Source organism: Cyclobacterium lianum, from assembly GCF_900143075.1.
Classification (GTDB): domain Bacteria; phylum Bacteroidota; class Bacteroidia; order Cytophagales; family Cyclobacteriaceae; genus Cyclobacterium; species Cyclobacterium lianum.
The window spans coordinates 1-115,343 of the sequence record NZ_FRCY01000005.1; the positions used below are offsets into that span (position 1 = coordinate 1).

Below are 115,343 nucleotides of genomic sequence, written 5' to 3' on the forward strand. Positions count from 1 at the left end.
GATTGTGGAGTTGTTCAGCCGGGAAAGTGTGGAAAAAATACTGGAAATCCTGGTCAACAAGATAGCCCGAAAGCAGGTAGCGGTAAAGAAGGGAAGGAAATTTTCTAGAAAGGGTCTGGGAAAATCGGCAAGGACCAACCAATACTATAAATAGCAAAAAAGGGAAGGAAAGAGAAGAAAATACAACATATCGCACCAAAAATTGACACCTGCTTCAGGAGTAAGGAAGCCTATGCCCGAAACCTGATAAAAAGCTCGCCAAGATACCGAAACCGGCAGGGAAAAATCAAAATTATTCCATTTTGAAACCAAAATAACAAACCAAAAAGCTTAACTTAATAGCATTGGGTTCAAAGAGATTTAAACAGATTTTCCAGAAACCTTAATCAGATTGCCAGCGATATCAGTTCCAAGGTTAGCTTACCATTGTCCATTTTAGGCGGTATTGCCACCCATACAACAGCCCAATTCAGTGATGGTATGTTACGGGTTCAAGCCTTAACGAATGCCACCACAAGCGAATTTAAAGCCCTTAATGATCAGGCCAAAGAATTAGGTGGTAACACTCGATTTTCAGCCACTGAGGTTTCAGAAGCTATGCAATATATGGCTTTGGCTGGATACAATACCAAACAGATTCAGGATTCATTGGCAAGTTCATTAGACTTGGCAGCGGTTGCAGGTGGAAATCTAGCAACCACCACAGACATTTTAACTGATGTAATGTCAGCCTATCAGATTGAAGCCAATCAAACTTCTAAGGTTAGTGATTTATTTGCCATAGGTCAGGCCAAAGCCAATACCAGTGTTGAACAGCTTGGTGAAGCAATGAAATACAGTTCATCCAATATGGCTTCAGCCAATCAAACCATTGAAGATTCAATATCCTTATTAGCTGTTTTTGCTAACAGTGGTTTAAAGGGTTCTATGGCTGGAACAACCTTAAACGCTGTTATGAGGGATATGAAAAAAGCTTCTGATAATGGTAATGTTGCCATTGGTGGAATGAATGTAAGCCTTTATGATACTGAAGGAAATATGAGGTCTTTGGTTGATATCATACAAGATGTTGAAACAGCCACAACCGGAATGACCGGAAAAATGAGGGATTCAGCCTTAGCAGGTATTTTCAAACAGGAATCCATTAGAGGGGTGAACCTATTGCTGAATTCTGGATCAGAGGAATTAAGGCGTTACCAAAGAGAATTAGCAAATAGTGAAGGTTCAGCTCATTCAATGGCTGAAACAATGGAAAGCGGTTTGGGTGGTGCTTTGCGTTCTATGCGATCAGCTTTAGAAAGCATTCAAATTGAAATAGGTGAAAAGCTTGCACCTATGTTTTATTCCTTAGCTGATGGGGTTAAAGCTGTTGCCAATTGGTTTAGAAATCTGGATGATTCAACCAAAGAAATTGTGGTTGGATTTGGGGTTTTCCTTGCTATTGTTCCACCTCTTATTCTAGGTCTTGGACAAATTGTAAGACTTGTAAGTTCAAGTATTGGTGCATTAAAGGTGTTATCACCTCTATTAGCAGGTATTTCAACACCTGTATTAGCAATTGGTTTGGCAGTTGGTGCAACAGTACTTTTAATCTATAAATATTGGGATGAAATTGTTGATTACTTTACCAATGGTAATGGGGTTACTTTTCTGGATTCCTTAAAGAAATTATGGAATACCACTATCAACGGAATTAAGGACATTATTAATGAATTTGTAAGTGTATCAAAAAGGGTTTGGGACAAATACGGAAAGGAAATAACTGAGGTATTCAATTTTTTAAAGTCCACTGTTTTTACAGCCTTTGACCTGATAATTAGCAATTTAACTTTGGTGATTGACTATTTAAGAACCTTTGTAGATGTTGCGGTTAAGCTGGTTAAAGGTGATTTTAAAGGTGCTTTTGAATCAGTTGGTAACTTCATTCAATCCTTTTTTAAGGTCATTTTTAAGAACATTTTAACAGTATTTTCCACTGTCATTAGTGGTATCAGTAAGGTTACCGGATACTTCGGATTAGACAATATTTCCAGTGGTCTTAAGACCGTAAACGGGTATTTGGATGAATACATTGCCAAGGTAAAACAGGTCAAAAAAGAAAGTGAATCTGTTGCACCTTTAACCGTATTAGAACCAAAAACAATACAGCCTTTACCAATTAGCCAGGTCAATAATAATGGTACCAACAGAGCTATTTCAACAGCTATTTCAGGGGTTACAGTGGTTGAACCTGAAATTAAACTTACCAATTTCAACCAGAAATTAAAGGAAATTGAATTGGCTGGTAGATCCTTATCCCAATCATTCCAACAAATAGGACTGGATTTAAGCAATGGTTTCAATTACATAATCAATGAGGGTATTGCTGAAGGCTTGTCTTCATTCAGTACAGCTTTAGGGGAAGTGTTAAGTGGATCAGCCCATATAAGCAGTATAGGTACTGTTTTACTTGAATCCCTGACCAATGTAATGCAACAGCTTGGTAAAATGGCAATCGGTGCAGGTATTGCCATATTAGGTATAAAGAAAGCTTTACAATCCTTAAATCCGGATGTTGCAATAGCTGGAGGTGTTGCCTTAATAGCTTTGGCAGGTTTCATTAAATCATCAATGGGAAATATGGCAACCAATAATTTTGGTGGTAGTAGGGCTGAAGGTGGAGCCGTAAATATGGGTTCAGCTTATAAGGTTGGTGAAAGAGGAACTGAATTATTTGTGCCAAACCAATCAGGTACCATTATCAGTTCAAATGATTTGAAATTCAGAAATAACCAACCAACCGAACTTAGGGGAAAATTTAGAATTGAAGGTTCTGATTTGGTGTACATAGTCAATAAGGAAAACCAAAAAAGAGGCAGGGTTTAATATTTTTTAATCAATGGCATACAACAACAAATTCAAAATAGAATATACAGATATAAACAACAGGCAAACAGTAATTTATATAAAGGAAGATAATTATAGTGGTGAATTGATCACTTTAGAAAGCTTTGGTTCTGAGCCTTTAACAATAAAATGGTACGGGGAAGGGGAAAAGAAATTTAATCCTTTAATGCAAAGTGAATGCAGGATAAACTTACTTTCAACAAAAAATTTTGAATTCATTGAATTTTCTGATTTCCCGGAAAAGAAATACAGAATTGAGGTTTTAAAGGAAAATGAAGCTTATTGGGATGGATTTTTAGTACCTGATAACTATAATGAAGATTTTGTAACCCCACCTTATGAGGTATCCATTAAAGCAATTGATTACTTAACAACCTTAAAAGATATACCTTTTAAAGATTCAAATGATGACTTCATCTATGAAGATTCAATAAGTATCATTTCTGTTTTAAAAGTTGTCTTTGACAAGATAGGATTGCAACTAGATATTTATGATGGATTGGATATAAGCTATCAAGCCAATCAATTATCAACAGGTATTTTATTCAATACCCATATCAACACTAGAGCCTTTATTAATAACTTATACCAAGACAATCAAGAGGCTTGGAATTGTGAAGATGTGGTACTAGAATTAATGAAAGTATTTGCAGCAACTTTAAAGCAAAATAAAGGACGTTGGGAAATAACCAACTTTGATTTGGAAACTTTCAATTTTTACAAGTACAGCGGTATAACAGGTAATTTTTTAGGAATTGAATCAATCAGCCAAACCAAATATTTGGATGATCATAATTTAAAGATTGTCGAAGGTTCATCAAATATTGAAATAGAAGGCGGTAAAAAATCACTTACAATAATTCAGGACAAAGAGGCGAAAGAACCAATAATCAAAGGCGGGAATCTATTTGATGATGCTTGGATTAATTCATCCACTCATAAATATTTTAGCAACAATGGCTTTATCAGCAGGGAAGATACCGGATTCAATTTCACACTAGAATATTCAAACAACACTTATGCCACTATTGGGGAAGCTCAAACAGCAAGTAAATCAGATTACATTGGCATAACGGTAAATTATAACAGGTTGCCTTTACAAACCAGCAGAATTGACAAGTTTATTGATTTCGTTTTTGAATCCCAATTAATGGTTGATTATGACCATCCACCGGAAAGAATAACAGACCCAACTTTTGATGAAGACATTTACCAAAATTGGGCCGAAAAACAGTTACAGGACTTTTTTGAAAATCTAACCTTTGGCCATTATGTGCGGATTGAATCAAACAACACCACAAAAAACCAGACAGCAAGATTAAGTTATACGGCTGATTACCCCACGGAACAATTATACTTATGGTCTACCAATACACCTGATTGGACACCTTTTATTACTGATACACAGGATTTTGATTACATAGAAGCTAGAAGGTATATCAGAAGATACACACTGAATCAGGAATCAAAAGAACCAATGAATTTTAAAAACCCTGATTACAACTATACCAAAAGATTCAATATGTACAGGGTTCTTTTTCTGGTAGGGCAATATGATGAATACAGCGAATACATTTCTTTAGGTGATGAAGGAACAATCAAATTTGATATTTCAGCACCTCATTTTTGGAATGTTCAAAACTATCATACTGATGTACCAACCAAATACCAAATAAATATTAATCGGGTGAATAACACTATCAAAAAAATTGAAATTGATCATCCTAATATTTCTTTGGAAACTGAAAAGGAATATCAATCAACTTTAAAAGATGATAATGTAAAAGTATTGGAAACCGTTGAAACGGTTTTGGGTGATGGTAATTTAAGGGATTTGGGAGCCTTACAAAAATTTGATGGGAGTTTAACTGATGTATGGTTCAGGAATAATGAGGAATTGCCAATCTTACAGCATACAGCAAATCGAATTATTGAACAGTATAGCAAACCCTCATTTACATTTAGAAGTGAAATATTTGGTGATGATTTAATTGATTTGAATGATGTAATCTTTAATCCATCCATAGACAGAACTTTTAAAATCCAAGGACTTGAAATAAGTGACAAAGAACAAATGCACAACATTGAATTGGTTGAATTAAGCAAACCAATTGATTTAAGTGTTTATGAAGCCATTGATTCCAATAAATCTAATGGAATACCACTTTCATTTCTAACAGGTGATCAAACCAATATTTATGATTTGTCCTTTGCAATTGTAGGTTTATTGGGAAACAAGGAATATGAATTCATTGCTGATGCCATTGTTGATGAATTGTTCACTTTACAAAATGTTGATGGTTCGTTTAATGAATATATTGAAAATGGAATATTACAAGGTAGTGTAACTTTTAAAAGTAATGCTTTCCTATTTTACAGTTTAAATTTTTATGTTAAAAATAAAATCCACAACGAAAGTAAAGTAACCAAAGCAAAATCAATTATTGAAAACTTGTATAGTTTCATTGAATCAAAATATTTTAAATACACAATTAAACTAGGTTTTGACAATAATGAAGCTATCACTATTGATAATATTGTTTATTATTTTGGATTAAAGATTTATGACCGAAAAAAAGCGAAACAGTTAAAGCTTTTAATAGAAAAAACACTTGTAAAAGAAAACAGTGTATTTAGTGGATTAAGAAGTAAAACAAACTTCCAAATGACTTTAACAAGTGACAGTTTACTATTAAATGTTTATGCATACCTATTTTCAAAAAGAAAGTACTTTTTAAATCAGTTTACTAACTTTGAATTTTTAGATTTGTATGAAAATAAATCAACTGATAATTTCATTACTTACTATATAAGTGGATTAGTTGGGTTGTGCTATTATAAAAATAAAGAATACAATCAATTCAATTCAATCAAAGAATTGATAAAAGATCAATTATTAGAAAGCAATGGTAATTCACTATTACCAAAATCAACCTATCTATTTTTAGATTCAACTTTAAAAAATAAAATATGGCAGTAAGACAACTTGAAATATATTCTGTTAGAGGCGACACGAAAGAAATTCAACTTAATTTTTTTGATGAAAATAACGATCCCTTGGATTTAAGTTCAATAGATGGTATTTATATAGATTTTTCTGAAAAACCAGATATTCAAAGTAAAATAGTTAGTTTAAGTATTGGTAATGGAATTCAAATTTTTGATACCAATAAAGCAAAAGTTACAATTGACTATATCAATTCAAATCTATTTTTCGAAAAAGATTATTGGGGTGATGTAAAAATAAAAGCTAATGGTAAAGTAACAACCTATTTTAGGATAAAGCTAAACAATATTTTAACAACAACAAAAGTCACATAATGGAAGCATATAATATTAATATAAATCTAAATGCTGATGATTATGTTACTGTAATTGTACCTACCCAACAGGATTTAGGTTTTTGGCCTATAATCGAAAATACACCTTTAATTATTGAATCCGTTGATGAATTTTCAACAGCACTTAGAAAAGGAAGGGAAACGTTAATTTTAAACCATTCTTTAAGGAACGGCATTTTTAAGTATTTTCCTTCCAATGCTGGTTTAATAATTGATAATGGAATAGTTTTTCAATCTGAAGATGGTGGTTTTTGGGTTAGACAATTTTCCGGAAAAGTAGAATTGATTTGGTTTGGCGTAATTAGCGGAAATGACAACAATAACAAAGACACTAACTTTGAGGCAATAAAACAATGGTGGAACGCAGGTATCAGGTATGGCAAAGCCTTATATGTCAATACAGGTACTTATATCACAAAAATGTTTGGTGATGACGTTTCAGGATTCAATAATTTGGGTACTTGCTGGATTGTCGGGGAGCAAGAAAAAAGTGAATTCAAATTAGCAGCAGGTGAAAATACAAGACTTTTCAGCAATCAAGGACAATTCAGCGCAGGAATTAAAGGAATTCGATTTAATGGAAATAATCCTCCTTTAAGTTGGGGGGCAGGTGATCAGCTAAACCCAAATACACCTGAATTAGTGTATTTAACCGGATATGGTAACACCTATGACAATATTACAGCAACTTTCAGCGGTGGTAAAGGCTTTGTATTTGGCTCCCAAATGTTGGATTTCAGGCGTATTAAGGCTTATTATAACGTTGGTTGGGGTATTGAAACTATACAAGTTTACAATGCTGATTTTTACAGCCCTTGGATTGAAGCTAATGGTGATGGTGGACTTTTAATAAGAGGTGCAGCCGATGGAACCAACAGCAGGTTAATTGCTTACTCTCATCCATCAATTAGAATCTATGGTGCCTACGGTGAAAAATCCGTTCCATCCATTGAATTAAGAGGGGTTTGTAATGTCGAAGTTTTTGGTGGTACCCAACCTGCAACACCTGGGATTTCAAATCCAACTACCGTTAAAATTACCAGTGATCCAACAAGCGTTTCTGGTAGGCAATACAGCCATTCAAATGTAATTCATTGGACTGGAATAAACCACGGGTTGGAAATTGAGGCTGGTTGTATTGGAAATACTGTATTTTTAACCACAGGTGAACACTTTGTTCAGAATAGCCCTGAATTCAGGAATAGATTCATTGACAACGATGGACGGAATATTATTAAAAGAATAACGAAGGTTGGACAACAGTTGCCAGTAGGATACAATGCCAACGCTATCAACTACCTAACTGCAACAAATAATCCAGCTAATGCCTTAAATATTACGAATTCTAGCACAGCCACAAAGGTTAAAGGATCAATCTTTAATCCAGCGTTAGCCCACGTTTCAGGGCAAAATATGGATTGTCATTTAGAAGTTGATGTTGATGAAACAACCAACACAAGGGTTGATGTTTACGGTTCTTACAATACCATTCCAGCTAGTAGTAAGCTGTATGTTCAGTACATTTTCAACATACCAGCTTATATTTTTACAGAATTCCAAATCAGAGACAGAGCTAATAATGTGTATTATGATTTTATTTCAAAAACTTGGACAAATTCAGGCTGGAAAAATTACATTTTAGCACCTTCAGGGGAATTGGAATACTGTGAAGTTGAAATTGAAAATGATTCAGCGACAAACCGGAAAATTGAAGTCCAGATTCAATTAAGGAATGGATTAGGGGTGAACAAAAAAGCTAAACTGTATTATGTTGGTTTATCAGATACTAAAAATGCTGGTATTACCCACCACAAAAATAATTACGTAATTGGATACGGCTTTGAACAAGCTTTTTTTACAAGTTCATTAAGACCACCAGCAGACGAAATTCCAACGGGTACAAGAATTTTTAATACCACAACAAATAAAGACAATATTTCAGATGGTACTAATTGGAGGGATTCAGCAGGTAACCTAGCATAAAAAAGCCATCATTAGTTTGATGGCTTTTGCTTTTTCTAACTTTTAGGTTTTCGGCCTCTTTTAGACTTATAAAGGAAATCTAGGATTTGAACCATTTGAGAGGCTTCAATTTTGGTAATTCCAATATCCTTTAGTTCCTCAATGGCTTTTTCCTTTCGGTTGATCAGTTCAATTTCCTTACCTGATTTCTTGGCAGCGTAAGCCTCTTCAACGGTGGTATAAATGTTTCCATCATTATCACAGTGAACAATTTCATTATCAGATTTGAGTAAATCCGAATACGCTTCAATGAATTCTTTTAGTTGTGTCATATTAGTAAAATTTGTAATGAAATTCGGTGATTAGGAAATATTTTAAAAAATCAAACAGGTTTATTCAATTCTGCAAGTTCTCTTTCAATCGTTTCAAAATTTTCTTTCAACCATTTCAATCGAAAAAGAAATAAAATTTTAGAAAAATTACTTGATTCAAAATTCTCATTATTAATTTTTAATTCATTTTCTAATTTTTGGCGATAAGTAGGAACAATTCCTTCAAAATTAAATTTATGAATGCTATCTGTATTTTGTTCAGCATAATCTTTAAAAATAATCTCAAATTCCTCAGATTCTAAAATTCGATTATAATACTCTTTGTTAAATTCATTATTTAGAATACTATTAAAATAGTGATTATAAATAAAACTAATATTGCCCTGATAATCAAAGGATATTAAATTATAAATTTTTTGAAGAATACCGTAATAGCTATTAACATAAGATTCAACTTTTAATTTATTCTGTTTTAAAGTATTATTCTCTCTTTCTAAATCATTAATCTTTTTAGTATATATTGAATTACTAGACTTTAATTCACTTATAGTTTTTTCATATTCTTTGGAATTAATTTGGCTATCAAGATTTAATCCAACGATCTTTTCTTCTAACTCTTTAATTCGTTTCTCTTTTTCTTCAATTTTATTTTCTAATTGATCAATTGTTTTCGTACCAGTCTTTGCAAGTTCAGCTTTAAATTCAGATTTATTACTTTCCTCAATTATATCAAGTAAATCTTTTCTATTTTCTTCCTCTTTAATTAAATACTTATTTTTAATCCCATTAAATAATATCAAAATAAAAGGATACACAAGACCATAAAAGAAGGTTATTCCGATAGCAATAAGGAAATTGCAGATAGTATCATTAGATAGTTCAGATTCAATGTATTTAATTTTTTTGGCCTGATCACCATCAAAAAAAAATAAATAATAAAGTGGTTTCCAATTTAAAATTATAAGGGAAATAATAAACGTTAAAATCACATTATCATTTAACCTTTGTCTAACTGCATTTTTTGCACCATTCCACGATATCATATTAAAACTAATTTGTTGTTCAAACATTAGGTGGTATTACCTTAAAACTAAAAGTCAGCGGTTAATTTACTAAAATTTAAATTCAAAACACTAAAATAATGAAAAAATGGAATCCTAAAGGCTATGGCTTTAACACTGACTTTTACAGGAAAAAAGATTGGCTGAAACTCAGAAAGCAGTATATTGAAGCCAATCCAGTTTGTGAACTTTGTGATCAATGGGAAATTGTAAGTGAAGGGGCTGTTGTGGATCACATTATACCACGCAGATTAGCACCACATTTGGAATTAGAGCCTACCAACCTGCAAACCTTGTGTGGTAAGTGCCATAGGCAAAAGACAGGCTTAGAACGGACAATTGACAGCTCAGAACGGTACTTGGATGAAATGAGGGATGGGAGGCTTAGGTTTGTTTGTGTTAAATGAAACATATTTTAGTATTTTATTTCATATATTAAAAACCTTTTCACTGTCACTTACAGGGCCGTTGTCTGACATTATAGTTTCATCGTCATTAATTCTAATAATTATAGGTTGATAATATTTTGCACCTTCAAGATCAAAAAATTCAATTCTTAATTTATTTCTATAAAAATAATAACTCAAAAATACTGATTCTGACGGATCATATTTATCCCCTATAAGTTTTGCTTCTTGATTAATTTCAACTTCAAAATAGGGAAACGAAACACTATTATTTTCATAAATGATATCATAAACATATTCCTTTAAATCAAAATCCTTTTCAAAGTCGAAAACCACTCTATAGGCACTACTATTTTTAACATATAAGATAAGTTTAAATTTAGCAGTTGAAGTACCATCAGGATTTTCCTTAAAATCAAAAATCTCCACATTGGCTTCAAATTTTGGCTTTATATCTTCTTTAAATTTAACGATTTCAATTTCACTTAATCTTTGTTGCTTTTTAAAGGTTTTAATTAAATATATAGCTGTAATAGCTGTAACCCAAACCATAAACCAATCTGATACAGTACCCCATATTTCAACATTGAAAGGAAATACCCAAATATTAGAATAACTTTTAAAAATAAAAGAAATAAGTAGGAATAGAATTAGTGGAATTCCAACTAATGAAAACATCAATACATTACGTTTAAAAAAAGATATAATTTTACTCATAACTTATCGATTAAATTTTCTGAATGCTGCAATCATTTGGTATAGGAGTAAACCAATTATAATATTATAGAAAACATCAATAAAATAAATTAAATTAGGAAAACAAAATTCATCATTATTTACTAAAAAACTAACAGGTGAAAGCAAATTAGGTAATATTTTTGAAACATCCATAAATTGAAAATCATTTTGGGAATATAAAAGATAAGACGTAATTAAATATAAATAAAAAGAAAAAGTTATTAGGATTAATTTAAAAGCTTGAAACCAATCAGTTGTATGATTGTTGGTAAATTTGTTGAATTCCAAAATAAATTTCTCACCACCATCAATATCTTCATTTTGACGTAATATTTCATTAAATTCAAAAGCTTTATACTTTTGATATAAATGTAGATTAGATTGATTTTGTGTATGATTTTTCAGAAAGCGAAAAAAATTGATGTTATTCGTCTTTATAATTTGTTTATTTATATCAATAATTTCACTAGAAATTCTTTTCTCTTCAATATATTTAAAATCTATAAGTGACATTCCAACAAAATCTGATCTTGAAATATAAATATTATTAAATTTATGTAAAATAGATGGCTTAAAAGTAACAAAATCTAAATTAGAATTGTTAAAATATAAACTGGAATTATTATCGACGTCAATATTTTGAAATGTAAAAGAATCAAAACATTCAAAATTTTCAAAAATTAGGTCTTTTAATTTAATATTTTCAAATAAATTTTTTAAATTCCTTTTACCAACAATCATAAATTTTTCAATGAACAAATCATCTACAGAAGTTCCAAATTTAAAAGACACTGAACTATCTGTGTTTAAAGTGAATTCCTTTATTTCAACTTTTTTACCAAAGAAACCAAAATCAATATTTTTATTTTGAACATTACTTAATTCAACAGAATCAAAATTATAAGTTTCGTCTTCACACATAAAAAATATGTTTAGCCTTTCACTTGATCGAAACTCACTTATTTTTAATTTTTTTGTGTCTGGAATATAAATATTGTCAAATTCTTTAGTTGATAATATTTTACAGTCATATATTTCATATTTATAACACTTAGTTTGATTGAATTTTATATTACTAAATTCCAAATGACTAATCTTAATTGAATTTAATTCAATTAAGTCGATATTTAAATCAATAGCATATTTCTTTTCCTTTTGAAAACTTATTATTTTTAAATTTTTAGGTTTTACGTTAACAATACTGGCTGAGTTGACAAAAGAAAAAATCATTGTTAAATCCTTTACAGTTATATCCTGATCTAAAACTATATCCTTTCGAAAAGCAATATTCTGCTTTTCTTGGAACCCGTATGAGATACTTAGTTTGGTTTTTGGTTCATTTACTTTTATATACCCGTTTAAATTAGTAATTGAAATTATGTTATTGTTTCCTTCAAATATCACTAAACTTATAAAGTGACAATTAAAAAATAAAATATGACCTCCTTTAAAGCTAAAAATTATTTCGCCATCAAAAGATACATTTTTGAAAAACATCTCCCCCTTCAGTTCGTATATATCACTTGATATTTCATTAATTGTTACACCACTATTTCCTATATATTTATATCTTCCTCTTTCTTCCGTAAAATCATCCTTTTTTAAGATCATCTGTTATAATTTAAACCTAAACATTTTACTCATTTCTTTTTGATAATTACTTTTGCTTATGTTAAAAATCTGAAAAGTTATGATTCTTTATAATCAATAACCTTAATTTTTAAAATCCCTTGTTCGTTCCTATACAAAGAGGCAGTTTCAATTTTAATATCCTTGTTAAATAAATGCAATTGTTCTTTTTCTATATGTTTTGATAAATTACATTCACTATAAATGAAATCCCAAGAAAACCATACTTTCTTTTCATTGTATGGTATTTCCATAAATAGGTGTAAAAATGGATTATTTTGATTTTGTTCCTTATTTTTAATGCTCATTCTTAATTTAGCAATTTTGTTATCCCACATTTCAAATTCTGCATAGTGTAATAAATGAACAATACATATATAAATATCATTAATATTTTTGTTTACTAGCTTATGGCCATTATAACCTAAGTTTAATTTTGAATTTAATTCAGAAATAGCTGACTTTAAAGATTTAAATACCTCAATTGAATTGATAGCAGGATTTGCTACAAAAGAATTAACGGTAAAATTTATTATTTTTTTTAATAAAAAAAAGTCTTCCAATTTTTCTAGCTTGCTAGGAAAATAAGCTCGAAAATTTTTATCATTCGAGTAGCTTTTTTTCAATAGGTTTAATGCCTGTGCTCTGCTTATACCTATGCTTTTTTTAAAATCCTTTTCTTTAAATTCAATAATTCCTGGCAAAAGTATTTTATTAAAAGTATTATAAGTTATAGAATCATAAAGAATATTATCTTTATGATAAAAAACATTATATTTTACATATTGTCGTTCTATATATTGGAAACTAACCCCTTTATTTCTACCTTCTGGATGGGCAATGAAATTTGCAATTTCAAAAATTATGCTACCTTTATTATGATCACGAAGTTCTAAAAATAGTAACTTTATATCACTTGGTTCAAAAGTAGATTTTTCTAACTTTTCTAAAAGTTCTTTAAAAAGTAATTGTTTTTGAGGGTTCATTTTCATTCTAAAATTAAATCGTTTTCTTATAAATTGCTTTTGGTTATTTTATTTTTAAACCTTAAACAATTCATTCATTTTATTCATTTCCTGTTGTTTAATGCTATCAGCGATATTAACATATTCACTAAGCTGTTTTAATGTCGTATGGCCTGTTATGCTTTGAATTACGTGTAAAGGAATGCCTTTAATGATGGCATTGGTAATAAAGGTTCTTCTAAAGGTATGAGAAGCCACCAAATCATATTTGTGTTTTTGACAGGTTTTCTTTACACGATTTTCAAAGTAAATGTATTCAGCTTTAGATTCTATTCCTGCTAATTTAACTAAATCTTTCAAATGATCATTATACCTTTGATTTGTAATTTTAAGTGGTGATAAATCATAATCATACTTTTCAAGGATATTTTTTAAGGCTGGATGAAGGGGAATGTTGATATTTTGATTGGTTTTTTCAGCTGTTATTGCCAACTGACCATTGAAAATATTGGACTGATTGATTTTAATGGCATCCGAATACCTTAAACCTGTAAAAAGCTGGATTAAGGCCAAATCCTTAACCCTTTTAATGGAATCCCTTGTGGGTTGGTATTCAATCAATTTCCTTATTTCTGATTCAATGAACACCATTTGTTTTTGGGTGAATGCTTTGGGGTAATTCAGGGATTTAAAACTATCATCAATCACTCCGGTTTTGGAATAAAAATGAAGCACCTGTTTTAAGAATTTAAAAGTTTTGTGAATTGTTGCTGGTTGTTGTCCGGTTCTCAGATACTTATTAGGGTGGTTAGGTTGTGGTGTTTGTAAGTATGTGGAAAAAGCATTAACCCATTTTTGATTGATTTGACTAGGGTAGAATTTCTTACCATTTGAAAAATCTTCCAATCTGGTAACAAGATTGTTTAGTTTATCCCTTAACCTTTTTGTTGCATCAGTCCTAATGGAAATGTAATCCTTAGCAAGGGTAATAAGGTCTTTGATTCCCTCATTTTTTTTGTCCCTGTAAGACTTAAATGAATCAGAGGTAATTGGTACCCCTTGAAGCCTTAAGTCGTTCACAAGGTCTAAAACAGCACCTTGTTCACTTGCTAAAAGTTGGGAGTATTCATTGTAATTTGGATGGGACTTTCTGATTTTACCATTATTCCAATAACGCTTTTCAATCCTGATTGGAGTCTTTACAAAAATCTGATTTCGGTCAAATTCAGTCACAAAATTTAAATAAATGTTGATTGTTCCAATCTTACTTTTTGGATTTACATTTTTTAAAACTGCTTGTATGTTCATTTTAGGAGGTTTTTTTGATTTCCTAAACATAGAAAAATTCAGTCACAATTCAGTCACAGAAGTGTTCAAAAACGGGTGATTTTCGATCTACTAAAAAATTAATATAGCCTTTAAACGCTGTATAGGGCCTATCTGGACGCGGGTTCGAATCCCGCCAGCTCCACTTAAAAATCCCTCGCTCGCCCAAAACTCACAAAGTTTTGGGCGAGCGAGGGATTTTTGTTTGGGAGGTTTGAATTGGGCAATCTGGCTTGACCTGAGGGAATTTGGACGCAGGTTCAAAATCAATTTGGTGGCGTATTGTAGAAAGTATAAAGGTTAATTAATTTTTTCCACCATTTTTCATTTGGAATCTTTTCACTGTATTTTAGGGTTATAAATTTAAAATTTTAATAAGATATGAACAACAGATTTATTATCTATACCGAGACAAAAGAACAGGAAAATGCCCTGAAGGCTTTTGCCAAAGCACTTAAAATGAAATTTGAGGTAACTAAAGAAAAACCAATTGATCCTGAGTTTTTAGCTAATATTGAAGAAAGCAGGGAACAGTACAAAAAGGGGGAGTTTATTAGCCTTGAGAAAAAAGATATAAAAGGTTATCTGGGCCTGGAATGACATACCGCTTAGACTTTACGAGGCTGGCTCAGAAACATATTGCCTTTCTCAAGAAAGCAGGCAACAAATCCCTTTTAAACAAAATTGCTATTCATTTAGAAGAATTGAATAAGGCGTTTGTTAAATGGCACGAATAAGGCTATCTTGCCATTAAACGCTGATTTTATGGAAAAGAAGTATAAGATTCTGTCTATATTCGAATTTAAAGACCGATTTCCCGATGATAGAGCATGTTATAAATATTTGGCAGATATGAAGTGGAATGATGGATATCTTTGTAAGAAATGCGGACACTCCCATTATTGCAAGGGAATTAATGAGTTTGACAGACAGTGTACCAAATGTGGCCGTCTAGAATCACCAAAGGCTGGCACCCTTTTCCACAACTGCAAATTCCCTCTTCTCAAGGCATTCTATATCGTCTACTATGTTTCTACTGACAAAAATGGCGTCAGTAGCGGGGAATTAAGTCGTAGACTTGAGCTCAGGCAAAAGACTTGCTGGCTTTTTAAGCGGAAAGTGATGAAGGCAATGGAAAGTAGCCAGAACTTCCCGATGATGGGGAAAGTAGAAGTGGACGAAACCTATGTGGGTGGCCAGGATGACAAAGCACTTGGAAGAAACGAGGGGAATAAGAAAATCATGGTAGTCGGCATAGAAAGGGGTTTAGGTGGTGTTTCCCGTTGGTACGGAAGAGTGATAGAAACCGCTTCCAAGGTCAATCTGGGAGGATTTATGAGAGATCACATCGATAAGGAAGCGAAGGTAAAAACGGACGGTTGGAGTGGATATAAGGGCATGGAGGCCGATTTCCCGAAACTAGTTCGTGAAAAATCCGGAAAAAAGGGAGAAAACTTCAAGCAGATGCATCGGGTGATAATGATGTTTAAAGCCTGGCTGAGAGGAACCCATCATTCCGTGAGGGACCTTCAAGCCTACATTAACGAGTATACCTACAGGTACAATCGCCATAAAATGAAAGAAGGGATTTTTGAAAATCTAATGCAAAGGATGGTGGCGAAGCCACCGTATCCGTACAAAGCATTTATTTGATAAGTGCCTTATTCAAAAAAATTATTAAATGAAGTCCCAAAAAGTAACTTGTAATGACCCGGCAATTTAGAAACCTTTTAAGCCACAATTGATAATTAAAGATACGGGGTTGGAATAAAAAATCCATTCATTTAAGCATTTTTTATAATAAAAAGCCGCTCCGCGGAATTTGCAATTTCGTGGTCCATATGATGGGGATTTGTAATCCCCGGACAAATGATGCATTGTTTAAAAAAACAAAAAAATAATTTATTTATGATAAAACTTTCAAATATTCATTAATTTTACTGCAGTATTATGAGCTATAATCGCCAAAACGTTGAAAAATCGCTCACTTCAGGAATTCCTGGAGTGATTGGTAACTTTCTGTTGGTATCTGGCTTAGTTTTACTAGGATTTTTTAATGCGGTTTTAGCCAATCAGGAAACACCTGATCGACTAGAAAACGGCAAAAATTGGGTACATTCGGTAGACTTTTCCGGTGATTCCCACCCCCCCTTTCCTTTTGCTCCAGGTCCGGAGTCAGATCCGGAAAATCCTGATGAACCGGAGAAAAACATATCATCTGATGATGACTCCTCCAGATGGGCTTTAGAATCGACCCTGCCGGAATTCCGTACCGAAACCCTGACGAAGGAAACACTTTTACATTGCGCCGCTTCCTTTCATCACCGAAGGATGCGCCACCTTTACCTGCTCCACCACTCCTGGAAGCATCACTTGTCCTGATTAAGAAATTCCTGACACCGTCCTACTGATTCGCATCAGCAGGATAACTCTTTGTCCTTTTGTCACAAAAAGCCTCCTATTTAATTAGGTTTTCTTTTGCTGACAGGAATTGTCAAAATCAATCAGAACACTATCATGAAATCAGATAAACTTATCATTGGTTCGGTCGCACTTATGTTACTGGGTTGTTCGCATGCAGAACACCGACACCAGGAAGCGCCTACCTATATCACAACACGTCCAATTAAAAAGGATACGCTATATTACCAGGAATATGTCAGCCAGATTCATTCTATCCAGCACATCGAACTTCGGGCATTCGAAAGGGGATATTTGAATGAAATCTATGTTGACGAAGGACAGCTGGTAAAAAAAGGGCAGTTGCTTTTTCAGATTATGCCGGTCATTTACCAGGCCGAGGTACAAAAAGCGCTGGCAGAAGCCAAATTTGCTGCGTTGGAGTTTGAAAACACCAAAAGCCTGGCAGACAGCAATATTGTGTCACAAAATGAACTCGAACTGTCAGAAGCTACCCTACAGCAGGCAGAGGCATCCCTCAACCTGGCGAAAGCCCACCTCGCATTCACGGAAATCCGCGCTCCTTTTGACGGCATTGTGGGTCGGTTCAAGGATGTTCGGCTCGGTAGTCTGGTAGAAGAGGGCGAACTCCTGACCACGCTCTCCGACAACAGCAAGATGTGGGTATATTTCAATGTTCCGGAGGCGGAATACCTGGACTTTAGCATGAACGAAGCCCGGAAAAATCAATCAAAAGTGAAATTAAAGTTAGCCAATAACCGTCTTTTCGAAAGAGATGGGGTTGTGGAAACCATTGAGGCAGATTTTAACAATGAAACGGGAAACATTGCCTTCAGGGCTACTTTTTTAAACCCCGAACAGATTTTGAGAAATGGGCAAACCGGTAATATCATGCTGCCCACCTACCTGGAGGACGCGCTTCTGTTACCTCAAAAAGCAACCTTTGAAATCCTGGATAAAAAATACGTCTACACCGTGGCCGAAAATGGTCTTGTCCAGGCAAAAGAGATCATCACGGGCGCAGAAATTCCGCATACATACGAGGTATTGGAGGGATTGGGTGAAAACGATATGGTATTGGTAGAGGGACTCAGAAAAGTCAAAGAAGGCGATACCATCCGGTACAATTTTCTAGAGCCGCAGGAAATATTGCTTTCGCTCAGCAACCTGCACGCAGAATAAGTAAGGACTTTAATCAAAACAACATGTTTAATAAATTTATTCAAAGGCCGGTCCTTGCCATGTCTATCTCCATTGCCATCGTGTTTCTGGGAATGTTGGCCATGTACAGCCGGCCGGTATCGCAGTTTCCTGAAATTGCCCCTCCCAGGGTCAACATTTTTATTGCCTACCCTGGCGCAAGTGCACAGGTATTGGTGGAGTCCACCCTTATCCCATTGGAAAGGGCGATCAACGGGGTACAAAACATGCAGTACATCATTTCCGATGCGACCAGTGCAGGGGAAGCAACGGTACAAATCGTATTTGAACCGGGTACCGACCCCAATGCAGCCGTAGTCAACGTCAAAACGAGGGTAGACCAGATCATGAACAACCTGCCCCCACTCGTGCAGCGGGAAGGGATCATCATTACGCCCATACAGCCGAGCATGCTCATGTATGTCAACCTTTATAGTACTGATGACCGCGCAGATGAAAAATTTCTCTACAACTACGCTAACGTACATATTCTTCCCGAATTGCAGCGTATCAGCGGCATGGGACGGGCACAAATATTAGGTAGCAGACAGTATGCGATGCGGGTCTGGCTGCATCCGGACCGCATGAGAGCCTATAACCTTTCGACCGAGGAGATCATGAATGCATTGGAGGAACAAAGCGTCATCGGTCGACCAGGGCGATTGGGACAGGCTTCAGGAAAAACCGCACAATCGCTGGAATATGTATTGACCTACAAAGGTCGTTATAATAAACCGGAAGAATACGAAAACATCATCGTCAGGGCAAATCCTGACGGGGAAACGCTGAAATTAAAAGATATCGCAACTGTGGAGCTGGGCAGCGAGTTTTTCGATATTTACTCTACCAAAGACGGATATCCTGCCGCATCCATCGTCCTGAAGCAAAATTATGGAACCAATGCGAGCAAGGTGATCGAAGATGTCAAAGAAAAGCTCAGGGAACTGGAAGTCGACTTTCCTCCCGGAATGGCTTACGATATCAATTATGACGTATCAAAATTTGTTAATGCGTCCATTGATAAGGTAGTACACACCCTTGTGGAAGCATTTTTATTGGTTGCCCTGGTCGTGTTTCTATTTCTTGGCGATTGGCGCTCCACGTTGATACCCATCATTGCGGTACCGGTATCGTTGATCGGTGCATTTCTATTTATGCAGTTATTTGGGCTAACGATCAATCTAATCACGCTGTTTGCCCTGGTTTTGGCGATAGGAATTGTGGTAGACGATGCCATCGTCGTTGTGGAAGCGGTACACGCCAAAATGGAAGAGACAAACCTCAGTCCGCTCAAGGCTGTAAAAAAAGTTCTCGGGGAAATAAGCGGAGCCATCATTGCCATCACGCTTATCATGACGGCAGTATTTATTCCGATTGCATTTATGACAGGTCCGGTCGGCGTTTTCTACCGGCAGTTTTCCATCACCATGGCCAGTGCCATCGTGCTGTCAGGTATTATAGCACTCACCCTTACCCCGGTACTCTGTGCGATGATCTTAAAAAACACGCATGGCAAACGCCGCCGAAAAACGCCTGTCAACCTTTTCATCGACTGGTTTAACCGGAATTTTGAAAAGCTGACCGGAAGATATACCTACCTTTTGACACGCATTGTCGACCGCAAAATCATCACTTTCGGGATTTTACTCGCATTCGGATATGGAATATTTTCTGTAAATCAATTTCTCCCTTCCGGATTTATTCCCAACGAGGATCAGGGCATGATCTACGCCATTATCCAAACGCCTCCCGGAAGTACCCTGGAGCGAACCAATGAGATCTCCCTGAAACTTCAGGAAATTGCGGAAGAAATTGAAGGTATTCAATCTGTTTCCTCTCTTGCAGGCTATGAAATCCTGACCGAAGGGAGGGGATCCAACGCTGGAACCTGTATCATTAACCTTAAAGACTGGTCAGAAAGAAGCCAATCGTTGCATGAAATTCTTGAGGAACTGGAAGAGAAGACCAGGGATTTAGGGGCAGTGATCGAATACTTCGAACCGCCGGCAGTGCCAGGATATGGCTCCTCGGATGGTTTTTCACTCCGGCTTCTTGACAAAGGCAGCACCATAGACTATCAGGACTTCGATCGGGTAAATACCGAATTTATGGAAGCTCTTGAAAAGCGAAAAGAGCTGTCCGGTTTGTTTACCTTTTATGCTGCAAATTATCCACAATACGAACTGATCATAGACAACGAACGGGCGATGCAAAAAGGGGTGTCCATTGGCAAAGCAATGGAAAACCTGGACATACTGATAGGCAGTACCTATGAACAGGGTTTTACCCGGTTTAACACCTTTTTTAAAGTTTATACCCAGGCAGCTCCGGAATACCGAAAAATGCCGGAGGATGTATTGAACCTGTTTATTAAAAATGACAAGGAAGAGATGGTCCCCTATTCCTCCTTTATGACGATGAAAAAAAATCAGGGGCCCAATGAAATCACCCGTTTCAACTTGTACACTTCCTCCTCTATCAGGGGAATTCCTGCAGCAGGATATACAAGCGGAGATGCTATACGGGCCATCCGGGAAGTCGCCGGGCAAATTCTTCCACAGGGCTATGACATAGCCTGGGAAGGCCTGTCCTATGATGAAGCCCATAGAGGCAATCAGGCATTGTACATCTTTATTATCGTTTTGATTTTTGTATATCTGGTTCTGGCTTCTCAATACGAAAGCTTTATCATACCTCTGGCTGTGATTGTGTCTCTACCTGCGGGCATATTTGGTTCGTTCTTATTGCTAGAAATGATGGGTCTGGCCAACGACATCTACGCACAAATTGGCTTGATCATGCTTGTTGGCCTACTGGGAAAAAATGCGGTATTGATTGTGGAATTTGCCGTTCAACGCCACCAACAGGGAGCCACAGTGCTGGATGCAGCCATTGAAGGCGCCAGAGTAAGGTTTCGACCGATCTTAATGACTTCCTTTGCCTTCATCGCTGGTTTGATTCCGCTGGTAATTGCAACGGGTCCAGGTGCTATCGGAAACCGGACGATCGGCGCTTCTGCATTGGGGGGGATGCTCTTTGGAACAGTATTCGGTGTCCTCATTGTGCCGGGTTTATTCTACATTTTCGGTCAGATTGCATCCGGAAGGAAGTTAATTCAGGACGAGGATGAAAATCCTTTGACCGAATCCTTTGTAGAAGACCGTTCCGAAGCCTCCCTGATCAAGAAATTGGTAAAGCTGGGCCTGGTCTTTAGGGCCGTAAAACGAAAACATCAGAAAAATGACTAATCAGTATTTGTATAAAATCATTATCATCCTCTTTATTTTGCTGCTTGCATTGGGTTGCAATGTCCCGCAAAAAGCGATGAAAATCCCAAACCTGGAGGTTCCCGAAAGTTATCAGCATGCAAAAGATACGACCAATAGCGGGCAGATGGATTGGAGAGCCTATTATGAAGACGAATTGTTGATTGCGCTCATCGATACGGCGCTAAAAAACAATCAGGAGCTGACCATTTTAGCTCAGGAAATTGAAATCAGCAGAGCGGAGGTACGCTCCAGAAAAGGTGAGTACCTACCTTTTGCTGAAATCCGGGCTGGTCTGGGGCTGGAAAAGGAGGGGCGGTATACCCGCTTCGGAGCTGTTGACGAACAGCTCGAGATCCGCGAGGGCCAACATTTTCCGGATCCCCTTTCAGATGTAATGGTAGGATTGTTTTCCACCTGGGAGATTGATATCTGGAAAAAACTACACCGGGCAAAACGCGCTGCCGCATCACGCTACCTGGCCAGCACCGAAGGGAGGAATTTCATGGTTTCACAACTCATCGCAGAAATCTCTGAATCCTACTTTGAGCTAATGGTATTGGATAAACTACTTGAAATACTAGAACAAAATGTCGGGATTCAATCTGAAGCTGTCAGGGTGGTACGGCAACAAAAGTCTGCAGCCAGGTTATCCCAACTGGCCGTCAATCGATTTGAAGCCCAATTGCTAAATACAAAAAACCTGCAATACGACGTAAAACAACAAATCGTAGAGGCCGAAAACCGATTGAAATTTCTAAGCGGAAAGTTCGAGGCGCCCATTATTCGAAAATCACTGGATTCCAGCGATATCGGAATTGATGACATCCGTTCCGGAATACCGGCTCAACTGCTGGTAAACCGGCCTGATGTCCGGCAGGCGGAATTGGAACTGGCCGCCGCCAATCTGGATGTACAGGTGGCACGGGCAAATTTCCTACCCAGTCTTGGAATCAAAGCAGGAGTCGGTTTTCGTACTTTTGCCCCTGCTTTCCTGCTACAACCGGAATCTATACTCTATAATATTGCAGGGGATATCATAGCACCACTGGTGAACCGAAATGCCATAAAGGCAGCGTATACAAGTGCCAGCGCCAGACAGGTACAGGCAGCAGTTCATTACGAGCAGACGATCCTTCGGGCTTACACCGATGTGCTCAACCAGGTTTCAAAAGTAGATAACTACACTAACAGTTATACAACCAAATCCAGGGAAGTCGACTTGTTGGTAGAGTCCGTTTCTATCGCCAATAACCTTTTTAATGCCGCGAGGGCAGATTATGCCGAGGTCTTATTGACGCAGCGGGAGGCTCTTGAAGCGAAAATGGACTTGTTGGAGATTCAATTGCAACAAATGCATACCAAGGTTCATCTGTACCGGTCTCTTGGAGGAGGTTGGAATTAATGCCAAAATAAAAATGGCAATTCACTGGCCTGCGTTTTACCGGTACTCCACAACTATAGTCCCTCCCCTCAATTGCAGTTTAAGTGGAGGGACTTTTCATTCCCCGGGCAGGTTTCTTCGCATAATAGCAAGCGCAGACCTCCCTGGAAACGACATTGCAAATGTCGAACAGCACGAATGAGCACACAGCTATCTCCGCAATACTATTTAAAGTATTTCAGTCTTCCTTTTGTAAGACATAGAGGGGGTCAAACCCTCGTGGCATCATTTATGGTGTGTCTTTTGGAGGTACCTGAGAGACAGGCAGGGAGAAAAAGCACATAACCCTGCTCTACAGGCGGTTTGGGGGAGAACACCTCCCTTTTTATAAAAAAATTCTGCTCAGGCTAAGAGCAGCCGGGCTTGTATTTGAATGTTAAACCCAATTTGCTATGAAAAACGCCCCTTACACCAAATTCGTTTTGATGCTGGCCTGCTCGGCCATTTCCATGTACATCACCATGTATTTCAACACTTATGAGCTAAGCCATGTGTTTTTTAGCTGGACCAGGATGTACATGACTCTGATTGGAATAGGCGGCATGGCCATCATCATGTTTTTGTTTATGAAGAAGATGTATACCAACAAGCAAAAAAATGCGGCTATTGTCCTGCTGAGCCTCTTGATGATGGCATGCTCCACCTTTTTGGTAAGACAGCAGGTACCAATCGGCGACCTGAAATGGATGCGGGCGATGATACCCCATCATTCCATAGCCATCCTGACCAGTAAACGCGCAGAACTCAAAGACCCGGAAGTGAAAAAATTAGCCGATGAAATCATCAAAGCCCAGGAAAGAGAGATAGCCGAGATGAAAGCGATGATCAAACGATTAGAAAATAATCAATAGGGAAAGATGGAAAATATTTGGTTTGACAACTGGGAAAGCCTGACCCGAACGATTTGTTTAACTACCCTGGGATACATTGCCATGGTGGTGTTATTGAGGATTTCAGGTAAAAGGACCCTAACTAAAATGAATGCCTTTGATTTTGTGGTCACCATTGCCTTAGGCTCCTGCCTGGCCAGCGTGGCCTTAAACAAAAACATACCCCTGGCCGATGGGGTAACGGCCATTGGTCTGTTTATCGCCTTCCAGTTTCTATTAACCTGGCTGTCTGTCCGGATAAAGACCATTAAGAAATTAATTACCAGTAGTCCCTCCTTACTGTTCTACAAAGGTGAATTTCTATATCCGGCCATGAAAAAAGAGCGAATCACCATAGAGGAGATTTATAGCAAAGGCCGGCAGGAAGGCATGGCCAGCCTGGATGAAGTCGATATGATTATTTTAGAAACTACCGGTGACATCACCATTATCGAAAAGGCCATTGGGGGTCAGAAATCTACCTATGAAAATGTTAAGGTAGCCACTTGAAACAACATCTCTAATCGAAGGCGCTTGGGTGTAAATGGATATCTTCTGACCTCAAAGGGCTATCTTTTGCATGGCTACCGGTTCAACGGATATTCATTGATCCAATGAAATCCCCTACTCAGCAGGAAGTAGTCTGACTTCATTTTCCGCTTTGCCTTAAGCGTAAATTGCTCATCGCCGAAAGTGGCTGCCAGTTGATATTCCTCCCCCTCTTCCCGCAAATGCAAGGTCGGTGTATCCTTCCCTTCAGCTGAACCCGATAGGGAAATCACACCGTTTTCCCCAACTTCTACTATGGAATAATAGGATTTATCTCCGGAAACCCGCTCTATGAGGAGCCTTTTTCCGTCCAGAATCACCCTCGCCCATTTGGCATCGGACTTGAGGTCTACCATATCATCACCATCACTAAGAATTTCATACGCTCCCTCCCAGGGATTATCGAAACTCCTGTAGGATTGGGATAGCACATGACCTACCAGCATGCTTACCGGCACAAACACCACCATGTAAAATTTCACCAATAGGTAAGCCCATTTCTTTTTCGGGGACAAAAAAGTTCGGGGCTGGTAGCTCAATTGTCCCGGTCTATGAAGGACAAGCAGGCGGAATAACTGCTTTATATAGGGAGCAAGGATCAGTACCGAAAATAGCAACAGATGTGAAGAAAGGATTTTCACAGGAACGTCAAAGGAGAAATTGACCAGCACAATATTTGTTACCACAGCCATGGAAAGCAAGGCACCGACAACGACTGTTCGCCGGAAAAGTAAAAGCCCGCCGGCCATAATCTCAGTAATCCCCATAAAGGCTTTGTACAAGTCGGAATATCCGAAAAACCGCCAGGCCAGTCCCATGGGAGAAAAATCGCCAAAAGATTGTTCCATGGAGATGAGGCTGGGACCGGGGAATTGCCCGATCAGGAATTTGGCTACACCATATTCGATCAGTGTGATGCCTACAAAATACCGGGCATAGACGATCATTGCCGGGTAGGCCTTCTGAATCCAGCCAGCCTTCTTGCGGAACGCAAAGAGTACCACCGCCAAAAGCAGGGACAAAAGGGTGCGTGTGATCAGAAAGACATAGTCGAAGCTCGTGTCCCCACTTCCCCTTCCCCCGTCATAGGCAAGGTTTTCTATTCCCGGCAATTGCCTGCCTACAAAATAGTTCAGCGACTCCATCAACCGGGAAAAAGGAATCCCTATCCATTCATAGGCAAAGGGAATGTACCTCAGGGGAAAGGGGAAAATAAAGAAGAAGACGTATCCTGCTAGCCAAAGCAGGAAAAACCGGCTCAATGTGCTTGTTTTTTCAGTATTCATAGGCTGCTGGCTAATTGTATGGGTGAAACACCTAATTCAGCAACTAAAATACCTAATAAAACTTAAGCATCTACTACAATTAACGGAGATTAACAATTTTCCGGCTTTATTTTTGGCTGCGGTCCGGCCCAGCCAGCTCCGCAGGATTTGTATTCCCGTCTTACAGATAAAGCGGATTTGTAATCCACAGGTATGTTTACAACCTCTGCTACATAGGTGCTGCAAAAAATTTGAAATACCCAAAAATCCCCTTGGCCTCCATTTCCAGGGGCGATCTGGACACCCGCTATTTGGCAGCTAAGGTAAAAACCTCTTCAAGCACATTCCAGGGAGATCACAACTCAATAAACTGTTTGTAATGCTCATATCGCAAAAATATGTCCCTGACATAGTGGTAAGGTTCGGCTCCGCGGACGAAACCATGGCGGACTACCTCATCGTAGTAATATTCCTTATCCGCCAGTTTCAATATGAATTCTTCCACATTATCGTCCCAGATACCCGGATCCTTTCCATACTTTTCTGCCAGGCGCATGGCATCGTACACATGCCCGGCACCACAATTAAAGGCCGCAAGGGTAAACTTTACCCTTTGGACAGAATCCTGAACCGATTCGAAGTTGTCCCACATTTTATCCAGGTACTTCACCCCTCCCCTTACGTTCTGTTCCGGGTTAAAACTATTGGTTACACCGACCTCCTTTGCTGTGGCCGGCATGAGTTGGATCAGTCCGCTGGCACCCACCCAGGAGGTCGCCCTTGGATCAAACCGGGATTCCTGATACACCTGAGAGGAAAGGAAACGCCAATCCCAACCCAACTCAGGCGCATTTTCCTTGATGATACCATCGTATTGGCTGATTTTATTGCCGTTCTTGCTGAAAAGTTCACTTTGGATCCTCCCCCTGAAGGATTTCCGGTTTTTGAAATATTTATTGTAGATCACGTAATAGTCGTCATTCTTTTTCTCCTCATTGATCCATTGGTTGATGGCATCAAGCAATTCGGGAGAGTTTTGCCTTACCGCCCAGGCGATGCGCTGGGAAAAGGATATCCGGGTATCAATATGCAAAATGGGATAGTAGGTTTTGTTAATGGCCGCAATGTTGTAATCTGCTATGGTCCTTTCTATCTCGCCATCTACCACCATTTTGATGATCTCATCAGTAGGGATATTGCCATCAATTAATTTAATGGGGATGTTTGCTCCGATCTCGTCCTGAAGGTTTTGAAGTCTCTGGGAATAGGAGGTATTTTCCCTCACCCACACGGTATCGTTTTCCAGTTCCAGTGTATTGGAAATCACTTGTTTCTCGATCTTATAGCCGGGCAGGGAGCGCCAATTGTCTGGCATGCGCTGCACCAGTGCCTGGTGGGTGACATAATGATATTCCGTAAAATCCACCAGCTTTTTCCGGGGCTCAGTCACCGTCAATCCATAGGCAATCAAATCGCCCTCTCCATTGTTGAGCATTTCAAAAAGGTCATCAATATCTTCCGCCACGGTAATTTTCAATTCCAGGTCCAGGTGCGCAGCAAGGCGCGACAATAGCTCATACTCAAAGCCCATGGGCATGCCCTTGTATAAAAAATAGCTCGTAGAACTATAAATGGTAATGGCGTGCAGTACCCCATCTTCCTTAATATCCGATAAATCCCTGGAAACAGCATAGGGTACCGCATCAGATTTCGGTTGCCGCCCCTCCTCAGCGGTATTTTGGCTACAGGCAGCTAGTGCCATCAAAACAACTATGATCAGTAAATTCCTTTTTATCTCCATAAGCACTACATTATATGGAAATAAGTAAAAAAAGCAAGAAATTGTTTGATTTTTATCGCTAAATGGCCTGAGAAGGCACTTCGAAAACTACCAGTTTTCCTTCTCTGAATGCACTTCAACATACCTTTCTCCAATGCATCCCCGTCCGTTTCAAAAATCAGCACCTTTTCATCTGTTGCACCCGGTTTGCCTGCCAGAATATCCTGCTTGGTCCACACAGCAGTTACTGAAATCTGTCAAAGCAGATCGCGGGAGCCAGCCTTTTATCTGGATTCGACGTATTTTTTAAAATTATCGAGTATAGCCTGCCAGCCTGCACGCTGCTGTTCATCGCTGTTTGTCCCTTCCGCTTCAAAGGTCTCTTCAATGTGCACCGCATTGTCCCGTTCAGTAAATACTATGGCCACCTTGCGGCCGTCTGTCATCCTGTACGTAATCAGCTCATTTTTTATGATTTTGTCATATACTCCTTCAAAGTCAAACCCCATACTGCCATCTTTTGCCTCCATCCTCCAGGAGAATTTTGCATTCGCTTTGAGCTCGTTTTCTACTCTCGGGCAGTGCCATTCATCCGTCGCAAAATTCCAGTGAATGATGTGTTCGGGTTTTGTCCAATATTCCCAGACCCTGTCCATGTCTGATGCAACGGTCGTGGAGACGCCTATCTTTTTCATGTGTTTATAATTTGTTTTTAATAGGCCACATGGAATCTTTGACGATTAAAATAATCATTGCCCTGTGTGTTTAATGATGATTTTAATCGTGTCGATTTCATGTGTTTATAATTTGTTTTTAATGGTCAGATGCATGCCTGCCGGCAGGGAATCTCGCATGATTGATAATCATCCCTCTGTATGTCGCCTCCGACATGCTCGTTTTCATGTGTTTATCTTTTGCTTTAAAAGGTTCTTAGCCGGCTCAGCCGGCATCTCTCAACAGCAAAAAAGGAGGCCCGCTTATCAGCTATCGCTTTCGCGGTTCTTTAATTTATGATTCAATACTGAAATTCTCATTCTGTGATTTCTTTGCAGAACGACCGGATAGAAATTGAAGCAAATATTCAACAATGTAGCAACTAAGGCAATTGCATAATGCCCTTGTGTTAAAATAATCAAACAAAGCAGCTGGATCAGTAGCATTGGAATCAGGTGCCCAAACTCCGATTGACGGGTCTGGTAATCGAAATTTTCCAATCCGGCAATCGATCCGTTGAAAAACTTTTTCCTGTTTTTTTGCTGACTCCAAAAAATCAACAGGAGAAATTTCCTGAAATAAGTCAGTTTAAGAACCCCCGATATTTCAAGAAGAAATTCCGGATCTCTAATTCGATAGTATTTATCCGGCAGTAGGCGACTGGTTTTGTAGGCAAAGCCAGTGAAGGCAAAAACGCCGGTGACAAACAAATTTAGCAATGCAGCAAATAATATTTTCATCCAAAGCGGAACCTCTGAGGGTTCTAAAATCAAAATCGCATTTACAAGCTCGTAAGACTGGTAGACCAAAAATATGGAGAATAAGGGAAAGACAACTTTTTTAACAGCCATTCAATTATCAGGTTAAAAAAAACCAACCATTTACTTTTTTCATTCGCCCCACTCATGATTACAACAAATTTTCTCCGTTTGCGCAGATGAAGATACAAATTTATCCCACTTAATTCCAGAATTACGGTATATCCTGTACACTGTCTTTTCTGAAAAGATCACATTTCTGCGATACCATCCAAATAAGGGCCTTTACCGCCAATTTTTTTCAAAAGAACTTTCACTGTAGTTTGCACCCGCATATCTCTTTCGGACAACCGGCATTAAATAATATTTACTTTGCACTCCTAACCAACAACCTGCAACCAGAACTTTTTCGACTGGAGCCGTCGAAAAAAACAAGGAATTTAGTACCTTAAAAACATGAATAAAAAGACCTTTTGCTATGGCATGATCGCCTGGATGTTGGTGACAGCTATTCCGGCCGCAACTGCACAAAATTCCGAGCTGATCGCCCCCGAGGTGGAAAATGCCCGCACAAATGCCTATGAGCGGCAACTGGAGGATTACCTGCGCCATTTTCTCGTCGAGGAGTACGAGGCTCGTGCAGCGCAGCGCTGGAACCGGGATTACAGCAGCCCGGCCGCCCTGGTGCGGAGCGTCAGCCCCAACCGCAGGCGTTGGGAGGAAGTGCTTGGTCCTCCCGAACTCACCAAAACCGGAGTGCTCAAACGTACACCCCATCCCCTGGGAGAGGTACAGGCAGAGTGGATCAGCCTTCCCCTGGGCATGCTGGAAGCGGAAGCTGTATTGGCCTTTCCTTCCGGAGCCAGTAAAGAGCAGCCAGCAGCCCTGATCATTGTGCAACACGGCATTGCCAGCACACCAGAAACGCCTTTTTCCAGCGGAAACTACCATGAATATGCCAGGGCTTTGCTGGATGCCGGCTTTGCGGTGCTCTTGCCTATGAACCTGCGCTCGGTGGAGCGGCGCAATAATGTGGAACGCTACGCCCGTCTGGCAGGCACTTCCCTGCCAGGAATAGAATTGGTACGGCTGCAGCACTTACTGGATATGGTACTAGAAGATCCGCGGGTAGACGCCACACGCCTGGGAATGTGGGGTGTCTCTCTGGGTGGTATGGCTACCATGTTCTGGATGCCACTGGAGCCCCGCATCAAAGCAGGCGTGGTTTCTGCCTGGTATAACGAGAGGAGAAACAAGATGGCGGTACCGGATGCTCGCTATTCCAGCTTTTCGCCCCGGGAGGAACATGCTTTTTTCAACGGCTGGCTGACGGAATTTTCGGACGAAGACCTCGTTTCGCTGATTCTGCCCCGCCCGCTCATGATACAACACGGCAAAAAGGACAATATAGCCCATTGGCCCCAGGTGGTGGAAGCCTACGAGAAAGCGGCCCTGCACTATAAAAAGCTGGACATTCCCGAAAAGATCGACCTGGTGCTGCACGAAGGAGGCCATGAGGCCATAGTGGATGAAGGCGTACAATTCCTATCGAAATGGCTGTCTGACCCTGGCGTGAAAAATAACCCTTGATCTCAGTGCTGACCCCTGAAACCTGCGAGTCGGTAGCTCTGTTCAGATCGGATGAAATGAAGTTTTGTCTTATAGGTAAATTAGCCCTGTGCAAAATAAGTGAATAAAAACGATAAACCCGGAAAGGGTTAAGCGAATCCTGGGAACCTGCAGGTCCGCGTTCTTACTCTATTTTCTGGAAAACAATGCCTTTGACGGTGCCTTCTGCCGCCACCTCAAAAGATTGGATCCCGCTTTCTTCCGTTCCCCGAAAACTGTACCTGGTTCTTCTGTTGGCACCAAATACACCCGGCTCTCCTTCGCTGAGCAGGAGATAGTTATTGGGGTACTTCAGGAACAATTGTCCATCCTCCACTCCTATCAGGTATTCTACATCAAGTTCTTCCGAATAGTACCTGCCGCCATAGGCTTCCAGCTGCTGATCAGGAGCGTCTGCCAACTGGATCCTTTCGAAATAAAAAATGGCTCCACCAAAATCTACCTGCAAATCACCAATGCCGGCTGTCTGGTCAAAGCTATACCTGACCTGAGGACTGTCTGCTCTGCTAAATCGCCCGGGAGCAGCGGCGATCAGTATACTGGCTTCACTACCCATGCTGCTTACCGTCTTTAAGGTGTCATTTTCCACATAAATATTCATGCGCAAATCACTGTTGAGTTCCTGGTAAGTCCCGGCAAATGCATGTAATTCTTCAGACGAATGGGTGTAGGTAGAGCGCGTTGTGCCGGCATTTGCTGCTTCAGGTAAAATTAGATCCAGGATCTTATAGGAGATGTTTACCGCATTTATGCTTTCGGCATTTGTAAAGACCACCACTGCCAGTTCCTGCCCGGGAACCACAATAAACTGCGTACGGATACCCAGGTCACGCCCACTATGGTGGTAAGTGCTCAGGTTCCTGTAAGAAGAATTAAACATTCCCCTGCCGTACTGCAGGAGCTGTCCATTGTTTAAGGTATCACGGTCTGTGAGAAAAGCTTTCAGGTAGGAAAGATCCTCTGCCGGGTCCAGCAGTATTTGCGACCAGGAAAGCAGGTCGGATATGGTACTTTTCATTCCTCCCGCTCCCAGACAAAGGGTCAATGATTTGGGCTGCCGGTAGCCATCATCAGTAGCGTAGTAGGAATAGGCACGATTTGGAATAAGAATTTCAAGATCCCTGATAAAAAAAGTGTTGTTCATGCCCATGGGGCTAAAAAGGTTACGCTCAGAAAACTCATGGATGCTCTGCCCCGAGACCCTTTCGACGATCAACTTAAGTAAAACATAATTGGTGTTGGAGTAGAGCATCTTTTCCCCGGGGGCATTGTTGATCCCCATTTGCCGGAACATCAGCTCTTCAATCATTTCATTGGTGTAGCCGCGGTGTGCATAATCAAATCCCTTCAAGTCCAGCAGTACATTGTGATTTCTGATCCCGCTGGTATGGTTGAGTAGGTGCCTTATCCGGATTGTATCGCCGTAAAAGGGCAGCTCCGGCACCACTGTCCGCACATCCTGATTTAATGACAATTTCCCTTGCTCTACCAATACCCCGATACAGGCAGCGGTAAATTGTTTGGTAACGGAGGCCAGTTCGATCATAGTAGAATCATTAAATGGAAGCTTGTATTCCAAATTCATATTCCCCCTGCTTCCCAGGTAAATCATCTGCCCCTCTTTCACAACACCAACAGTAAGTCCGGGACCGGTAGCATCAGGAAGTACCTCGACCAACAAGGCCTCTATGCGATCTTCGAATTGCGTCTGGGCATTAAGTTGTACAACTGAAAATACAAGAAAAAAAAGCGCAGGGAATTTCATAGCTTATGGGATAAATGTGTCATGATAAAACCGGAGGATCAGGTTAATTTTGAATTTACATCAAGATTTGCTTTAAACATCCTGACAAAGAAAAAGGGTAACATACCAAGGCCTGCAACGAGGAAGCATAGCGCCAGCAGCATTCCTGCCCCGGGAAAATGAAAAACCTTGAGGAGACCGGTTAACAGTAGTACCAGAAAAAACACCAGGGCAAAAACTCTTTCGGCTTTCCTCGTAGCCAGCGGCCGAAGCCTGAAGGGTACACTTTTAAAGAAAAATACAGGTAAAGAGGTCACCGCTATCCCGGCCAGACCATAAGTAAGAAAATGACTGGCCCCAGGTAAATGCATGATTTTAAAGAAAGCCCCTATGAATACCGCAAGTGAAGCCAAATATCCCAGACTGCAAGTGGATAAATTGACGAAAAATCGCTTTTTGTAATTTATCAGGCAAAGTTTTTCCTGTTCTATTTCTCCAAACCCATCTGGCGCAAGCTGCCCCAGAGCTGCTTGCAAGGCAATTTCAAAAGGCAGCCCCTTTTCCAATTCCGACTCCACAGCACAGCAAAGGTGGTCGATCAGTTCGATCTCCAGCTCCTTATCATTAATTTCAGCACTTCGAAATATTTGACAAATTCGGTCAATCTGTTCCCCGGTAATCATATGGCTGCTGAAGTTTTTCCGTCAGAAAACACGATCTTGCTCAATGTCTCCATAAAATCAGCCAGTTCTGCTACCACCATTTTCTTCTCTCCTTTCCCTTTGGCTGTCAGACTATAATATTTCCTTACCCTTTTACCCAGATTTACCTCCTCTGTGGTGACCATACCGTCTTTTAAAAGCTTGTGCAGAATGGGGTAGAGGCTACCGTCCCTGATCAGGATTTTACCGTCCGATATGTCTTTAACCTTTTGGCAGATTTCATAACCGTACATTTTCCCGTTCTCCTCCAGGAGCTTCAGGATAATGATATCCAGGGTACCTTTTAACAGTTCTTTCGAATACATAGCACAAATATACATCATATTACGATGTATACAAATAAAAATAAAACTGTTTATTGATTCTTTTTAACGATCACTCCTTATTCTACTGATTTTCTGTCTATTAAATTTGAATACAGACCTGCCTGTCAACCTTAACCGATCGCCTGATCGCATACCGTTCGGTAAATCCATGGCCTATATAGCCTTTTGGACTATTTCCAGGGAAACACGCTTCTCATCAAATACCCACTTCTTAATTTCCTGCTTTTTTTTCCCCGAAAAACTGGCAGGAATTTTCAGCCTGTTGCCTGATGGCTTCTATTTTCTCTTTTCGCAGGCCTACCTTTCCTTCAAAAATGTTTTCAAATAGGATATGCTCGTCCAAATATCTTGTCATCCCGGCCACCTCAAAATGAATATAGGCGAAAATGTATTTTGGATCATTTCTTATTGCTGCTCTTTCATCGGCTGCTGATCGTAATTTTGTTTAGCAATACGAGGAAATTATAGATTATTTGGGAGCATACAAAGCCATTTAGAGCCAAGAGAATACCATGACGTATTCTTTAGCATGGTCAATTGCAGTGTTAACGTTGTCTGCAAATACTTATTAATAAAGTCGTATCTGTGAGTTTGATGCCTTTCGGGATGCATCGCTGCGCTTCATCAAAACCGTGTGGCAGCACCAATATTTGCCTGCTTTCAAGCTCGCTGCAATTATTCATTTAGGAAAGTGATGGAGGGAACAAAATTAAAAGCATGTCATTTTTATGATGACATTTTTTATATATTGACGATGGTATTTATGAACAAAAACTTTCTCCTATGACAACCAAATTTCCATTTGCCCTTATTTTAAGCCTGGGTATCGGCTTCCTCTCCTGCTCAGTATCCGATGACGAACAGGGTATCAAAGTTGAGATCTGTAACAATGGCATTGACGATGATTCCGATGGTCAGATAGATTGTGATGACGGTGATTGTGTTGAAGATAATGCCTGTATACAATTGGGCTCAGATTACCGCCTGAAAGACAATATTTCTGTGCTCCGATACGGACTCTCGGAGGCCTTACAACTGCATGCCAAGACATACACCTACAAAGCTGACGATTCTGCAGAAAAGCGGATGGGCTTTATGGCGCAGGATGTGCAAGCAATTATGCCAGAATTGGTCAGCGTAGACAAATCCGACCAGCACCTGAAACTAAAATACATGGATCTGGTGCCGGTATTGGTCAATGCCATCAAAGAACAGCAACAAATTATAGCATCCCATCAGCAACAAATAGAGCTGCTGAAGTGTGCACTTGAAAACCAGGGGCAATCCAAATAAGTCGTCTGCCCATTCCCTGTACTTTCCGAAATTTTCCCTGCCTTCCGAAAGTACAGGTTATATTTGGAAGCCGGCCCATCAATATTCTTCTAAATCCCGTGCTGCTTGTACTTGTCTAAGGAGATTAAGTGAAAGTTATTTGCAATGCTATTTGCAAAACATCGAGCCCAAATATTTTTTTGTTTCTACGTGATGTAAAATTAATCCTCAGCGGTCATCATTTCCGGTTCAGAAGTCAAAATGGAAAGTAACCTGCCAATAAATTCCTCTTCCATAGCCACATTCTTCCGCAGGTTCCACTCCTGCAAAATTACCCCAATGATATTTTCGTTCGGCAAAATCAGAAGGTGTTGTCCCCCTTTGCCTCGAGCCGCATATACTGGCTGCTCTTTATGGTTGAGCAGCCACCAGCTGTAGCCATACCCTACTTCCTGGTAACAATCTCTATTGCGAAAAGCTTTGCTATCAGGGGTATAATTGGTGAAGCTCTTTTCCACCCAGGCAGCATCCAGAAGCTGTAAACCATTTATCTTCCCCTGATGGAGGTACAGTTCACCAAATCTGGCCAGGTCTCTTGCCGTAAACCAGGTTTCATCTCCACCTGCATAGTATCCATCCACCTTCCGCCAGAAAGCACATTGTATGCCGAGCGGTTTAAACAGCTGTTCCTCCGCAAACTCCCTAGTGTTCTTACCGGTTGACCTGGTAAGGATGGCAGAAAGTAGCATCTGCGAACCAGTGAAGTATTTAAACTCCTGTCCTATCTTAGGCTCAGAAACTTTTTCGTGAAGGATCACCTGCTCTACATTCTGAGGCCCATCCCAGCCGGTAAACCCAGCCCGCATGGTCAGTAAATGGTCTATGGTTAATTTATCCTTGTGAAGATCCTTTAGCTGCCGCTGGTATTCCGGAAAGAAGGGCATGACTAACTCATGCTCGGATCGGAGATAACCCTGCTGGATAGCAATACCTGTCAGTGCCGAAAGGATACTCTTGGTGATAGAGTGAACATTGAAGGCGCTGTACCGGGTAGCCCCTTTCTGGTATTTTTCCACTATTATCTTACCATCTTTGATGATGATCAGCCCCCTTAGTCTCTCCCAGCTTTCAATGTCATCGAGATACTGTTCCATGTCCGACCGATTCAATCCAACACTTTCAGGCCTTTCTGCCAGCCATTTGTTGTACGGTTCATGGCTGACTTCAAAGGACTGTGACTGGCTGAAGGGGAGCGAGAGATTGAGCGGATGCCATTCCAGGAAATAATTAATACTGTTTACCGCAATCAATAAGGTGGCTGAAGCTGCCAGACCGAGTAACAATTTCCTTCGGCGGTGTTTTTTCCAAATAGCAGTAGTCAAGGTGATCAGCAGGATCAGCAACGCCAACACGTATTCAATGGCGTTTGGATACGGCAAATAAAAGAAGTCATCTTTAATTTTGTAGGAGACACCTACCGATAGCACCGTTAGCAGCAGGAAAAAGATGTAAAGGATTTTCATTTAAAGGAGCTGTTAGCAAAACTTCTGCCAGATATAACAATTTAAGCAGGCAGAAAATCATTCACCTGACCGTTCCCGGCCTGGTCCGGAAAATCATGTTTTAAGACCCAGCGGGCTTTTCCGGTTCCGGCAGCCGACCAAATCACAATCCGTGCCCACCGGACACCTTAATTACCTGACCCGTGACCCAGGAGGCTTTGTCTGAAGTCAAAAACAATACCGTGTCGGCAATATCCTGCGGGGTACCGATCCTTGCTATCGGGATATCGGGTAAAACACGCTGTATCAACTCAGGATTCATCCATCCGGTTTGCGTTGGCCCCGGAGCGATCGCATTTACAGTAATGCCCAGGTATCCCAGTTCCATCGCAATGGAACGCGTGAATGCTTCAACTGCAGCTTTGCTTGAACCGTAGGCAAGCTGTCCGGACATGATCTGCGCGGTATCTGTGCTGAAGTTGACGATCCGTCCGTACTGGGCATCTGTGTGCAGGGGTTTGTATGTACCGACACCCATAGAAGTTTCCTGTATGTCCCGAAACCCGGATTCGATCAATTCGCCATATCCCCGTTTGACAAATTCCCGGATCATCATTATTGTGCCTTGTACCGTTGTCTCATAAGTGGATTTTATATCATCCAACCGTATATTGAATATGCTGTCCTGGACAGGGTATCCGGCGGCATTATTGATCAGGATATTTACCTTACCCAGTTTGGCTTCGATCTTGTCAAAAATTACCGGAATATTCTCTGCGACGGAAATGTCCGACTCGATGGCCAGATAATCACGTGTATGGGAGGATATGGAATGTTCCACTTCCGAACAGTCCATTGACAGGGCTTTGAAATAGGAATCCACACAATCGCCTTTCGCCGATGCTTCATCGTAGTCAAAACTCATCCTTTTATAGACCATTGCCACTTTTGCCCCTTGCTTTGCATAGGACAAGACCATTGCAGCCCCCATCCCTTTGGGGTTGTTTGTACCGGTGATCAGCACTACTTTATCTTTCAATCCATAAGCTACCATAATGGCGGTCTCGTTTATTTTCGCGTTTGAATTATCCACCAATGCTGCGGAGCTGGCCGAATTGGAGCGAATCACTGTCCCTCATATCCAAGGCTATTCAAGAGAAAAAAACATTCAATTTCCGGCTGTTCAACCTGTATTATCCCGAGACAAAGTGGTGGGTTCACTATTTGTTTTTTCAAATTCATAGTCTCTCTCCACTTTCGCTATTCTTGTTTTATAAATTTTATACCAGTCCGTTCTTCCTTTCTTTTGAGCAATGATATGGTCGGAGTGTTGCTTCCACTTGTTAATCGACTCAAGGTCCTTCCAGTAAGACACCGTAATTCCAAGATGATTTCGTGCACTTTCTACACCAAAAAATCCTTCCTGCCTGCTGGCCAATTCCATCATTAAATCTGCCATTTCAGCATAGCCTTCATTTTCATCCGTTCTCAAAGCGCTAAAGATGACCGCATAATAGGGAGGATCAGGAGTATTGGCTATCATATCAATATCTGGCTTTATTGTTCTTCAATTATTGATGCTCCCTTTGATCGGTCGCCCGAGGTCCATTCCCATTTTTCGTGCAATCGGATTTTCCCATTTGCAAGGATTTCGGGTTTCGATGTGCATTGTCCGGTCAACAATTGATTCTTTTTGTTTACCTGATGATAACGCATATCAATATTTCCTTTTTCGTCCACCAGACCAATCAACTGTCCTTTTACGATTTCCCCACCTGAATACTCCGATGAAAGTACCTTGCCAACTTGTTTGTAGTGAAAGACGGTTTGGTTTGAAACTTCACCATTTTCAGCGCTACTTATTGGAACGAAAGTCTTGTTATTGTAATTTATCATTGTTTTTTATTAAAAAGGCACAACGGTCCAGGCTTTGCTGCGGTGGGCACTGTTGGAGCCGTTTTCACGAGACTGTCCCGAACTTTATCCAATGTACCAAATATTATTTATTCGTTTGGTGCCGATTGCACTCAAGCCATGGTTAGGGTGCGTTTTCCCTTATTCTATGGTAAAGGATACTTTCTTACCCAAACCAATTTCAAGAATCCTGTACAATGTAGATAGCTGAATATCACTTTTCCCATTTTCAATTCTTGAAATAAAGCTCTTTTTTGTTCCGGTTTTAAGTGCCAGTTGTTCCTGGGTCATGTTCGAAAGTCTTCTTTCTTCCTTAATAAGCTCCCCTATCGCAAAAGCTTTCGCCTTAGCCTCGAATGCCATTCGTTGATCTGTTCCCTGTGCCCCATATCTTTTTTCCAAATGTTCCTCAAAGGTTGTCACATGCTTTTTATCTAAACTTTCCATCTTATCAGGGGTTTTGCTTTTCATTAAAGTATTCTGCTCTTAGTCTTAAAGCTTTTTCAATTTCTTTTCTAGGTGTCTTTTGGCTCTTTTTCTGAAAACCATTGAAGAGCACTACCAAATTACCGTCATCAAAACAGCAAAATATTCGGTAAATATCGCTGCTGAATTCCACCCTGATTTCATAGAGGCCATCGGTTCCCTTCATATGTTGAAAGAATTTTATCGGAATCCTCTCCAATATCATCACCATATACAGTACCTGGTCCATTTTATCCTGGACCTTGATCGGCAGCTTATCGAAGAATTCAGAGAAATGGTTCCTGTAAAAAATCAGGGATCTCTTCTTGTTCATTTCGTAAAGTTAACGAATAATGGTACAAAAATATCGGGAATCATTCAATTTTTTTGCTCTTTGAATATTTAAACAAATGCTCCCTAACATCCATATACAGCTACCTTTTCAGTCAGGATGCGTTTATTCGGACTATGCACGCTACCTGAACCCCTTGTTTACGCTCAACAAATTAATCATTTCGGTCAATATCCGGGTCTATGGCCTGCTTTTTTTTTAACCATGAAGCTCGTCCGGATACAGACCTATTGCATAAGTATATAAAATTCCAGTGCCGCGCTCAGCAAGCAACCTGCCCCATCTGCCGAAACTATCCTTGTCGGTAATGAATTAAGCTGCCGAAAAATGACAAGCCGGATTTACTCCGGACGGATATCATTGGCAGAAGTGGCATACAGGCCGATCAGGTTGCCGGTAAAGCCTCCGGCCACATTGGTAGAAAGGATATCCCCGGATACCGTTCCGCCCAGATTCACGAATGCTCCTCCCGGCAGGGCATAGCTGAAGCGGTACGCATCCCCCTCTGCACTTACCCGGAGCCGCAGGGGTCCGTTTACCTGCACTACCTCACTGCCGATCACTTTAGACTCACCATCCTCTGTTCGTTCCAACACCAGCCGGTAGTCGCTGCCTGCCCGGGTCAGCCCGAAAACATAATGGAATTTTTCACTCTGCAGGCAGGTAATTCCCGCCAGTTCCGTTTCGGAAGCGGGCAGGTAATCCATATGGGTGGTGAAGGTAAAATTTTTGTGTTGTTGCCGGTAAAACAGGGAAGCTACCGGAGCCTGCTCTTTGGTGGTCGCCGGAAAAGGATTGATCTTCAGTCCTTCCTCCGTGAACAAAATAAAATCTTCCCGGGGGCCCCTCAATCCTATCCAGCGGTAGTCCAGTGGATCTGAACCGAAAGTTTCCGTGTAGGTGAAATTGCCATTGGGGAAAAATCCTTCCTGCCCGGTCCTGTTTTGCACCCCTTCCGGCAGGCTGAGTTTAGGCTGCATGGGGATCAGCCCGTTTTCGAATACCGGAAACTCCCCGGACCAGTCCACCGGCAGGATAAAGGTCTCGCGGCCGGTATTCACCCGATCTTTCTCATTGGGACGGATACCCAGAAACACCCCGTAATATTGTCCTTCCGGGGTTTGTACCAGGTCCGCATGCCCGGCCCAGTCCACCTTGTTTTTACGGTCTTTGGCAAGGTAGCGCTGCGAAAGGATGGGATTTCCGGGCGCAGGCAGGTAAGGTCCCCTGGGATGATCACTCACAAAAATCACCTCGCTGTGCCAGTCGCCGGTACCACCCTCTGCGCACATCAGGTAATAGCGACCATCCTTCTTGTAGATATGGGGCGCCTCTATCCAGATGGGTTGCTGACTGATGTCCACTCCCCCGTCCACAATTACCTTGTCGGTACCCGCAATTACCTGATCCGCCTCAATATCGTAATCCCATATCTTGATGACCCGGTGCCCTTCGTAGAGCGCTTCTTCGGGAGCATCATTGTGTACCACATAGGCTTTGCCGTCTTCGTCAAAAAACAAGGCCGGATCGATCCCGCTGAAGTTCAATTTGACCGGATCAGACCATCCCTGTTTGGGATCGCGGGTCTTCACCACCATATTGCCAACGCCACCTGCAAACTGGGTAGTGATCATATAAAAGGTGTCGTTATTTTGATTGTACAGGATGTCCGGAGCAAAAATGCCCGCACTGATCCCTGCCCTGCTGACCTTCAACTGGGATTTCCGGTCCAGCACATGGCCGATTTGGGTCCAGTTGACCAGGTCCCTGGAATGAAACAGGGGTACACCCGGGAACATGGCAAAAGATGAGGCCACCAGGTAATAATCCTCTCCCTTCCTGGTGATGGATGGATCAGGAAAACATCCCTGTAAAATGGGATTGTAAAACTCCCCTTCTGCCAGGGGGTTCTCCTTGTAAACAACATCATTTCCCTGATAGATTACTTGGGAAAAAAGCGGGGCATTTTCCTGCCGGCCCAGGGTATGAACTGTGGAAAACAGATGAAGCGTACAGATGATGAGAAGAATGGTGGAAAGTTTTTTCATGCCTGAGCAAAGGTTTTGGTCAATGGGTTTGATTAGAAGCTACAGCAGCCTGGACAAGGTGAAGCTCCACGAACTATTGCACAGTGAGCCTACCAGGTAGAAGTTGCTTATATGCCATAGGAGCTCTCATACCGAAAGGCCCGCTGCTAAGTCCACGCACCGAATTAAACTTCCGGCGCTTTCAAATATAAAATGTATTGCATACACATAATAGCCCGGAGGCATTTTTTTTCCCGGAAAGTACCTTGCCGGGAATCAGCCTGGCGGCCGGGCAAGGAAGGATAGTTGGACAGCATCACCTTTCACTACCGGACGGCAAGCCTTTTTCTCAGAAAAGAGTTCAAACCCTACAAATGCAACTTGAAGCCTCCGTTGATGACAAAACCATCCACGGGTGCATAAATATCCCTAAACTGCGGATCGCTGATCGAACCGGTGTAAATGGTATCAAAAGCGGTCTGCCGTGTATCCAGAAAGTTTTCAAAGTTCAGGAAAACAGAAAAATGATCGGCAAACTTTCTTTCCGACATCAGCCCCAGGATCCAGTAGGGTTGTCCGGTCTGCCCGTCATTCAGAAGCTGCCGGCTGAAATAGTAGGCTTCCAGCCCGATCCAGAATTCCTCATGTTTTTCATACATCAGCACATTGTTGAGCCGGTGTCGGGCCACCAGCGGATAGGGCTCACTGTCGCCTCCCCGCCGCTCATCTACATCCGAAAAGGTATAGCCGGTAAAAAGCTTCCAGTCCCGGTAATTCCACTTTAAATTAAGCTCCATCCCCTGAGTCCTTATCCTCCCCTCGGGCTGCCGAAACTCAAATGCCGATCCCGCAGCAACCAACATGAGCGGATCCTGTATCCGGGTATGGAAGAAAAGGGTGTTGGTATTCAGGGTCAGTTCCTCACTTAGGGCGATTTTATAGTTGACATCCAGATTTGCTCCGGAAGAACGTTCTGCATCAAACAGGGAGGGATCAATGGGCCGAACGTTCCGAAACGAAATCCGCTCTGCCTCTTCTGAAAACACCGTAGGTGATTTATACCCCAGGCCTCCACCAAGCCGGAAGGTAAGGTGCTCGGACGGTTCTACCATGAGGGACAGGCGGGGCAAAGGAAAAAGCCCGTAGTCTTGCTGATAATCCAACCTGAACCCGGTCTCCAGGGTCCATTTTTGAGCCGGATTCCAAATATTCTGAACAAATGCACCCAGGGTATTCAGTTGGTAATCCAGGGGCTCGGAAAAGGCTCCCTGGGTCTGGTCAAAATTCTCCGTCCATAGATTGGTTCCCAAAGACCACTCAGCGCTTTCGCTTTGGGTCCGAAAGTTCAATTCGGAAAATGAGGAAAATTGCCGGCCTGCAAACCGATAATCCCTGAGGGATATCTTCCTGTTAAAAAAGTTAAGGCTGTTCTTTAACTCCAGGACCTTGCCATCGCCCCAGTCCTGCTCATAACGCAGTTGGGTTGAAAACCGGTCGGTTTGGTTGCGTTCAAAATAGGGGTCCTTGACAGGTTCATCCCTGATATAGGCCAGATTGCCGCCCAGGCGATCCTCATTGGTCCAGTTCAAACCTAGCATCAATTCGCTGTCCTCATCAGGGTTCCAAAACACTCTAGGATTGATACTGATCCGGTCAAATTCCGGTATGGCCGTCAGGCCCACCGTGGAGGGATCATAAGCATTCCCTTTGTTGTAGGAGACAAAAACGGTAGTGCCCAGATTTTCACTTTTCCCGGAATAAAACCCACTGGCATCCAGCCCCAAAGCGGATGTTCCGTTGACCATCAGATCAAGCCCTCCATCTTCCTGTGGGCGCTTTGAAATCAGGTTGACTAATCCTGCAATGGCACCTCCCCCGTAGAGGGTGGAAGCCGAGCCTTTGATTACCTCCACCTGTGCCAGGTCCAAAGGTGGGATCTGCATCAGGCTAAGGCCCCCGGAATAGCCTGCATAAAGCGGCAGTCCATCCCGCAGAAGCTGGGTATATTTTCCGTCCAACCCCTGAATCCGGATACTGGAATTGTAGCTGGTGGCGGAGGTTTGCTGGGTCTGTATTCCGGTACTTTCGTTGAGCAGCATGCGGATATCTCCCGGCTTCATGTTGCCTTTCTCAGCGAGCTCCTCCCCGGCGATGACTTCCACCCGTGTTGGGTTATCGGCAATCAGCGTGCTGGAGCGGGTAGACTGCACCACGATTGCCTCCATTTCATCTTCTTCGGGATGAAGGTTGACCTGTTCCGGCTGTTCCTGGCTCAGCGGAAAGGTACGCGCAAAATTTTCAGAACGATAGCCCAGGAATCTTATTTCAATGGTATAAGTGCCGGCAGGAACCGCCACAAAGCGGACCTCCCCCTTTGTATCGGCTACAGCAGCCAGATTGGTATCGGTAAACTGAACGGTAGCACCGGGCAGCGGCTCTCCGGACTCCTCATCCACAATGCGCAAACGGTACTCGGATGTTGTTTGGGTATAGGCCATTCGACTGATACATACACATAGTATCAGCCCAAATAAATATTTCATTTTTCTGGAAAGTTGTAGGTGAATAAAAAAAGGTTCTGCGTCTGCAGATCAGGCAAGCTGAAGGAAATGCCGGGGTGGTTTCAGGGGAAGCGGTAGTATTCCCCTTGGAAGTCCGGGGGTAATTTCAAAAACAAAAGTTGGTACGGCACCAACAGTGAACTCCAAAACGAGGGGATAGGTTTTAGGGGAAATACATCCCGTACAGGTTCCGCAGGTATAAAAGGGGGAACATGGCAATTCATCTGTACAGCCTTCCTCATTGGAATAAGACACATCCGTACAAGCTTCCCCCTCGTAGGCGCAATGGTGCACTGCCTCACAGCAAGGTACCACCGAAAGCCAGGCGACCAAAATAACCAGTAGAAATACCCCTGTTCTCACGTTGCGAAGGTAATCAATAAAGTCTTTTTGGTCGAACCTTTTCAGGTGCAATTTTATCCATTCAACTAAATCCCGATCTACCGCAGGAAAGAGCAGCCCCAACCCGGATCCTGCTCAGGAGAAGGCTGCTCAAAAATTAATTAGGTCTTATGCCCTATTTTTTATAGCTTTGATGCCGATATATATATCACCGACTACTGGTATGCAAGCAAATGGCCTTCAGAGCGGCCGTTCTTCTTTTCGATACTGAAGATGGCAGGCTCAGGTTCGGGCTGTAATTGCCCCAATAGGTCGGGCTGCCCATCGGCGCAAACTGTAAACAATGAAAACAATTGAAGCAATAGACCTGCTGGTGATCGCAGGATACCTGCTGGGAATCGTAGGCATCGGATTATTTTCCGTCTGGAAGAAGAAGCAAAGCAGCGAGGGTTATTTCCTGGCTGGAAAATCCCTTTCCTGGGCCGTAATCGGGGCTTCCCTTTTTGCCTCCAATATTTCTACTGTTCACCTGGTGGGGCTGGCCGAGTCCGGCTTTACCGATGGCATTGTTTGGGGTAATTTCGAGTGGTTTTCCGGTATTGAACTCATCATACTGGCCTTCGTATTCATTCCATTCTACTTGAGAACCAAAATCACCACTCTACCCCAGTTTCTTGAAAAACGGTATGATTCCCGCTCCCGCGTGGTATTGGCGATATTCAGCATTCTTGCCGCTCTTTTCATGCACATTGGCGTGAGCCTGTATGCCGGAGCGGTGGTGTTTGAAAATGTATTTGGTCTGAGTATTCCGGTCTCTATTGTGATCATTGCACTGGCCACCGGCGTTTACACCATCGTCGGGGGCCTTACATCCGTGGTGATCACGGAGGCCGTTCAGACCCTGGTACTGATTGCCGGTTCGTTTGCCATTACCCTGCTGGCGATTTTTCGCCTGCCGGAAATGGGCATTACTTCCTATGCGGAGCTAAAGGCAATGGTGGACCCGGACCGCCTTAAAATAGTGAGTTTCGACAACAGTCAGAAAGGCTTTTCATTTTCTGACATGCTGTTTGGCCACCTGATCCTGGGGCTTTGGTATTGGTGTACCGATCAGACCATAGTGCAGCGGGTTTTGGGTGCCAGATCGGAAAAGCAGGCAAAATTGGGAGCTTTATTCGCCGGATTTCTGAAAATCCTGCCTGTTTTCATCATGGTCGTTCCGGGAATACTGGCTTTTGCCTTGTTCCGGGAGGAAATTGGCGCAGATACCAAAAGTGTCTTGCCTGTTATGATCAGTAACCTGATGCCTGTAGGACTGAAAGGACTCATGGTGGCAGCACTGCTGGCAGCGGTAATGAGCAGTGTGGCTGCAGCCATCAATAGCTGCTCCACGCTTATTGTTTTCGACGTTTTTGACAAGTTGAAACCTGATCTGAACGATAGAAAAAAGGTTTTTACCGGAAGGATAACCGGCGCGGTGGTTCTGGTTGCGGCGGTGATCTGGTCACCGTTTCTCGGAAACCTGGGAGCCCTATTCGAACTGATCAACCAGATGTTTTCCATATTCGCCCCGTCTATTGTAGCGGTATTCCTTTTGGGTATATTGTCGTCCAGAGGGACTGCAAATGCCGCATTTTACACATTATTGCTGGGCAGCTTATTTGCCGCCGCAGTGTTTATTGTAGAAAAGTACCTGACCATAGGCGGGATTGAAAACTTTGTCTCTGCTGGTTTGGGCATCAACTGGCTACAGCAGACTGCGCTGTTTTTCCTGTTTTCTGTCCTCCTGTATGTAATTATTTCCTATACAGACCAAAGGGAACAAACCATCTTCCCGGGTTTCTACCTGAGTGTTGGAAGTTCCTCCCGGCTGGTCAACTGGCTTGCAGCCTTCCTGCTGTGTACCATGCTGGTATTATACTGGATTTTCTATTGACACCACTATGTACGGAACAAAAAAAGAAAAAATGTTTGAAAGGATGCGCTTCAACCAAAGTCCTTCAATTCCCGAAAACCCATGCCCCATCATGCTTATCGGAGCCGGAGGCATCGTACGGGATGCCCATTTGCCTGCTTACGCCAAGGCGGCTTTACCGGTAGCCGGTGTCTATGATCTGGATGCCGAAAAAGCGAAAACATTGGCAGCACAGTTTACCATGACGCAGGGCGCCTTTGATACGCTGGACCAGCTAATCGCAAAGGCCCGGGAGATTTCGGCTGTATTTGATCTGGCGGTTCCCGCTGATCAGATTCCGCAGATTTTAGAGCAATTGCCGGAGAAATCCGCAGTGCTGATACAGAAGCCCATGGGTGAAAACCTGAAGGAGGCAGAAGAAATCCTGCGGCTCTGCCGCAAAAGGTCACTGATCGCAGCGGTCAATTTTCAACTCCGGCATGCCCCGTTTATCGTGGCTGCCGGGGAGCTGATCCGGCAGGGAATTATCGGACAAGTCTTCGATGTGGAATTTAAAGTATGTGTCCATACCCCCTGGGAATTGTGGGAATTCCTGAAAACCAAACCCAGACTGGAGATCCTTTACCACAGCATCCACTACCTGGACACGATAAGGAGCCTTTTGGGTAATCCGAAAAGGGTATTTGCCCGCACCATCAGACACCCGAATAATGCCGATCTGGCCGCCACCAGAAGTACTATTGTGCTCGATTATGACGAGCTCACACAGGCGCGTGTCCTTACCCACCACGGACACGATTTCGGATCCAGGCACCAGGAGTCATATCTTAAAATAGAGGGAACCCAGGGGGCCATTCGCATACAGATCGGGGTTTCCTTCGATTATCCAAAAGGCAGGCCTTCCCGGCTGGAATATTACAGCAAAAAACACAGCAAGAAGGGATGGCAGGAGCTTCCGCTTGACGGAGACTGGTTTCCGGACGCCTTCATTGGTCCGATGGCAAGCCTTCAAAACCACCTGAAAAACCCTTCGGCACCCTTACCCACCGATGTGGCTGATGCCTTGCAGACCATGCGCCTGGTAGAAAAATTGTACGAATCAAACGAACTGGGAGGCCTGGCCTTCGAAGAGCAAAAAACTTAAAAAAACAGGGTTCGCAATCCGTGCAGGTAAGTACCCCAAAGGTTTGCGGCGAATACGAAACCATACACCTATGAAGAAATCTATCCTAATTCAGTCGGGACAGTCCCGGGATATCCACTTTGCCCTGGAAAATGGCGCCGGATCTGACGCAGTGCACTCTACTCCCGTTTACGCCTATGCAGTGTGCAGCCTGCAGACAGACAGCCAGCTCGAAGGAGTGGGTCTTGCACTTACCCTGGGTGCCGGCAACAAGTTGGTTTGCGATGCCATCGACTACCTGGTACAGCATATTGAGGGCAAGGAAATCAACGAGCTCATGGCCGACTTTGGTACCACCTACAAAAAGATGGCGGACGATCCCAACCTCCGCTGGCTCGGACCCCACAAGGGCGTGGTCCACCTGGCCCTGGCGTCGGTGGTAAACGCCTGTTTTGACCTTTGGGCAAAATCCAGGTGCCAGCCCCTATGGCAGTTGCTGATAGAACTTTCACCCGAAGAGTTGGTCAACACAATGGATTTTTCCTATTTCGAGGATATCCTGCCAAGAGAGGAAGCCATTACACTGATAAAATCACAGGCAGCGGGAAGAGAAAGCAGGTTAGGCATCCTCAAAGACGGCTACCCCGGCTACGACACCTCTATCGGCTGGTTCAATTATACAGATGAGCAGGTGACCAGAAATATAAAAAAATCGATCGACCAGGGCTTTACTGCCCTCAAGTTAAAGGTTGGCTCCCGGAATGCCACGCGGGATATTCGCCGGGCCGAACTCGTCCGCAAGGCTGCAGGTCCGGATGCCACCATCATGCTGGATGCCAACCAGCAATGGAACCTTCCGAAAGCCATGGCTACCTGCAGGCAGCTCCTGGCCATAGATCCCTTCTGGATAGAAGAACCTACCCATCCTGACGATATTCAGGCGCATGTCAGCCTGGCAAAAGAAGTTTCCATCCCCATCGCACTGGGAGAGCATGTCCCGAATAAAATCATGTTCAAAAACTTTATCCAGTCCGGCTGTATGAGTTACAATCAGGTGGATGCCGTCCGGGTAGGCGGAGTTTCCGAGTTTTTGCTGATCAGCCTGCTGTCCAGAAAGTACAACGTTCCCATAGTGCCTCATGTCGGCGATATGGGGCAGATCCACCAGCACCTGGTACTCTTCAACCACATCTCCCTGGGCCACCCGGCAATACTTCTGGAACATATTCCCCATTTAAAGGACTATTTTAAATTTCCTGCTCAGGTGATGGACGGAAAATACATCACACCCGGAGAGCCGGGCTTAAGTGCAGATTTCAAGGAATTTGTATTGGAAAAAAAGGTCCTTTCCCAATGATTTTCCAAGAGACAGTCCGGCCTGGAGATTTTAAAAAAAATTAATTTATCAAACATTAGGTCTTTTGTCCTAATTTGTCTATTATTGGGGCGATTGCCCTAAAAACAAAAACTGCAAATACCTGTTGGTCTGTTTTTTAGGTCAGCGTACACGCTGCATTTGGAGCCAATCACTACGATACATTTCGGGTTTGGAATACCTCCATTTGCACCAATGAAAGCAAAGGTTCCGGAATTACGGGCAAGAAAACCTGCCGTCCGGAGAACAGCTCTGACCAGGCTCTGAACTGACACGATTCAATTACCCATAAACCCAATGCGATGGCAGAAACAGAACAGAATACTACCTAATACCCCGGGAGACTACCCGGTTGGGCGCAGGTAAGACATCATTGGTACCCTGAAAAAACAGACCTGATGGCCGGGCGTTCTGCATTCAATTATTATAAACCTAACAGACAAAATTATGCTGGTAAAATTACTACGAAAAGGCCGGAAAATGGCCTTTTATTTCACCTATGGGCTGGCTGTCCAGCTACTGCTGCTACAGGCTGCAGCAGCGGGCGGGGTCAGCGAAAAAGGCAACAGGGAGGCGGTTTCACCGACACTCCTCAGTAATCTGATGGAAGATATCCTGATAGAAGGGAAAGTGGTGGATGAAGAAGGCAACCCTATCCCGGGTGCTGCGATCCTAATAAAAGGCACCACTTCCGGTACCTCGACGGATATCGACGGTAACTTTTCGCTGGACGTACCCGACGGTTCGGTCCTCGTGGTTTCGTTTTTGGGCTTTATTACCCAGGAAATTGAGGTAGGAAACCAGACTGATCTGGAAATCACGCTGGTAGAAGACGTCGCCCAGATGGACGAAGTAGTGGTGGTGGGCTTTGGCACGCAGAAGAAATCACACCTAACCGCGGCGGTGGAGCAAATAGGCAGTGACCTGATAGAAAACCGGCCCATCAACCGATTATCAGAAGCACTTCAGGGTGCGGTGGCTGGTTTGTACGTGACCCCGGTAAACGGCGGGCCTGCGCAGGAGTCAAATTTCAACATCCGGGGCTACACCGGATTCGGCCAGAAAGGAGGGCCGCTGGTTTTGGTAGATGGAATTGAGCGTACGATGAGTGATGTCAATCCAAACGATGTAGAATCGGTTACCGTCCTGAAAGATGCTGCTGCTTCTGCCATTTACGGATCAAGAGCGCCATCAGGCGTAATTCTTATCACGACCAAATCCGGATCCAAAGGAGAGAAGATGCAGGTCAACTACAGCGGGAGTTACCGAATCGGCTCGCCTATAGGCATGCCTGAATGGTCCAATTCCTGGGAGTATGCCGAAAAAATAAACGAGCAATACCGAAATTCCCTCCAGGCACCTATCTATACGGAAGAGGCCATACAGCGCATGAGGGATCATGGCGCCGGCCTGATTCCTAACAATATCGTCACCGGAAATGGCACCTATGGCGCACATTGGGATATGAATGGTAACAGCAACTGGTTCGACATCATGTACAAAAGCATCATCCCCAGTCAGCAGCACAATGCCAGCGTCTCGGGAGGAAGCAATAATACAGGCTATTACGTAGGTCTTGGATATAACGAGTCCATGGGTATTATCAAAGGTTCAGACGATCAGTTGAACCGATACAATGCCTTACTGAAAGTAAACTCGGATGTCACAGATTGGCTGACACTCCGGATGAGTATGAACTACGTCAGGACAGACGAACAAGCGCCAAACTACAGAGGTGGCGGACCGAATTATGGAGATATCTGGCAAAATGCCTCTGCATCACTTCCGAACTGGAATGATTTGAACCCCAATGGCAGCCCCTCCTTTTTGAGTAGCGGTCCATCGCTTCGTGGGGAAGGCGGAACACAAAACAACGAGAGGAATGAAACCACCCTTTCCGGTGGATTCACTGTGAAGCCCTTCAAGGATTTTAGTATTCGTGGCAACTACTACTGGAGAAACCTTACCTCGCACCTGGAGCGAAATACCTTTGTGATCCTGGTAGAGGAAGCCGACGGCAGCATACGCAATTCGGCCCGCTCCGCACAGCAAAGCAGTGTCCTTCGGCAAATGAATTTCACCAACTACCACACGGCTGATATCGTGGCCGATTACGACACGCAAATCGGTCGTCATTCCATCAATGCTTTGGTGGGCTACCAGGAGGAATACAACAATTTCGCCCGCCTTGCAGGCGTCGGCAGGGACCTGTATACCAATTCGGTACCGAGTATCAGTACCACTTACAACCCGAATCCAACAGTAAATGACCAGCTGACCCACTGGGCTACCCAGGGTGTGTTCGGACGTATGGCATACAATTATGCAGAAAAATACTTTATCGAATTCAATGGACGATACGATGCCCATTCAAAATTCCCCGCAGCAATCCGCTGGTCCTTTTTTCCATCTGTATCCGGTGCATGGAACATTGCTGAAGAAAACTTCTGGTCTGTCAATGAGATAAATGCGTTCAAAATCCGGGCTGCCTACACCTCTTCCGGTGACCCTGGAAGCGGCAATTACCTCTACCTACCCACCATGGGCACAGGCATTGGCGTTGGGGATGTCCTGCTCGGTGGGGTAAAACCAAACATGGTATTTATGCCGCCACTTGTCAGTTCCGATCTGACCTGGTCTTCACCCCAGACCCTGGGATTCGGACTCGATGTAGTGGCCATAGAAAACCGGCTGGAGCTGACCTACGACTGGTACCAGCGAACCATATACAATCAACCTGGTCCTGCCAGAATTTTGCCGGAAACGATAGGCACCGGCCTGCCCAGTGTAAACAATGCGGTAAGTGAAACCAGGGGCTGGGAATTTTCCATGAAATGGAGAAACACCGGTAGGATTGCCGGAAGACCCTTTAACTATTCCGTACGTTTTAACATCGCAGATTACATCGGCTATGTGGTCGAGTATGATGAAAATCCGAACGGCCAGAGAAACATCTGGACTCCGGGACAGGTATTCGGACAGATCTGGATGTACGAGTCAAATGGGGTAGCCCAGGACATATCCGATGTAGAAGCAAACGTTCCCCAGGGAGGCGGATGGTACTATCCGGGAGATTTGATGATGAAGGACCGAAACGGTGATGGACAGATCAATGCCGGAGAAGGCGGCAGGTGGTATGCCAGAGGCGACCAGTACATGGCCGGATACAACTACGGAAGATACCGCTACGGGATGAACCTGCAGGCCAACTGGAACGGCATCGACCTTTCGGTCACCTTTACCGGTGTACCCAAGTGGATTACCTTTACGAACAACTTCCATGTCATTCCTGCAGGAATCAATATCTGGAATTCCAAATGGTTTACCCGCCACCAGGAGCTGGGCACCTGGTCTCCTGATACACCGGACAATTATTTCCCCAGACATTCCTTCAAAACCTACGGAGCAAACGATCAATACGTGGAAAACCTGGCCCATTTGAGGGTTCAGAATCTTCGGCTGGGCTACAACCTGCCTCAGTCGCTTCTTGAAAGAATTAAACTAAGGAAGGTATATATCTATTCAAGTGCCGAAAACCTGGGAATGATCTATTATAAGTCCAACTTCAGGTACGAACCTGAAATCATGTCCAGATATGGAGGAAACGGATATCCTCCACAGCGGCAGATCTCTTTTGGTGTAAACGTGGGTATTTGATTTAAATTAGTGAACTATGAAATTTAATCTGAAATATATAAGGACATTGATGCTGTTAATCACAATGTCATTTTATGGCTGCGTTGAGGATTTCCTGGAAAGGTATCCCCTGGACGCGATGACGGATGCAACATACTTTACCTCTGCCAATGACCTGAAGGTAATGGCAAATGGGTTTTACAGACTCTTTCCGAGATATCATTTCCAAAGCCAGGGAAACGGCCCCCTAAACAATAACCTGGATGCCAACACCGACATACAGGTGGGCACAGGACCCTCGGGTTTTTTGTTCCAGCGTGGCGCATCCGGTCAGGCCCCTCCGACGGACGGATCCTGGAACGGTAATTTTACCTGGATACGCCAGGTCAATTACATGATCAACAATGCCAGGCGCGTAGATGTCAGCGTGGAATCAAACCAATATACCGGAGAGGCTTACTTCTTCCGCGCCTGGGTTTACCTGAATATGCTGGAGCGATATGGTGATGTACCGATATATACCGAGGTGCTTGATACGGACAGTGAGGCATTGTACCGGGAAAGGGATTCCAGATACGATGTGGCAAAATTTATTATTCAGGATCTGGATTCAGCCATTGCCAATATGGGTTGGAAAAATTCAACCTTTGTGACCCCCGGACGGGTCACCAAGGAAGCTGCCCTTGTCATGAAAGCACGTGCAGCTTTATTTGAAGGCACCTGGGAGCGGTATCACGGAGCGAAGAACACGCCTTTTGCGGTAACCGGACAAGATGGTACCGAGTTTTTGCAAATGGTGGAACCCACCATTCAGCAATTGATCGACTATCAGGGATCAAATATCTTCAGGGCAGGCGGTCCGTTCAATGAAGCGTACAACCAGCTATTCTCCCAGCAGGACGCGGCCTCATCGGCCGGCGTATTTTTGTACCGAATCTACGATGTAAATGAAATCGTGGGCCATAATTTCTACGATCTGGTAGTGGACAACGCTCAGGCCCTCACCTGGAAACTGGTCAACAGCTACCTGGACAAAGAGGGTGTTCCACAGGAATTGTCATCGCTGCCGATTGACTATACCCGTCTGAATAGTCTGGGCGAAAATCTGGACCCACGGTTCAGACAGTCTGTATGGACCCCGGACAGGGGGCCTCAGCAGCAAATCCCCGGCTATGGGACGACCCCTACCCCCCTGCCATTGCGGTATCCGCAGTTAAACAATGTGTTTTCCGCCAATTATACTTCAACCGGACTGAGAAGGTGGAAGGGAGCCATTATGGACAACAACGAATGGCGAAATGGATCAACCGACGAAGTACTGATACGTTATGCAGAAGGACTGTTGGCGCTGGCAGAAGCAAAAGCGATCTTAGGAACCATCAATCAGGGAGATCTGGATAAAACGGTCAACTTGCTGCGGGAACGGGTAGGTATGGCACCCATGTCGCTTGCTGAGATTAATTCCTGGCCGATATCTTATGCCATAGAGAATGGCTTTGAGCCTTCCGAATCTAATATTGTCAATGAAATCCGCAGGGAACGTCTGGTGGAACTTGCTTTTGAAGGACATCGGCAAAACGACCTGAAAAGGTGGGCTGTTTTCCATCACGTGATCAACGACTGGAAACCAAAAGGCGCCCATTTCCAGGAGTTTGCAGACTATTACAATGATCCTTCCACTTTGGCGGCAGATGGGATCAATCCTGATAACACTGGGATCTGGGCACTTACCCAGGGCGAGGATTATGAGACCTTCAGTGACGGATACATCAATCCATTTTTCAGAAATCCCGATTTCCAGGAAAACGGAGAAGGTTACTTCATAGAACCAGGCCGCGTTTACCTGGCTCCGATACCCAGAAATGAAATTGAGGTATATGCGGATGCCGGATATGAATTGACACAAAATCCCGGCTGGTTTTAATCAAGATTCACTGTTAAAAAAAGATACCATGAAAAAACATTCGCTTATAGCATACATATTGGTGTTTGCCGGAATTATTTCTTCCTGCGAACCCAGGATAGATTTTGATGAGGGGCAGTGGGGAGACACGGCCTTTATCACCAATGTAAACGTCTTTACCTTACAAGCTGCCGACCACGAACTTCAGGAATTTTATGAGAGTGGAGAATTGACTCCGGCACGAAGAAGACTGATCATCTCCGTCGGAAATGCGGTGATTGAAGAGGAAAATTTTACGGCTACCGTAACCGTACCGGCATCAGCCGACCTCACCCGGGCGGGTATCATCATCAATCACCAAAGTATGCGGGTAGAGCCTGTGGGTGATACACCGGCGGCGGGAATCATCACTGATTTATCTGAAGCAAACTTTTTGTACAAACTTATCTCCGCTGATGGAACCACCCACGATTGGCTGATACGAATCGTGCAGGAGGAACAATAATCGTAAGAAAACCGGGTCAAAGTATCCGGTGTGAAAAAATTGCAAGCAGTCAGGTTTCGCCTGACTGCTTGTTTTTCGATCACGCTATCTATCTGTACCAACCAGGTGCTCTCTTCTTAAAAAAGACGTGTGCTATGTCAATTTGTTGAATCGGATTGTAATGATTATGAAAACGTTGACATTTTCCCAGCTTTTTTTGCTATGCCCTTTACTGCTATCAGCACAGGGCAATATTTATCTTTATTGCAGGGAAAGACTGGTCGATGCGATCAACGATGATGCCGGTGACAGCATCAAATTTGAGCGTTCTCAATTATTGATGAAAGAAGGAAAGCCCGGCTAGCTGTATCTCGCTTCCGGATACCACTGGTTTGGCGGAGAAGCACCCGTCAGCTATATCTATAAATACAGGCAAGGCCAATGATAAATAGGTGATTTTGAAATACCTTTAAGCATATTGATTCAGGACTTCAAAAAAATAGTTAATAATGAAAAATATTTGCTGCAAATGTCTGCTACTGCCATTGCTACTTTGGACCCATTCAAGCATTGCCCAAAATGCAGCCGACTATCTCAATCACGTCGAATTTACATTTACCGATGTAGCTGGCATTGGCTATGAAAAAGGGCTGACGCGCAGAGATCCCAGTGATGTGATCAAAGTGGGGCAAACCCATTATGTGTATTACACCAAAATTCCCGATGCCCAACCAGAATATTGGGGAGCTGGCTATTGGGGTGCCAGTGTATGGTGTGCCAAATCGGAGGACGATGGCTATTCCTGGACAGAAGTTGGGCAAATGCTGGATGTGGGAGCAGCAGCTCAATGGGATTCTCAGGCAGTTTTCACGCCAAACATCCTGTATGCCGGGGGTAAATATTACCTCTACTACACCGGAGTAAAACCCACCCCCGGAAATGCAGAAGGAGAATTTGAGAACAATAACATCAGTGATATTACTGCAATCGGGGTAGCAGTAGCCGATTCCCCTGAAGGACCCTTTAAAAGGGTTGACCAGACTCCCATTTTACAAGTAAGCGTGGAGCCGGAAAAATTCGACAGCTACCGGGTAGACGATGCATCGCTACTTTACCGAAATGGTCTGTATTGGCTGTATTACAAGGGCCGGTCTCTGCTAGGAGGACAGGGTGGTCCCGCACACACCGCCATGGGTGTGGCATACGCAAAAAATCCGGAAGGTCCCTATACCAAATATGGAAATGAAATTCTTGATAGGAGTCACGAGGTATTGATATGGCCACATGGAACGGGCGTTGCCGCCTTTGCGTCCTTATCGGAAACCTTTGAATATGCTCCTGACGGGATCGATTTCATGTCCAATAAACTGAATGCGAAAGTAGATGAACGCGCCGTCGCGCCGGGTGCTTTTCGCCCCGACCTCACCAACAAAGCAATTGTGGGAGAGGGGTTAAGATGGGGCATATCCATGGTTCCAAACAAACATGAATGCTACCTGGTACGATTTGAATTAAGTTCGAAATAAAAAGAAAGCGTGCCAGGCGATATACCTGCCCATGGGTACCGAAGCAGCTGGCTGACTTTGCCTGAGCCCATGATTCCAATCATTAAATTTATCCAATCGAATGAAAGAAAATTTTAGACTATTTTTGATGGCCTGCCTGATGTTAGATTGTGTTGACTGTTGGGCCCAATCAGAAGTCCCCATTCCTACCCAGGCTCAGCTGGACTGGCAAAATGCCGAACTCGTGGCCGTTTTCCATTATGATCTGCATGTATTTGACGGGAAGGATTACAACCAGGCAAAAAACCGGATCACCCCTATACCCGATTACAACATATTCAATCCCACAAAGCTCGACACGGACCAATGGATCAAAGCGGCAAAAGATGCCGGGTTTAAGATGGCCATCCTCACGGCAACACATGAAACCGGATTTGCCCTGTACCAAAGTGAGATCAATCCCTACTCTCTGAAAGCAGTAGAATGGAGAGACGGGAAAGGAGATATTGTACGTGACTTTGTAAAATCCTGTCGCAAGTACGGCATTGCTCCGGGCATTTATGTCGGTATCCGTTGGAATTCTTTTTTCGGCGTGCATGATTTCAAGGTAAACGGAGATAACGAATTTGCTGCCAACCGGCAGGCATACTACAATAAAATGTGTGAGGGAATGGTGGAAGAGCTCACTTCCCGATACGGTGAGCTGGCCATCATTTGGTTTGATGGCGGAGCCCATGGTCCCGAAAAGGGTGGACCGGACGTGCTTTCAATATTTGAGAAAAACCAGCCCAATGGTATTTTCTACCACAATACCCAACGGGCTGACATCCGCTGGGGAGGTAGCGAAAGTGGTACGGTCCCCTACCCCAGTTGGGGTACGTTTCCCTTTCCTTTCTCGCATGCTGCCAATCAGGAAGTGGTTCTTAAAAATAATTTTCAGTTGCTCAAGGAAGGTGATCCCAACGGCAAGTATTATATGCCAGCCATGAGTGATGCCCCACTGCGAGGATACAATGGCGGGCACGAATGGTTTTGGGAACCGGACGATGAAAAACACATCTTCCCTCTGGAGCAGCTCATGGACATGTATTACCGAAGCGTGGGACACAATACCTCATTGATTTTAGGTTTGACACCAAATCCGGACGGCCTGTTGCCAGAGGCTGATGTGAAGCGTCTGCAGGAGTGGGGAAAGGAAATAAAGCGGCGCTTTGACCAGCCCCTGGCCCAAACATCCGGTAAGGGCAAGAAGCTCAGCCTGAAACTAAAGGAAAGGACCAGGATAAATCATATTGTATTGGAGGAAGAGATCTCCCATGGAGAGAGGGTAAGGGAATTTATGGTAGAAGGAAAAACCGAAAATGGCTGGCAAACCATTTTTGAGGGTTCGGTAATCGGACACAAGTTCATTCATCAGTTTGAGGAAATGGAGGTAAAGGCGGTCCGGCTTACCATTCCAAAATCAACAGGAGAGGCGCAAATAAAAAATATAGCATTACATTATAATTAATGATCAGAGCCATGAACAGCCTTACATCCTACTTGTCTTCCATTATTCTTTCCGCTACGGTACTGTTACTGATCGCTGCCTTCAGTGGCAATAAGGCTGAAAAAATAAAAGTTGCCTGTGTGGGAGATAGCATCACCTATGGTGCCAGACTTGAAAACCCGGAAAGGGACTCCTACCCCGCAAAGCTGCAATCACTCCTTGGCGATACCTATGCTGTAGAAAATTTTGGGGTTGGAGGCATGACACTTATCAGAAAAGGCATTCCTACGGTGTGGAATGAATTGGCGAAAATCAAAGCATCCGGGCCGGATATCGTTGTGATTAGCCTGGGCACCAACGATACCTGTGGATTTGGTTCCTGTGGGGATAGGAAGTGCTGGGAGTACAAGGACGAGTTCGAAAAGGATTACCGCGACCTGATCGAAGAACTTTCCAGACTTCCCTCCAATCCGCAAATATTCATTTGCGCACCCAGTCCCATGGTATTGGAAACTCCGGATTTAAATGCTGAGCGAATAGCCGGGCTTAAAGTCCGAAAGCCGCGACTCCAGGAACTTATCTCCATGGTGAAAAAGGTCGCACGTGAGAAAAACGTACATTTTATTGACCTTAACGAACCACTGGACCATCGGCCCGAACTTTTTACTGTAAGCGATGGAGTACACCCGAATAAAGCCGGTTACGCAGCCATCGCTGCTTTGGTGGGCAATCAAATCAAAACACACAGAAAGTAATTCCAATAAAACATTTCAATATGCCTCAAAAAAAATCATCACTGTTCAGCTTATTTGCAGTCCTTGGTGTATTTATCGCCCCCTGTATGAATACTGCAGCCCGGCAGGAAATACCCCTCCCCACAGCCGCTCAATTGCAGTGGCAGCAGGCAGAACTGGCGGCGTTGGTATGCTGGGACCTGCACGTATTTGACGGAGAGTTCTATATCCAGTCCCAGGCCCGAATTACCCCGGTCTCTGATTACAACACATTCAATCCGCAGCAATACGATATGGATCAGTGGATCAGTTCGTTAAAAGCTGCCGGTTTTAAAATTGCCATATTTACCGTCAGTCACGAAACAGGTTTCTTTTTTCACCAAAGCAAGGCCACTCCCTACTCCATGAAAGCTCTGGAATGGCAGGGTGGAAAGGGGGACATTCTCCGCGATTTCAAGGAAGCATGCGAAAAACACGACATCCTTCCGGCAGTATATATCGGAACCCGCTGGAATGCCTTTTACGGCGTATACGACTTTAAAGTCCAGGGAGAAAATGAATTTGCCCGTAACCGGCAGCAGCACTATAACAGGATGATCGAAGAAATCCTCACCGAAATTTTCACCAATTACGGCGACTGGGCAATGGTCTGGTTTGACGGAGGAGCACATGGTCCCGAACAGGGAGGTCCGGACGTGCTGTCAGTATTTGAAAAATACCAGCCAAATGCCATTTTCTACCATAACCTGCAGCGCGCAGACATACGCTGGGGCGGCAGTGAGACAGGAACCGTACCTTATCCAAGTTGGGGTACATTTTCCTATCCGGCAATAGGTGCCGGAGAAAGTGCCCGCAAGGAGATCGGTGCAAATAATTTCCAACTCCTGAAGACCGGTGATCCAAACGGTAGCTATTACATGCCCGCCATGAGCGATGCGCCGCTCAGAGGGCATGGGGGACACGACTGGTTTTGGGAACCGGATCGCGCCCATACGCTCTATCCGCTGGAAAATCTGATCGACATGTATTACAGATCCGTCGGACACAATACCACATTGATTCTCGGCGTGACACCCAATCCGGAGGGACGGCTGCCTGAACCGGATGTGAAAAGACTAAAAGCATTTGGAGAGGAGATCTCGAGGAGATTTTCTGATCCTCTTGCCAGCGTTTCGGGAACAGGAAACACCATTCCTCTGGTTTTGAATGAGTTACAAAATATCGATCAGATTGTCATTCAAGAGGACATCTCCAAAGGAGAAAGGATCCGGGAATTCGAGCTGGAGGCCGAAATCAACGGAAAGTGGACCAGCATTTACAAGGGTATTGCTATAGGCCACAAACATATCGTGAAAATCGATCCGGTACATACCAGAAAAATTCGCTTTGTAGCCCTTTCTGCAGTCGGTGAACCTCAGCTAAAAAACCTGTCCGTTTACAAACCGCTAAAATGAAACGAAACTTTGCTCAGTTTTTCATTTCCTTCTTCCTGTTGCCCTTTCTGATTCAGGCACAGGGCATGGAGGAAAAACCCCCAAACATCCTGTTTATCCTGGTAGACGACCTGGGCTATCAGGACCTGGGGTTTACCGGCAGCCGCTTTTATGGAACACCCCACATCGATCAACTTGCCTCGGAGGGAATGGTCTTTACCAATGCCTATGCGGCCAGCCCGATTTGTTCGCCCTCCAGAGCGGCCATCATGACAGGAAAATATCCTGCCAGGTTGAATCTGACAGATTATATACCCGGCAATCGCCACCATGGACCTCATCCGCATCAGAAACTGGCTTCCCACCCTTTCAAGCTTTTTCTGGATCCAAAGGAAACCACTATGGCAGAAGCTTTCAGGTCGGAAGGCTATGCTACCTTTTTTGCAGGAAAATGGCACCTTGGGGAAAGCGAGATACATTATCCGGAAAACCACGGCTTTGAGGTAAATGTAGGGGGCAACCATACCGGTCATCCGGCAGGAGGTTATTTTTCTCCCTATAACAATCCTCAACTACCGGACGGTCTCGAAGGAGAATACCTCACCGACCGGCTGACAACCGAAACCATAAGCTTCATTTCCGAAAAGCGGGATGCACCCTTCTTTGCTTTCCTTTTCTTCTACACGGTACATTTACCACTTCAGGGGAAAGCGGAGAAAGTAAAAAAATATGAGGAAAAACGCCGCAGTATGGAATATGATGAACCGGCATTTGTCCGGCAAAACGGAACCTATTATAAAAACCACCAAGACAATCCCGACTACGCGGCCATGGTGGAGAGTCTGGACGAAAATATCGGCCGTCTGCTTCAGGCTCTTGCCAAAAGCGGTCAGGACAAAAACACCCTTCTCGTCTTTACTTCAGATAACGGAGGCATGGCCAGTAGCAACATAGCGGAACAAATACCTACCTCGAATGCACCCCTGCGGACCGGTAAAGGGTACCTGTATGAAGGTGGAATCCGGGTACCACTCATATTCCACCTGCCCGGAACGATACCTGAAGGGAGCAGTTGCGATGTACCGGTAACGGGAACTGACCTATACCCAACCTTGCTTGAAATGGCGGGTTTGCCCCTACTCCACAAACAGCACCGGGACGGGCACAGTCTAATGCCCTTGATAGGCGGCAAAAACATGAAAAGGCGACCTTTGTTTTGGTACTATCCCCATTACAGTGGCGGGCTTGGCGGCCGCCCTTCTGCTTCTGTCAGGGAAGGGAATTACAAGCTCATTTATTTTTTTGAATCTAAAAAAAGTGAATTGTATGACCTGCTCAAAGACAGAGAGGAAAACTCAGATATAAGTGACGCTTTACCCAAAACAGCAGGGAGATTGTCTAAAAAACTAAACCAATGGATAAAGGATATGCAGGTCAAATTACCATTCCCTAATCCCTCCTATCAACCCGAAGTGAAATGATGATGAAAGATTGCAAAAACTATTGTCTTGCCCTTTTTGGCATAATAGCCACAGCTGCCTGCAGCCTTAAAGAACAGCAGGAACCGGTCCCATACTACATGGCACGCAGTTTTCCGGACCTTGCCCTTACCTGGGATGAAGGTATTCCTCTCGGCAATGCCATGCTTGGCGCACTTGTCTGGCAAAAGGATGGAAAACTGAGGCTCTCTCTGGATCGCGCAGATCTTTGGGATCTGCGCAGCATGGAGAACCTTAACTTTGAAAAATACGACTTTGACTGGGTAGTAAACCGATGGAACTCCAATGAGTATGGAGAGGTACAAAGACAATTTGACCTCCCCTATGACACCCTTGCCGGACCCTCCAAAATTCCCGGTGCTGCTCTTGAATTTGATATTGCTGCCCTGGGTGAAGTGGAAAAAGTAAAATTGGATTTAAAGAAAGCCATTTGCACGGTCAAATGGAAAAGCGGAGTAATATTGCGGACTTTTGTCCATGCTACAGAGCCTGTTGGCTGGTACCAATTTGAAAACCTGAAAACGCCTATTTCACCCACAATCGTACCTCCTCCCTATGTTGGAGGGAGCGATGCAGGAGTAGACAACCCTGTTACTGGTCAGGACCTGCGAAGACTGGGCTACCCGGCCGGAGCACTCTCCCGGGGTGACAATAACATGACCTACGAGCAGGAAGGTTGGGATGGCTTCCGGTTTGAGGTAAATACGAGGTGGACAGAGACAGCCAATCAACTGCAGGGATCCTGGAGCATCAGCTCTGCTAAGAATGGCCGGGAAGATAATGCCAAAGCAACCCAGGTTACAACAACCGCACTTGAAAAGGGAATGGAAAATTACCAGAACAGCCATTTGAACTGGTGGGAGGATTTTTGGAGCCAATCCGCCATCCTACTGCCCGACAGCCTTTTGCAGAATCAGTATTACATGGAAATGTATAAGCTTGGAGCCGCTGCCAGACAAGGTGCCCCTCCCATCTCCCTGCAAAGTGTCTGGACGGCAGACAACGGAAAATTACCCCCCTGGAAGGGTGATTTCCACCACGACCTCAACACCCAATTGAGCTATTGGCCTACTTATACCGGAAACCACCTGGCACTGGAACAAGGCTTTATTGACTGGCTCAATCAACACAAACCTACTTTTAAAAAATATACCAGCGCATATTTTGAAACTGAAGGATTGAACGTTCCGGGAGTCACCACCCTGGAGGGAGATCCTATGGGAGGCTGGATACAATATGCCTTCGGTCCTACTGTAAGCGCATGGCTGGGGCATCATTTTTACCTGCATTGGAGGTATTCTATGGATCGGGAATTTCTGGAAAATGAGGCCTATCCCTGGATCCGGGAAGTAGCCATCTTTCTGGATGAAATTTCCATAATGGATGCAAACGGAAACAGAAAACTACCCCTTTCTTCCAGCCCTGAAATTCACAATAATGAGGCCCGGGCCTGGTTTGATCAAATGAGCAATTATGATCTGGCACTGGTGCGCTGGACATTTACCGCAGCAGCCGAACTGGCAAAAGAGCTAGACCTTACAAAGGAGGCGGAAGAATGGGCAAATACCCTGAACGAATGGCCGGAATATGCCATTGACGAAACAGGACTTATGGTCGCTCCCGGCGAGCCCCTGCGGGAATCTCACCGTCATTTTTCGCAAATCATGGCGATACACCCCTTGGGACTTATTGACATCCGGGATGGGGATGCCGACAAAGAAATCATAGAAAACACAATTTCCCATTTAGATGAACTGGGATCCTCTGGATGGACCGGTTATTCTTTTGCCTGGCTGGGTAACCTCAAAGCTAGAGCCGGAGATGGTGAGGGAGCCGCCAAAGCATTGCAGGATTTTGCTTCCTCCTTTGTGTTGCCCAATAGCTTTCATGTAAATGGCGACCAGTCGGGAACCGGCAAGTCCAACTTCACCTATCGTCCGTTTACTTTGGAAGGTAACTTCGCTTTTGCGGCAGGAATTCAGGAAATGCTGATCCAAAGCCATACCGGGCTGGTTCGGTTGTTTCCGGCTATTCCGGCAGACTGGCAGGACATTTCCTTTAGCAGCTTGCGCACCCAGGGTGCATTCCTGGTATCCGCGACCTGGGTAAATGGAAATGTCGACCGGGTAGAAATCACCGCAGAAAAGGGTGGAACCTTGCGGATGGAAAACCCATTTGAAAAAGCTGCATTTACAGCCGGCAAAGCATACCAACTGGACGGTTCGATCATTCAAATCCAGCTCAATGAGGCAGAACAAGTGACGCTCACGCGTCAAAATGAGGCGGATTAAAATGAAATATATCGCCAATTTTCCCGGAATTTTAATACTTTCATTGAGCTTGCTCTCAATGCCTGTGGCAGCCCAAAAGGAATTGGATCTCTTTATCTGGGCCGGCCAGTCGAATGCACAGGGATGGATGGGGGATGCGGCAAATTACCCACAGGAAGGGAAAGAACTGGATGATGCTATTCTCCTAAACTGGACCTTTGTGGATAACGAAAGCTCCAAAGGTGCATGGGTCTCTATGCAGCCTCAGGACGGGAGGTTTCCCAAAGGCCATTTCGGGCCGGAGGTGAGTTTTGCCCGGGAACTCAAAAAAGCAGGCTACAATCCGGCCATATTCAAATATACCAAGGGAGCAACCGGCCTTGCCCGGGACTGGAAAGCACCTGGCGAAGGAGGTATCTACGATCGAATGACCGAGGATCTGAAGTCAGCCATAAAACGACTTGAACAAGATGGCTATCAGGTAACCCTGCGTGGATTTATCTGGATACAGGGTGAAACAGACGCTGCCGAGGAAGATTCGGCCCGCGAATATCAAACCAACCTGAATAAAATGATTCAGGACTTACGCCAAAACCAAGTCAATGAACCCAATCTAAAAATCATTTTGGGCGTAGATGAGCAGCACCCATTTGTCAGAGAACGTCCGGAGGTGGTAGCTGCACAAAAGAAACTAGCGGCTGAGGATTCTACCATCGCATTTACCAGTATGAAGGGACTGCCGAAAGCCGACGCAACGCACCTTACCCCGGAAGGATTGGTGGCCCATGGAAAACGAATTTTTGGTGCCTATGCGTCAGTCTCAGTCAGTGCTGAAAACTACCATCAGCAACGGAAGGGTATTAGAAATAGCCTGATCAGGTTTCAGCGGGAGAAAAAGGCGCGAGTGGCATTCCTGGGCGGATCCATCACCTACAATGGTGGCTGGCGCGACAGCATTTCCAGCTACCTCCAACAACGTTTTCCGCATACGGAATTTGAATTCATTGCCGCGGGAATACCCTCCATGGGATCCACTCCGGCTGCGTTTAGACTGGAACGGGATGTCACCGGCGGGGGCGCTGTGGATTTGCTTTTTGTAGAGGCTGCTGTAAATGATGCAGCAAACGGCAGAAGCAGCGGAGAACAAATACGGGCCATGGAAGGAATAGTCCGGCACATGCGGCAACATCATCCGGCCTCAGATATCATCCTGATGCATTTTGCAGATCCGGGCAAGGTGGATCAATACCGATCCGGACAGCTGCCTGATGTAATCAAAAATCACGAAAAAGTAGCTGCACATTATGAGCTGGGAACAATAAATCTGGCAAAAGAAGTCACTGAACGCATAGATGCGGGTGAGTTTTCCTGGGAAGCGGACTTCAAAGATCTCCATCCCTCTCCCTTCGGACAGGGCGTTTATTTCCAATCCATGAAAGTTTTTCTGGGAAATGCCTGGTCTTCAGCCGTGGATGAAAATGAAAAAATCCAGCTTTACGATTTGCCTGAACCAATTGACCCGGCAAATTACGACAATGGCGTATTGATAGACCCGAAGATGGCAAAGGCGGGACCTGACTGGCAGCTCGTCACCAATTGGAAACCTGAGGATGGTGCTGCCACACGTCCCAATTACGTAAATGTTCCCATGCTTGTTGCCAGCAAAGCGGGTGCTGCACTGGTATTTGACTTTTCCGGAAATGCGGTTGGCATAGCGGTTGCAGCCGGACCTGATGTGGGCATTATCGAATACCGCATTGACAATAAGGGTTGGCAAAAACTGGATCTGTTTACGCGTTGGAGCACGCAATTGCATCTTCCCTGGTACTACACGCTGGCAGCCGGATTGTCGAAGGGAGAGCATGTGCTGGAGCTTCGAACTACGGCGGAAAAAAACATACAGAGTAGCGGGACTGCCTGCAGGATCAGGTATCTTTACATCAACCGGTAGGGTCCTGCGGCTGAGAATCAAAAAAGGAATCTCGGGTTAATGCAAGGCTTTCTTTACTTTTGTAACAATAAACGGATAATTTGCCGGAGGCACTTTCAGGTAGTGAAAATGAAAAAAAGTAATAAAATAAGTACCAAGCAGCGCATTATAGATACTGCCGTAGACCTTTTCAACAAAGATGGGGTTCAAAGCATTACCAGCCGGCATATTGCCAAAGAAATGGGCATCAGCAATGGTAATCTGGATTATCATTTCAGGAATAAAGAAGCCTTGCTCCTGGCCATATACGAACAGATGCGGGCAGAAATGTCTGACTCTTACAGGGCTACCGATACCGTTGGCGGGAGTTTTGAGCAACTTCACCGGCTGTTATTACATCTGGAAGCCTTTCAATACAAGTTTAGGTTTTTTAACCTCGACGTTCTGGAAATTTCCCGGGCCTACCCGCAAATCAACCGCCTTTTAAAACATACGATACAGATCCGAAAAGAACAGATGGCCGATATGCTCAAACAGGCCATTACCGACGGATTTTTCGTACAAGAGACAGAAGAAAACATCAGGCAACTGCTATTGTCGATCCGGATTATCATCACGTTTTGGCTGTCTCATGAAGAACTGACTTCCGATTCAAGCTCGAAAAAACAGAAAAGTAACATGTCCAAACATATCTGGCAATTGCTAAGACCCTACATGACGGAGAGGGGACACCTTTCCTACCAGGCACTGGTGGAGGGTTCAGGGGTGTAGTGTACAGTATTGACCATAAAAGCCTGCCATATACTCAATTGAATGATTGAACCGCGAAAAAATGATTGTTCTCACGCAAAGAAGTGGATAATGGATTATCATTCAGTGCTGACAGGAAAGATTTATTCTCCAGGTCAGTAAAATACATTAGGTATTTGGTCAATGCTGGCCACCTGAAAGTACCCACAACATCTCCTTTTCTCCTTCTCCAAAGGTGATGAGTAATTGATTCTTGTCAATATTAAAATGCGTCATTTGCATCAGTGCACCGTAAAGTTTAGACTCGTAGTCATTTACGTTGGCATGAATTGATGCAATGAAAGTAGTAACGATTCTGCCTCCACTTTGGATTGTATTACCGGAAAGTTGGAAATCCCCGGAAAAGCCATTAACAGGACCGGCACCGGAAAAAATTTGATAGTCCGGCAATTCTTCATTCCTGGAAGCTTCCTCTGTAAAAGTGATCCTTATTCTGCCTGGTGTAACCTTTCCTTCATCATTTATATACAATTCACAGGGCGGATAGTCAATCCATCGTAAGGTTTTGTGTCTAAAGCCCACAAAAGCCCAGGTGTTATATATTTCGTGGTTTCCGGGTTGGATGTAATAAGGAACAGGACACCCAGCATTCTCACCTTCGATACAAGCACCCGATAGTATCAAAAATGTTAAAGTAACCAAGGCTGTCTTGTTATTCATAAGAAGAATTGTTTAACAATACCTATACGAAAAATGATGTGATCTCGTCCCAGGAAACGAAAGACAAATGTAACAAAATAATGCCCTAGCCATTTCCCTTTGGTTGCATTCAGCAATTGAAAAATAAGGGGATTGGATGGGTACTTAGTCAGGAATTCTTGTCCGCATGCGCACATTTTTGTTCGAATTACTTTCGTGAATGAATATCAACATTTCATTTTCAGAACAAATGCGGGGTTTTGGACTGGCATAGTAGTGGAACAAGTAAGCTCTGAAATAAAACGGTAAATTGATCTGAAATGGAGTTTCATTCTGGGGACTAAAGCATTAACATTGGGCATCATGTGGAAAAATTATATTAAAATCGCCTGGAGAAACATCAGCAGGAGCAAGGGATACGCTTTTATAAACATTGCCGGACTGGGGATCGGCATGGCCGCTTCTATCCTTATACTGATATGGGTACAGTTTGAATTTTCCGTTGACCGCTTTCACCAAAATGCAGACAATATCTATGCGGTCTGGAGAAATACCTCCATGCAGGGGGAGGTATTTACCTGGGATTATACTCCGGCTCCTTATGCCCCAGCCATGAAAGCGCAATTTCCCGAGGTGGAAGAGGTGGCCAGGATCACCGAATGGGACCAGCAACTCTTAACCGTGGGTGAAAATAATTTTTACGAAGAGGCCACTTTTACCGATCCCGGATTTTTTGAAATATTTAGTTTCGAAGCCCTGGAAGGCGATCCGGTTGCCGCTTTGACAGAACCTGGAAATATTGTATTGACCGCCTCGGTGGCCAGAAAGCTCTTTGGGGAAAATAATGCCATGGGCCAAAGGGTCACCGTAGCCAAACAACTGGATTTCGAAGTCAAAGCAGTAATCAGGGATTTACCCGAAAACACTGATTTTCCATTTACCGCCTTTTTGCCCTTCAGGAAACTGGAAGCCATGGGCTGGGCGGATGATTTTTGGGGCAATAATTCCTACCGCACCTTTGCCTTGTTAAATGAACATGCTGATCCAGTTTCATTTAACAGGAAGTTTGCTGACTTCACTGCCAACAACTCCGATCTGGAAGACATTTCCGATTTTCTTTTTCCAATTCGTGATCTTCACCTTTATTCCAAATTCGAAAATGGAAAGTCTGTAGGGGGAAAATTCGAAATAATTCGGATGTTTGGCATTGTTTCCGTCATCGTATTGGTTCTTGCTGCCATTAACTTTGTGAATCTGAGCACTGCCCAAAGTGACCAACGGTCCAAAGAAGTGGGGATCCGGAAGATCTCCGGTGCAGGCAAAGGCATGTTGATTGGCCAGTTCCTTGCCGAATCTTTATTCATTGCATTCACTGCCTATTTGCTGGCCATTACTATGGTATCCCTTTCTTTTCCCTGGTTTAAGGATTTGGTGGGCCAGCAATTGCCCAACCCATTTATCCAACCCTACTTTTGGGGGATTTCTGCCGTTTATATTTTTGTAACAGGGATACTGGCAGGTAGCTATCCCGCATTTTTGTTAAGTGCTTACCATCCCGCAGCAGTGTTTAAATCCCAAATGCGAACAAAAAGTAAATTTGGATGGAGGCCTCGTGAGGTTTTGGTAGTTTTCCAGTTTGCTGTTGTGGTCACGCTGATATCCTGTGTGTGGATTGTGCAGGACCAGATGATTTTTGTCCAAAACAGGGATTTGGGGCTGGAAAAAGAGAACCTGATTTTTCATCCGGTAACGCAAAGCATTAGAAAAAACAAGGCGGTATTTCGTCTTGAATTGCTGGCCCTGCCGGAAGTAGCGGAAGTCAGCTACACCTTTTCTCCCCTAACCAATATTTACAGCGACACCGATGGTATGGAGTGGCAAGGCAAGGATCCGGAATACAAGCCCAATATCAGTCGGATGGGAGCAGACGCAAACCTGGTTAAAACAGCCGGAATGGAATTGATCGCTGGAAGGGATATTGATATTTATTCCCATGCCAGTGATAGCCTCTCAGCTATCGTCAATGAAAAAGCGGTTGAGGTGATGGGCTTTGAGGACCCCATTGGTCAGGTGGTCCGCGATGATGCCTATTCCTTTACCATTGTGGGCGTAGTAAAGGATTTTATTGTGGAATCTCCCTTTGATGAGGTGTCTCCGATCATGGTAATGGGGCCGAAGCGCGACCTGAATTTCATCCATATCCGGTTTGCAGAGGCAGCCGATTATTTGAGTGCTCTCGCCAGTGTAGAGACCGTATTCAATAAATTCAATCCCGATTCACCTTTTGAATACCGGTTTGTAGATCAGGAGCATGCCCGCAAATTCATATCCCAGGAACGTACCGCCAGGCTGACAGCACTGTTTACAGGCCTGGCCGGGATAATATCCTGTATGGGGCTTTTTGGATTGGCGACCTATATAGCAGAACGGCGAAAAAAGGAAATCTCTGTCAGGAAAGTATTGGGTGCATCAATTGGCAGCGTGGTGGCCTTGCTCACTTCTGAATTCACCAAACTGGTGCTGATCTCCGTGATCATAGGCATCCCGCTAACCTGGTATTTTATGAGTGATTGGCTGGAGACATTTGCTTACAGGACTACGATTGACTGGTCCTTGTTTGTATGGACCGGTGGCTTGACGCTTTTGATTGCTTTATTGACGGTAAGCACCCAGGCGATCAAAGCAGGGCTGGTCAATCCCGCTGAGACGCTGAAGAGCGAGTAATTGGATGTTATGATAATTTATGATCAGGAAAAATTGATCAGTGATCACATGAGTTTCCGTTCAGCTGATAAATCATATGGTGACCTTAAGATAATCAAACCAAACAAATGAACCACAACGGGAATGGCTATTGAAAAAGGGGATTGGCCAATTTACCAATGACGGATTTAAAACTGATTTCTAAAAGGTATTACCTGGGAAAAATTTGAAAAATAGAAGAACTATATTTTAAATATGCAAAGCGCACTGGCCCGACAAAAAACCGAACCTGTCCTGAAGGTAGTCAGTGGCCGGTCCTGAATTTTCTCAGGGGATGCGCAGGAGGCTTGTGGGAATGAAGGCTTTTTTTATTCCTGGTCAAAAAATCGGGTCAGAAAGCAAAATAAAGACAAAGCACTTCCTAACCAATATTGCTCAATAGGTCAGCAGGACTGTAAATGGGTAAATAGGGAGAGGACAATTTAATAAAACCTTGATCCAGAGTAACGATCGCATTGACTTCGTTCTCAAGCGCAATAAAATAGTGAATGGCATCTTCAATATCCTGCTGTTCTGATTTCAGGGCATTCAGAACATTTTTTTTATTGCCATCCAAAAGCTGAAATTTCAAAATAACCATCTCCAAAATCTCTTTTGCTACTGCTACCCCTTTTGCCTTCGTTAAATAATAAGCACAAATTTGAAGTATGGTTACGGTTACATAGCCCTCAACCTTTTTATTGTCAATCAGCATAAATATCTTTTCTATCGTTTCAGGCTGCAAATTTCGCTCAAGAAAAAAATCCAAAAGAACATTGGCATCAAACAGGATTTTGCTCATTGCTTTCTTTGTTTTTTGCTTTGTAGTATTCCTCATTAAAATCAAAATCCTTGGGATAATCCACCTTGGATTTAGGCAGGGTTTTCACATACTCCAACAAGGACTTATCTTCGTGAAGTATGGTTGGCCGATTCAATAATTCTTCAAAGTGCGCTTCCACTATTTGGGATAGACTGGTTTGCTTGAGATCTGCATATTTTTTCATTTTTTGGATCAGATCATTGTTTACAGTGAGGTTTAGTCGATTCTTCATAATACAAATACCTATTATGCGTATAATGTTAATAAATACGTATAAAAAAGTCAATAAGTTTATTGGATTGCTTAGAAAGTGCTTTGGTTTCTTTAATTTTAGTTTGGCACCAACCATCCTCCTCGGTTATGTGAAGGGGACTGCTCGAAATGAAAAACCTGATATTTTTCCGCCAATTTGCCCGTCTACGGACACTTTTGTCCGTTTGGGAAATCAAAGGATCATTGAATGGGGCTTTTATGCACTTTCAGCTGGATTATCAATGGCATAGAAGTGGAATAAATAGTAATGGAATCCGATAAATCCCGGCTGAAAAAACTCCCTTAGAAAAAAAGGCTATTCCTTTTTTCCTATTTTTAACTGATTTCGAATGCAAAAAGGCAGAAATAAGGAATTTTGGCCAATCCAAGGTAAAGGAAAAGACCTGTAACAGGGTGTTGCGAGAAGCCAGATTTAATCATGTTGGATTTGTGGAGAAATGGGTGCAGCTGAAAATTTATGCCTGAGTTAGTCTTCAATCATATTTACTATTAGCATGTTAAAAAATTACTTGAAAATCGCCTTTCGCTACCTCTGGCAAACCAAAATTAGTGCCCTCATTCATATAGGCGGGCTAGCTGTAGCCATGGCCGCTGCTGTACTTATTCTTCTCTGGAGCCAAAATGAGCTACGCTTTGACACCTATCATCCGGAGGCAGACCGTATATATTTGCGGGCAGATATTGACACCATCAAGTCGGAATACCCATTTAATGGTTTTTCGTCTTACCCAATTTCCGAGGCCATTCAGCAAGCTATCCCTGAGATAGAACAAATAACAACGGCAGGCACCGGCCTGAGCAGAAAAGTTGTAGAAATTAATGGCCTATCATTCAAAGAATCGAATGGGCTGATCGTGGGCAAGGACTGGATAGACATGTTTGACTATAAGGTTTACCAGGGAAGCCTGGATTACTTTTTCAATCATCCCCGTACGGTTATCCTCACCCGGTCCAAATCCGCCCAATATTTTGGAGACCTGCCCCCATTACAGCAGACCCTCTATATCGATTCCATTCCCTATTCCATTGCTGCAATTATCGAGGATATCCCGGCAAATTCTTCTTTCCAGCAGGATGTCCTGGTATCCAATTCCATTTACAAGGAAAAAAAAGAGGGTCTTGTAAACACTGCATCGTGGGGCATCTACACACAACTTTTGTTTGTAAAATTACACCATGGAGCGTCCCTTGCGGAAGCAGAGAAAAAAATATCAAAAATCATAGCTGACAACAGGCCTCCATGGATGGCAGATTCGCCAAGGCGTACGAAATTGGTCGCATTGAAAGATTTACATTTTGAGACAGGCCTTCTGGATCAGATCATTCCGCATGGAAACACCCTCAATCTTTGGGTCTTTTCAATTCTTGCTGTTCTACTGCTTGCGGTAGGCAGTGTCAATTTTGTCAACCTGTCCATTGCCCGGATTGGTAGCCGGATAAAGGAAATCGGGATCCGGAAAACAGTGGGTGCCTCTAAACATCACTTATTTATTCAGGCGATGGTGGAAACCTTTCTCTCTATCAGCATGGCTACATGGCTCACCTTATTACTGGTTTTCTTGTTGCTTCCTGAATTCAATGCATTTGTAGAAAGAAATCTTGTGCTCAGCCTGATGGACCATCATGTATTGTTGTTGATTTTCGGAGTAGTTGCGTTGGTTTTTATCATGACCGGCCTCTATCCGGCAATGGTCCTGGCTAAATTGAAACCCATAGGCTTGTTAAAAAACCAGTTTTTGACAGGGATCAGCCGGCAGCATTTCCGAAAGGGACTGGTAACCGGCCAACTTGTATTTACTCTTGTGATGTTCATAGGATTCGTTACTGTCCATCATCAATTTACCTTCATACAACAGCAAACTGATCATTACCAAAAGGAACAGGTATTCAGACTTCATGTACCCTTGCCCTTAGGGTTCGGGTTTGGTGACCTTGAGGCAAAGGAACGCCACAGGAGTCGGGTCAATAGTATTAAAGCCAGATTACTGGCAAATGGTGCCATCCGGACTGTTTCCCAGGTCAATGGAACGTCCATCCTGGATGACAAAAGGAAACAGCCTGTTGAGATTTCCTGGTCCGGGTATCCAAAACAACGAGAACCAACTGATGTGGTCATGGTCTGGGCGGATGAAGATTATGCCGCCTTGGCCAGGCTGACCCTGATTTCGGGTCGCTGGTTTGAAGCGGGAAATACCGCAGACATGAACAATCTCATTGTTAATGAAACAGCCATCAAAAAATTTGGGCTTCGGGAACCTGTGGTAGGTACCTCATTTACTACCATGTCATATCGAACAGGGTCGGAAGAAACCGGAAGAATAATAGGGGTGGTCAAAGACTATCACCACAAAAGCCTTCATGAAAAAATCGATCCCATGGTGTTTTCTCTTGATCCATATGGAGCCTCCTCCTATTTGGTGGAGATTAATGCAGGTGCTGCACCTCAGGCCCTTGACCATGCCAAAAAAGTTTGGAAGGAATTTACGCCTGAGCATCCTTTCACATTTACATTCCTGGACGAAGAATTCAACCGCTTGTACAAAGATGACCGCAAAGCTATGACCCTGAGCCTGGTATTTGGCGGACTGAGTATGCTGCTTTCCTGTCTGGGACTGCTTGGAATGATCGCTGTATCCATACAGCAACGTACCAAGGAAATCGGAGTTCGCAAAGTAATGGGTGCCAATGTTACCGGTATCATGGCACTCCTCAGCAGGGATTTGTTAAAATTGATTTTGATCGCTTTTGCCATAGCCAGTCCAATTGCCTGGTATGGTATGCAGCGTTGGCTGGAAAACTTTGCCTACCGCATTGATATGGACTGGAGGATATTTGCCGGGGCGGCAGTGATAACGGTACTGATCGCAGTTCTTACCGTAAGCTCCCAAACCCTGAAAGCCGCGCTTAAAAACCCTGTTGAGTCCTTACGCACCGAGTAGCTGTGTAAGGACGATATGCGGACCTGGTCAGGGTTGAGTCAGCCCGAACTGAGTGAAGAGAGTCAAAAAAATTTAATGTCACTAAATTTGGGTCAAAAAATCTCTGGGAAGTAAAACAGGAAGAGAAGGTGAAGCATGCATATAATCTTTGGTATTTCTGGTGATGAAATAATCCGCGCCGGAATGAAGTGCCGTATAATATTGAAGTGCATCTTCTTTGTCCCTGAATCGCGATGACAAAGCTTCCATCAAAACAGGTTTACCAGCAATAACGATATTACAGGCGCCCATAAAATGCAGTAGTCTTGGAGACGCTTCGGGTAATTTATAGATGTCATATGACAGATAAATAAGGTTTGCTACACTACTTTCAGCAATTTGAAGTGCCAGTTGATCTTTAGCTGCCAATTCAAGCAGTTTAGCTGCATCTGCGAAATGGGGATCTCTTTTTGAAATAATATCAAAAGCCACATACGTATCCAGAAATACATTAGGCAAACTTCCTTTTAACATGCGATTTAATTAATATTTTATCATCTTTCGTTGATATACTGCCAGAGTTTTCAAGCAGTTGAAGCAATCGCTCTGCTGCCCTTTGTTGCTCAGTCTTTATTTCGTAGGATCCCTCTTCTTCAAAAATCTCCTCAAACATCCGGGAAAGAGAAATCCCCCGACTTTTGGCTCTCCTTTTTGCTGCATCTATGATGCTTTTGTTTACGGTTAAAGTCAATTTCGTTTTCATAGTTACTAGATATATACGTGTAAATGTAAATATACGTATTTTTGTGTAGCTGTTGAAATTCCGGATTTTAAAGTTCCAAAATTGAATCTTGTTCGGGGCAGGAGGAGTGATCAGGGGACCTGAATGAGATAGTAACAGATTACTTGGTTGAGGGTTACGAATAATTCGTGTCATTTTGCATCATCTTTCATGTTAATATTCAATTGATTATATTTAGGTATGGAAAAAAAGGACAGCAAATCTCTGCTTAAAGAACCAGTTTCGAGCTACGGGAACTATACCTATGCGGATTACCTGACCTGGGATATGGAGGAGATGGTCGAACTGATCAAAGGAAAAGTTTTCAAAAAAGCCGCTGCAGCTCCAAAGAGAATTCATCAAAGTTTGGCTGGAACCCTTTATACGGAATTTCATCTGTTTTTGAAAGGTAAAAAATGCCAGGCCTATATTGCTCCCTTTGATGTCCGGCTTCCGGTAAATTCAAAAAAAGACGATAAAATTTTCACGGTTGTACAGCCGGATATCTGTGTGGTATGTGATATGGAAAAGCTGGACGACAGGGGTTGCATCGGTGCCCCTGACCTGGTGGTGGAAGTCCTTTCACCAGGCAACAAACAGCTGGAACTCCAAAATAAGTACGAGGTTTATGAAGAAGCCGGAGTAAAAGAATATTGGTTGATGGATCCGGAAGGACAGACCCTCCTGATATACAGGTTGATTCAGGGCCACTATCAGCCAACTCGCTTAATGACTTCAGGGGATACCGCAAAATCCCTGGCTATCGTGGGATTTGAATTGGATTTGGAAGTATTTTTTGCTGAAATCAATTGATTTTTTCCTTTTGACATGCTGAACTTGCCAATAAATCTCCAATATTGTAAGAAAAAAATCTCAAGTAGCATTAAATCCGCTGGCCCAAGCACCTGCAGAAATCTGTTTAATTTGTAAATTAGGGAGTGAATCGCTGATTTTTCTATGTCCAGGCTACTGAAATCTTCCTATTATTTCCCTTTACTAATCACCATCGATGACAGGGAACCGCCTGCACTGGAAGAGGTATTTTGTAAAATGGGAAACATGATTATCCATAGGCAACGTCTGGAGGCAGGTGACTATCTTCTTGACAGCGATTTACTGGTGGAAAGGAAAACCATTCCGGATTTTTGTACCTCCATAAAAGACGGTAGATTGTTCCAACAGGTAAAAAAACTGTCTATGGGCAAAGTGCCTGCCTGTATGATTTTGGAGGGAAGGAAAAGGGATTTTAAGCAAACCGACTTTTTGTCCCAGGCCATTCAAGGTATTTTGCTATCCCTCTCCTTGTCTTTCCGAATCCCGGTATTGAGAACCAAAAATTATCAGGAGTCAGCAGCCGTTATATTGCAGTGCTTCAAACAACTTACCAAAGACAAGCTGGAGGAACAGCGGTTTTACCCACGCCCCATACCTTTTAAACGGAAGAGACAGGTTTTGCTTAAACAACGAATCCATATTCTGGAAGGCTTTCCGGGGATAGGCGTTGATCGGGCAGAAAGGCTGCTGATGAAATTCGGCAATCTTTATGGGGTGTTTATGGCAGGGAATGAGGAACTCCTGAAGGTGCCGGGCCTGGGGAAAAAGACGGTCGAGCGCTTTATGGAAATTTTGAAAAAATAAAAAGAGGCGATGGGATTTATTAGCCAGTTCAATTGCTCTTTTATCTTAACTTCGCGTATTGATTCCAAACTTTTATATTAAATTTGCGATTTAATTCGCAATATTTATGATTAATAGAGAAATTGCTATCAAGATATCGCAGCGTCTTGGTGATAATAAGGCTATTATATTGCTAGGTCCAAGGCAGGTCGGAAAGAGTACCTTATTGAGAGAAATATCAAAAGACTTGGCAGCTCCAATCACTTGGTGGAACGGAGATGATGCCGACATACGTGGTCTTTTGGAGTCACCAACGTCCAGCCTTCTCCGCTCGTTACTGGGTAAAACACGTACTCTGGTGATTGATGAAGCACAGCGTGTTTCCAATATTGGATTGACAATCAAGCTAATTGTAGATCAGTTGCCCCACATAAAAGTGATTGCGACCGGCTCCTCATCATTTGAATTGGCAAAGCACCTCAATGAGCCCTTGACAGGACGAAAGTGGGAATTCCATCTTTTTCCTTTTTCATTTGATGAATTGGGGCACCACCATGGCTTACTGGAAGAGAAACGTCTGCTTACTATCCGCTTGGTTTATGGTTGCTATCCAGAAATTGTTAACTATCCTGGCGAGGAGGAAATCAGGCTAAAACAGTTGACCGACAGTTACCTTTATAAAGATATTCTAACCTTGGATCGCATACAAAAACCGGAGAAAATGGAAAAGCTGGTACAGGCTTTGGCTTTTCAGGTGGGAAGCGAAGTATCTTATCATGAACTTGGCCAGCTCACCGGGTTAGACAACCAAACAACTGAAAAATACATCCATCTTCTCGAAAAGGCATTCATTGTTTTCAGGTTAGGTTCACTCAGCCGTAACCTTCGCAACGAATTAAAAAAGAGCCGCAAATTTTACTTTTATGACAACGGTATTCGCAATGCGGTAATCAACCAATTCAGCCCTGCAAACTTGCGACAGGATATTGGTGAATTGTGGGAAAATTACATCATTAGCGAACGGGTCAAATTGTTAGCTTATCGTCAGGCAAATTTTAACCAGTATTTCTGGAGAACCCACGCCCAGCAAGAAATTGATTATATCGAAGAACGAAATGCCAGAATGAAAGCTTATGAATTCAAATGGAACCCAAAAGCGAAAAAGAACTTCTCCAAATCCTTTCTGAATGCTTATCCAGCAACGGAGACAGCGGTTATCACACCTGATAACTATGTACAATTTTTGACGGAACTTTAAATGCGGGTTTAACCTTCCGGAAATGCCTCGTTTCTCACCTGAACCCCCATTTGCTCCAATGCTTTTTTTAGTTTTAACCAGGTCTTGGTTTTTAGCGTACTGGCAGCATAAATTTTTGTTTGGTAGTCCCGGGTGATAAGCCTGAGTCTATATGGCCCCTTCCCTGGGCTTTCAAATACAACCTCCGCAATGCTACTTATCGTATAAACATGTTTTTTCCAGTATAAGTAGTGGTTGTGAACGAAAAAATATTCATTTGTCAAGCCAAAGTAATGGGTACTGAAGGCAAGAATAGGAAACCAAATAATGCCTAGTACAGCCAGAAAAATAAATACGTCATTGTGGTTTGGTGGAACTATTACCAAATGCCACAGGAAAATTCCGATGATAAGCCATAAAATTGAGGCCCTGAAATTGAGAAAAAGATTTCCTTTAAAAAGTTTCCTGTCCTCCATCCGAAGCGTATTAAAATCCCGGATTCTGGCAGCTTTTGGTTCAGATGTGTTGTGAATTTTCTTTTCCAATAGCACTTTCAACTCCGGTCCATTGGCATACATGATGTCGAAAATGTATTTCTTTGTACCATCTTTGAAGGTAAGGCAAGCTCCTTCTTCGGGAAGGGAAATACCCCAGCCAAAGGGAAATTTTCCTGTCATTTCCAAAGCCGCTACCTCCTTTAAATCATAGGATTCTTTACCAAATGCAATCCGATCCTGATGCAGCCTGATAATGGGAGCATTTCTGAAATACATGATTAAAAAGAAAATCGCAAACATCAGCATGAAACCACCTAAAAACAACAAAAGATAATCCCCAACTACAAAATCAGGTGTTCCCCACTTTCCATAGAAATCCAGGATAACATAAATACCAAAACCGCCCATTAGCATAAGCATCAGGACAAGTAAAATGTAAAATGGAAAGAAATGCCTTTTGGTTGTAAAATGCTCCATTTGAAGGATTAAGATAAAACGTACTACAACTAACGAATTAATCCCTGAAAACCCAAACTTTGTAGGGTGAAAAATGACCATTAGCGCTTTTTCCTTTTCGAAAAACACCTTAAGTATAGCGGTAAAGACAGCAATAGTAAATGGCGCTTGTTGCCCGCCAGCGAACAACAATGTACGATAAAAACACCGCAATAAAGCCGCTTTAGGCCCTAGCCGCCGTTTGTGGATGTTTTATTACTGGTATAGAAGTAGATATGAGTAATGGTAACTCTCGCTAAGGCTTTACCAGATCTTAACAGAAATTGTCGGTTAATCGTGAATGAGCTGGCTATTGTTAGTTTGGAAAAGAGCCTAAGTTTGGTTGAAATTGAATCGAAAGAAAATCATTAGTTGTTGACGATGATAAAAAACCATTTCAAAATTGCGCTTCGAAACCTGCTTCGGGACAAAACCTTCACTGCAATCAATATATCGGGGCTGGCCATTGGGATGGCCTCCTGCCTGCTGATCCTACTTTCAATAATCAGCGAGCTGGGTTACGACAGTTTCCATGACAAGGCAGACAGCATAGTCCGGGTAGTCTTTCGTGGATCCATACAGGGGGGAACAATGAATGAAGCGCATGTCATGCCTCCGGTAGCAGCTGCCCTGAAGGCAGATTATCCTGAGGTAGAGCAAGCCACCCGTATCCGGAAAATGGGAAATCCCAAAGTCATTTACCAGAACAGCACTTTCCGAAACAAACCTGCTGCCTTTGCAGATGCCAATTTTTTTCAGGTGTTTACCTTTCCCTTGATCCAGGGGGATCCGGCTCAGGCTTTGAAAAACCCACAGACCATCGTCATTTCTGCATCTACCGCACAAACCTATTTTAAGGGGGAGAACCCAATAGGAAAAGAGCTGTTGATCGGGGATGACAGGGATCTGTTCACCGTTACGGGCGTCATGGCAGATATGCCGGCCAATTCCCATTTTCATTTTGAACTTTTGGCTTCCATGGCGAGCTTCCCGCCAGCCAAAAACCCATCCTGGATGGTTTCAGAATTTTATACCTACCTATTGCTTCAACCAGGCACTGATTACAACAAGCTGGAAGCTAAGCTTCCCCGGGTAGCCGAAAAATACATGGGCCCGCAGTTGGAGGAAGCCATGGGAATCAGTTACAACCAATTTATGGAAGACGGGAACAATATCGGGATCTTCCTTCAGCCACTCACCTCTATTCATCTGCATTCTGACTTGATGGGCGAACTGCGACCGGGTGGGGATATCAGGTATATCTACATTTCCGGAGCCATTGCCCTTTTTATGATCCTGATTGCCAGCATCAATTTCATCAATCTTTCCACAGCAAGTGCCGGCAAAAGGGTAAGGGAAGTGGGTGTTCGAAAAGTACTTGGCTCAGAAAAACAGCAACTCATAGGACAATTTCTGGCGGAGTATACCTTGTTGAGCCTTTTCGCACTATTAATTGCCCTGACATTGGTAAAATTATCCCTGCCCGTATTTAATAGCCTTGCAGGAAAAAATATAGACATTCAGTATTTTTCCAACCTATGGACTGTACCCGCCCTGCTTTTATTTGGGCTGATGATAGGGATACTTGCCGGCATATATCCGGCATTTTTCCTGTCTACTTTCAGGCCTGTTTCCATATTAAAAGGATCCTTTTTCCCGGTCTCAGGCAGCAAGGGCAAAAGGTCCTTTAGTTTGCGCAGCGGATTGGTCATTTTCCAGTTTGCCGTATCAGTTATACTGATTACAGGCACAATCGTGGTTTACAAACAACTGGAGTTTATCCAAAATAAAAACCTCGGTTACAACAAAGATCAGGTTTTGATTTTTCCGGATGCCCGATACCTGGGAAACAATATTGAAGCATTCCGGCAACAGTTGCTTCAGGACTCAAGAGTCGCAAACGTAAGTATTTCCGGATACCTGCCTTCCGGACCATCGTTAAATAATAATTTCTTTTTGTATCCGGATGGCGATGTACGCAGGCAGATTAAGACCCTGAGGTATGATGTAGATGCCGATTACATCCCCACCCTGGGCATGGAATTGGAGGCAGGTAGAAATTTTTCGGAAGTATTTGGATCTGAGCAAAGCTCCATTATTCTGAATGAGACTGCGGCCCGGGCACTGAATTGGGAGGAGGGTGCTCTGGGCAAGACCCTTTCCCACCAGGACAATGAGGGAAAGCAAACAAATTACCATGTCATTGGCATCGTGAAAGACTTCCATTTCAGGTCCCTGCATGAACGCATCTTTCCCCTTGTCATGGTGAAAGCTGACGGCGATGGAGCTGTGATCGCCAGAATCAACACCGATGAGGCAGGAAGCTTACTGGATGACATTAAATTGAAATGGAATACACTCGCTGCGGAGGAGCCCTTTGCGTACTCATTTTTGGACGATCGGTATCGCCAAACCTATCAGGCAGAACGAAGGATGGGATACATCCTGATGGTATTTTCAGGCTTAACCATTTTTATTGCCTGTTTGGGCTTATTTGGGCTGGCGATGTTTACCGCAAGACAGCGCAATAAAGAAATTGGCATCCGAAAGGTGCTTGGTGCGAATGTATCTACCATCGTGAGCATGCTTTCCCGGGAGTATATAAAGTTGGTGCTTTTGTCAGCCTTCATTGCCTTCCCAATTTCCTGGTGGTTGATGAACCAATGGCTGGAAGGCTTTGCCTACCGGATAGCTATTTCTATTTGGACCTATTTGGTTGCAGGAGGATTGGTGTTTCTGGTGGCCTGGTTGGCCGTTGGCAAGGAAGCCATTAAGGCTGCTTTAGCGAATCCAGTGAAATCTTTGCGTAGTGAATAGGAGAAGTGGTTTGACCGGAATGATTAAGGATATTATTAGCCTCGGTTGATTTTCCGGCCTTGCCGCTCAGGACCCACGAAATTCTATCTCAACAACAATGACCAAGGCAAATGGTCAATCGATTTCGACACTGAATTTGTTTTGCGTATTGTACTTTTCTGGTTTCCCCATCGACACCATCCAACGGTCATAGGCCGCCTTTTTCAGCCATTGTACCAGATTTTGTTTCTGTAGGTGCGCAGCTTTTGCGGCTTCTGAAGCCAATTTTGAAGCTGTTTCATAATCTTTGCTATTATCGCTGTGGTGAAATATAAATGCTGCATAAAACTTTTCAATTGGCTCCAGATTTTTATTCCGCTCATAAATTCCTTTAACCTGGTTTAACCTTGATTGATCCCTGTCTTCCAATCTACTTAAAAATGGGATATAGGATTTCAAATATTTTCTATCCCCCTGATCCGTAACATAGGTATTTTCCAATTGCTCACTTTCAGTACCCAAAGGTAGGGTAGCATCTTCATACGGCCTGAATAACGATGCAAGCACTCCAATAAAACAAATACCCATTAACCGCAGTGGTATTTGAATCCAAATACCCTTTACCTTTCTGAAGAAAGTGATTATCCAAAAAAAAAATAAAATCAAAGTTGCCCCAATGCTTAAAAACAGCCATACAAATTCCAATCCTGCAACTTTAAAGGAAATAAAAATCACTGAAATAGCGATCGCTAAAATAAATATGTTTTTTTTCATAGAATCATTATCTTTTTGCCAGGCTGCCGGAACCAAAAAACCTGACATCATTCCGCTCTGGATTTCCCCTGTAGAATACATCACCGGAACCCGAGCCCCTTACAGACAAAAAGCGACTAACGCCTATTGCCGTATCACCGGAACCTGATGTTCGAATGGAAGCGTCCTGCGCCAATAAGTCCAAACCCTCAAAGTCCCCGGATCCTGATTGCCTTATTTCTATCCCATCTACTTCACCCTCAAGGACTTCCATGTCACCAGACCCACTCAGGGTTACATTCAGGCTTCGGGCTTGAAGACTACTGAAACTGGCATCACCAGATCCCGATACGGTGATATCCAGATCATCAGCCACAATAGCAGATAGACTTTTTAAATCTCCCGACCCGCTGTTTTTAATGGCTTCCAGTTCGGTGAATGTAATGTATACCCTGAGGTTGATATTTCTGTAATTTCCTTTTTCGAGATAAACCTGAAACGTCTGGTCTTTTACTTCTGTTTTTACTCTTCTGAGATCCAGGTTTCGGGATTCCAGCCTTACCCCAGGCTGATCCCCTTTTTGAATTACCACATCCCAACTTCCTCCTGTGGAAAGCTTTTTGAAATGATCCAGATTTCTGGTCTCTACATTTTGAGCCATAACCTGCAAACTGAGAAGGGCAATAAAAACCGATAATAAAGGAATCCGAATTGCTTTCATGGTACTTCAACTTTTTGGTCTGAAAAGCATTTTACCAAAAAAGTGCCAATCAAAAAACACTGATAGGGGCCGTCTGAACAAGGTTTAAAGATTCCCCTGTTCGGATCACTACAGTGAATGTCCGGTTACGAACATAGATTGATCCGCTGTGAACCTATTCGGTGAAAAGGTTGTCAATAGAACTTCAACTTATACATTCAATCCGCTAAAAATTAACGGGTTAGGGCATAATCTTTGTTACCTTTTACGGTGAACGAAAGCCAAATTGGTTTTCAATTGTACCAAAAAAACCTTAATGCTATGGGAATTGTAAAAATCATAGAAGTCATTGCCAGCTCTGACAAGAGTTTTGACGATGCTGTTCAGAATGCGCTTAAGGATGCGTCCAAGTCGGTAAAAAACATCCGGTCAATCTACGTCAAACATTTCAATGCCAATGTAGAAAACAACAAAATTGTTTCTTATGGCGTAAATGCCAAAGTCTCCTTTGAGGTTAACGCCTAATGAACCCAAAATACCAAAGAGGTTACCGTGATGTCCTCTTTGGTACTTTTTATTCTGTTTTTAAAGTATCGACCACCTTTATTCTGGCAACATTCAGTACCCGAAAGGTTACCTTAAGGTATGCAACGGAAAGGATTACGACTGCAGATACCTGGGCAAACCACCATTTAAAATCCATGCTTTACGCACATCCGGATAACGATACTTTCATCAGCCAACATGCAACACTCCTGTTACCAATTTTGAAATGGTTTTTAACATGAACTCCTTTAGGAGACAAGCTAAATATGAAACTGTTCCCGAATATTTTCAGTCACCACTTTACCATCAAATAAATTGATGATCCGGTGGGCGTAATTGGCATCATGGGGGGAGTGGGTCACCATGACGATGGTGGTTCCTTCGTTGTTCAATTCCTCCAAAAGCCGCATGACTTCCTCCCCGTTTGCCGAGTCCAGGTTGCCTGTAGGCTCATCGGCCAGGATTACTGCCGGCTTGGCCACGATGGCACGGGCAATGGCCACCCTTTGCTGCTGACCACCGGATAGCTGTTGGGGAAAATGGTTTTTCCGATGCATGATATTCATGCGGTCCAAAACTTCCTCTACTTTTCTTTTTCGCTCATCCGATGGGATTTTTAAGTACAAAAGTGGAAGTTCCACATTTTCAAAGCAAGTCAATTCGTCGATCAGGTTAAAACTCTGGAACACAAATCCAATATTTCCCTTCCTGAGCTGAGACCGCTGCCGCTCCGAATATTTGCCGACTTCATTGTCCAAAAAGTAATATTCCCCGTCATCTGGATTGTCCAACAGGCCTATGATATTCAACAGGGTGGATTTACCACATCCGGAGGGGCCCATGATGGCGACAAACTCGCCTTTTTGGATTTCAATCTGTATGTCATCCAGGGCAGTAGTTTCTACCTCCTCTGTGGTATACCGCTTTTTCAATCGATTGGTTTTGATGATGTGTTGCATGGTATCAGTATGTATATGGTATCTTATTGTAATGTCCTTCCGGCGCCGGTAAGCATGTCATGTATCCGCTCCCGGTAATATCAGTGGCTCAGGTTGAGTACTTCATTTTTTCCGAAGTTTTCATATCCGCTAACGATCACTTTTTCTCCTGCCGACAAACCTTCAATCACCTCATAGTATTCTGGGTTCTTACGTCCAAGGCGAATATTTCTTTTTTCTGCCTTCCCGCTGTTCTCAGCGACCACAAATACCCAGTTGCCACCGCTATCTTTATAAAATCCTCCCACTGGCAACAGCGTGGCCTGCTCGCTTTCACCGAGTTCGAGCCGGATTCGGACCGTTTGTCCCCGACGTATCCCGGAGGGGGCTTCACCTGAAAATGCCATATCTACTTCAAACCTTCCTCCGGTCACATTGGGATAGATTTTGGCAATTTCCAATACGTAACTTTCACCTGAAAAATCAAAGGCACCCTTTAATCCGGTGTACACTCTCGGTAAATACAATTCATCCACCGGTACGCGAACTTTAAATTTGTCGATGACATCAATCTGGCCGTAGCGTTCACCTGCATTGATAGACTGACCTACTTCGATCTCCTCCGTTGTCAACTGCCCTGAGATAGGAGCCCTGACTACCAGATTATCGAGGATTTGCCCCACTCCATCCAGCGATTGATTCATCCTTGCTTCCGATTCTTTCAACTGCCTCTTCTGAATGATTCGGGCGATGGAGTCATTCCGGTACGATTCGTAGGTCAGCCTTTGTCTTTTCAGGTTGTATTCATATTCCTCTTTTACCTCTTCGAGTTCCCTGTCTGAGACAAGTTTTTTCTCATGCAATTGCCTGAATCTTTCATACTGGGGTTTTAAGAGGCTGATCCTATAGTCGATTTCCGCAAGCTGTGCCTGCTGGCTCAAGTCATTCTGATCCAGCAGCAGACGGGTTTGCCTGAGGTTATTGATTTGAAAATAGAGGTCAGTTTCTCTATTCATGACATCCAGTTGCAGGTTAGAATTGGTCAACTTCAATAACGTATCCCCTTTCTCCACCATGGAGCCTGACTCCCGGATGATCTCCTGGATATTCCCCCGCTCTATGGCATCCAGATAGAACACCTCTCCCGGCTCAATCGTACCGCTTACTGGAATATAGTCGGTAAATTCACCTGTCTTTACTGTAGCAATAGTGATGCGATCCCGGTCCACATTCATGCTGGACCGGCTATCTGCAAAGATCAACCGGTAAATCACGAAAGCCAGCAAGAGGCTTCCGGTAGCCAGCAGGCCAATCAGACGGGGGGTCCATTTTTTCTTCTCTAGCTTTCTGTCCATTTTCCGGAGCATTATTTTGTGTCTCTATCCAATTGCCAATTTGCATGCCAGCCCGGGAATGCCCGGAATTTCAGCCTGAAGCCCATTCATCCCTGCCAGACGCCTCATTTTTCGAACAAAATTGCCCGCCAGCGAACAAAATTGTATGGATTAAGCACAGTTTTTTTTCGCTCATGGCTATCAGGTTTTTGAAAAATAAGCTTAAATTTCCAGTATTGACCGATTTTGGGAAAAAATCGTCCACCTGTACCATTTCGGAACATCTTTTGGCTTTCCCTAACAGTACCTGTATCTGTTTAAGATAAAACTCGAATCACCCTGCTGAGCATGCATCGCCCAGGCATGGGGTATTTGTGTAAGGGCGAACCAACTGGAGGGAAAACGACATTAAAAATATGAAAGTAGAAAAAGCCGGTAAAATCCTGGTTGTTGATGACAACGAAGACTTGCTGAGAGCGGCAAAAATTTTCTTAAAAAGGCAATTTGGTCAGGTCGATACCGAAAGCAATCCAGGGATGTTGCCTATCCTAATGGTCAATGAACAGTACGATGTCATTTTACTGGACATGAACTTCACCAGGGATGTCAGCAGCGGACAGGAAGGTTTTTACTGGCTGGACAGGATCCTCGAACTGGATTCCTCAGCCGTAGTGGTTTTGATCACGGCCTATGGCGACGTGAACACCGCTGTGAAAGCGATCAAAGAGGGCGCAACAGATTTTGTCCTTAAGCCCTGGGAAAATGAGAAACTACTGGGCACCCTCAATGCTGCCCTGCAGCTCCGCCAGTCCAAATTGGAAATTTCACAGCTGCGCAACCAGCAGCAGCAACTTCTGCAGGACATGGATCAGAAGTTTAAAGACATCATCGGGCAAAGTCCTGCCATGATGAAAGTATTTGAGACCATAGAGCGGGTGGCAGGTACAGATGCCAATGTTTTGATTTTGGGGGAAAACGGTACAGGCAAGGAACTGGTAGCAAGAGCCATACACCGCAATTCCAGGCGGCACAAGGAAGCTTTTGTGGGCGTCGACCTGGGGTCTATTACCAGTTCACTCTTTGAAAGCGAGCTTTTTGGTCACAAAAAGGGTTCTTTTACCGATGCCAGGGAAGATCGTGCAGGCAGGTTTGAGCAGGCACACAAAGGCACCCTGTTTCTGGACGAGGTCGGCAACCTGCCCCTGCCCCTGCAAGCCAAACTGCTGGCCACACTACAAAACAGGGAGGTGACAAGGGTCGGTACGAATAGAGCCATACCCGTAAATATCCGACTGATATCGGCCACCAATATGGCCATACACAATATGGTATACGACAATGATTTCCGGCAGGATCTCTTGTACCGCATCAATACCATAGAAATTACACTCCCACCACTTAGAGAGCGCCAGGAAGACATCATGCCACTGGCCAATCATTTTATAGCCATTTACTCAAAAAAATACAACAAGGAAATCCGCAAAGCCGGAGAAGCACTCGTCAAAAGAATGCAGAAATACTCCTGGCCCGGAAATGTAAGGGAGCTGCAGCACAGCATAGAGCGGGCCGTTATCATGGCAAACCGCAGCGTGCTTCAACCTGAAGATCTCTTCATGCAAAAACAAGCCATGCCGGAAAGACAGGAGGAGAGCATTAACCTGGATCATTACAACATTGAGGATGTAGAAAAAATATTGATCCGGAAGGCCTTACAAAAGCACAACGGCCACATCACCCGAGCTGCAGAGGAACTGGGACTTACCAGATCCTCTCTTTACAGGAGATTGGAAAGGTATGGGCTTTAGGTCTTTTGCTTTCGGGATTTCGATCAGGGTGCTACTGATCGTTCTGGTCGTGCATATAGGCCTGTATTTTTATATCAGCAAAGATGCATTTCTCGCCGGCGCCATTTTTTCTCTTATTCTGGTATTTCAAACCCTGAACCTGATTGCCTTTTCCAATACCACAAATCGGAAAATTACACGTTTTCTGGACTCGATACGTTATTCGGATTTTTCCTCCTCCTTTACCAAAGACAGCAAACTCGGAAAATCCTTTATGGAAATGAACCTGTCCTTCAATGAGGTGATAAACGCCTTCAAAAAAACAAGGGCAGAAAAAGAGGAGCAGGTGCTTTTTTTGCAGATCATGATCCAGCACATCAATACCGGCATCATTTCTTTTGAGGATAGTGGAAAAATAGGTGTGGTCAATGGAGCCGCCAAACAACTCCTGCAAATACCCCAATTTAAAGATATCCACGATTTGGGGAAGCGATCACCAGACTTGCTTCAGATGGTCCTGAAGCTAAAGCCGGGCGGCTCTTTTTCCATCCGGATCAATACAGACCTTCACCTGAACATACAGTCTGCTGCCTTCAAAATGGAAGGCAGGAGTTGGATCCTGTTATCCTTTCAAAATATCCGGTCAGAACTACAGAAAAATGAGTTGAAAGCCTGGCAAAACCTCACTAAGGTGCTGCGGCATGAGATCATGAATTCGATGACGCCAATCGCCAGCCTGGCCAACTCTCTGGGTACGATACTGGAAGAGGACACGCAACAAACAGCATCTGGCCGTCTGCTTGATAATGACAGCTATCAGGACCTCTCCGAGGGTCTGGAGACCATTTCGAAACGCAGCGCAGGCCTGGTAGATTTTGTGAATGCCTACCGGGACTACACAAATATTCCCCAGCCACAAATGAAAAGGGTAGGGCTCGGAAAAATGTTTGAAAATATCAGCGTATTGATGAAAGAGGAGCTGGCTGAGAGGGGTATCCGTTTGCAAACGGGCATTCAACCGTCCGGACTGGAAATCATGGCAGACAAGGAAATGATTCAGATGATCCTGATCAACCTGATCAAAAATGCCCGGGAGGCAATGGACAATGCAAGGGAAAGGACCATTTTACTAAATGCGCGGAAAGACCGGAACGGGCATCCCTATATACAGGTGACTGATCATGGTGAAGGAATCGTTGCAGAGGCTTTGGAGCGCATATTCGTACCGTTTTATACTACGAAAAAAAACGGTAGTGGCATCGGCCTGGCCATTTCCAGGCAAATCATGAATCTGCATCAGGGAAGCCTTGAGGCCGCATCGGTACCCGGAGAGCAAACCGTCTTCACCTTGTATTTCGGATCCTCTCCGAAGCACTGAGTAAAAATTGAAAGAAACTATGGAAGCGCGGTTAAAAACCGGCTGAATTTGAGGTACCATGAGGTATTTCTATTGCATACAAAATATCAAAATAAGAACTATTTCTTTCCCAATTCAGTTTTTTTGACAAAGAAAAGAACCAATAAAAACAACATATCATGGACATAACTAAAAAAGCTAAAGCAGAAATAGAAGATCGTTTGGATAGAATCGAGGAATTTATTGCTTCCAATGGTATCGGATCTACTTACCTCAGAAAAGCCCGAAAAACACAGCGGGACATTAACCTGGCACTTGTATTTGGAGGAATGGTTACTATTGCCGGTATCGCCCTTTGGCTCAGCATGAAAAATAAAGAATAAGGCAGGGAAAATGGTACCTTACCAGATGAAGAATGGAAGGGTAGCCTGCAGTTATTACAAGCCACCCGGCTATATTAGCGGACCCACAAATCGATCTGTTCGCTAAAACGAACGATGGGTAAACCAATTTTAGTATCCTAATAGAAATTCTTGTCAACCAGGCCAGGTGTCCATCAAACTGGGAATACACAAGGCAAAGTAGATCCCCTCCTGGCTAGTTATGCTTACCAATTAGCGAAGACTACCCAAGGCGTAATCCATGACGATCCCCTGAAAATAAAGCGTAAATTTGGCCTGGGCCAGGTCAGATTGCGCCCTTACAAGCTGCTGATTGGCCTGAGCCAGGTCTACAAAATTACTTACTCCCAGCCGGAACCTTTCTGATATGGCCTCCATGGCCTGTTCTGCCGCCAAAAGCTGTGCTTTGGTAGAATAGAGGGTTTGCATTGCTGCCCGGTAATTTTCGCGGGCAAGCTTTACTTCCTGGACAATCTTCCTTTGCAATGCCTCCCGTTCCAGCTTTTGGTTCGTCAAATCAACCCTGGCCCGGCTTACAGCGGCTTTGTTGTCAAAATTACCGAAGACGGGTACAAGCAGCGAAAACCCGAAAGTCCTCTGCGGATAGACTGTAAGCAACTGGTCGCTAATGGTTCTGTTATCCAGGGAGGTGAAAAAGGTATTGTAGTTAAAAAACGCCGAAAGTTGGGGGTACATGGATCCTTTTGCCGCGGCTACCAGTTTCTGGCTGCCTTGCTCGAGCAATTGCTGTTCCTTCAAATCCTTCCGTTGCCTGCCGGCCAGTTCGTAAAGGTCCTGCAAGTCCATATCCATCCAAAATTCGCCTTTTTCTTCCAGCTTCTGCGGCCAAGGGATAACGTTTGGCTCAAGCTGCAATGTTTCGGCGAGTGTCCAGAGATCGGTTTCCCACTGTATCCTGGCATTCAAGGCGACCGTTTCCAGCCTGGCAACTTCGGATTGCTGGTTGTACTGATCAGATAGTGTGCGCAAACCTGCCTTCACAAATCCCGCTATCTGCTCCAATTGCTTTTTCTGGTTATCCAGGTTTTCCCTTGCAATGGCATGAAGCTGTTCGTCCAAAAGTACCTGCAGGTATTGCCGGGCTATGGTAAAGCTGAGCTCTTCTGCCAACCGTGACAATGCATACTCGCCTGCCTCTTCGAAAAATCGGGATGCTTTGGTCTGATTCAGCAATTGAAAACCATTGAATACGGGAATCCTGGAATTAAATCCGGATCGAATGATATCATTGATCTGATTGGTAACGATCACCTCGCCCTCAACCTGTTGAAATTGCTGTCCCACCTGCCTGTTCAGATTGCTACTGAGGCTGACAGCCGGCAGGTGCTGCAATTGGGCATTTAGCCGGGACATCCTCAGCACTTCCTGCTGATTTTGTGTGGTTTGATAATTTACATTTCGCTTTAAGCCAATGTCTACCGCTTCTTCAAAGGTGAGAGGAATGGTATCCTGAGCCCTGGTGAGCCCTGGCGCTGCAATGGCTAGCAGGGCCAACATGATCAAAACTTTCATGTGTTTATAATTTGATTTTTAATCTTCAGATTTTGTCCCGGTCTGTGGAGATAGCACGGTCTGGTATCAGATCCGTAGAATCTTTGCAGCCGGCCGGTCAGATCTGAATATCTGCCGCGATTTTACCGTCAAGCATTTCTATAAGACGGCTACCGTAATTGGCATTTTCTCTGGCATGGGTGGCCTGAATGATGGTAGTCCCCTCCCTGTTAAGCTCCTGAAATACTTCCATGATTTCTCTTGCCTGTGCTGAATGCAGGTTACCGGTAGGTTCATCCGCCAGAAGTATTCGTGGCCTGCCGGCAATGGCCCTAGCCACCCCTACCAATTGTTGTTGCCCACCGGATAGCTGCTCGGGAAAGAGGTCTTTTTTGGCCACCATATTGAACCTGTCCAGCAATGCAGCCACAATACTTTTTCGTTCGTTTGAGGATACCTTCCTGTACAGCAGCGGCGTTTCGATATTTTCGTATACCGTCAATTCATCGATCAGGTGATAGGCCTGGAAAATATAGCCAAATTCGGACTTGTGGAGTGATGCCCGCTGTTTGTCTTTCATGGATGCGATGGCCTTCCCGTCAAAAAGATACTCCCCTTCGAAATCCTCATCAAGTAGACCAATGATGTTAAGTAGCGTAGATTTACCTACCCCTGAGGGCCCCATCAGGGTGATAAATTCCCCCTGGTTGATGTGAAGATGAATCCCTTTCAAAATAAAAATTCTTTGGAAGCGGGAGGCGATAAACTTGTCGATTTTTTTTAACTGTATCATGAAAATGAATTGATGGCCATTATTGTGATTGTCTTTTAATTAAACAATAAAGCCTGTTTCCACTTCCATGCCATAAAAATAACAGCCAAGATTGCCGAATAAAGCGATCCACCCCCTCGTATCGGCTGATAAAGCCGAACATCTTTGTCCGCCAGCGGACGAAGCAGTAAGGGATTGACCTATGTTTGATCTATATACAAGGTAGGATCAATATAGCTTGCCGGATCAGAAAGCCAGCGCTACCTAATGGTAGACTATTGTTAGATCGTCTACAAAGCTCTTTCATTCTTTAAAAATTAACCACTGGAAAATCAATCCTCATTAAGACCCCGGTCCCTCATCTTTATCCAAACCATGTTTCATCTCAAATTGATTCCTTTTGATTTCGAAACGTTCCAATTCTGCATTAATTAAATCAAGGGATTCATTGTATCTGGAAAACAAGTCTCCCATATTTTTCTCCATATCTGAGAAATTGAATTCCATCGCATCCATCTGAAGTTTTGAGGACTTTTCTACCATAGCCACCTGACTTTTCTGAAGGTCTTCCAATAGCCTTAAAGCCCTATCCATTTTCTCTAATTTTTCCCGATTGTCCATAACTTTTCTATGATTTATTGTTCATAAACTCAAAAAGATATGGCAATAATTGTACCGAAAAATAGATAAATCTCAATAAATTAATCCCAGGCTGCGCATGGATTGCCAGCCCGGTATTGGTGTCTCTTGCGGAAAAACGGCCTTTTTCATACCGATTGATTCCCGTTATAATTCTCAGAAAACCATGATTGCTGCCTACAGGCTGAGGGGTCAGGATGCTCCGTACTACGCAATAGAAAAATCGTTTGTTTTCCGGGTTTACAGGTACTTTATTGCTGTTGTTTGGTGTACGCATCGGCTGAACAGCCAAAGTGAGTAATGCTTGAGATGAGTCCCCAGCCGATAAAAAATATTCTGAAAAAAAGCGACAATATAGTATTTTATTGATATCTTCGCTTAAACGATGAAAAACCTGTTTTTCCATATCGCATCGCTGAAAAATGCCCGGTTTGGCCTACTTTTAAAAGCTGGCTGGTTGATTTGTGGCCACAACAAGGCCTTCATCGACTAAACCCTTTACCTGGAAATCCGCTGGTAAAGGGTCTGATTTCTATAGAACAGCATAGCCTTCAAGGGCTATATTTCATTTCCTATCGTTTTCTAATCTACACAATATCATGGTACCTGTTATCAAAACAAGTGACGTTAAAACAATATTACATCTCGTCAATCTGCTGAACCCTACCGAAAAAACAAAAGAAGTAGGTCAACTGATGCGTGAAATCCATAGAGCCAGAACAGTGCCTGACAATGAAATGCCCGGAGGAGTGATCCAACTCAACAGTCATTTTGAAATCAGGTTTGCGGAAAGTGGGCAGGTCATTGCGATGAAGTTGGTGACCCCCAAATACGCAGATATCAGCCAACAAAAATTATCCCTTTTCTCTCCGCTTGGAGTGGCCCTGATCGGCTTCAGAGAAGGCGAAAGCGTCGAATGGTCTCTGCCGGGTGGCACGCGAAGTATTGAAATCCTTAAGGTAAATGACCCGGAATCCGTACCGGTGAGTCAATGAAAAAAATTGATCAATAGTATTTCTGTAAAATTATGAAATGGGCATATAGTATCCATAACAAAGGCAAACTTTCAGTCCTGCTGATGGTCATCGTTGGTGTGGTACTGATCAACCATTTTAACGAAAGAAACAATGCCGATAAAATGAGAAAAGCCATGACAGCCATGTATCAGGACAGGCTGATGGTTGAAAGCCATATTTATGAAATTGCCCTTGCATTTTCAGCAATCAGAGAATATTATCAGGAAAGCACAAAAAAAACGGACCAATTTCTCCTTCAAAAGATTAACCGTATCGATACCCGCATCGAATTGATCCAAAAAACCCAACTTACAGCCGAGGAGGAACGACATCTCCTCCATCTGGCTGATTGGGTCAGCAAAATCAGGCAACCGTCTGCTGGTGGACTTGTGGTGCCTGAAATGGAGAAACACATTTCGTTGTCCCTTGCCGAATTAGAAAAACTCTCCGAAATTCAGACCGAAGAAGGTAAGGCTATCATCTTACAAACTGAGAGAATCATTCACTCCGGTGAACGCTTCGCCGAATTGGAGATGGTAGCCCTATTGCTCACCCTTCTTCTTATCCAAATCCTGATAATTAGCAATAGGAGTCTTCACCCCCTTACTAAAATACCGTATAAGCTGAACTGAAAGAAATAAGACACCCCTACATGATTTTTTTCCATTGAATAAGTGGGAGATTTGGTATAATAATTTGGGGAAAAATTTAAATACCGGACAAATTTCACTATATTAGAGGACATATTTCCAGGTACCCGATGAAAAAAAAATCATCTAAAGTTAATGAACCGGCAGTTGCCAGCTATGAAAAGGCACCCATCACCCTACACGACATCCTGGATGTAGATGTAGAAAGTTTGAGTGAGCCGTTGATTCGCGTTGAGACGTTTCGCAATGGTCTGAGAAAAAATTCTTTTGAAAGCCTCAAAGAAATTTCCGGACTGGACAACCATACCCTCGCGGCGGCCCTGGGAGTTTCTACCAAAACCCTTCAACGAAAAGAAATTTTCGACGCAACACAATCGGAAAAAATGTACAAACTTGCCGAAATATATGTTCTCGGCACCAATTATTTCGGAAAGGAGGGGTTTAGGAGATGGATGGAGCTTCCACTTTTCTCTATCGGAAACATTAAGCCCATTGACTTAATTGACGTCTCCGAGGGGCTTGAATTGCTAAAAGCTGAAATCATGCGCCTGCAACATGGCATTGCTGTTTAGGCAGATTCATGAAAGTGAACCGGATTGCTTTAAAGAAATACTGCGATACAAGCGGTGAAGGGGCAAAATTATACGGTGGCCGGTGGAATTTACCCGGCATTCCGGCATTATACGGGAGTTCCTCTGTTTCTGCTTCTTTACTGGAAAGATTTACGATAGATACCGAACTGTTTTCCGCTGAACGTTACATTTTTTATGCAGTGATGGAGTTTGATATCCCGGATAAATGGCTGCATATCCCCGGGGAGCATGAATTGCCTCTGGAATGGGATGCCATACCTCCTACGGTACGATCACAGCAATATGGAACTAAGCTGTTGAAATCGGGGATGCTTTGCTTTGGAGTCCCCTCTGTCGTTGATCAAAGTTCCCTAAACTTTGTGATTAACCCCCTTTCCAAAAAATTCGATGCGATCAACTACAAGACCTATCCGCTGCATCTGGATCAACGGGTAGTAAGATAAGGTAAAGAGGTCCCCAGGCAAATGAATTGTGCTATGTTTGGCATGTAGCTGCAAACCCTTAAATCCGGTTCTCAACCGGACGAAAAATAATCTAGGGCTATTCTTCAGACCAATCATTACCCACTACCACTGTCCATTCCCGGATTTCCCAGGATTTTACCAATCCGTTTTGCACATAAGGATCCTGCTTCACAAAATCCTCTACCGGTCCGATCCCCTGACAGCGAAAGACCAAAACAGCCCGATCTGCCGGATCTGCAAGTGCTCCGCCCATAATGAGCTGACCATCTCTGAAAAAGTTCATTGCCAGGGCCAGATGTGATTTCCTAAAGATCACCCTTTTTTCGACATAATCGTCAACTACATCATAAGTAAGCAGGTAGTATTTCATATTTCCCTTAATGAGCGCCAAAGTACAATCTTACGGATTTATTGGAGAAATTTAAAACTCCCTCTGTTGTCAGGCCCATATCTAACCCCCTCATTCCAGCAGACTCTTAATCAGCCTGTTGATTCAAAGAAAAAAATATTCTACACAATAATTATCAGCTATAAATACTTATATTGTATGGGTAAAATCAGTTTTTCTTAGCGAAGGAAAAATTTATGTTTTGCTCCATAAACAACCACTCCCCTCATTATGGCAGACTCCGGTCAAAATGAAAGCAGGCTCCCAAAGAGCCAGTTTGAGAAGCTGCTTCCTGAAGGATCCGATAATTCTCCTCCCAATCTCCTTCAGGGTTTTGCTGCTGTATTCAATGGCCTCGGCATAGGTTTGTTTCTAGGTCTTTTGCTTGGGCTCTCTGTCTCTCCCGTGGTCAGTGGTGTAATCGGTACGATAACGTCCTTGCTGGCCATTCTGATCGGACTTAACGAGAAATTTCTGGATCCCGTAAAAAGCCTTCGTATCGGAGCCTTTGGCCTTTTCTCGGTGGTAGGAATTGTCCTGGGCCTTTACATACGCGCAAACGACCCCTTCGCCCCTGGCCTGGCGGATAAAATGGAGGAGTACCTGTCTATAGGTTATACCGAGGAAGAGGCCAAAGCCTTTGTCACAGGATTTATCCGCGCTGACTCTTCTTCACTTGCCCTACGGCAGGCAAATGTCCTTTATTCCTCTGAGGTTGACCTCGGAGCTTGTGATTTCCTGGTTTACGCCAATGCAGAAACAATACCTGTAGAGCTTTTCAATACCTTTGAAACGGCAGGGGGGATATGGAAGGAGCTGACAAGCACCTTTAAAGAGGAGCTGCCCGAATCCACAGCAGCATCAGCCCTTTTGGGGCTCAGAGATATTTTCTGCAAAACTGCACCTGAGACCATCGAAGTGAGCGAAGACCTCAAAAAGCTTAGGTCAGAAAGCTCCCTGGAGCAAATTGAGGACATCTTTAGCCAGGACACCCCTTGGAACCAGGTTCAGGCTGAATTCCGGACACGTTTTGATACTACAGAAAGAAAGCAAGTATATGAATCCTTGATAAAAGTATTGAACAATGTATAAACCCTATTGGATACTTCTGGTACTCCTGGTGTTCGGCCACACCCTGGTCTCTGCACAGTCTTTTGACCCGGACAAAGTGAAGCATTCACTGGTCAAGGTTATTGTATCGGTCAACAACCGGGAATCCAACGCCCTGACCGGCTTTCTATGGAAAACACCCCAGCAGATCGTAACCTCCCTCCATGGTATGAGCCCAACAGGAGAAATTCGGGTGTTGTACCAGGGGCAGGCATGGAGAAAGGCCCGCATCAAAAAGGTATTGCAAAAGGCCGACCTGGTGCTTTTGGAATTGCTTCCGGGTCAGCCGGCCCTTCCATCCGGACTGGTACCGATAGCTGGTTTCCACCCGGAAAAGGTGGCGATTGGGTCTGATGTATTTGCCCTGGGGTACAATGGTGGTGCTACGGGTAGTTCTTCCAGGCAAATGAAAAAGGGTTATGTAGATCCCGAAACGCTTGCCAACCTAATCCCTAAAAAAGACAAAGATGCGCTGTCCAGGATAGGCTTTCCTGCCCTTGACCTGAATATTTTGTACCTGGAAGGAAGCCTGTTGCCCGGGTTTTCGGGCGCTCCGGTTTTTGACGCTCAAACACGTCTCATCGGGATTGGTGATGGGGGATTAGAAAAAGGCGCCAGCAATGTAAGCTGGATCATCCCCGCAAGCTACCTGGCAGAACTGGAAAATTCCTCCACCTCTGCACTTCCAGCCGGATTTGAAAACCTGACTCAATTATTTTCAGCAACAGCTATAATTGAAGTAAATGCTCCGGAAATTGAAGTAGAGACCCGGGTAAGTGAAAAATTCCTGGAAAGTAGCTACAGTAAAATGAATGAGCGCCCGGTGGAAGCCATAGGTTTTGAATTTTATGCCACCAAAAACCGCTCGCTTTCAGACATGATGGCCAGCTCTGATGATCCCGAAAACATTCAAAAACTGGCGGATGAATTTGCTTTAGACATCAATATTCAGTTGGACTATGAAAATATGCGCTTCGATATTTACGAAGACATCAACAATGGAGTAGTTGTGGCGGTTCCTGAAGGACGCGCCTTGCAATTCAATCCAGCCGAAGAAGCCTTTCAGGTCACAAATTTCGAAGGGAATGACATGCAGCTTTATTTTTATGGGATGCAGAGCGATTTCTCTCAAACTGATTTTGAGGAATTGCTTGTCCTGATGGGCGAAATTATCAACCAGAATTTTGCCTATAGGTACGGGATGAGTGGTTTCACTGTTGACGAGGAATATTCCACCTGGGATGAATTTGAGGGAGGCAGAAAAGTAGCCTGGATCCTCTCCTTGGGCAACGAATACCTGATGGGGCAGGATGGCCTGCAATATGGGTTTTATGTGTACATGACCCTACTGATGACCGAAGAGAAAACGTTCATGTCCATTGCCACCATACCCGTACCGGTGGAAATGTTGAATCTGGCGATGACCTATGGATTGGATTGCAACAATCCGGGCATGTATGCGGCCTATTGTAGCTATTTCAACCAGATGTTTCAAACCTTTGCTGCGGCTCATCTGGTCAATTTTGCGTACTGAGTAGGCCTACAGGAAACTCAGCAGCCCCAGGTGTTAGTATCCGCGCCCTGGCAGATTGATTCCCGGCAGCAATTAAACAGCCCGAAAACTTACCTGAAGCAAAGCTGGGTCAAGCGATTACCGAACCGGTTCGGGAAAAACGGCCAGACTTTCCGCTCCTTCCTCGCCTACCGCCTGTACCGCAAAGAAGTAATTGTCCTTGGAATAAGGCAGTTCCATCTGTAGGTCTTCGGTATAGAATTTCCGTTCCCACATGGCAGAACTCGTTTCCCGCATCAGCACATAATATCCCTTTGCCTTCCCGTGCTCCGGAGCCTTCCAACGGAGTAGGGTGGAATTGCTCAAGCCGCTGATGTCTACTCCCACCGCCTGAGGGACGGAGGGAGCGCTTGCGAGGCTGGCCAACACAGCCAGATTTACGGCTGTATTTTTCCGAAGATATTCGTAATCTATATGTTCGATCAGGTCCCCGTATTGGATTCCGTCCTCCGTACGAATATCCTGGTGCTGCTGGTAATAATTTTCGTTCATTTCGCAGAGGCGAACGGCGGTAAAACCCTCCCGTGAGAACGGGGTATGGTCCCCTCCTCTTAAAAATCGGTCATTGCGGTAAAGTAATTTAATTTCCAGTTGATCCACATAACGTTGGCCCACTTCCTTGATGTACCTGGCCAACTGCCTGGACTTGCTGTCATTCTCCGCATTGGTAGACCGACGCAATCTGGCCATCTCATCCGTCTCTGCCAATGGCACTCCCTCGCTAAATACCCGCAACTGCGTGTTGTTTCTGATATGCGTACCGCTTGAGGCACTATTGCCGATCATGTCATTGTTGATCATGGCCACCAGATTCCAGTTTTCATCCCTGGCTTTCTTTGCCAGGTGAGCGGCGCCGATCAAGCCTTGTTCCTCACCGGATACGGCTACAAAGATGATTGTGGCTGGAAAAGATCGTCTGCTCATAATCCTGGCCATCTCTATCAGCGCCACTACGCCGGAGCCGTCATCATTGGCTCCCGGAGCATCAGCCTCAGCGTTCATGATATCCGAAACCCGGCTGTCAATGTGTCCGCTTACGATGAAAATCCGATCGTCTGCCGGGTCAGCTCCTTTTAGGGTAGCCATTACATTTCCCATCCGGGTCTGCTCTGAGACCCTCCTCCCATCGGGCTCTACCGTGAAATAGTCGATCTCTGCCGTCAATCGGCCATCGGCTGCCTGCTCAAAGGATTGAAAACGTTTCAACACATATTGCCTGGCAGCCTCTATTCCTCTCTGTTTCTGGTCCTGACTTAAACTGTGCCGGGTACCGAAGCCAACCAGCCCCTGCAGGTAATGTTGCAGACTATCAAGTGATATCTCCGAGGCCATCTTCTCGATAGCAGCTATCCGATATACGGTCGGCACCTGTGCATAGCTGACGTAAGGTGCCAATACAATTAAAAGAAAGATTACATTTCTCATACACTAATCTGGTTTGGAGGGTTAAAGCTACTAGGAAAAAATCAGAAATGACTCCCTTTCCCAAAACATCTGTTCACAAAAGAAACCATTTGCGAGGATGACTTCGACATTTTGATCTGTAGGGACAAAATATTTGTCCTGTCCGAACCAGAATAGTGGTTTGCCGGTTTCTCCCTTGATACAGCCCAATAAATTAGCACTGTAAAATATAGCACAAGATTTGATGGGTAATTTTCAAACTCACCAACAAGGTTCAAACCATGTCTGCAATACTCGTATTTCAACGCGCTTTTTTATTGGGTCTGTTGTTCATTCAGATCAGTTGTGCCCGAAACCCGGTGACGGGCAAGAAACAATTGGTTCTCATGTCCGAAAAACAGGAAATTGAAATGGGTAAATCCTCAGATCCAGAAATTATGGCCTATTTCGGCAGGTACGATGACCCTGATCTGCAAGCATTTATTACAGAAAAAGGAAATGAAATGGCCGCCATATCGCACCGGCCCAAACTGGAGTACGAATTCAAGATTGTAGACTCGCCGGTCATCAATGCATTTGCAGTGCCCGGCGGTTTTGTGTATTTCACCCGGGGCATTATGGCACACTTCAACAATGAAGCAGAGTTTGCAGGAGTACTGGGACATGAAATCGGCCATGTCACCGCAAGGCACTCAGTTATACAACAGCGCAATGCCATGCTGGGCCAATTGGGAATGATTGCCGGAATTGTGCTGGTGCCCCAACTTTCAGATTTTGTAGAGCCCCTTTCTCAGGGCATGCAACTGGCCTTGTTGAGCTTCGGCAGGGATGCAGAACGGCAGTCGGATGAACTTGGGGTAGAATACTCCTCGAAAATTGGCTATGATGCAGTCGAAATGGCCGGATTTTTTGAAACTCTGGAAAGACAGCAGGCAAAGCAGGGGGGCAGTCCGGTGCCGGAATTTCTGTCTACCCATCCCTCTCCATCCGAAAGAAATGTAACCGTAGCCCGTCTGGCACAGGACTGGAAAGCAAAGCTGGACCTGAATGAGACTGAGATCAACCGGGAAAGCTACCTTAGGAGGATCGAAGGTCTGGTATATGGTGAGGATCCCAGACAGGGTTTTGTAGAAAATCAGGTCTTTTATCATCCGGAATTGAAATTTTACTTTCCGGTACCCGGGGAATGGAGCCTGCAAAACACTCCCCAACAGGTGCAAATGGCCCCGAAAAGCGGGGAGGCTGTAATGTCATTAACCCTAAGTTCTGGCGACAATCTCCGGGACCTGGCCAATCAGATGGTGGAGCAGTACAAGCTGGAGGTACTTTCTATAAAGGAAGAAAAAGTCAACGGACTCAGTTCTCTGCAGCTCCAGGCAGCGCAAACACAGGAAAATGGCAGCAGCATTCGGTTACTGGTCTACTTTATCCGGCATGCAGAGACAACTTATCGCCTGATGGGTCTTGCCGAAGGCAATAATTTCGGCCGGTATGAGCAGGATTTTCTGGGTACAATGAATAATTTCAGCGAACTGAAAGCGGCAGATAAGCTGAACCGCCAACCTGAAAGGCTGGCCATCAAAAGCATCAATCAACCGACGACCCTGGAAAGGGCGCTCAAAAACTACCAAATTCCAGATAAGCGCCTTGAGGAAATGGCCATACTCAATGGCATGCGACTGGACGAAACTTTGGAGGCCGGCACGCTGATAAAGGTAGTGGAGTAAGCAGCCGATGCTGTAAAGGCAATATTTTGACTGGCCCTTCGATACTCAGGCAGATATTTTTTGCAAAAAGGGAAATTTAAGTTCCATTTTTATTTACAATCCCTTATTTTAACCAAATAATTTATACCGTTAGTAAATTATCACAATCAGGGAACCACCAAAAAATCCACCTGGGGCATGGGCTACCGGACGAAGTTTATTGCAGTTACTGGCCACCGGGACCTGAGGCCTGAAGATTTGCCCGAAATAAAAAATCGTGTAAAAGAAAAACTGATTCAGATCACACAGAATCAGGGCGCTGAATCCTACCGTTTACTGAGCGGAATGGCTTCTGGAGCTGACCTACTTGTAGCAGAAATAGCCCGGGAACTGGGCATTCCCGCTACCGCGGTGCTGACATCCCAAAATCAAGCGATGGAATTGCCTGCCGGAATAGACAAGCAGATCCTTCCAGTCAATTTCCCACCTGGAGAAGAAGAAAAATACTATGAGGCCCTGGAGGGGTACCTGCTGCTTAAAGCCAACCACTTTTTGATACTCTGGGATGGCGTATACAATGGCAAAAGAGGAGGCACATCATCCGTAGTCAGCCGGGCATTGGAGACTGACCGTGAACTGGTACTCCACCACCTGGTGGTACCGAGAATGGTCAATCCCTATCCATTAGCCAGTCTTTTGGCAAAGAGCCTGGTATTCAGCCGGGAAAAATTTCAACGGATTCCCTTTACTGTCCATTTTAGCTGGATTGATGCAAAGCTTCCGTTTAAAAAGAAAGCCTCCCTGTTTAAAAAATTTTGGGAGCCTTTTCTAAGGAAAGCAGGGTCCCATGTTTTCCTTTCTTTTGTCTTGCCCATGCTATTGGTGCTTTCTACCCTGACGCTGGGCACCATTGGGTTTCTCCAGATTTTGCCCGAACTGGATTTTCACAATGCCCTATTCATGTCGGTAAACCTGGTTACATTCAACAATTCAGTGATTGAAGTGCAAGATGTGCCATTTGCATTGAACCTCGCCCGCTACCTGGGACTCATCACTGCTTTATCAGCCTTTACCATTGCGCTTTTTTTTGCATTGGGGCCGGAAAGGCGTAGGTTAAAACTTATCTTCTGGCAACGTTTCTACCCCCATAAATACATATTGGTACTGGGTAGTGGTGAGAAAAGCTTTACGCTGGTAAGGAATTTGTGCTCCTGCCGGAACAAGGTGGTTGTTGTAACCCCGGAAGAAAACCAGCCCTTTACCACAGAAATACAACGATCAGGAGCGGTTTGGATCAAGGGAAGCCCCCACTCCTCCAGCCTGCTAAAAAAAGTTTATCAGCATAGGGCCAGTGAAATTTACCTCATGGACGAGGACGATACCGTAAATGTCCGAACCTGCCTGGAACTGGAAAGGATTTCGCGAAAAAACATTCCTAAGCGCCAAAGGTGGTTTGCTCATTTGCAGGACGGTCTCCTCAAAGCTTTTTTGTACGGAAATCTGGAAGACGCCTCCAGAAACCACTTGCATATTTTTGACATCCGGGAAAATACTGCACGCAGACTGCAGTTGTTTTATCCATTTGACCGGTTTTACCAAAGCCCGGATGCGGACCAGGCTATGGTGGTGGTCATAGGATTTGAGAAACTTGGGAGGGAGATCGCCCTCAATGCGCTTCGGTTGGGACATTTTCCCGGAAACAAGCGGCTGAAGGTAAGGGTATTTTGTCCGGATGCCGTCGCTGCCAAAGAGCGCTTTCTCAGAGCGTATCCAATTTTTGATACCCATCCAAAACCCGCCCATCTCAAAGCGCTGATAGAAGATTTGTGGGAGACAGATACACTTGAATTTTTTGAATTACCAATGGATGATGCTGCGATGCTTTCTGGAAGAGCTCCTCTTTTTGCTGATGTGATACAAGCCAGAAATACCGTTAGTATGTACGTTTGCCTGGAGAATGATCTGGGTTCCAGCTCGTACCTATCGGTGTTGTTGCCCAAGCTCAATCGTTACAAACGACAAATGAATTGCAATCTCCAGGTATTTTGTTTTTACAAATTCCCTGACAAAACAGAGGAAAGAAATACAGAAATGCGATTGAACCAATTGGCTCCTGAGGTACCTGTGCATTGTTTTGGCAATCTGCTGGACGAATGCACTGCTGTAGCCATTCGGGACCGTGCCCTGGATGCCCTACCCAAACAAATTGCCTTTTGGTACATGCAGGGCTATGGCGACAAGCGCCTGGATATCGACCAGGTGTGGCAAAATAGCAGTGAGCAGGAAAAGGAATCTAACCGGCACGCTGCCGACCATCTATGGGTAAAACTCCGATCGGTCTGGCAGGAAATCGATTGGAAATTTCACTCCGAAACATTTGAACCACTTCTTGATCCGGGCACCATGGCAATACATGAAAAAAGACTCAGTGAGACTGAACACCGGCGTTGGTGCGCCGAATTACTGCTTCATGGCTTCAGGCCGCTTCAGGATGAACCCGGAGTCATGGAATCCTGGTCAGATTGGGAAGACTACTGGTACAGGAGAGGCGGAAAAAAAATCCTGAAGGCAGAAAAACTACACATTGACCTCCGCCCCTTCAACACCTTACCCGAAATGGAACAAAAAAAAGATCTGGATCAAATTCGTACCATTCCAAAAATGCTGCAAGCTATTATCCGTCCATAAATTTTTAACCGACACTTGAAATTATGAATGAACAGGAATTAATCAAACGTTGCTTTGTCATCGGTCCGATGAAGGACATGAGCCGACTCAGTCTGCTGGCCAGAAAAATAGTAGAACCTCTGGTGAGACCACATGGATTTACGGTGATCACCCCGGAAGAAGGGAATATCGGTTCGGTCATGGACCAGGTCTTGCTCTACCTGGAGCAAGCCGATATATTGGTGGCAGACCTTACCGGAAACAACCCCAATGTTATGTATGAACTTGGAATTTACCATTCCTTCGGAAAGCCTTCCCTGATCGTTAAAGACAGTTCCTATGCAAATGAGCAGGAGCAAACTCCGTTTGACATTGCTGCGTACAGATTTCTGGATCTCCCTTTGGAGGATATCGAGTCCTCCAGAGCCCTCCTGAAGCCCCGGCTTGAAGAGATTATCAGGGTCCTGGGAGAAATCGACTGGTTTCCCAATCCGGTAACCCGTTTTTACAATTCTCCCATTGCAGAAATCCCAACTGCTGTAGGTCTCTCTAAAAACTATTTGAAAAACTTCTTATCCATGATATTGCCTAAGGTCTTCATGAGATATGAAGACAGCGATGACTTTGAACTAAAGGTTTATGAAGTAATTGGAAAGGATACAAATGGCAACCCCATCGAACGGCAACTGGAAAAAAGCCAGCGCGAAAAGCTGCAGTTTAAAATCCTGATACCTGATAAAATGCACATGGCCAACCACGACTATATCCGGAATCTGCAGGAAGGAAAGTTAATTGATTTCGTAGCTGCCAAAGTCGTTCGACGATCCCGTCCTTTCAACCTTTACATGCGTTATGACGACAGCGGTACACCGGTGCTGATAGATATCCCCACTGTGTTGGTTACCCTTAATGATTCCATTCAGCGCCGCAGGGGTCTGCAGGAAACACAAATCGACAACTCTGAGTGGTTACTACTGGAAACCCAGGAATTGGAACGCTTTGCCAGCAAGTGTGAATTGTTCCGAAAAAAACTGGAAACGGAATACCCAAGTACCAAAAATAAAATTCAAATCGTATGGCGATGGAGTCCCGACGAAAACCTTGATTGATAGATGCCAAAAGATGTTCCGACCAACATGATAAGCGCCTATCCCTGAGGGTTGAACAATTTATTCAGGCTTCAAATCAATTCAATTTAAACCTCTCCTGAACCTTGCCGGCCGTACTACCGGATGGCCGCACAACCGGACTATATTTCAGCATAAAAAAAATAAATTAATCCTTCCTGCTTTCAAAATTGGGTACCAGCTCCCTGTACCATTCTTCCAGCTCATTGTTCTTGAACACGAAAAGGTAGAATTCATCATTGTTCGGAAAATTCCGGTAGGAAAGCACTTCTAGCGGAACTCCCTCCTCAATGCGCTTCTCGGCTATCGTATAATTGTCGCCAAGAATACCTGTGACCTGTTCTCTGGACATTCCCAGCTCCAGTTGGCTCATATTATTGCTTCTCAGGGAGGCAAAAAGATGCGGTGAACAGGAGGAAAGAACCATCAAAAATAATAACGCAAAAAACAACTGACTTTTTATCATATCCGATTTAGTTTACTCTTACTACACGTAATTCCTAAAAAAATGGTTGTCGGTAGTCAGTATGATAACCGTAAGGGAAAGCGCAAGAAGAAGTCCCGGCAGATATTAAACGTATTTATTCGTTTTTATCATAATTTGGTCGTCCCTTAGAGAAAATCCTGGTTCGAATAAACCAAAAAAGACTCTTTGCCTGAGTTCGATTGTAAAACTTTACGAATTATGGAGCCTATCCTTTCATAAAAATGGTATTTATATGATGAAGCAAACCTTATTATCATGACTCATCCTGGAATTGGACGTTCGTTAAAAAATCCCCCTACCCCCTTATTAAAGGGGATTTAGTGCAGTCTGGCTTTTTTATTTCATTTTTGATTTACTGTACCATAAACCTTATCTGGAATCGAACTCAGGTTCTTTGGTTTGAAGTCGTTATATGAATGGATATGAAATATCTTGATCGAGGGTATCAAAACCTAAAAATCTGCAGAGAGCCGTCAAAGCTGCTTTTCATGCCCTACTCCCTCAAAGGTATGGGGGGCCGGCTGCTTTTAATTTCACTACTCTTTACACTGGTTTTTTGCCAACGAAAAAAAGCCTCAGAACGGGCCAGTGCCGAAGTCCAAATAAGCAATCTGTTTGAAAATTTCACCTTTTCTATGGATACCCTGATGGTGGATACAGGGGATCAACTGATCGGAGAGACAAATACCGAGGGGCTTTCTGCCTTGCCAAAGGGTGGATTTTCAAGGATGGCAAGCTGTGGATCCATGTTAATGTGGCGGATGAATTGGGGTTTGCCGTGATGGATTTAAAGTTCTAACCGTTCCAGGATAATTAAGCAATAAAGTTTTCGATCAATAATACGGCGGACTGCAGCCCGTAGTGGAAGAATTACTGCATCAATTCTCCTTCAGCTCCAAAAACACCATCCGGTAATCCTCATTATCATAATAAACATAGAGCCTGTTGAACTCAATTTCAAAGGAGAAGGCATTCTCCAACGCTTCTGTATAGGCGATATGGTGGCTTTCTTCCGGCTCTCCAGGTGAGGGGATATCCTCAGAACACGACGAAAACACAAACATCAATAAAGAGAAAAAGGCAAAATTTCGTACCATCCGGCCCTTTTTTAACTAAAAAACGCTTAGTTAAAGTTGTTAGTTTACATTGCCTCTAAATGGCTCTCCCAGTACCAGTTTATCCCCTGAATCATCGACTTCAAAAAGTTTAGGGATACGTATGTAACGACCGTTCTCTCCTACCCGGTGACTATGGACCGCCATCAGCAATTGCCCCTCAAAAGTCCGGAACAACATCCCATGTCCATAATTCGGTGGACTAAAGGGCTGTTCATCGTGAATCCAGGGACCATCCAAAGTCCCGCTTTCCGAATAAGCGACTCCCTGGGTATAATCACCAAACACCCAACTGGTCCAGATCATGCCCAGCTTCCCGGTTTGGGTTTTGAACAACCAGGGCCCGTCCGTGACCTTGTTGGGAATGGTATCCCCTTCATCATTGCGCTCGCGGCTCCAGGGGGATTCACTGGCTTTAAAAAGCAGCTGGCTTTTGCCCACAGAACCACTCAAATCGGGTTTCAATTCGATTTTTTCGATGGTACCGTTCCAGTTTTGCAGCCACTCGTAGCAATAAACCATATAAGGCTTCCCGTCTTCGTCCACCCAAAAAGTCCCGTCCAGGGTCGGTTTATCGGCCGGCAGATAGGTAGGGTCTTCCATGGGTACATAAGGTCCTTCGGCCTTGTCGCTGACCAAAATATGGGAGGCCCTGCGCTCAATTACATTGCCTTGTACGGTATCAATCTTTACCTCCCGGTTGGTAAAGGTGGCAAAGTTGTAGTACTTATCCTTGTAGTAGTGAAGTTCTGCAGCCCAGATCATGGGGCGGGGACCCATCCAGGAATCCGGGTCGGTTTCGACAACCCGGTACGGCCCGGTCCAATGGCCCAGGTCTTTGCTTTTCCATAGCAGGCCTCCGGTTCCGGTGATGTAATACATGGAAGTTTTAGCGTCTGCCAAAATACAGGGATCGCTTAGCCTTATGGAATCCAGGGGAATATTTTCCCTGATTTCCGGGAGGCGGTTTTGCGAAAAGGTTCTGTACTGAAATAGAAGGATAAAGATCAATAAAGGGAATAAGGGTTTCATGGTTCCGGACCGGTTAAGTTGTAAAATAATGGGACAAAAACGAAATTGCCGATTGGCTTTTTAATAAAAAGTAACACCAGCTTAACTTAAGAGAAGTACCTCATTCACTGGAAGTTTTTGGTCCATCAGGGTAATCTCCTCCCCGGGCAGGTATCGTTGGATGCTGGTATAAGTTCCTTCTTTTGGATTGGCATAAACTTCTATCCGATTGCTTTCCAGATCGATAATCCAGTACTCAGGAATGCGATGGGTGGCATAAAGGGGCAGCTTTACATCCTTATCAAACCTGATAGAAGCATCGGACACTTCGATGATGGCCAGCACATCGGCAGGGACCGGATGTGCGGATGAATAATAGTCCGACCGGTATTTTAACAGGGAAATGTCCGGTTCGGGCTCATTCCTATCATCGATTTGAACCGGATTTTGAACGCCGGTGACTGCCTTATTTTTGAACAGCTCATTCAACAAGCCGGCCAATTTATTTACTATGCCTGCGTGCTTACTTCCAATGGGACTCATCTCGTATATTTCACCTTGTATCAGTTCCAGGCGGTCATCCGGTTTCAGTATGCCCATCTCGGCCATTTTGTGGTATTCATCTACATTTATCAACCGCTTTACGACTTCAGTTGCCATAATATTCAGCTATTTCTCTTTCTAAAGATAGTCAATTTCGAATTTAAACGCCAATATGCCATTCTAGTGGGGGAGGGGCGTTTATCACTTCTTCTTTAGCCTTACCCATAGAACGAAACGATACAACTAGATCAGCAGAGAAAATAATATTATTGGAAAGAACCACTCAGTCCGATATTGCCACCCTGAATGGGGCCATCGGCAAACCTTCCTGATTAGAAACACCTGCCAGTGGGTAGTCACCCCAGGCGTAACGAATGGCTCTTGGCCTGGCGACCTCCCCGGAATAAACCAATATGTCATCTCCCTGTAAAACGGCCTCTGCCGGATAAAATACCTCATCCGAACCGGCAAGCTCAAAACCACAGGATTCACCGGTGCAATCTAAAACCAATTGCTGCCCCGGATCCTTCACCTTGACTACTACCGTATCTCCTTTGACTTGATGGGAGCTATAATAGGGGCCATCGGCCTCTATATCCCGTCCATATACTTTCTCCAGTGCCTGCAAGGCCAGCCGCCTGCCAAATTCCTGCTTGTTTTTGGGATGTACATCATAGGGATCACCAATATCAATGGATACTACCATGCCAGTATGTGGAAGCGCAAGGGCAGTTTCCTGAGCCTCCCGCAGCGGACTTCTTACAAAAGTTCTTTTTTCAAATTCATGACTGCTATAGGTGCCGGTGTTTTGAACGAAAAGAAAAGGCAAATTATCGTTCTTCCAGTAGCCCCTCCAGTCCCGGATCAGTCGCTGAAATAGCTGTGCGTACAGTTCAGGCCTTCGGGCATCGGCACCACCCTGGTCCCAAATAAAACCCTTGATTCCGTAGGGAATGAGCGGGCTGATCATGCCGTTAAACAAAAACGAAGGTTCGTTTACGTAAAAGGGTTTTGCAGGAGGAATGGGTTCCTGATCGTTGATTCCCTTCCAGCCTGAAGCAAGTGATACTTGAAAATTACCAGAGGAATCTGCAAGGACATATTCCTCCGGAGCACCATAAAAATTGGCTCCACCCCAGGGGTTGGAAAGGCGCAGGGTGATTTCGTTGATGCCTTTCTTTACCCAGGCTGCCGGCACCCGAATGTTTACCGGAGCAGGGTATTGGAAATATCCCAGTTCCTGGCCATTCCAATACACATGACTTTGCCTGTTCAGGAACCCAAGCTGCAATGTCAGGTCTGTGGTTGCCAACTCCTGATTCAGGTTTACCTGCTGCTTCATCCACAGCACCTGCTCATGTGCCTTTGTATCATCAAAAAGATCCAAATCTTTCCAACCCACTGCGGAATACCCGGGTTCAAGCATCTGGCGTTTGATTTCCGGATCCGGATGACTCAACTTGTTTCTCCGGATACGGTGGTGGTCGGTAGCCGCCTGTACCTGATTGCCCCAGGTTTGCGGAAAATACCGCAGGTCGGATTCCAGCTGTGGAAGGGAGTCCGCAAAATCCTGCAGCGTCTGTTCATTGGTCCAGGTCAAAATGCTGGTACCTCCCCAGGAGCTGTGGATAATGCCAACCGGAATATTCAGGTCGCGGTGCAGCTTTTTAGCAAAAAACCAGGCAGGTGCAGAAAAACCGGCCAATGATTCAGGACTGGGCTTTTCCCATCTGCCCCCCGAAAGGTTCTCAACAGGCTCGGGTGATGGAAATAGCGGCACATCAAAAAGCCGTATTTCCGGATAATTGCTATCCTCCAGCTCAGACTGTGCATCCAGGATTTCAGAATGGGGGATCCATTCCCAACCACCCATTGGATGTTGCATATTGGATTGTCCGGAACCCAACCAGACATCTCCTATCAGAACATCTTTGAATTCGGCTTTTTTTTTCCGCTTTCGATACTCATGGTATGCGGCCCGCCAGCCGGGAATGCGGGTAAATCAACCTGCCATTTGCCGTTGGCTAAGACCCTTGTTTCCGCTTTTTTGTTTCCCAATTGGACAGTCACTTCCTCCCCCACGGTACCAACGCCCCAGACAGGGATGGGTTGATTCCGCTGCAGGACCATGTTGTCAGAAAATACACGCGCAGCCTGAAGCGACTGGGGTACTTTGACGGGCACTATGGTACGAAGCACAACGGGACCAAACAATCCCGAGGGTATCAATGGCACCTCTTCCCAGGGTACCCGGATATGGCTGATCCCTTTGATATTGGTTTCCCCGATATGCGTTTGGGTAAATTCTTCTCCGGTAATGGCGTCTCCGGTAATCCGGTTGGACCAGGTATTGGCCACTTCAATCCGCAGGCTGTTGATCCCCGGACGGAGCAGATCGGTCACGTCGAAACGGTAGGGTTTGGCCCAGGTAATGCCCAGTCGCTTATCGTTTAGCCATACCTCCGCCACATGGGATAGGTCACCCAAATCCAGATAGGTTTTGGCATCCGCCTGGTCCACAGGATGAAGGGCATGTACAAATTGTTTTTCATAACGCGCTGTGCCGGAAAAATATTTAATCCCCTCCACTTCAGATGTTGTCCAGGATTTCAATTCAGGAAACACTGCCTTCTCGGGAGCACCCCAGCCTTCGGGGAAAAACACCTCCCAGGCCCCATCAATAGTCTTTTCCGGAATGCTGTTATGTATTTCCTGAGACCCTTCTTCATCACTTACGACGAAGATACCCTCTTCCCAGACCTCTATTCCATCCGCCGTGTGGCTTATTTTTGGAGGGTGCAAACCAGCACCTGCTATTTGTGAAAAATGTCCTGCAGCATCTCCTGGCGCAAAAACGACAAACTTGCTTTCGTAAGGAGCCAGTGTAAGGGGAAGGCTGATTTGTGCTTCATTTTGTTCATACACGCCCGCTGGCACAATCTGACCATCTACCGGATCCCAAATCTCGGTTACCTTGTCCTGCTGCCGGAAATGCAGGTTTCGGGAAAGCCATTCCCCGGTAGAATTGACAACAAAATAAAAATCAAGGTCTCCCTTTTGGTAATGGGTATAATCCAGGGTATAGAAATGCTTGTCCGCATAATCAAGATCCGGCACCAGTCCTAATGCCTCCATTAGTTCAGTTGGGTCTGCCTCTTCGAAAATCACTGCCTCTTCCGCAATTAAATATTGCGCATCGAAGGGGTGCCAAAGTTCCTCCAGCCATCCTTCCATGTCAGGCATGCCGGTTTTTAATTTCCTTTGTGCAATCTCTTTTGGTCGGGGCCCGATGATTACCGCACCATTTTCTGCCATTTCTTTTAGTTTCAGCAATACCTCCGGATGGATTTCATGTTCTTCAGCCAGTGCCAACACGCTGAATTTCGCTCCATTCCTGGGATTAATGATCTTGCCTTCCTGCACTTCCAGCCCAAGGAGTATCTCCGTATTGACCAGTTCATAATCATAACCCGCCCCCGGGGAGAACCTGCCTCGCTTGTGCCCGCCATAGTTGGGGATGGTATCGCCATAGTAGTAAAGAAAATCAGCTTGGAAATCGGCTTCCTGAAGAATATAGGAAACCCTGGCCAGGTATTCGTTAAAAGGTCGGATCTTGGGCCACCATACCCTTTTGTCGTTGTAATGGGTACCGGCATGGTACACGATACCCGGCACACCTGTTCCCTCAGGATTGTGGGTAGAACCGTGAACGACCACCTTATTCATCCCTTCAGCAAAGGCCCTGTCTCCTATCGGCTTCATCTCAAAAGGCCCCTCCTGCCAGTGCTGGAAGGAAGTAAAAGCTTCCATTTCAACTATACCAAGACCATAGCTATGAGATGCTGAGGAGACTTCTTTCACCACCCTCAGAATATCCATTCCGTCTTCGTTGTATCTGCCGTGGTTGATCCAGAATTCACCTCTGGGAATGTCCAGCCCTTTGCCTAGTGCCTTGAGGGGCTCGACTGGGACATTGTGCAGGGGAAGACCAGGTCCTCCCGCCTCACTATTATTTTTAAGACCGTGGGCATTGCAGACTTCTTTGGATTTCATGTAAAAATTCTGGATCATCAGTTCGGACAAGGTCCGCTGAAAATCAGCCCGGAAATTGGCCGTTGTTCCGGCTGAAAATTCCGCTTCCTCAAATAGTATGGGCAGTAATTTCCTGACCTGATATCCATTGATCTCCTTGAATTTCTCAGGTAGCGTAGGTGTCCAGGTAAAGCCCCTGGCCTCATAACTGGCCATATACAGGCTTTTCAGTGCCGTTTGCCTCAGATCTCCCAATACAGATTGCAGCCGATCGATCATATAATTGAAATGAAAAGCGGTAGCGTCAGCATCATAATGGTCTACGATGGGGCCTGCAGAATATTTGCTGGGTAAAACCAGGTTTTCACCGGAATTGGAACATACATAGCGCACAATTTTCCAGTCCCCTTCGGGAGCGTCCCAATCCAACTCCTCGGTCTCCGGGTTGAAAAATTCGGAGATATCCAGAATTTCTGTGGTATCGGCCAGACTATTGCCTGAATATTCAGGAATCGCAAGCAGGGCGATCTCCTCCGCATAAACTGGTTTTCCGTCCGCCCCGAATTCGATCATCCGCTTTCTTCCCCTCGGATCCGTTTCAGGTATCTCGGGAAAGGGAATGGTAATTTTCTGTCGTTTGCCACCCGAAAGGTTGACCTTAGATTGATAAATGGATTTGGCGGCATGCTCTGGGGTCAGCCACTTCCCGCCTGCATTCCAGCTACTGGCCGTATTCAAGCCTACTTCCAATCCCAATTTCCCAGCCTCTTCTACAGCAAATTGGATCGTTTTAAGGGATTCCTCACCCAAAAACTCCGGACCGGTACCCACCAAAACGGTATCTCTGGATCCGATTTCAAATATGGTAAACCCGGAAACTCCGGCTTCTTTGAATGCATGGATTTCCTCCTTCAACCGCTGATGATCTACATGACCCCCCAGCCACCAATGGTAGACTATGGGATGGGCAGTAGCGGGCGGGAATCGGAACCCACTTTGTAAATCCTCGTAATCCTGGCTGTTTTGTCCAAATCCAGGCAGGGAAACACCTGCGAAAATAATTGTCAGAAAAAGAAGGTAATTGATTTTTGTATTCATGGTTTGGAGGTTTTGGGGTTTACATTAGTAATTACCGGCTAAGGGAGCTGCCCTCAGGCAAGGGACGCCAATCCAGAAACGGATCTCCACTATCCCTGATCCATGTTGACAAGGCGGCCTTCAGTTCGTCCTTCAGGGGCTGATAACTATCTTTGTAGGCTAGATTGTGGGTTTCGCCAGGATCCTCCCACAAATCAAACAATTGCTCGTTCCGTTCTCCCTGATTGTACAGGTTGTATTTGTATCGCCGGTTTCGGATCATTCGCGCATGCCTGCCGGAGTCCAGTTTATCGTCTGCCAATTGCACCACCAAATGTTCCCGCAATGTCTTGTCGGGATCTTCCAGCACGGGTTTGAGACTTTTGCCTGTAAACCGGACATCGCTTTCTACACCGGCGTAGTCCAATAGGGTTGGGGCCAGGTCCATACCGGAGACCAGTTGGTCCCGGTTTACCCTTCCGGAGGGTATATGTCCATTCCAGCGAATAATAAACGGTACCGTAGCTGCTTCATCGTACAAACTCAATTTGGCCGCCCAGCGGTGAGAGGCCGCACCATCTCCGTGTTCGCTGGTGAGGACGACAATGGTATTTTCATCCAGGCCTTTACTTTTCAGTGCCTCCATTATTTTCCCTATCTCTTTGTCTACCATCTCAGTGAACCTGTAATAATGATACAGGTAAGCCCGCCAGTCGTCCGGGGTGTAATCTTTGGTTAGCAACAATTCATCGCCATAATGGTCCATGAGGCGCTTTTCGGCGAGAAATTCCGGTTCATCTTCAGCAATTTCAAAATTGGGAGGTAATGGTGGAAGCTCGTCCAATTCGTGCGCCCTGGCATACTCATCCGGCCTTCTGGGTACATGGCAGATATCATGGGGATTGTGGAGAGAAACAGCCAGTAAAAAGGGATTTTCGCCATTGTGATCCCGGATATAATTTACCGCCGCATCTGCAATAGGTCCATCGGTATCCTCGCCCAGATCCCAGGCCTCGTCCAGTGATTGGAAGGGAATCACCTTAAATCCGGAGACAGAGTCGGCATTGTTTTTTGCTGGATAGGAAAGCGGAAGGTGCCATTTACCAACCCAGGCTGTTTGATAGCCTTGTCGCTGAAAAAGATGACCGATGGTGGGCACAGAGGAATCGATATGTGTGGAATTCCAGACCACGCCTGTTTCGTGAGGCATTCTTCCGGTAATCAGGCTGCTTCTGGCAGGCCCGCAAACAGGGCTGGTGCAGTAAGATTCGGTGAAATACGTCCCCTCTGCCGCCAATTGATCCATGGCGGGAGTAGTCAAATGAGGGTTGCCCAGATAACTGATGGCATCATTGGTTTGCTGATCGGTTAATATGATCAGGATATTTGGTCTGCTTGCTTCGGCTGATTTTTCCACTTTTTGGGCACACCCAGATAAAAAACAGAGGAATGCAAGAATTGAAACAACAGACAACTGATTATCGAAATGCATAGCAATAGGTTTATTTTTGAAATTGTTCAAACAGCAATAAGAAATGCATGGACTGAAACATTGTTTTTTCAATTACCAGGCAAATACCACTGTACCAGACACATTTTCCACCTCAAAATAGGAACCGTTCTCATCATTTTTTTCTTCAAAGTCAACCCTCCCATTTTTCCAGGGATAGCCGGAGTTTAGAAACACCTGTAGATCCGCACTGCTAACAGCCTCCTGCGGATAAAACCTGAGTGTGCCATTTTCCAATCCGCTTACCTGGTAGCGCTTGCTTATTCCTTTCTGACCGGAATGTAATTCTTTAAAGGATAACATACCAGATTCCTGCTGCACAAATGCCCGGCATTCCCTGTGCCATGCGGTGGGCATGGTATAGGTGGAATAGCCCTCTTCGAGCAGGGTCTCCAGTCCAATAAGCAATGGTGCCCCCTGTGCAAATTTAAAATACTGCTTTACGGTGGAATTGGGATTGTATCCGGAGAAAATAAAGGCCTTGTCGGAGCGGTTGATGGTCAGCACAGGATCTTTGATCGAAAGATCCCGTTTTTCAACTTTGATATGCATTCCAAATGCCGACAACAATTTTCGCAATAATCCAGGTACAATGACATATTCTTCAGGATCATCCGGAGTCAATAGCCTGCCTCCGGTAAAATCACTGGAGTTGGTTCCCCGAAAATACATCACCTTGCCCCCCTTCCAATCCGGGTGGGTTCGTAGCCAGGCCATGTCTCTTATATCCCCTGATTGCTCAACATGAAGTATTTTTCTCGAATATTGATCTTCAGGATCAGTCATGGTCGAACGGAAGCCACCTCCGGAAAATAAAGACCTATGGTTGATCAGATCCCGGCCACTTTTATCCATAAGGTTTCCTTCACCATCCGAAATCAACTTCATTTCACCCGCCAAAGGCGCTTTATTGGTAAGGTTAACAAACTCCATAAATTCCTTTGCTGAATGATCCATGGGTCCAAATACAATGAGTTTCCCTCCTTCTTTTACGAACTCCATCAATGCCTGCTCGTAGGCGCTACCTTCTTCAGGAGCAATGGAGAGCAGGATGGATTCGTTGAAAAGTCCGGGACTTTTTCGCACTGCTTGCTGGAAAGATGTAGTGGAAATCACGGTATTCAATGGCAGACCCGCATTGATGGCCTGCCGGATAAACCAATCACCATAATATACCTCTGGTAACCTACCGTCCTCATTTTTTGCCCAATCATGGTATTCATCGAATGGGTACACCCATACCAGTGGCCCGGGGGCCGTAGGCAGGTCATACCGTGCCTTTAATATATGAGGGATCACTTCATCCGGTACCTGGGTAGGCATATTGCCATAGGTGTCATCAATGGTCAGGAAATTAAGGTGAGAGGGTACCCCCATCTGCCCATTTTCGTCGATCCTTCCCACTGCCATGGGCAGGTAAATGTCGTGGGGCTCCCGGCCA

General features: G+C 44.2%; 98 protein-coding genes (1 of these 98 running past the window's edge). 51 read left to right on the forward strand and 47 right to left on the reverse strand.

Annotated features, from left to right (window positions below; genetic code table 11):
* Positions 1 to 426: 426 nt before the first annotated feature.
* From BUB19_RS09230 to BUB19_RS09245, 4 genes are read left to right on the forward strand one after another with little or no spacing between them, the layout of a single operon-like run.
* On the forward strand, positions 427 to 2,865 hold the full coding sequence (locus tag BUB19_RS09230) for a phage tail tape measure protein (RefSeq protein ID WP_073094263.1): 2,439 nt from the start codon (positions 427 to 429) through the stop codon (positions 2,863 to 2,865).
* A 13-nt stretch (positions 2,866 to 2,878) separates the two neighbouring features.
* Positions 2,879 to 5,866, forward strand: coding sequence for a hypothetical protein (locus tag BUB19_RS09235; protein WP_073094264.1), 2,988 nt, complete (start codon positions 2,879 to 2,881; stop codon positions 5,864 to 5,866).
* The gene (locus BUB19_RS09240; protein ID WP_073094265.1) at positions 5,857 to 6,207 is read left to right on the forward strand and encodes a hypothetical protein; all 351 of its coding nucleotides are present in this window, start codon (positions 5,857 to 5,859) and stop codon (positions 6,205 to 6,207) included. Before BUB19_RS09235 ends, BUB19_RS09240 begins: the two co-directional genes overlap by 10 nt.
* The gene (locus BUB19_RS09245) at positions 6,207 to 8,210 is read left to right on the forward strand and encodes a hypothetical protein (RefSeq protein WP_073094266.1); all 2,004 of its coding nucleotides are present in this window, start codon (positions 6,207 to 6,209) and stop codon (positions 8,208 to 8,210) included. The genes BUB19_RS09240 and BUB19_RS09245 overlap by 1 nt, the downstream gene beginning before the upstream one ends.
* Positions 8,211 to 8,245: 35 nt before the next feature.
* Here BUB19_RS09245 and BUB19_RS09250 read toward each other — a convergent pair whose 3' ends face one another.
* Together BUB19_RS09250 and BUB19_RS09255 are read right to left on the reverse strand one after the other, a co-directional pair.
* Positions 8,246 to 8,521 carry a hypothetical protein gene (locus BUB19_RS09250; RefSeq protein ID WP_073094267.1) on the reverse strand — a complete coding sequence of 92 codons (276 nt, stop codon included), beginning with the start codon at positions 8,519 to 8,521 and terminating at the stop codon, positions 8,246 to 8,248.
* 50 nt (positions 8,522 to 8,571) lie between these two features.
* Positions 8,572 to 9,591 carry a hypothetical protein gene (locus tag BUB19_RS09255; RefSeq protein ID WP_073094268.1) on the reverse strand — a complete coding sequence of 340 codons (1,020 nt, stop codon included), beginning with the start codon at positions 9,589 to 9,591 and terminating at the stop codon, positions 8,572 to 8,574.
* A 71-nt stretch (positions 9,592 to 9,662) separates the two neighbouring features.
* On the opposite strand from BUB19_RS09255, the gene BUB19_RS09260 reads away from it, so the two are divergent.
* The gene (locus BUB19_RS09260; RefSeq protein ID WP_073094269.1) at positions 9,663 to 9,989 is read left to right on the forward strand and encodes an HNH endonuclease; all 327 of its coding nucleotides are present in this window, start codon (positions 9,663 to 9,665) and stop codon (positions 9,987 to 9,989) included.
* 21 nt (positions 9,990 to 10,010) lie between these two features.
* Here the strand turns inward: BUB19_RS09260 and BUB19_RS09265 are convergent, their stop codons facing one another.
* The 4 genes from BUB19_RS09265 to BUB19_RS09280 all read right to left on the reverse strand — a co-directional run bounded on the left by BUB19_RS09265 (position 10,011) and on the right by BUB19_RS09280 (position 14,629).
* Positions 10,011 to 10,706, reverse strand: coding sequence for a hypothetical protein (locus tag BUB19_RS09265; protein ID WP_073094270.1), 696 nt, complete (start codon positions 10,704 to 10,706; stop codon positions 10,011 to 10,013).
* 3 nt (positions 10,707 to 10,709) lie between these two features.
* Complete coding sequence (locus BUB19_RS09270) at positions 10,710 to 12,338, reverse strand: hypothetical protein (RefSeq protein ID WP_073094271.1); 1,629 nt, start codon at positions 12,336 to 12,338, stop codon at positions 10,710 to 10,712.
* Positions 12,339 to 12,415: 77 nt separating this feature from the next.
* Positions 12,416 to 13,342, reverse strand: a complete 927-nt coding sequence (locus tag BUB19_RS09275) for a hypothetical protein (protein ID WP_143155986.1) — start codon at positions 13,340 to 13,342, stop codon at positions 12,416 to 12,418.
* A gap of 54 nt (positions 13,343 to 13,396) precedes the next feature.
* The gene (locus tag BUB19_RS09280) at positions 13,397 to 14,629 is read right to left on the reverse strand and encodes a tyrosine-type recombinase/integrase (RefSeq protein WP_073094273.1); all 1,233 of its coding nucleotides are present in this window, start codon (positions 14,627 to 14,629) and stop codon (positions 13,397 to 13,399) included.
* Positions 14,630 to 15,028: 399 nt separating this feature from the next.
* On the opposite strand from BUB19_RS09280, the gene BUB19_RS09285 reads away from it, so the two are divergent.
* The 8 genes from BUB19_RS09285 (at position 15,029) to BUB19_RS09320 (ending at position 24,357) form a co-directional block, all read left to right on the forward strand.
* Positions 15,029 to 15,247, forward strand: a complete 219-nt coding sequence (locus BUB19_RS09285) for a DUF2683 family protein (protein WP_073094274.1) — start codon at positions 15,029 to 15,031, stop codon at positions 15,245 to 15,247.
* 165 nt (positions 15,248 to 15,412) lie between these two features.
* The gene (locus BUB19_RS23950) at positions 15,413 to 16,300 is read left to right on the forward strand and encodes an IS1595 family transposase (RefSeq protein ID WP_073094626.1); all 888 of its coding nucleotides are present in this window, start codon (positions 15,413 to 15,415) and stop codon (positions 16,298 to 16,300) included.
* A 297-nt stretch (positions 16,301 to 16,597) separates the two neighbouring features.
* Positions 16,598 to 17,029, forward strand: a complete 432-nt coding sequence (locus BUB19_RS09295; protein WP_073094275.1) for a hypothetical protein — start codon at positions 16,598 to 16,600, stop codon at positions 17,027 to 17,029.
* Positions 17,030 to 17,164: 135 nt separating this feature from the next.
* Positions 17,165 to 18,250 (forward strand): efflux RND transporter periplasmic adaptor subunit, encoded by a 1,086-nt coding sequence (locus tag BUB19_RS09300; RefSeq protein ID WP_073094627.1) that lies wholly within the window; start codon positions 17,165 to 17,167, stop codon positions 18,248 to 18,250.
* A 23-nt stretch (positions 18,251 to 18,273) separates the two neighbouring features.
* Positions 18,274 to 21,516: an efflux RND transporter permease subunit gene (locus tag BUB19_RS09305; RefSeq protein ID WP_073094276.1), complete on the forward strand. Its 3,243-nt coding sequence runs from the start codon at positions 18,274 to 18,276 to the stop codon at positions 21,514 to 21,516.
* Complete coding sequence (locus BUB19_RS09310) at positions 21,509 to 22,939, forward strand: TolC family protein (RefSeq protein WP_073094277.1); 1,431 nt, start codon at positions 21,509 to 21,511, stop codon at positions 22,937 to 22,939. The genes BUB19_RS09305 and BUB19_RS09310 overlap by 8 nt, the downstream gene beginning before the upstream one ends.
* 431 nt (positions 22,940 to 23,370) lie before the next feature.
* Positions 23,371 to 23,829 (forward strand): DUF305 domain-containing protein, encoded by a 459-nt coding sequence (locus tag BUB19_RS09315; protein ID WP_073094278.1) that lies wholly within the window; start codon positions 23,371 to 23,373, stop codon positions 23,827 to 23,829.
* Positions 23,830 to 23,835: 6 nt separating this feature from the next.
* Entirely contained in the window at positions 23,836 to 24,357 is a 522-nt protein-coding gene (locus BUB19_RS09320; RefSeq protein ID WP_073094279.1) for a DUF421 domain-containing protein, read from the forward strand.
* Between the two features lie 74 nt (positions 24,358 to 24,431).
* On the opposite strand, the gene BUB19_RS09325 is transcribed toward BUB19_RS09320, so the two are convergent.
* From BUB19_RS09325 to BUB19_RS09345, 4 genes are all read right to left on the reverse strand, one after another.
* Positions 24,432 to 25,682, reverse strand: coding sequence for a hypothetical protein (locus tag BUB19_RS09325; RefSeq protein WP_073094280.1), 1,251 nt, complete (start codon positions 25,680 to 25,682; stop codon positions 24,432 to 24,434).
* A gap of 334 nt (positions 25,683 to 26,016) precedes the next feature.
* Positions 26,017 to 27,462, reverse strand: coding sequence for an MltF family protein (locus BUB19_RS09330; protein ID WP_073094281.1), 1,446 nt, complete (start codon positions 27,460 to 27,462; stop codon positions 26,017 to 26,019).
* A 263-nt stretch (positions 27,463 to 27,725) separates the two neighbouring features.
* Positions 27,726 to 28,136, reverse strand: coding sequence for an SRPBCC family protein (locus BUB19_RS09340; protein WP_073094283.1), 411 nt, complete (start codon positions 28,134 to 28,136; stop codon positions 27,726 to 27,728).
* A gap of 285 nt (positions 28,137 to 28,421) precedes the next feature.
* Positions 28,422 to 29,006: a glycosyl-4,4'-diaponeurosporenoate acyltransferase CrtO family protein gene (locus BUB19_RS09345; RefSeq protein ID WP_073094284.1), complete on the reverse strand. Its 585-nt coding sequence runs from the start codon at positions 29,004 to 29,006 to the stop codon at positions 28,422 to 28,424.
* A gap of 363 nt (positions 29,007 to 29,369) precedes the next feature.
* Here BUB19_RS09345 and BUB19_RS09350 point away from each other — a divergent pair, with 363 nt between their 5' ends.
* Positions 29,370 to 30,503 carry a dienelactone hydrolase family protein gene (locus tag BUB19_RS09350; RefSeq protein WP_073094285.1) on the forward strand — a complete coding sequence of 378 codons (1,134 nt, stop codon included), beginning with the start codon at positions 29,370 to 29,372 and terminating at the stop codon, positions 30,501 to 30,503.
* Between the two features lie 163 nt (positions 30,504 to 30,666).
* Here BUB19_RS09350 and BUB19_RS09355 read toward each other — a convergent pair whose 3' ends face one another.
* The 4 genes from BUB19_RS09355 to BUB19_RS24145 form a co-directional block, all read right to left on the reverse strand.
* Positions 30,667 to 32,307: a serine hydrolase domain-containing protein gene (locus BUB19_RS09355; RefSeq protein WP_073094286.1), complete on the reverse strand. Its 1,641-nt coding sequence runs from the start codon at positions 32,305 to 32,307 to the stop codon at positions 30,667 to 30,669.
* 38 nt (positions 32,308 to 32,345) lie between these two features.
* Entirely contained in the window at positions 32,346 to 32,969 is a 624-nt protein-coding gene (locus tag BUB19_RS09360; RefSeq protein ID WP_073094287.1) for a GldL-related protein, read from the reverse strand.
* Complete coding sequence (locus tag BUB19_RS09365) at positions 32,966 to 33,313, reverse strand: PadR family transcriptional regulator (RefSeq protein ID WP_073094288.1); 348 nt, start codon at positions 33,311 to 33,313, stop codon at positions 32,966 to 32,968. Before BUB19_RS09365 ends, BUB19_RS09360 begins: the two co-directional genes overlap by 4 nt.
* Before the next feature lie 232 nt (positions 33,314 to 33,545).
* The gene (locus BUB19_RS24145) at positions 33,546 to 33,689 is read right to left on the reverse strand and encodes a hypothetical protein (protein ID WP_178371468.1); all 144 of its coding nucleotides are present in this window, start codon (positions 33,687 to 33,689) and stop codon (positions 33,546 to 33,548) included.
* A 428-nt stretch (positions 33,690 to 34,117) separates the two neighbouring features.
* Here BUB19_RS24145 and BUB19_RS09370 point away from each other — a divergent pair, with 428 nt between their 5' ends.
* Positions 34,118 to 34,627, forward strand: a complete 510-nt coding sequence (locus BUB19_RS09370) for a tail fiber domain-containing protein (RefSeq protein ID WP_073094289.1) — start codon at positions 34,118 to 34,120, stop codon at positions 34,625 to 34,627.
* A 200-nt stretch (positions 34,628 to 34,827) separates the two neighbouring features.
* On the opposite strand, the gene BUB19_RS09375 is transcribed toward BUB19_RS09370, so the two are convergent.
* The 6 genes from BUB19_RS09375 to BUB19_RS09400 all read right to left on the reverse strand — a co-directional run bounded on the left by BUB19_RS09375 (position 34,828) and on the right by BUB19_RS09400 (position 38,821).
* Positions 34,828 to 36,129 carry a serine hydrolase domain-containing protein gene (locus BUB19_RS09375; protein ID WP_073094290.1) on the reverse strand — a complete coding sequence of 434 codons (1,302 nt, stop codon included), beginning with the start codon at positions 36,127 to 36,129 and terminating at the stop codon, positions 34,828 to 34,830.
* Positions 36,130 to 36,271: 142 nt separating this feature from the next.
* Complete coding sequence (locus BUB19_RS09380; protein ID WP_143155987.1) at positions 36,272 to 37,201, reverse strand: SDR family NAD(P)-dependent oxidoreductase; 930 nt, start codon at positions 37,199 to 37,201, stop codon at positions 36,272 to 36,274.
* Between the two features lie 90 nt (positions 37,202 to 37,291).
* Positions 37,292 to 37,651: an antibiotic biosynthesis monooxygenase family protein gene (locus BUB19_RS09385; RefSeq protein ID WP_073094292.1), complete on the reverse strand. Its 360-nt coding sequence runs from the start codon at positions 37,649 to 37,651 to the stop codon at positions 37,292 to 37,294.
* 14 nt (positions 37,652 to 37,665) lie between these two features.
* Positions 37,666 to 38,004, reverse strand: a complete 339-nt coding sequence (locus tag BUB19_RS09390; protein WP_073094293.1) for an avidin-fold protein — start codon at positions 38,002 to 38,004, stop codon at positions 37,666 to 37,668.
* Between the two features lie 159 nt (positions 38,005 to 38,163).
* On the reverse strand, positions 38,164 to 38,469 hold the full coding sequence (locus tag BUB19_RS09395) for a helix-turn-helix domain-containing protein (protein WP_073094628.1): 306 nt from the start codon (positions 38,467 to 38,469) through the stop codon (positions 38,164 to 38,166).
* Between the two features lie 4 nt (positions 38,470 to 38,473).
* Entirely contained in the window at positions 38,474 to 38,821 is a 348-nt protein-coding gene (locus BUB19_RS09400; protein WP_073094294.1) for a type II toxin-antitoxin system RelE/ParE family toxin, read from the reverse strand.
* A 76-nt stretch (positions 38,822 to 38,897) separates the two neighbouring features.
* Here BUB19_RS09400 and BUB19_RS24150 point away from each other — a divergent pair, with 76 nt between their 5' ends.
* Complete coding sequence (locus BUB19_RS24150; protein ID WP_178371469.1) at positions 38,898 to 39,041, forward strand: hypothetical protein; 144 nt, start codon at positions 38,898 to 38,900, stop codon at positions 39,039 to 39,041.
* Between the two features lie 139 nt (positions 39,042 to 39,180).
* Here the strand turns inward: BUB19_RS24150 and BUB19_RS09405 are convergent, their stop codons facing one another.
* The 3 genes from BUB19_RS09405 to BUB19_RS09415 all read right to left on the reverse strand — a co-directional run bounded on the left by BUB19_RS09405 (position 39,181) and on the right by BUB19_RS09415 (position 43,841).
* Positions 39,181 to 40,887, reverse strand: a complete 1,707-nt coding sequence (locus BUB19_RS09405; protein WP_073094295.1) for a glycoside hydrolase family 43 protein — start codon at positions 40,885 to 40,887, stop codon at positions 39,181 to 39,183.
* 347 nt (positions 40,888 to 41,234) lie between these two features.
* Complete coding sequence (locus BUB19_RS09410; RefSeq protein ID WP_073094296.1) at positions 41,235 to 43,409, reverse strand: TonB-dependent receptor; 2,175 nt, start codon at positions 43,407 to 43,409, stop codon at positions 41,235 to 41,237.
* A gap of 48 nt (positions 43,410 to 43,457) precedes the next feature.
* Positions 43,458 to 43,841 (reverse strand): hypothetical protein, encoded by a 384-nt coding sequence (locus BUB19_RS09415; protein WP_143155989.1) that lies wholly within the window; start codon positions 43,839 to 43,841, stop codon positions 43,458 to 43,460.
* A gap of 271 nt (positions 43,842 to 44,112) precedes the next feature.
* Here BUB19_RS09415 and BUB19_RS09420 point away from each other — a divergent pair, with 271 nt between their 5' ends.
* The 15 genes from BUB19_RS09420 to BUB19_RS09485 all read left to right on the forward strand — a co-directional run bounded on the left by BUB19_RS09420 (position 44,113) and on the right by BUB19_RS09485 (position 65,836).
* Positions 44,113 to 45,705, forward strand: a complete 1,593-nt coding sequence (locus tag BUB19_RS09420; protein WP_073094298.1) for a sodium:solute symporter family transporter — start codon at positions 44,113 to 44,115, stop codon at positions 45,703 to 45,705.
* A gap of 31 nt (positions 45,706 to 45,736) precedes the next feature.
* Complete coding sequence (locus tag BUB19_RS09425) at positions 45,737 to 46,828, forward strand: Gfo/Idh/MocA family protein (RefSeq protein WP_073094629.1); 1,092 nt, start codon at positions 45,737 to 45,739, stop codon at positions 46,826 to 46,828.
* 70 nt (positions 46,829 to 46,898) lie between these two features.
* Positions 46,899 to 48,164, forward strand: a complete 1,266-nt coding sequence (locus BUB19_RS09430; RefSeq protein ID WP_073094299.1) for an enolase C-terminal domain-like protein — start codon at positions 46,899 to 46,901, stop codon at positions 48,162 to 48,164.
* Positions 48,165 to 48,629: 465 nt separating this feature from the next.
* Complete coding sequence (locus BUB19_RS09435; RefSeq protein WP_073094300.1) at positions 48,630 to 51,839, forward strand: SusC/RagA family TonB-linked outer membrane protein; 3,210 nt, start codon at positions 48,630 to 48,632, stop codon at positions 51,837 to 51,839.
* Between the two features lie 49 nt (positions 51,840 to 51,888).
* Positions 51,889 to 53,742, forward strand: a complete 1,854-nt coding sequence (locus BUB19_RS09440) for a RagB/SusD family nutrient uptake outer membrane protein (protein WP_178371470.1) — start codon at positions 51,889 to 51,891, stop codon at positions 53,740 to 53,742.
* A gap of 28 nt (positions 53,743 to 53,770) precedes the next feature.
* A complete protein-coding gene (locus BUB19_RS09445) occupies positions 53,771 to 54,226 on the forward strand; it encodes a DUF5018-related domain-containing protein (protein ID WP_073094302.1) in 456 nt (151 codons plus the stop codon).
* Between the two features lie 166 nt (positions 54,227 to 54,392).
* Entirely contained in the window at positions 54,393 to 54,569 is a 177-nt protein-coding gene (locus BUB19_RS24155) for a hypothetical protein (RefSeq protein ID WP_178371471.1), read from the forward strand.
* A 145-nt stretch (positions 54,570 to 54,714) separates the two neighbouring features.
* Positions 54,715 to 55,731 carry a family 43 glycosylhydrolase gene (locus BUB19_RS09450; protein ID WP_073094303.1) on the forward strand — a complete coding sequence of 339 codons (1,017 nt, stop codon included), beginning with the start codon at positions 54,715 to 54,717 and terminating at the stop codon, positions 55,729 to 55,731.
* Between the two features lie 100 nt (positions 55,732 to 55,831).
* Positions 55,832 to 57,220, forward strand: a complete 1,389-nt coding sequence (locus BUB19_RS09455; RefSeq protein ID WP_073094304.1) for an alpha-L-fucosidase — start codon at positions 55,832 to 55,834, stop codon at positions 57,218 to 57,220.
* 11 nt (positions 57,221 to 57,231) lie between these two features.
* Positions 57,232 to 57,954, forward strand: coding sequence for a GDSL-type esterase/lipase family protein (locus tag BUB19_RS09460; protein WP_178371472.1), 723 nt, complete (start codon positions 57,232 to 57,234; stop codon positions 57,952 to 57,954).
* 86 nt (positions 57,955 to 58,040) lie between these two features.
* Positions 58,041 to 59,387, forward strand: a complete 1,347-nt coding sequence (locus BUB19_RS09465) for an alpha-L-fucosidase (protein ID WP_073094630.1) — start codon at positions 58,041 to 58,043, stop codon at positions 59,385 to 59,387.
* On the forward strand, positions 59,384 to 60,847 hold the full coding sequence (locus BUB19_RS09470) for a sulfatase (protein WP_073094306.1): 1,464 nt from the start codon (positions 59,384 to 59,386) through the stop codon (positions 60,845 to 60,847). Before BUB19_RS09465 ends, BUB19_RS09470 begins: the two co-directional genes overlap by 4 nt.
* Entirely contained in the window at positions 60,844 to 63,156 is a 2,313-nt protein-coding gene (locus BUB19_RS09475) for a glycosyl hydrolase family 95 catalytic domain-containing protein (RefSeq protein ID WP_073094307.1), read from the forward strand. Before BUB19_RS09470 ends, BUB19_RS09475 begins: the two co-directional genes overlap by 4 nt.
* A gap of 1 nt (position 63,157) precedes the next feature.
* Positions 63,158 to 65,086 carry a sialate O-acetylesterase gene (locus BUB19_RS09480; RefSeq protein ID WP_178371473.1) on the forward strand — a complete coding sequence of 643 codons (1,929 nt, stop codon included), beginning with the start codon at positions 63,158 to 63,160 and terminating at the stop codon, positions 65,084 to 65,086.
* A gap of 108 nt (positions 65,087 to 65,194) precedes the next feature.
* A complete protein-coding gene (locus tag BUB19_RS09485; protein WP_073094309.1) occupies positions 65,195 to 65,836 on the forward strand; it encodes a TetR/AcrR family transcriptional regulator in 642 nt (213 codons plus the stop codon).
* A gap of 159 nt (positions 65,837 to 65,995) precedes the next feature.
* Here the strand turns inward: BUB19_RS09485 and BUB19_RS09490 are convergent, their stop codons facing one another.
* The gene (locus tag BUB19_RS09490; RefSeq protein ID WP_073094310.1) at positions 65,996 to 66,535 is read right to left on the reverse strand and encodes an META domain-containing protein; all 540 of its coding nucleotides are present in this window, start codon (positions 66,533 to 66,535) and stop codon (positions 65,996 to 65,998) included.
* A gap of 342 nt (positions 66,536 to 66,877) precedes the next feature.
* Here BUB19_RS09490 and BUB19_RS09495 point away from each other — a divergent pair, with 342 nt between their 5' ends.
* Complete coding sequence (locus BUB19_RS09495; RefSeq protein WP_073094311.1) at positions 66,878 to 69,238, forward strand: ABC transporter permease; 2,361 nt, start codon at positions 66,878 to 66,880, stop codon at positions 69,236 to 69,238.
* 400 nt (positions 69,239 to 69,638) lie between these two features.
* On the opposite strand, the gene BUB19_RS09500 is transcribed toward BUB19_RS09495, so the two are convergent.
* The gene (locus BUB19_RS09500; RefSeq protein WP_073094312.1) at positions 69,639 to 70,058 is read right to left on the reverse strand and encodes a type II toxin-antitoxin system VapC family toxin; all 420 of its coding nucleotides are present in this window, start codon (positions 70,056 to 70,058) and stop codon (positions 69,639 to 69,641) included.
* Entirely contained in the window at positions 70,039 to 70,311 is a 273-nt protein-coding gene (locus tag BUB19_RS09505) for a DUF6364 family protein (RefSeq protein ID WP_073094313.1), read from the reverse strand. Before BUB19_RS09505 ends, BUB19_RS09500 begins: the two co-directional genes overlap by 20 nt.
* A 535-nt stretch (positions 70,312 to 70,846) precedes the next feature.
* On the opposite strand from BUB19_RS09505, the gene BUB19_RS09515 reads away from it, so the two are divergent.
* On the forward strand, positions 70,847 to 73,291 hold the full coding sequence (locus BUB19_RS09515) for an ABC transporter permease (RefSeq protein ID WP_073094315.1): 2,445 nt from the start codon (positions 70,847 to 70,849) through the stop codon (positions 73,289 to 73,291).
* Positions 73,292 to 73,372: 81 nt separating this feature from the next.
* Here BUB19_RS09515 and BUB19_RS09520 read toward each other — a convergent pair whose 3' ends face one another.
* Together BUB19_RS09520 and BUB19_RS09525 are read right to left on the reverse strand one after the other, a co-directional pair.
* Positions 73,373 to 73,804 carry a type II toxin-antitoxin system VapC family toxin gene (locus tag BUB19_RS09520; RefSeq protein WP_073094316.1) on the reverse strand — a complete coding sequence of 144 codons (432 nt, stop codon included), beginning with the start codon at positions 73,802 to 73,804 and terminating at the stop codon, positions 73,373 to 73,375.
* Positions 73,782 to 74,033, reverse strand: coding sequence for a DUF6364 family protein (locus tag BUB19_RS09525; RefSeq protein ID WP_073094317.1), 252 nt, complete (start codon positions 74,031 to 74,033; stop codon positions 73,782 to 73,784). Before BUB19_RS09525 ends, BUB19_RS09520 begins: the two co-directional genes overlap by 23 nt.
* A 219-nt stretch (positions 74,034 to 74,252) precedes the next feature.
* Between BUB19_RS09525 and BUB19_RS09530 the strand changes: the two genes are divergently transcribed.
* From BUB19_RS09530 to BUB19_RS09540, 3 genes are all read left to right on the forward strand, one after another.
* Positions 74,253 to 74,864 carry a Uma2 family endonuclease gene (locus BUB19_RS09530; RefSeq protein ID WP_073094318.1) on the forward strand — a complete coding sequence of 204 codons (612 nt, stop codon included), beginning with the start codon at positions 74,253 to 74,255 and terminating at the stop codon, positions 74,862 to 74,864.
* 144 nt (positions 74,865 to 75,008) lie between these two features.
* The gene (locus tag BUB19_RS09535; RefSeq protein WP_073094319.1) at positions 75,009 to 75,689 is read left to right on the forward strand and encodes an ERCC4 domain-containing protein; all 681 of its coding nucleotides are present in this window, start codon (positions 75,009 to 75,011) and stop codon (positions 75,687 to 75,689) included.
* A gap of 106 nt (positions 75,690 to 75,795) precedes the next feature.
* Positions 75,796 to 76,926: an ATP-binding protein gene (locus tag BUB19_RS09540; protein ID WP_073094320.1), complete on the forward strand. Its 1,131-nt coding sequence runs from the start codon at positions 75,796 to 75,798 to the stop codon at positions 76,924 to 76,926.
* An 8-nt stretch (positions 76,927 to 76,934) separates the two neighbouring features.
* Here BUB19_RS09540 and BUB19_RS09545 read toward each other — a convergent pair whose 3' ends face one another.
* A complete protein-coding gene (locus BUB19_RS09545) occupies positions 76,935 to 77,879 on the reverse strand; it encodes a hypothetical protein (protein WP_073094321.1) in 945 nt (314 codons plus the stop codon).
* A gap of 399 nt (positions 77,880 to 78,278) precedes the next feature.
* On the opposite strand from BUB19_RS09545, the gene BUB19_RS09550 reads away from it, so the two are divergent.
* Entirely contained in the window at positions 78,279 to 80,714 is a 2,436-nt protein-coding gene (locus BUB19_RS09550) for an ABC transporter permease (protein ID WP_073094322.1), read from the forward strand.
* Between the two features lie 114 nt (positions 80,715 to 80,828).
* On the opposite strand, the gene BUB19_RS09555 is transcribed toward BUB19_RS09550, so the two are convergent.
* Both BUB19_RS09555 and BUB19_RS09560 read right to left on the reverse strand, forming a co-directional pair.
* Positions 80,829 to 81,281 carry a hypothetical protein gene (locus BUB19_RS09555; protein WP_143155991.1) on the reverse strand — a complete coding sequence of 151 codons (453 nt, stop codon included), beginning with the start codon at positions 81,279 to 81,281 and terminating at the stop codon, positions 80,829 to 80,831.
* A 193-nt stretch (positions 81,282 to 81,474) separates the two neighbouring features.
* Entirely contained in the window at positions 81,475 to 82,167 is a 693-nt protein-coding gene (locus BUB19_RS09560; RefSeq protein ID WP_073094324.1) for a head GIN domain-containing protein, read from the reverse strand.
* A gap of 300 nt (positions 82,168 to 82,467) precedes the next feature.
* On the opposite strand from BUB19_RS09560, the gene BUB19_RS09565 reads away from it, so the two are divergent.
* On the forward strand, positions 82,468 to 82,671 hold the full coding sequence (locus tag BUB19_RS09565; protein ID WP_073094631.1) for a dodecin family protein: 204 nt from the start codon (positions 82,468 to 82,470) through the stop codon (positions 82,669 to 82,671).
* Between the two features lie 281 nt (positions 82,672 to 82,952).
* Here BUB19_RS09565 and BUB19_RS09575 read toward each other — a convergent pair whose 3' ends face one another.
* Both BUB19_RS09575 and BUB19_RS09580 read right to left on the reverse strand, forming a co-directional pair.
* Positions 82,953 to 83,651 carry an ABC transporter ATP-binding protein gene (locus BUB19_RS09575; protein ID WP_073094326.1) on the reverse strand — a complete coding sequence of 233 codons (699 nt, stop codon included), beginning with the start codon at positions 83,649 to 83,651 and terminating at the stop codon, positions 82,953 to 82,955.
* Positions 83,652 to 83,731: 80 nt separating this feature from the next.
* Positions 83,732 to 84,985, reverse strand: a complete 1,254-nt coding sequence (locus BUB19_RS09580) for an efflux RND transporter periplasmic adaptor subunit (protein WP_073094632.1) — start codon at positions 84,983 to 84,985, stop codon at positions 83,732 to 83,734.
* Positions 84,986 to 85,380: 395 nt separating this feature from the next.
* Between BUB19_RS09580 and BUB19_RS09590 the strand changes: the two genes are divergently transcribed.
* The 3 genes from BUB19_RS09590 to BUB19_RS09600 all read left to right on the forward strand — a co-directional run bounded on the left by BUB19_RS09590 (position 85,381) and on the right by BUB19_RS09600 (position 88,488).
* Positions 85,381 to 86,769, forward strand: a complete 1,389-nt coding sequence (locus BUB19_RS09590; RefSeq protein ID WP_073094328.1) for a sigma-54-dependent transcriptional regulator — start codon at positions 85,381 to 85,383, stop codon at positions 86,767 to 86,769.
* A complete protein-coding gene (locus tag BUB19_RS09595) occupies positions 86,759 to 88,126 on the forward strand; it encodes a sensor histidine kinase (protein ID WP_073094329.1) in 1,368 nt (455 codons plus the stop codon). Before BUB19_RS09590 ends, BUB19_RS09595 begins: the two co-directional genes overlap by 11 nt.
* Before the next feature lie 158 nt (positions 88,127 to 88,284).
* Positions 88,285 to 88,488 carry a hypothetical protein gene (locus tag BUB19_RS09600; RefSeq protein WP_073094330.1) on the forward strand — a complete coding sequence of 68 codons (204 nt, stop codon included), beginning with the start codon at positions 88,285 to 88,287 and terminating at the stop codon, positions 88,486 to 88,488.
* Between the two features lie 231 nt (positions 88,489 to 88,719).
* Here the strand turns inward: BUB19_RS09600 and BUB19_RS09605 are convergent, their stop codons facing one another.
* The 4 genes from BUB19_RS09605 to BUB19_RS09620 all read right to left on the reverse strand — a co-directional run bounded on the left by BUB19_RS09605 (position 88,720) and on the right by BUB19_RS09620 (position 91,835).
* Complete coding sequence (locus tag BUB19_RS09605) at positions 88,720 to 90,039, reverse strand: TolC family protein (RefSeq protein ID WP_073094331.1); 1,320 nt, start codon at positions 90,037 to 90,039, stop codon at positions 88,720 to 88,722.
* 97 nt (positions 90,040 to 90,136) lie between these two features.
* Positions 90,137 to 90,811, reverse strand: coding sequence for an ABC transporter ATP-binding protein (locus BUB19_RS09610; RefSeq protein WP_073094332.1), 675 nt, complete (start codon positions 90,809 to 90,811; stop codon positions 90,137 to 90,139).
* Between the two features lie 321 nt (positions 90,812 to 91,132).
* Positions 91,133 to 91,411 carry a hypothetical protein gene (locus BUB19_RS09615; protein WP_073094333.1) on the reverse strand — a complete coding sequence of 93 codons (279 nt, stop codon included), beginning with the start codon at positions 91,409 to 91,411 and terminating at the stop codon, positions 91,133 to 91,135.
* A 7-nt stretch (positions 91,412 to 91,418) separates the two neighbouring features.
* Complete coding sequence (locus tag BUB19_RS09620) at positions 91,419 to 91,835, reverse strand: hypothetical protein (protein WP_143155992.1); 417 nt, start codon at positions 91,833 to 91,835, stop codon at positions 91,419 to 91,421.
* A gap of 193 nt (positions 91,836 to 92,028) precedes the next feature.
* Here BUB19_RS09620 and BUB19_RS09625 point away from each other — a divergent pair, with 193 nt between their 5' ends.
* The 4 genes from BUB19_RS09625 (at position 92,029) to BUB19_RS09640 (ending at position 94,131) form a co-directional block, all read left to right on the forward strand.
* Complete coding sequence (locus tag BUB19_RS09625; RefSeq protein WP_073094335.1) at positions 92,029 to 92,424, forward strand: GreA/GreB family elongation factor; 396 nt, start codon at positions 92,029 to 92,031, stop codon at positions 92,422 to 92,424.
* Between the two features lie 32 nt (positions 92,425 to 92,456).
* Positions 92,457 to 93,077 carry an MCP four helix bundle domain-containing protein gene (locus tag BUB19_RS09630; RefSeq protein ID WP_073094336.1) on the forward strand — a complete coding sequence of 207 codons (621 nt, stop codon included), beginning with the start codon at positions 92,457 to 92,459 and terminating at the stop codon, positions 93,075 to 93,077.
* A 128-nt stretch (positions 93,078 to 93,205) separates the two neighbouring features.
* A complete protein-coding gene (locus tag BUB19_RS09635; RefSeq protein WP_073094337.1) occupies positions 93,206 to 93,667 on the forward strand; it encodes an antitoxin Xre-like helix-turn-helix domain-containing protein in 462 nt (153 codons plus the stop codon).
* Between the two features lie 8 nt (positions 93,668 to 93,675).
* Positions 93,676 to 94,131 carry an RES family NAD+ phosphorylase gene (locus BUB19_RS09640; RefSeq protein WP_073094338.1) on the forward strand — a complete coding sequence of 152 codons (456 nt, stop codon included), beginning with the start codon at positions 93,676 to 93,678 and terminating at the stop codon, positions 94,129 to 94,131.
* Positions 94,132 to 94,228: 97 nt separating this feature from the next.
* On the opposite strand, the gene BUB19_RS09645 is transcribed toward BUB19_RS09640, so the two are convergent.
* Positions 94,229 to 94,522 (reverse strand): YciI-like protein, encoded by a 294-nt coding sequence (locus tag BUB19_RS09645; RefSeq protein ID WP_073094633.1) that lies wholly within the window; start codon positions 94,520 to 94,522, stop codon positions 94,229 to 94,231.
* Positions 94,523 to 94,771: 249 nt separating this feature from the next.
* On the opposite strand from BUB19_RS09645, the gene BUB19_RS09650 reads away from it, so the two are divergent.
* Together BUB19_RS09650 and BUB19_RS09655 are read left to right on the forward strand one after the other, a co-directional pair.
* Positions 94,772 to 95,632: a hypothetical protein gene (locus tag BUB19_RS09650; RefSeq protein WP_073094339.1), complete on the forward strand. Its 861-nt coding sequence runs from the start codon at positions 94,772 to 94,774 to the stop codon at positions 95,630 to 95,632.
* On the forward strand, positions 95,625 to 97,184 hold the full coding sequence (locus tag BUB19_RS09655; RefSeq protein WP_073094340.1) for a S1 family peptidase: 1,560 nt from the start codon (positions 95,625 to 95,627) through the stop codon (positions 97,182 to 97,184). The genes BUB19_RS09650 and BUB19_RS09655 overlap by 8 nt, the downstream gene beginning before the upstream one ends.
* A gap of 117 nt (positions 97,185 to 97,301) precedes the next feature.
* On the opposite strand, the gene BUB19_RS09660 is transcribed toward BUB19_RS09655, so the two are convergent.
* A complete protein-coding gene (locus BUB19_RS09660; protein ID WP_073094341.1) occupies positions 97,302 to 98,648 on the reverse strand; it encodes a M20/M25/M40 family metallo-hydrolase in 1,347 nt (448 codons plus the stop codon).
* 260 nt (positions 98,649 to 98,908) lie between these two features.
* On the opposite strand from BUB19_RS09660, the gene BUB19_RS09665 reads away from it, so the two are divergent.
* From BUB19_RS09665 to BUB19_RS09675, 3 genes are all read left to right on the forward strand, one after another.
* On the forward strand, positions 98,909 to 100,354 hold the full coding sequence (locus tag BUB19_RS09665) for a M48 family metalloprotease (RefSeq protein ID WP_073094342.1): 1,446 nt from the start codon (positions 98,909 to 98,911) through the stop codon (positions 100,352 to 100,354).
* Positions 100,355 to 100,531: 177 nt separating this feature from the next.
* Positions 100,532 to 103,021 (forward strand): NAD-binding protein, encoded by a 2,490-nt coding sequence (locus tag BUB19_RS09670; protein ID WP_073094343.1) that lies wholly within the window; start codon positions 100,532 to 100,534, stop codon positions 103,019 to 103,021.
* Between the two features lie 23 nt (positions 103,022 to 103,044).
* Positions 103,045 to 104,109: an STING domain-containing protein gene (locus BUB19_RS09675; RefSeq protein ID WP_073094344.1), complete on the forward strand. Its 1,065-nt coding sequence runs from the start codon at positions 103,045 to 103,047 to the stop codon at positions 104,107 to 104,109.
* A gap of 166 nt (positions 104,110 to 104,275) precedes the next feature.
* Here the strand turns inward: BUB19_RS09675 and BUB19_RS09680 are convergent, their stop codons facing one another.
* Positions 104,276 to 104,593 (reverse strand): hypothetical protein, encoded by a 318-nt coding sequence (locus BUB19_RS09680; RefSeq protein WP_073094345.1) that lies wholly within the window; start codon positions 104,591 to 104,593, stop codon positions 104,276 to 104,278.
* A gap of 509 nt (positions 104,594 to 105,102) precedes the next feature.
* Here BUB19_RS09680 and BUB19_RS09685 point away from each other — a divergent pair.
* Positions 105,103 to 105,396 (forward strand): hypothetical protein, encoded by a 294-nt coding sequence (locus BUB19_RS09685; protein WP_143155993.1) that lies wholly within the window; start codon positions 105,103 to 105,105, stop codon positions 105,394 to 105,396.
* A 96-nt stretch (positions 105,397 to 105,492) separates the two neighbouring features.
* Here BUB19_RS09685 and BUB19_RS09690 read toward each other — a convergent pair whose 3' ends face one another.
* The 7 genes from BUB19_RS09690 to BUB19_RS09720 form a co-directional block, all read right to left on the reverse strand.
* Positions 105,493 to 105,711 carry a hypothetical protein gene (locus tag BUB19_RS09690; protein ID WP_073094347.1) on the reverse strand — a complete coding sequence of 73 codons (219 nt, stop codon included), beginning with the start codon at positions 105,709 to 105,711 and terminating at the stop codon, positions 105,493 to 105,495.
* A gap of 39 nt (positions 105,712 to 105,750) precedes the next feature.
* Positions 105,751 to 106,761 carry a glycoside hydrolase family 43 protein gene (locus tag BUB19_RS09695; RefSeq protein WP_073094348.1) on the reverse strand — a complete coding sequence of 337 codons (1,011 nt, stop codon included), beginning with the start codon at positions 106,759 to 106,761 and terminating at the stop codon, positions 105,751 to 105,753.
* A gap of 81 nt (positions 106,762 to 106,842) precedes the next feature.
* Entirely contained in the window at positions 106,843 to 107,400 is a 558-nt protein-coding gene (locus BUB19_RS09700) for a Uma2 family endonuclease (RefSeq protein ID WP_073094349.1), read from the reverse strand.
* 166 nt (positions 107,401 to 107,566) lie between these two features.
* Complete coding sequence (locus tag BUB19_RS09705) at positions 107,567 to 109,168, reverse strand: sialate O-acetylesterase (protein WP_143155994.1); 1,602 nt, start codon at positions 109,166 to 109,168, stop codon at positions 107,567 to 107,569.
* A gap of 35 nt (positions 109,169 to 109,203) precedes the next feature.
* Entirely contained in the window at positions 109,204 to 112,413 is a 3,210-nt protein-coding gene (locus BUB19_RS09710; RefSeq protein WP_073094351.1) for a glycosyl hydrolase, read from the reverse strand.
* A gap of 31 nt (positions 112,414 to 112,444) precedes the next feature.
* Positions 112,445 to 113,809, reverse strand: coding sequence for a sulfatase family protein (locus BUB19_RS09715; RefSeq protein WP_178371474.1), 1,365 nt, complete (start codon positions 113,807 to 113,809; stop codon positions 112,445 to 112,447).
* Positions 113,810 to 113,956: 147 nt separating this feature from the next.
* On the reverse strand, positions 113,957 to 115,343 hold the 3' portion of the coding sequence (locus BUB19_RS09720; RefSeq protein ID WP_073094353.1) for a hypothetical protein. Its footprint extends 1,130 nt past the window's final position; only the last 1,387 of its 2,517 coding nucleotides appear in the window; its start codon lies beyond the right edge, outside the window; it ends in the stop codon at positions 113,957 to 113,959.

Bases quoted from the DNA above. Each gene is read 5' to 3' on its own strand.
- BUB19_RS09235 (WP_073094264.1), top strand. From the start codon at position 2,879: ATGGCATACAACAACAAATTCAAAATAGAATATACAGATATAAACAAC.
- BUB19_RS09240 (WP_073094265.1), top strand. From the start codon at position 5,857: ATGGCAGTAAGACAACTTGAAATATATTCTGTTAGAGGCGACACGAAA.
- BUB19_RS09245 (WP_073094266.1), top strand. From the start codon at position 6,207: ATGGAAGCATATAATATTAATATAAATCTAAATGCTGATGATTATGTT.
- BUB19_RS09250 (WP_073094267.1), bottom strand. From the start codon at position 8,521: ATGACACAACTAAAAGAATTCATTGAAGCGTATTCGGATTTACTCAAA.
- BUB19_RS09255 (WP_073094268.1), bottom strand. From the start codon at position 9,591: ATGTTTGAACAACAAATTAGTTTTAATATGATATCGTGGAATGGTGCA.
- BUB19_RS09260 (WP_073094269.1), top strand. From the start codon at position 9,663: ATGAAAAAATGGAATCCTAAAGGCTATGGCTTTAACACTGACTTTTAC.
- BUB19_RS09265 (WP_073094270.1), bottom strand. From the start codon at position 10,706: ATGAGTAAAATTATATCTTTTTTTAAACGTAATGTATTGATGTTTTCA.
- BUB19_RS09270 (WP_073094271.1), bottom strand. From the start codon at position 12,338: ATGATCTTAAAAAAGGATGATTTTACGGAAGAAAGAGGAAGATATAAA.
- BUB19_RS09275 (WP_143155986.1), bottom strand. From the start codon at position 13,342: ATGAACCCTCAAAAACAATTACTTTTTAAAGAACTTTTAGAAAAGTTA.
- BUB19_RS09280 (WP_073094273.1), bottom strand. From the start codon at position 14,629: ATGAACATACAAGCAGTTTTAAAAAATGTAAATCCAAAAAGTAAGATT.
- BUB19_RS09285 (WP_073094274.1), top strand. From the start codon at position 15,029: ATGAACAACAGATTTATTATCTATACCGAGACAAAAGAACAGGAAAAT.
- BUB19_RS23950 (WP_073094626.1), top strand. From the start codon at position 15,413: ATGGAAAAGAAGTATAAGATTCTGTCTATATTCGAATTTAAAGACCGA.
- BUB19_RS09295 (WP_073094275.1), top strand. From the start codon at position 16,598: ATGAGCTATAATCGCCAAAACGTTGAAAAATCGCTCACTTCAGGAATT.
- BUB19_RS09300 (WP_073094627.1), top strand. From the start codon at position 17,165: ATGAAATCAGATAAACTTATCATTGGTTCGGTCGCACTTATGTTACTG.
- BUB19_RS09305 (WP_073094276.1), top strand. From the start codon at position 18,274: ATGTTTAATAAATTTATTCAAAGGCCGGTCCTTGCCATGTCTATCTCC.
- BUB19_RS09310 (WP_073094277.1), top strand. From the start codon at position 21,509: ATGACTAATCAGTATTTGTATAAAATCATTATCATCCTCTTTATTTTG.
- BUB19_RS09315 (WP_073094278.1), top strand. From the start codon at position 23,371: ATGAAAAACGCCCCTTACACCAAATTCGTTTTGATGCTGGCCTGCTCG.
- BUB19_RS09320 (WP_073094279.1), top strand. From the start codon at position 23,836: ATGGAAAATATTTGGTTTGACAACTGGGAAAGCCTGACCCGAACGATT.
- BUB19_RS09325 (WP_073094280.1), bottom strand. From the start codon at position 25,682: ATGAATACTGAAAAAACAAGCACATTGAGCCGGTTTTTCCTGCTTTGG.
- BUB19_RS09330 (WP_073094281.1), bottom strand. From the start codon at position 27,462: ATGGAGATAAAAAGGAATTTACTGATCATAGTTGTTTTGATGGCACTA.
- BUB19_RS09340 (WP_073094283.1), bottom strand. From the start codon at position 28,136: ATGAAAAAGATAGGCGTCTCCACGACCGTTGCATCAGACATGGACAGG.
- BUB19_RS09345 (WP_073094284.1), bottom strand. From the start codon at position 29,006: ATGGCTGTTAAAAAAGTTGTCTTTCCCTTATTCTCCATATTTTTGGTC.
- BUB19_RS09350 (WP_073094285.1), top strand. From the start codon at position 29,370: ATGAATAAAAAGACCTTTTGCTATGGCATGATCGCCTGGATGTTGGTG.
- BUB19_RS09355 (WP_073094286.1), bottom strand. From the start codon at position 32,307: ATGAAATTCCCTGCGCTTTTTTTTCTTGTATTTTCAGTTGTACAACTT.
- BUB19_RS09360 (WP_073094287.1), bottom strand. From the start codon at position 32,969: ATGATTACCGGGGAACAGATTGACCGAATTTGTCAAATATTTCGAAGT.
- BUB19_RS09365 (WP_073094288.1), bottom strand. From the start codon at position 33,313: ATGTATTCGAAAGAACTGTTAAAAGGTACCCTGGATATCATTATCCTG.
- BUB19_RS24145 (WP_178371468.1), bottom strand. From the start codon at position 33,689: ATGACAAGATATTTGGACGAGCATATCCTATTTGAAAACATTTTTGAA.
- BUB19_RS09370 (WP_073094289.1), top strand. From the start codon at position 34,118: ATGACAACCAAATTTCCATTTGCCCTTATTTTAAGCCTGGGTATCGGC.
- BUB19_RS09375 (WP_073094290.1), bottom strand. From the start codon at position 36,129: ATGAAAATCCTTTACATCTTTTTCCTGCTGCTAACGGTGCTATCGGTA.
- BUB19_RS09385 (WP_073094292.1), bottom strand. From the start codon at position 37,651: ATGATAGCCAATACTCCTGATCCTCCCTATTATGCGGTCATCTTTAGC.
- BUB19_RS09390 (WP_073094293.1), bottom strand. From the start codon at position 38,004: ATGATAAATTACAATAACAAGACTTTCGTTCCAATAAGTAGCGCTGAA.
- BUB19_RS09395 (WP_073094628.1), bottom strand. From the start codon at position 38,469: ATGGAAAGTTTAGATAAAAAGCATGTGACAACCTTTGAGGAACATTTG.
- BUB19_RS09400 (WP_073094294.1), bottom strand. From the start codon at position 38,821: ATGAACAAGAAGAGATCCCTGATTTTTTACAGGAACCATTTCTCTGAA.
- BUB19_RS24150 (WP_178371469.1), top strand. From the start codon at position 38,898: ATGCTCCCTAACATCCATATACAGCTACCTTTTCAGTCAGGATGCGTT.
- BUB19_RS09405 (WP_073094295.1), bottom strand. From the start codon at position 40,887: ATGAAAAAACTTTCCACCATTCTTCTCATCATCTGTACGCTTCATCTG.
- BUB19_RS09410 (WP_073094296.1), bottom strand. From the start codon at position 43,409: ATGAAATATTTATTTGGGCTGATACTATGTGTATGTATCAGTCGAATG.
- BUB19_RS09420 (WP_073094298.1), top strand. From the start codon at position 44,113: ATGAAAACAATTGAAGCAATAGACCTGCTGGTGATCGCAGGATACCTG.
- BUB19_RS09425 (WP_073094629.1), top strand. From the start codon at position 45,737: ATGTTTGAAAGGATGCGCTTCAACCAAAGTCCTTCAATTCCCGAAAAC.
- BUB19_RS09430 (WP_073094299.1), top strand. From the start codon at position 46,899: ATGAAGAAATCTATCCTAATTCAGTCGGGACAGTCCCGGGATATCCAC.
- BUB19_RS09435 (WP_073094300.1), top strand. From the start codon at position 48,630: ATGCTGGTAAAATTACTACGAAAAGGCCGGAAAATGGCCTTTTATTTC.
- BUB19_RS09440 (WP_178371470.1), top strand. From the start codon at position 51,889: ATGCTGTTAATCACAATGTCATTTTATGGCTGCGTTGAGGATTTCCTG.
- BUB19_RS09445 (WP_073094302.1), top strand. From the start codon at position 53,771: ATGAAAAAACATTCGCTTATAGCATACATATTGGTGTTTGCCGGAATT.
- BUB19_RS24155 (WP_178371471.1), top strand. From the start codon at position 54,393: ATGAAAACGTTGACATTTTCCCAGCTTTTTTTGCTATGCCCTTTACTG.
- BUB19_RS09450 (WP_073094303.1), top strand. From the start codon at position 54,715: ATGAAAAATATTTGCTGCAAATGTCTGCTACTGCCATTGCTACTTTGG.
- BUB19_RS09455 (WP_073094304.1), top strand. From the start codon at position 55,832: ATGAAAGAAAATTTTAGACTATTTTTGATGGCCTGCCTGATGTTAGAT.
- BUB19_RS09460 (WP_178371472.1), top strand. From the start codon at position 57,232: ATGAACAGCCTTACATCCTACTTGTCTTCCATTATTCTTTCCGCTACG.
- BUB19_RS09465 (WP_073094630.1), top strand. From the start codon at position 58,041: ATGAATACTGCAGCCCGGCAGGAAATACCCCTCCCCACAGCCGCTCAA.
- BUB19_RS09470 (WP_073094306.1), top strand. From the start codon at position 59,384: ATGAAACGAAACTTTGCTCAGTTTTTCATTTCCTTCTTCCTGTTGCCC.
- BUB19_RS09475 (WP_073094307.1), top strand. From the start codon at position 60,844: ATGATGATGAAAGATTGCAAAAACTATTGTCTTGCCCTTTTTGGCATA.
- BUB19_RS09480 (WP_178371473.1), top strand. From the start codon at position 63,158: ATGAAATATATCGCCAATTTTCCCGGAATTTTAATACTTTCATTGAGC.
- BUB19_RS09485 (WP_073094309.1), top strand. From the start codon at position 65,195: ATGAAAAAAAGTAATAAAATAAGTACCAAGCAGCGCATTATAGATACT.
- BUB19_RS09490 (WP_073094310.1), bottom strand. From the start codon at position 66,535: ATGAATAACAAGACAGCCTTGGTTACTTTAACATTTTTGATACTATCG.
- BUB19_RS09495 (WP_073094311.1), top strand. From the start codon at position 66,878: ATGTGGAAAAATTATATTAAAATCGCCTGGAGAAACATCAGCAGGAGC.
- BUB19_RS09500 (WP_073094312.1), bottom strand. From the start codon at position 70,058: ATGAGCAAAATCCTGTTTGATGCCAATGTTCTTTTGGATTTTTTTCTT.
- BUB19_RS09505 (WP_073094313.1), bottom strand. From the start codon at position 70,311: ATGAAGAATCGACTAAACCTCACTGTAAACAATGATCTGATCCAAAAA.
- BUB19_RS09515 (WP_073094315.1), top strand. From the start codon at position 70,847: ATGTTAAAAAATTACTTGAAAATCGCCTTTCGCTACCTCTGGCAAACC.
- BUB19_RS09520 (WP_073094316.1), bottom strand. From the start codon at position 73,804: ATGTTAAAAGGAAGTTTGCCTAATGTATTTCTGGATACGTATGTGGCT.
- BUB19_RS09525 (WP_073094317.1), bottom strand. From the start codon at position 74,033: ATGAAAACGAAATTGACTTTAACCGTAAACAAAAGCATCATAGATGCA.
- BUB19_RS09530 (WP_073094318.1), top strand. From the start codon at position 74,253: ATGGAAAAAAAGGACAGCAAATCTCTGCTTAAAGAACCAGTTTCGAGC.
- BUB19_RS09535 (WP_073094319.1), top strand. From the start codon at position 75,009: ATGTCCAGGCTACTGAAATCTTCCTATTATTTCCCTTTACTAATCACC.
- BUB19_RS09540 (WP_073094320.1), top strand. From the start codon at position 75,796: ATGATTAATAGAGAAATTGCTATCAAGATATCGCAGCGTCTTGGTGAT.
- BUB19_RS09545 (WP_073094321.1), bottom strand. From the start codon at position 77,879: ATGGAGCATTTTACAACCAAAAGGCATTTCTTTCCATTTTACATTTTA.
- BUB19_RS09550 (WP_073094322.1), top strand. From the start codon at position 78,279: ATGATAAAAAACCATTTCAAAATTGCGCTTCGAAACCTGCTTCGGGAC.
- BUB19_RS09555 (WP_143155991.1), bottom strand. From the start codon at position 81,281: ATGGGTATTTGTTTTATTGGAGTGCTTGCATCGTTATTCAGGCCGTAT.
- BUB19_RS09560 (WP_073094324.1), bottom strand. From the start codon at position 82,167: ATGAAAGCAATTCGGATTCCTTTATTATCGGTTTTTATTGCCCTTCTC.
- BUB19_RS09565 (WP_073094631.1), top strand. From the start codon at position 82,468: ATGGGAATTGTAAAAATCATAGAAGTCATTGCCAGCTCTGACAAGAGT.
- BUB19_RS09575 (WP_073094326.1), bottom strand. From the start codon at position 83,651: ATGCAACACATCATCAAAACCAATCGATTGAAAAAGCGGTATACCACA.
- BUB19_RS09580 (WP_073094632.1), bottom strand. From the start codon at position 84,985: ATGGACAGAAAGCTAGAGAAGAAAAAATGGACCCCCCGTCTGATTGGC.
- BUB19_RS09590 (WP_073094328.1), top strand. From the start codon at position 85,381: ATGAAAGTAGAAAAAGCCGGTAAAATCCTGGTTGTTGATGACAACGAA.
- BUB19_RS09595 (WP_073094329.1), top strand. From the start codon at position 86,759: ATGGGCTTTAGGTCTTTTGCTTTCGGGATTTCGATCAGGGTGCTACTG.
- BUB19_RS09600 (WP_073094330.1), top strand. From the start codon at position 88,285: ATGGACATAACTAAAAAAGCTAAAGCAGAAATAGAAGATCGTTTGGAT.
- BUB19_RS09605 (WP_073094331.1), bottom strand. From the start codon at position 90,039: ATGAAAGTTTTGATCATGTTGGCCCTGCTAGCCATTGCAGCGCCAGGG.
- BUB19_RS09610 (WP_073094332.1), bottom strand. From the start codon at position 90,811: ATGATACAGTTAAAAAAAATCGACAAGTTTATCGCCTCCCGCTTCCAA.
- BUB19_RS09615 (WP_073094333.1), bottom strand. From the start codon at position 91,411: ATGGACAATCGGGAAAAATTAGAGAAAATGGATAGGGCTTTAAGGCTA.
- BUB19_RS09620 (WP_143155992.1), bottom strand. From the start codon at position 91,835: ATGGAAAAACAGGTTTTTCATCGTTTAAGCGAAGATATCAATAAAATA.
- BUB19_RS09625 (WP_073094335.1), top strand. From the start codon at position 92,029: ATGGTACCTGTTATCAAAACAAGTGACGTTAAAACAATATTACATCTC.
- BUB19_RS09630 (WP_073094336.1), top strand. From the start codon at position 92,457: ATGAAATGGGCATATAGTATCCATAACAAAGGCAAACTTTCAGTCCTG.
- BUB19_RS09635 (WP_073094337.1), top strand. From the start codon at position 93,206: ATGAAAAAAAAATCATCTAAAGTTAATGAACCGGCAGTTGCCAGCTAT.
- BUB19_RS09640 (WP_073094338.1), top strand. From the start codon at position 93,676: ATGAAAGTGAACCGGATTGCTTTAAAGAAATACTGCGATACAAGCGGT.
- BUB19_RS09645 (WP_073094633.1), bottom strand. From the start codon at position 94,522: ATGAAATACTACCTGCTTACTTATGATGTAGTTGACGATTATGTCGAA.
- BUB19_RS09650 (WP_073094339.1), top strand. From the start codon at position 94,772: ATGGCAGACTCCGGTCAAAATGAAAGCAGGCTCCCAAAGAGCCAGTTT.
- BUB19_RS09655 (WP_073094340.1), top strand. From the start codon at position 95,625: ATGTATAAACCCTATTGGATACTTCTGGTACTCCTGGTGTTCGGCCAC.
- BUB19_RS09660 (WP_073094341.1), bottom strand. From the start codon at position 98,648: ATGAGAAATGTAATCTTTCTTTTAATTGTATTGGCACCTTACGTCAGC.
- BUB19_RS09665 (WP_073094342.1), top strand. From the start codon at position 98,909: ATGTCTGCAATACTCGTATTTCAACGCGCTTTTTTATTGGGTCTGTTG.
- BUB19_RS09670 (WP_073094343.1), top strand. From the start codon at position 100,532: ATGGGCTACCGGACGAAGTTTATTGCAGTTACTGGCCACCGGGACCTG.
- BUB19_RS09675 (WP_073094344.1), top strand. From the start codon at position 103,045: ATGAATGAACAGGAATTAATCAAACGTTGCTTTGTCATCGGTCCGATG.
- BUB19_RS09680 (WP_073094345.1), bottom strand. From the start codon at position 104,593: ATGATAAAAAGTCAGTTGTTTTTTGCGTTATTATTTTTGATGGTTCTT.
- BUB19_RS09685 (WP_143155993.1), top strand. From the start codon at position 105,103: ATGCCCTACTCCCTCAAAGGTATGGGGGGCCGGCTGCTTTTAATTTCA.
- BUB19_RS09690 (WP_073094347.1), bottom strand. From the start codon at position 105,711: ATGGTACGAAATTTTGCCTTTTTCTCTTTATTGATGTTTGTGTTTTCG.
- BUB19_RS09695 (WP_073094348.1), bottom strand. From the start codon at position 106,761: ATGAAACCCTTATTCCCTTTATTGATCTTTATCCTTCTATTTCAGTAC.
- BUB19_RS09700 (WP_073094349.1), bottom strand. From the start codon at position 107,400: ATGGCAACTGAAGTCGTAAAGCGGTTGATAAATGTAGATGAATACCAC.
- BUB19_RS09705 (WP_143155994.1), bottom strand. From the start codon at position 109,168: ATGCAACATCCAATGGGTGGTTGGGAATGGATCCCCCATTCTGAAATC.
- BUB19_RS09710 (WP_073094351.1), bottom strand. From the start codon at position 112,413: ATGAATACAAAAATCAATTACCTTCTTTTTCTGACAATTATTTTCGCA.